The organism is Cellulosimicrobium sp. AB352 (assembly GCF_049538415.1).
GTDB lineage: Bacteria > Actinomycetota > Actinomycetes > Actinomycetales > Cellulomonadaceae > Cellulosimicrobium > Cellulosimicrobium funkei.
Genome location: NZ_JBMVFX010000006.1, coordinates 1 through 115,343, shown reverse-complemented (window position 1 = coordinate 115,343; position 115,343 = coordinate 1). Strand labels below are relative to the sequence as shown.

Here is a 115,343-nt window from a genome sequence, read left to right as displayed (position 1 = left end):
CCCAATCGAGCTCCGCCTGCGTCAGCGTCGCGAGCCGGTCGCTCAGCTCGAGCCACGAGAAGCCGAGCTGTCCCCGCACGACGGCGAGCGCCGTCGGCACCGTGAGGATCGACCAGTCGAACTCCGGGCTGCCGTACGCGGTCTGCCCGTCCGCCGTCTCGTGCACCATCGCGGTTCCTCCCCCGGACCGGCGCGTCGGCGTCCCGCCGCGGCGCGGTCGCCGACGTCCTCGTCCGCGCGGTCGTCCCGACCACGCGTCCGGCCACCCTGCCGGGCCCCGCCAGACGTGTCAACGGGTGCCGCACCCACGGACCGCACCGCCGTGGTGCTGCGCGAGAATGGGGAGGCCCGCCCGTCCCCCAGGCCCGGAGTCCTCGTGCGCGTCCGCCCCCGTACCGTCCTGCTCGTCGCCACCGGGTTCGCCGTCGTCCTGCTCGGCGCGCTCGTCGTCTTCCTCACGGTGAACGGTCTCGACGGCATCCCCGACTGACCCGACCGCGCCCGCCGGTCGAGGCCCGGCACCGCCCGGCAGGGCTGTCGCCGCGCGCCGTCCGCGCGCCGGGGTGATCCTGCTGAGGAACCCCCGCGCAGGAAGGCCGCCCCGTGACCCCGACCGTCCCCTCCCCCGACCCGCAGCTCGTCCTCGTCCGCCACGGCGAGACGGAGTGGAGCGCGAGCGGGCGCCACACGGGCCGCTCGGACGTCCCGCTCACCGTCGCCGGCGAGCAGCAGGCCGTCGCGGCCGGCGTGTGGCTCCAGGGGTGGGCCGACCGCCGGGGGCGGCGCCCCGCCGTCGTGCTCACGAGCCCCCGGGAGCGGGCGCGCCGGACCGCCGACCTCGCGGGCTTCCCCGCCGCCACGACCGACGACAACCTGGCCGAGTGGGACTACGGGCCCGTCGAGGGGCGCACGTCGGTCGCGGTCGGGGAGCAGCTCGGGCGCGAGTGGCTGCTCTTCCGCGACGGCGTGAACGTCCTCGCGGCGCCGGACGGGCACCGCGGCGAGGAGCTCGACGAGGTGGCGGCGCGGGCCGCCCGGGTGCTCGGGCGCGTCGAGCCGACGCTCCAGGACGGCGACGACGTGGTGCTGTTCGCGCACGGCCACCTGCTCCGCGTCCTCGCGACGGTTTGGCTCGGGCTCGACCCGGCCCTGGGCGCGCGGTTCGAGCTCGGCACCGCGGCGATCTGCCTCCTTGGCTACGGGCACGGGCTGCGCACGGTCGAGGGCTGGAACCTGGCCGCGCAGGGGTAGTGCGGGTGGCACGATGCTGCCCATGGGACTGAGCGAGAAGCACCTCACCGAGGGCGAGCACGTCGTCATGGAGCTCAAGGAGCACGCCAAGGCGCTGTTCTGGCCGTTCGTGCTGCTGCTCGTGCTGGTCGCCGCCGTCGTGGTCACGGTCCTGCTCGTGCCGAACGACGTCGTCCGGTGGGTCGTGGCGGGTCTCGCGCTGGTCGCGGCGGTGGTCTGGGTGTTCGTGCCGTGGCTGCGCTGGCGCACCACGGAGTACACGGTGACGAACAAGCGCATCGCCATGCGCTCGGGGATCATCACGCGCACCGGCCGCGACATCCCGCTCTACCGGATCAACGACGTCAACTACGAGAAGGGCCCGATCGACCGGATCTTCGGCTGCGGCACCCTCGTCATCTCGGACGCGACCGACAAGCCCGGGCTGAACCTCCACGACGTGCCGGACGTCGAGAACGTCCAGGTGCGCCTGCACGACCTGCTCTTCACCGCCGACGACGGCTCCGACGACGGCGAGTGGCCGCCGAACGAGCCGCCCCGCGGCCGGCGCGGCCCGCGCATCCCCCGCGCGGAGCGCTGACGCTCAGTCCTCGATCCGGCGTCCGGCCGCGATCTCGGCGCGGGCGCGCAGCTCGTCCGTGAGCGTGACGTCGCCCTCGAGGTGGGCGGCGAGGAGGCGGCGCGCGAGCCCGGCCGCGCGCTCGGGGTCCGCGCCGCGCCCGTTCCAGGCGCCGAACCAGTCGGCGAGCGTCACCCCGTGCTCGGGCCGGTAGCAGACCGTCACCGCGTCGCCCGCGCGCAGCTCGCCGTGCTGCACGACGCGCAGGTACGCGCCGGTGCGGTTCGCGACCGTGAAGCGCTTGACCCACCGGTCCTCGCCGAGGCGGCGCGCGAACGTCGAGCAGGGCGTGCGCGGCTGGGTGACCTCGAGGAGCGCGGTGCCCACGGCCCAGCGCTCGCCGACGACGGCCTCCGTGACCGGGATGCCCTCCACGCGCAGGTTCTCGCCGAACAGGCCCGGCGGGACGTCGCGACCGAGCTCGCCGGCCCACCAGTCCGCGTCGTCCTGCCCGTACGCGTACACCGCCTGCTCCTCGCCGCCGTGGTTCGCGCGGTCGGCCTGCAGGTCCGCGTAGAGCCCGAGCCGGCGCACCTTCACCGGTCCGGTGACGGGACGCTTGTCGATCGCCGTGACGCCGACGGGCCCCGCGTCCGGCAGGAGGGCGTGCACGCGGCACACCGCGAGGATCTCGCCCGTGGGGGCGCTGGAGGCGAGGTCCGTGACGGGTGCGGTCCCGGTGGTCACGGCGGCTGCGGTGGACATCCCTCGATTCTCGCAGGGTCGGCCCCGGGTGCGTCACGCGAGGGCCGCGGCGGCCTCCCGCCAGCGCGCGAGGTGCCCGACGACGTCCGCCCGGCCCGGGCCCGGGAGCTCCGGCTCGTCCGTGGCGACGACCGGCTCGACCGGGTCGCCCGTGCCGCGCGCGGCGAGCAGCGCCGCGCCGACCGCGGTCGCGCTGCGGAGCCCGACGCGGTGGACGGGCCGGCCGAGCGCCTCGGCGAGGAGGCGGCGCACGAGCGGGTCGCGCGACCCGCCGCCCGTCACGACGACCGCGCCGGGCGCCATCTCGAGCAGGTCGACCGCCGCCGCGACCGCGAACACCATCCCCTCGACGGCGGCGCGCACGAGCTCGGGCCGTCCCGTGCCCTCGCGCAGGCCGGTCCACGCGCCGCGCGCGCCGGGACCGGCGACCCCGCCGCGCTCCCCGGTGAGGAACGGCAGGAACGTCACGCCGCCCGCGCCGTCGGGCACGGTCCGCGCGAGCGCGAGGCCGTCGGACCAGCCCAGCCCGAGCACGCGCAGCGCCCAGCCGAGCGCGAGGCCCGCGTTCTGCACGGCCGCGAGGCGGTACCAGCGCGCGGCCGGGCCGGCGCCGGTGTCCGCGAAGGTGTGCACGAGGGGGTCGAGCACGGGCTCGGGGCGGTCGAGCGCGGCCATGACCTGCGCCCCCGTGCCGAGGTTGACGTGCAGCCCAGGCGACCCGACGGCGAGCCGCGCGGCCGGGGTGTCCCCGCCGCCCACCACGACGGGCACCGCGCTCCCGCTCGCCGGGAACCACCGCGCGAGCCGGGCGGTCGTCCCGGCCACGGCGTCCGACGGCGCCACGCCCGGCAGGAGCCGGGCCGGCAGGTCGAGGTGCGCGACGACGTCGGCCGCCCAGGCGTCCGCGGGCACTTCCCACAGGAGCGTGCCCGCGGCGTCGGACCGGTCGGTCGTCGCGACGGGGAGGGCGGCGTCGTCGACGAGCCACGCACGCACGACGTCCTTCGGCAGCAGCACGTGCGCCGCGCGGTCGAGCGCTCCGGGGTCGTGCGCGGCGAACCAGTCGAGCACGGGCCCCGTCATCCCCGGCACGAGCGGGTTCGCGAGCGGCGCCCGCAGGGCGTCGGGCAGCGCGCGCCAGCGGTCGAGCCGGTCGGCCGCGCGCGCGTCCGTCCACAGGACGGCAGGCACGATGGCGTCTCCCGCGTCGTCCACGAGCACCGCGGCGTGCATCTGGCCCGCGACGCCGACCGCGCGCACCGCGACCTCCCCGAGCCCGGCCGCGCGGGCGGCGAGGTCGTCGAGGGCGACGTCGATCGCCGTCGTCCAGGTCGTCGGGGCCGACTCGGAGCGGCCGGGGCGCGGGTGCTCGACGTCGTACGCCGCCTCGGACTCCGCCACGACCGACCCGTCCCGGCCGAGGAGGACGAGCTTGAGCCCGCTCGTCCCGAGGTCGATGCCGAGGGTGGTGCCGAGGGTGGTGCCGAGGGTGGTGGGGACCAAGGTCACGGGACCGACTCTCCCACGCCCGGGTAGCGTCGGCGGCATGAGCGCCACCCGTCCCTCGCGCTGGGAGCAGAAGACCGCCGCCGACCCCTCGCACTCCACCTGGTACGTCGAGCGCTTCCGGGCCATGGCCGCCCGGGGCGCCGACCTCGCGGGCGAGGCCCGCCTGGTCGACGCCATGCTGCCGCGCGGCTCCCGGGTCCTCGACGCGGGCTGCGGGCCGGGGCGCGTGGGCGCCGAGCTGTTCGCGCGCGGGCACAGCGTGGTGGGCGTCGACGTGGACCCCGTCCTGATCGACGCCGCGCGGACCGACCACCCGGGCCCCGACTGGCGCGTGGGCGACCTCGCGGAGCTCGACCTGCCCGCGCAGGGCGTCACCGAGCCGTTCGACCTCGTCGTGTGCGCGGGCAACGTCGTGACGTTCCTCGCGCCGGGCACCGAGGTGGAGGTGCTGCGCCGCTTCCGCGCCCACCTCGCGCCCGGCGGCCGCGCCGTCGTGGGCTTCGGCACCGTTCGCGGGTACCCGCCCGAGCAGTTCCTCGCCGACGCCACGGACGCCGGGCTGCATCTCGACCTGGCGCTCGCGACGTGGGACCTGCGCCCCTGGACCCCGGACGCCGACTTCCTCGTGGCCGTGCTCAGCGACGCGGCGGCCCGGACCGGCGTGGCCTGAGCCGTGCCGTCCTACCGCGTGACCCTCGCCGTCGGCCTCCTGCACCCGGGCGCCGACCCCGAGGCCGTGCTGCCCGCGGCCGCCGCCGCGGCGCGCGCCCTCACGACCGTCGAGGCGTACGACGTCGGCGTCGTCCGCGGCGAGGCGCGCGTCACCGTGCGCTTCCTCGCCGACACGGACGCGTCCGCGCACGGTGTCGCGGACGCCGTGGAGGCGGGCGTGCGGGCCCACGCGGCGACGTCGGGCGGACGCCTGACCCGCCGCTGGGGCGCGCGCTGGCACCCCGCCTGAGCAGCGCCCGACGGCGTGTCGGTACCGTGGGCGCGCATGAGCGCCCCGGAGACCGCGATCACCGCCGACCTCGCCCGCGAGGCTCTGACGGAGCAGCACCCCGACCTCGCCGGGCTGCCGCTCCGCGAGGTCGCGGGCGGCTGGAGAAACCGGATGTGGCGCCTCGGTGACGACCTGCCCGTGCGGGTGCAGCGCATGGACCCGACGCCGGAGCTCCAGCTCAAGGAGCGGCGGTGGCTGCCCGTGCTCGCCCCGCGCCTGCCGCTCCCCGTCCCTGTGCCCGTGCGGCACGGCGAGCCGTCCGCGCGTCTCCCCCGGCACTGGACGGTCATGGCCTGGGTCCCCGGCGAGCCGCTGGACCACGGGACGATCACCCGGGGCGAGCACGCCGCCGACGCGCTGGCGGGCTTCCTCCGGGCGCTGCACGTCGCGGCACCCGCCGACGCGCCGTCGTCCATGGACCGGGGCGCCCACCCCCGCCGCCCGGCGCACCGGCCCCGGACCCCCGCGTCCGGATCGAGGCGTCGTGCGACGAGGCACCGACGTCCGGCGACCCGCTGCTCCTCGAGCAGCTCGTGCGCAACCTCGTCGAGAACGCCGAGCGCTACAACCTCCGCCACGACGGCTGGGTGCGGGTCACCACGCGGTCGGACGCCGCCGGCGACGCCGTGCTCGAGGTCGTCAACCCCGGTCCGCCCGTCGCTCCCGACGACCTCCCGGGCCTGTTCGAGCCCTTCCGGCGGCTGGGCGGCGAGCGCACCGGCGACGGCGCGGGGAGCGGGCTCGGGCTGTCGATCGTCCGCGCCGTGGTGGACGCCCACGGCGGCTCCGTCACGCTCGCCGCGCGACCCGAGGGCGGCCTCGTCGTGACCGTCCGTCTCCCCGGCGAGGTCTACGACGAGGTCTCGGCGTCTCCGCGTCTCGGATAATGGACATACCCGATGAATCGTCCCGCCTCGGCGCTTTACTGCGGACGGCCGATCAACACTGAGGGGGGATTGATGCGAAAGGTCATGACGGCGGTCATCACTGCCACGCTCGCCGCGGGTGTCGCACTCGGAGCGGCTGGCCCCGCCAGCGCGACGATCAGCTACCCGTCCGTGGGAGGCACGTGGGACCACGGCGCCGACGCCAAGGACGTCTGGTCGCACTACTACCACGGCAGCCGGGTCCACAAGTCCTCGACCTACGGGGAGAACGGGCTCCGCAGCTCTGGTTGGGTCTCCGCGGGGAAGTGGTCGTACCAGTGGGACGAGGTCCGTTGGTTCGGGAACAAGGCGTACTACGACGTCAAGTAGTCCGACTCACGTGCTGCCGAGCGTCCGGACGCCGTCGCTCGGCAGCACGCGGGCCCGCCCGTCCCGACGACCGCAGTGATCGGAGCATCATGTCTCTTCGCAGGTCGACGCGGCGACGCGTCGCCGCGGCGGCTCTCGCCGCCCTCGTCCCGCTCCTTGCCGCGTGCGGCACCCCGGGTTCCGTCGGGTCGAGCGTCGACGACGGGACGGCCGTCGACGTTCCCGCGTTCGACGGCCCCTACGCCGCCGAGTTCACGGCCTTCTACTCCGACGCCGGGTCCGACTTCGCTCGTCAGGCGCTCGCCGACGAGGAGATCACGGACGCGGAGTACGCGGAGATGGAAGAGAAGTTCCGCACGTGCCTCGAGGCGGAGGGCGTGACGTTCTCCGGCTTCGAGCCCGACGGGTCGTACGAGGCCTCGCCCCTGCCGGACGGGAGCGACCCGTACGAGGTCGTGAAGACCTGCGAGCGTGAGTCGGGCGCCGACACGGTCGGGGCGCTGCACGACATCATGGCGTCCAACCCGGACAACCTCGACGTCCCGACGATCATGGCGGAGTGCCTGGTCCGTCGCGAGGTCGTACCGGCGGGCTACGCGGCAGACGACTACCTCACCGACACGGAGGGGCGGTTCTCCGACCTCGCCGCCCTGTCGACCGAGCTCCGCGAGGCGCTGACGTCGTGCTCGAGCGACCCGCTCGGCCTGGCCGGTGAGTGAGGGTCGCAGCCCGGCCACGGCGGGCCTGTGGGTGATCGGCGCACTGACGCTCGTCGCCGTGGGGGTCGTCCTCGGTGCCGCGTGGACGTCCCCGGCCGTTCCCGCAGCCCTTCGACCGCCCGCTCCCATCACCACCTTCGAGGTCCGGTCCGCGACGTTCGACGACGTCCGCTCCGTCCGGCTCGCCGTCGCCCGTGGCGAGGAGTCGGGGCTGGCATCACCCGGTAGCGGTCTGGTCACACGCTTCGACTGCCGTCCCGGCTCGACCATCGAGTCCGGGACCGCGCCGCTCTGGCTCGACGACGCACCGGTCGTCGCGCTCGCGACGACGCTCCCGCTGTGGCGGGACCTTCCGGTCGGCACCGAGGGCAACGACGTGCGGGCGCTGCAGGAGGAGCTGACGCGTCTGGGGCACCCGGTCGAGGCCACTGGAACGCTCGGCACGAAGACCCTGCGGGCAGTCAACGCACTCTTCGACGACCTCGGCGACCCCTCGGCCCTCACCTCCGTCCCGCGATCTCGTCTCCTCTGGATCCCCGGACCTTCGGTCACCGTCGCGGAGTGCTCGGTCACGACAGGGAGCCAGCTCGAGGCCGGAGCGGAGCTCGTCGTGACGCCCGGCACGCTGGCAGGCGTCGCGCTGCGCGACGGCGCGCCGTCCGACCTCGTCGCCGGGGCGCGCACGCTCCGGGTGGACGGGATCGACGTCGCGGTCGAGCCGCAGAACCCGATCACCGACCCAGCACTGCTCGCACAGCTCGACGCTGCGCCCTCGCTCCAGCAGGCAGGCACAGGCGACGAGGCGCCGGTCGGTCAGCTGCGGTTGGCAGAACCGGTCGACGTGTCGGTCGTCCCACCGTCCGCCGTGATCACGGCACCTGACGGGACGACCTGCGTGACCACGGACGCCGTGCCCCACAGGCTGCGGGTCGTCGGGTCCGAGCTCGGGCAGACGTTCGTCCTGTTCGACGGCACCCCGCCGACCGCCGTCGACACGTCGCCCCGACCGGACTCCGCGTGCGCGTGACGGCGAGCGGCCTCGGGCACCACTTCCCCGGGCGCCCCTGGCTCTTCCGCGGGCTCGACCTCGATCTGCGGCCAGGTCGCACCTACGCGCTCACGGGTCCGTCGGGGTCGGGCAAGAGCACCCTGCTCGGCCTGCTCGCCGGGTGGGAGGAGCCCCGCGAGGGCACCGTCGCGCGGGACGGCATCGGGCGGACCGGGTGGGTGTTCCAGAACCCGCACGGGACGCCGCGACGCTCGGCGCTCGACCACGTCGCGCTCCCGCTGCTCGTCCGGGGGCTGCACCCCCGGGAGGCGGAGCGACGAGCCACCGACCTCCTGAGCAGGTTCGGGCTCGACGGCATCGCGCAGCAGCAGTTCCGCCGCCTCTCGGGCGGGGAGGCGCAGCGCCTGATGCTGGCGCGGGCCATCGCGTCCGAACCGGGGCTCCTGCTCGTGGACGAGCCGACCGCGCAGCTCGACCTGCCGACCGCCCGCACCGTCAACGCGTCCCTCGGTGCGCTGCGCTCGCCCGCGACGATCATCGTCGTCGCGACCCACGACGCCGCGACCCGCGACTCCTGCTCGGACCACGTCGACCTGACGCTGGACCCCGCCGCATGAGGCTGCGCTCGATCCTGCGCGAGGCGTGGCGCAACGCTTCCACAGGCACCGCACGCTGCGTCACGCTGGCGCTGGTGCTGATCGGCCTGGTGGTGACCGCGACGGTCGCCGAGATCTCGACCGCAGCGACGCTCGAACAGCAGGCCGCGGACTTCCGGGCGGCGGGTGGGTCGGTCCTCACGATCTCAGCACCGGGCCGGGTCGACGGCGCGCGGTGCGAGTCGTTGCGCGATCTGCCCGGGGTGCACACCGCGGGTGCGCTCACCGTCCGACCGGACGAGTCCGTCACCGCCGTCGCCCTTCCCGGTGCCCCCATGCCCGCCGCGGACGCGAGTCCAGGGTTCCCGGCCGTCGTCGGCGCCACGACCGACGGTGGGCCGGGCCTGATCCTGACCGACGACGCCGTCGCGACGCTCGGCCTCGAGCTCGGCGACCGACTCTCCGCGACGACCGGGACGACTCGCCTCGCGGGCACCTACGCCTACCCTCGCGACGGCCGGAGGGACGGGTACGGCTATCTCGCGGTGAGCGTCACCGGGTACCGCGCACCCTTCGACGAGTGCTGGGTCGAGGCGTGGCCGATGACCACGGAGCTGAACCCCCTCCTCTTCACCGTGCTCCGGCCGGGCGGCGACGCCGACGACGTCCCCCAGGTGCAGCAGCTCAACTCCACGCTGGGTTCCGGGCTCGACGGCGCGGGGCTGTTCCACGATCGCGTCACCCGGTTCGGAGGGCTCCTCGTCGGGCTGATCGCTGCCGTCGTGGCCTTCGTCGCCGTACGGGCTCGCCGGGTGGAGCTCGCCACGGCCCTCCACGACGGGATGCGACGGCGTGACCTGTGGACGATCGTGTCGCTCGAGTCGGTCCTGTGGACCGCTCCGGCGGTAGCGGTCGGGATGGCGCTCTCCCTCGCCTGGTTCGGCCGGGACGGCGACCTGCTGGTCGGCGCGGTCCTCGGTGCGCGCGTGGCCCTGTCCGTGCTGGCGGGTGGCGTGGCAGGCGTCGCCGTCGCCCTGGCCACGACGCGCGAGAAGGACCTGTTCGCCTACGCAAAGGACCGATGACCACACCGACGCCGCACACAACCTACGCAACCGTAGGTTACGGTGGCGTAGTGAACACTCTGGCGACGAGGCCGTGGACCGCCCGCTACGCTCCCGGCGTCCCGACGGACGTCGCGGTGCCCGACGAGCCGGTCACGGCCGCTCTCTACCGCGCGGCCGAGCGCTGGCCGGACCGCGTCGCGGTCGACTTCTTCGGCGCGACCACCACGTACGCACAGCTCGTGGCGCAGGTCGAGCGCGCCGCGAGCGCCCTGCACGACCTCGGCGTCCGGCGCGGCGACCGTGTCGCGCTCGTGCTGCCCAACGCGACCTCGCACGTCGTCGCGTTCTACGCCGTCGAGCGGCTGGGCGGCGTCGTGGTCGAGCACAACCCGACGTACACGGCCGACGAGCTCGCCCACCAGCTCGCCGACTCCGGCGCGAGCGTCGCGGTCGTGTGGACCAAGACGGTCCCGGCCGTGCTCGAGGCGCGCGCCCACGTGCCCGGGCTGCGGCGCGTCGTCGGGCTCGACATCGCGCGCGACCTGCCGCGCGGCAGCCGTCTCGCCCTGCGTCTGCCCGTCGCCCGGGCCCGGGCGCAGCGCGACGCGCTGCGCACACCCCTCCCCGCCGGGGTGCCCGACTGGCACGACCTCGTCCGGCGCGCGCGGGCCCTCCCCCCGGCGCTGCCCCACCCCGCCGCCGACGACGTCGCCCTCCTGCAGTACACGGGCGGCACGACCGGCACCCCGAAGGGCGCGGTCCTCACGCACCGCAACCTCGTCGCCAACGTGGTCCAGGGCCAGGCGTGGGCGTCGTTCGAGGAGGGCGCCGAGACCGTCTACGGCGTGCTGCCCTTCTTCCACGCGTTCGGCCTGACGTTCTGCCTCACCCTGCCCGCGCGCGTCGGCGCGACCCTCGTCGCGTTCCCCAAGTTCGACCCGCAGGCGTTCGTCGCCGCCCAGGCACGGCGGCCCGCGACGTTCCTGCCCGGCGTCGCGCCCATGTTCGACCGCGTCGTCACCGCCGCGGCCGACGCCCCGGGCGCGGGCTCCGACCTCACCTCGATCCGCCTGGCCTTCGCCGGCGCGATGCCCATCACCGCGGAGACGGCGCAGCGCTGGGAGGACGCGACGGGCGGCCTGCTCATCGAGGGCTACGGCATGACCGAGACCTCGCCGATCTCGCTCGGCAACCCGTGCTCCGACGACCGTCGCCCCGGCACCCTCGGGCTCCCGTTCCCCAGCACCGAGATCCGCGTCGTCGACGCCGACGCGCTCGACGTCGGCGACCTGCGCGACGCCGAGCCGTCCGAGCCGTCCGACGACGGCGTCCGCACCGTGCGCGGCGAGCTGCTCGTACGCGGCCCGCAGGTGTTCCGCGGCTACTGGAACCGGCCCGAGGAGACCGCCCACCAGCTGCTCGACGACGGGTGGCTGCGCACGGGCGACGTCGTGCGCGTGGCCCTCGACGGCCCCGACGCCGGCCTCGTCACGCTCGTCGACCGCATCAAGGAGATGATCGTCACCGGCGGGTTCAAGGTGTACCCGTCGCAGGTCGAGGAGCACCTGCGCGGGATGCCCGGCGTGCGGGACGTCGCCGTCGTGGGCGTGCCGGGCTCCGGCTCCGACGAGCACGTCGCCGCCGTCGTCGTGCTCGACGACGCGGACGACGCCGCCTCGCCCCCGCGCGTCGACCTCGCCGCCGTGCGCGAGTGGGGCGAGAAGCGCCTCGCCCGCTACGCCCTGCCCCGCACGCTCGCCGTCGTGCCGGAGCTGCCGCGCTCGCAGATCGGCAAGGTGCTGCGCCGTGTCGTCCGCGAGGACCTCCTGGGCCGCGACGACGTCGAGCACCACCGCTCCTGACCGCGACGCACACCCGCACGCCGAACGCGCGAGGTAGAGCCCCGGTCCGCCGACCGGAGCTCTACCTCGCGTGACCGGGGCTCTCCCTCGGGGGCCGGGCGCCTGTTCGGCGTGGGGGCAGGGTTCGCCGTAACCTGGCACACGTCGTCGGCGACGTCCGCGACGCAGTCGGGCGGGCACCGGCGCTCTCCCACCCCGTCGCCCCGAGGAGGCCACGTGCCCGAGCCCGTCACCGCTGCCCCCGCACCGGCAGCCGCCGCCCCGCTACCGCACGTCGTGGTGGTCGGCGCCGGGTTCGCCGGGCTCGCCGTCGTCAAGGGGCTCGCCAAGGCGCCCGTGCGCGTGACGCTCGTGGACCGCCGCGTCTACAACACGTTCCAGCCCCTGCTCTACCAGGTCGCGACGGGCGGCCTGAACCCGGGCGACGTCACCTACTTCCTGCGCGGGCTGCGGCTCAAGCAGAAGAACGTGCGGGTCGTGCACGAGCACCTCGTCGGCATCGACCACGAGGCGCGCCGCATCCGCCTCCTCAACGACGAGTGGGTCGACTACGACTACCTCGTCGTCGCCAACGGCGTCACGGCCAACTTCTTCGGCACCCCCGGTGCCAAGGAGAACTCGTTCCCCATGTACTCGCGGTCCCAGGCCATGAAGATCCGGGACACGCTCTTCATCCGCCTCGAGAAGGCGGCGGCGAACCCCGGCAAGGACGAGGGCCTGCGGGTCGTCGTCGTCGGCGGCGGCGCGACGGGCGTCGAGGTCGCCGGGGCGCTCGCGGAGCTCCGCACCGCGGGCCTGCGACCCGCCTACCCGGAGATCCACGGCGACGCGTTCGAGGTGAAGATCGTCCAGCGCGGCGGCGAGGTGCTCAAGTCGTTCCACCCGAAGCTGCGCCGGTACGCGGCGGAGGAGCTGCGCCGCCGCGGCGTCGGCCTGCACCTGGGCGCCGGGGTCGCCGAGGTGCTGCCCGACGCCGTCGTCCTCACCGACGGCACGCGCATCCGCTCCGACCTCACGGTGTGGTCGGCGGGCGTCCACCCGCACGAGGAGGTCGACGACTGGGGACTGCCGCGCGGCGAGGGCGGGCGCGTCGTCGTCGGCGACGACCTCCAGGTCGAGGGCCTGCCGGGCGTGTTCGCGGCGGGCGACATCGCGATCTCGCCCGCCGGGCTGCCGCAGCTCGCGCAGCCCGCGATCCAGGCGGGCGAGCAGGTCGCGCGCAACATCGAGGCGCTGCTCGCCGGGCGCCCGACGACGTCCCTGCGGTACTTCGACAAGGGCACCATGGCGGTCATCGGCCGACGCGCGGCCATCGCCGAGGTCGTCGGGAGGCTGCGGCTCACGCGCGGCGTCGCGTGGCTCGCGTGGCTGTTCGTCCACATCATGGGCCTCATAGGGCCGCGCAACCGCCTGACGACGCTCGCGGGCCTGGTCACGCGCTACGGCTTCCCGTTCCACCGGCGGCCGATCCCGATCGTCGGCGACGTGCCGACCGTGCGCCCGCCGAAGCGCACCGGCCCCGGGCGCCCCTGAGACGGCGACAGCGCCCCGCGCCGGGCGACGGCTCGCTCGCGAGGTCTCCGGTCGCGTGCCGGCTCTCGGGCCGCGCACCGTGCGCCCGTCGCGTACCCTCGAGTGCGCAAGCAGTTTCAGGGGGCAACCGGGGGCAGTGTGGTGGTAGCACGTATCCCGGCTCCGTCGTCGACGACGGGCCGGACGCACAGCAGGAAGCACGACGTCGGCACGCGCGACGGCGCGCGGCCGCGGGCCGTGCGAGCACCGCGACGCGCACGAGCGGTCGTGCTCGCCGTCGTGGCCGTGACCGCGCTCGCCGGGTGCCGCGTGGACGGGCTGCCGGGGAACCCGTCGCCGTCGCCCACGTCGCAGCCGACGACGACCCCCACCTCCGAGCCGACCGTCGAGCCGACGCCGGACCCGACCGGGGAGCCGACCGGCGGCCCCGGTGAGCCGGGCAGCTCGGACGGGGTCGAGGTCTCGGTCGAGATCGAGCCGGCGTTCTCCATGCCCAACCTCATCGAGACACGGCTCAAGCAGGCGCGTGCCGACCTGGAGAAGCGCGGGGCGGTGACGGTCGTCGTCGTGGACGCGCGCGACGCGCGGTCCGGCGCCCTGCCCGGCGCGGCCAACGGCTGGACGGTGTGCGCGCAGGACCCGGAGGGCGGGGACCTCGTGCGCGCGTCGCAGACCGTGACGCTCGACGCCGCCCCGAACGCGAAGCAGTGCCCGTGACGCGCCCCTGACCGGGACCCGGCGCACCCGGGCCCGGGCCGCCCCGGGTGGCGGCGCGGACGACGGCGGAGGACGGTGGACTCTCACCCTCCACAGACAGGAGTCCGCCGCATGAAGATCGCCCTCGTCGGTGCCCACGGCAAGGTGGGCCGGCTGCTCGTCCCGATCCTCGTCGACCACGACGCGACCGTGACGGGGATCGTGCGCGCCGAGGAACAGCTCCCGCTCGTCCGCCGGCTGGGCGGCGAGCCGCTCCTGCTCGACGTCGAGCACGCCTCGACCGAGGAGATCGCCGCCGCGCTCGACGGGTTCGACGCCGTCGTGTGGTCCGCCGGGGCGGGCGGCGGGAACCCGGAGCGCACCTACGCCGTCGACCGCGACGCCGCCAGTCGCACCATGGACGCGGCCGTCGCGGCCGGGGTGCCGCGCTACGTCATGGTGTCGTGGATCGGGTCGGTGCCCGACCACGGCGTCGACCCCGACTCGAGCTTCTTCGCCTACGCCGACGCGAAGCTCGCCGCCGACGACCACCTGCGCGGCACCGACCTCGACTGGACCGTCCTCGGGCCGGGCACGCTCACCGACGACGACCCGACCGGGGCGATCCGCGTCGTCGGCGACGGCCCGGACGGCCTCGACGGCGCGGACGACGTGCCCGACGGCGCGGCCTCCCGCGTCTCGCGGGCAGACGTCGCGATGGTGGTCGCCCAGGCGCTGCGCACGCCCTCGACCGTAGGCCGGTTCATCCGCTTCACCGCGGGCGACACCCCGGTGCTCGAGGCGCTCGAGCGCTGACCGACCGCCCGCGCACCGCGCACGACGGGGCCGGGACCGCCCTCGCAGGAGGACGGTCCCGGCCCCGTGGGTGCACCGGCCGGTCAGGGCGCCGGCCGCAGCGTGCCGCGCGTCAGCCGCAGTCGATCGCGTCGTACGACACGTCGTACCGCTGGTACACCGGGTCGCCGCCGCGCCACTGGTAGGCCGCGACCGTCGCGGTGCCCGCCGCGACGGACGACGCGCGCGTGCTGAACGACTGGTACGCGTTCTTGTCCGGCGCGAGGGCGCTGAACTTCTTCTCGCCGAACGGCGTGATGAGCCGGACGTCCGCGGGGGCGTCCTCGCCGTTGGCGCCGCGCACGGCGACGTACGCCGTGCCGTTGAGGCACCGCGCCTGCGCCTCGACGGCGTCGATGCGCGGGTTGCCCACGCCGTTGATCGCGAACGTGTCCTCGGACAGCGCGGCGACGGCGTGCCCGATGGCGCGCGACATGATGTCGAGCGCGGTCGCGTCGACGTTGTCGATCGTGTCCGCCGGCGAGTGGTAGTTCGGGTCGTAGAAGATGCCCTCGGTGCCGCCGAACATCGCGACCTCCTCGGCCGTCTTCGAGCCGTCCGCGCCGGTGAACAGGCCCGACGCCGGGACCCCGTTCTCGATGAACGCCTGGTAGTCGGAGCGGCCCGAGAACTCGGTGTCGACCCACGGCTGGTCGATGCCGTCGAAGTAGTCGGTGAACACCGCCTCCGTCTCGGCCGAGCCCGGCGGGACCTCGACCGGGGCCGGGTAGGTCGACTCGTTCGCGTCGTACACGCCGATGATGTAGTTCGGCGAGCCGACCATGTCGAAGTTGAGGTACGTCGCGATGTCGTCGAGCGCCGCCGGGTCGTTCGCGGCGAGGTCGCTCACGTAGTGGGTCGAGCCGCGCAGGCCGACCTCCTCGGCGCCCCACCACGCGAACCGGACCGCGTTCTCGACGTCCTGGCCGCCGTCGGTCGCGGCCGCGAGCTGGACCGCGACCTCGAGGATCGCGGCGGAGCCGGAGCCGTTGTCGTTGATGCCCGGGCCGTCCTCGACGCCGTCGAGGTGCGCACCGACCATGACGACGTTGTGGTCGCGCCCGCCCGGCGTCTGGGCGAGCACGTTGAACGTCTCGAACTCCTCGACGTGGGTCTGCAGGTCGTAGGTCGCGACCGGCTCCGCGCCGCCCGCGATCGCGGCGAGGATCTGCTGGCCCGCGGCCTGCGTGATGCCCACCGTCGGGACCCACGCGTCGTTCTCGGCGCCGAGGGTCGGGCTCAGCGCGCCGTCGGTGTTGTTGTAGAGGATCACGGCCGCCGCACCGGCCTGCGCCGCGTACAGCGCCTTGTCGGCGAACGGGCACGAGCCGCGGCTGATCAGCGCGACCGCGCCGCTCACGGCGACCCCGTCCCACGTGTCCGGGGTGCAGCCCTGGACGAGCGCGTCGGCGGGCTGCACGATCGGGCCCGTGGCGCCGTCGTCCGGGGTGTCGGGCGCGAACTCGGCCGGGTAGACGTCCGACGTCACCTCGACGCCGGCCGCCGTGAGGGACAGCTCGTCGGTCTCCAGGTCCTCGAACGTGAAGTACTGGCGCTCGGGCTCGTAGCCCGCGGCCCGCAGGGCGTCCTCGACGTAGACGGCGCTCGCCTCGTAGCCGGGCGTCTCCAGCGCGCGGTTGCCGCCGTTGGCGTCCGCGATGTCCTGGAAGTCCTGGAGCCGCTGCATGACCGCGTCGCCGGTGACGAGGTCCTCGAGCGGGGGCGGGGCCGCGGCGGCCCGCAGGCTGCCGGCGGCCGTGCCGGACGCGGCGCCGAGAGGCTCGGCGCCGACGGGAACTGCGGTCAGCGCCGCGAGCACGAGGCCCGCTACCGCTGCGGACGGGACGATCGTTCGTGGTCTCACGCATCCTCCTCGACAGTGGCCCCCGCGGACCACCCCCGGTCGTGTCGGGGTGCGGCCGAGTCGCACACGAGACGCGACGCTGCGGAGGCTCGTGTGCTCGCGAGCGTATGCCTCCCGGGCCGTGCGCGGAACCCCCGGGCGGCACGAGCGTCAGGAGTTCACACGACCGTAACGGCCGTGGCGCCGGGGCAGGCCGTGGGCGACGTCGGGCAGACTGTGCCCGTGCCCGGATTCGCCGTCGTCGACCTCGAGACCACGGGGTTCTCCCCCCGCCTCGGCGACCGCGTCGCCGAGGTCGCGGTCGTCCTCGTGGACGACACCGGTCGCGTCGAGGACGAGTGGTCCACCCTGGTCAACCCCGAGCGGGACCTCGGGCCGCAGCACGTGCACGGGATCGCCGCGGCGGACGTCGCGCTCGCCCCGACGTTCGACCGCGTCGCGCCCGCGCTCCTGCGCCTGCTCTCCGGGCGCGTGCTCGTCGCCCACAACGCGGCGTTCGACACGCGCTTCCTGCGCGCCGAGATCGGGCGCGCCGGGATCGCCGCGGCCATCGACCCCGTCGCGTGCCTGTGCACGCAGCAGCTCGCGAGCCGCTACCTCACGGGCTCGCGGGCGCTGTCCGCGTGCTGCGCGGCCGTGGGCGTCGTGCACGACGGCGTCCACTCGGCCCTGGGCGACGCGCGCGCCACCGCGGGGCTGCTCGGGTACTACCTCGACGTCGCGGCCGACGACGAGTGCTGGGCCGTCGCGCGCGCCGCGGCGGACGGCGTCCGCTGGTCGCTGCCCGCCGCCCTGCCCGGCGCGGAGCCGGTGCTGCGCGGCGCGAGCCGCGCCCGCGGGCACTGGCTCGCGGCGCTCGCCGACCCTCCCGCCGTTCCGGACCCGTCCCCGTCCGGCGCCCCGGGAGCGGACGCGCGGCGCGACGTGAGCACGTACCTGCGCCTGCTCGACGAGGCGCTCCTCGACCGCTACGTCTCGCACGCCGAGCGGGCCGCGCTGCTCGCGGAGGCCCGGCACGCCGGGCTCGACCGCGCGACGGTCGAGACCCTGCACCGCGACTACCTGGCCGCGCTCGCCCGGGCCGAGCTCGACGCGCTCGACGGGACGACCGCCGCGGGCGACCGGGACGACGGCGCGGCGCTGCGCGACGACCCGGCGCTGCACGAGGTCGCGGGGCAGCTCGGCCTCGACGCCGACGACGTCGCGGGAGCGGTCGAGGCGGCGCTCGGGACGCGCCTGGTCGACGCGGTCGCGGACGTCGGGGCCCCGGGTGCCGCGGTACCGGGCACCGCCGTCCTGGGCGCCACGGTCCCGACCCGGCCCGCGTTCGTGCTCGACGCGGGCGACGAGGTCGTGCTCACCGGCTCCATGTCGCGGACGCGCGAGGCCTGGGAGCGCGACGTCCGCGCCGCGGGCCTCTCCCCCTGGCCGTACGTCACGCGCCGCACGCGGCTCCTCGTCGCCGCCGACCCCGACTCCCTCTCGACGAAGGCCCGCACCGCGCGCCGCTACGGCGTCCCGGTCGTCACCGAGGCGGCGTTCGCGCACCTGCTCGCCGCGCACGAGGGCGCGAGCGGGCGCACGCCCGAGACCGGGGTGCGACGCTGGGCGTCATGAGCACGCGCAGCATGACGGGCGCCGCGGCCGGGGAGCCCGGCGACGACGCGGTCGACGTCGACGCGCTCGTCGACGACCTCTTCGCCCTGCCGCTCGAGCAGTTCGTCGTCGCGCGCACGGCCGCCGCCAAGCGGGTCAAGGCGTCGGGCGACGCGGTCGGAGCGGAGCGCGTCGGCCGGCTCACGAAGCCGACGGTGGCGGCATGGGTCGTGAACCAGGTGGCGCGCGAGCGGCCGGACGACGTCGCCGCGCTCGTGAGCCTCGGGGACGAGCTGCGCGACGCGACGGCCGACCGCGACCGCACGCGCCTGCGCACGCTCGACCGCCTGCGGCGCGAGCGGGTGGAGCGCGTCGTCGGGGAGGTGCGCGACGCGGGCGAGATCGCGGGCCGTGCGGTGTCCGGGACGGCGCTCGACCGCCTCGCGGAAACCCTCACGGCGGCGGTCATGGACCCGGACGCGGGCGCGCTCGTCCGGGCGGGCCGGTTGTCGCAGGCGCTCCAGCACGTCGGGTTCGGGATCGTCGACGAGGGCGGCGAGCCGGCCGACGTCGTCGAGCTGCGCGCGCGCACGGGCGCAGTCACGGACGACGGCGGGACGACCGGCGGTGCGGAGCCCCCGGAGGATGCCGAGGAGGACGCCCAGGAGGCTGCCGAGCGCGAGGTCGAGGAGAGCGCGGCCGAGGTCGACCGGCTGGAGGCCGAGCGCGACGACGCCGACGCCCGCGCGCGCGAGGCGGGGGACGCCGTCGGGCAGGTGGAGGACGAGCTCGCCCGCGTCGAGGACGAGCTCGCGCGGCTCGCCGACGAGCGCGAGGCGCTGCGCGCCCGCCTGAGCGACGCGCGGGACGCGGAGTCCGCCGCGCGGGAGGCGCTCGGCGCGGTCGACGAGCGGCTCGACGCCGCCGAGGAGCGCGCCGCGTCCGCGCGCAAGGCCCGCCGGGCGGCGCGCCGCCGCTGAGCCCGTTCGTCGTGCGCGAACTCGGGACTGAGCGGGGCACGCTCAAGGTTGCACAGGTCAGACGCCACGGCCCCCGTGGCACGACCGACCTGGAGGACCACCATGATCAGCACCTACACCGTGGCGCCGTTCCGTCCGCTCCCCACCGAGCGGCTCGTGCGCCAGCTCTGGACGCGCCCGTCCGGCGCGGGCGTCGCCCCGACGGGCTTCGCGCCCGCCGCCGACGTGTACCGCGAGGGTGACGACCTCGTCGCCCGCTTCGACCTGCCGGGCGTCGACCCGGAGCGCGACGTCACCGTCGAGCTCGAGGGTCGCCGGCTCGTCGTCCGCGGCGAGCGTCGTGACCAGCGCGTCGTCGAGGCCCCGGCGGCCCGGGCGTCGGACGAGGCGGCCGACGACGCCGAGCAGGCCGAGGGCGAGCAGCCCGAGGCGAGCACCGACGAGGCGGCCGAGGTCGCCCCGGCCGGGCGCCGCGTCCGCGAGGTCCGGTTCGGCGAGTTCCGCCGCACCGTCACCCTGCCGAAGACCGCGGAGGCCGACGCCGTCCGCGCGTCCTACGACGCGGGCGTGCTCACCGTGACCGTCGCCGGCGTGTTCGCCGGCCGCGCTCCCCAGCGCATCGAGGTCACGCGCGCGGCCTGACGCCGCACCGCCGGCGCGACGCCCGACGTCGCGCCGGCCCTCCGACCCGGCCGCGCACGCCCCTGCGCGGTCGGACGGCGGGGCCGGCACCCTCGTGATGCCGGCCCCGTCCGACCTCCGGATGGGGACCTCTCCCCCTGTCCGGTGGCCGACGGGAGCCGCGTGTTCGGCTAACCTCCGTGCCATGACGAGCCTCCGGAGACCGCGCTCGACCCTGCCTCGCACGCGGTGGTCGACGCTGCGACGCCGCGCCCTCGTCGGCGCCCTCGGCCTCACCGCCGCCCTCAGCCTGGGCGCGTGCACGGGAGAGGCCGAGGACGGGCCGACTCCTGTCGTGGTGGGTGCCGCCGAGTACGAGCCGATCCTCGAGACGCGCCTGCCGGTCCCGGGGTCGGCGGAGGACGAGGTCACGCTCGGCCTCGTGTCCCTCGTCGCGGACGGCTCGACGGTGGAGCTCCGCGTCCTCATGACCCCGCACTTCGCGGGCGACGACTCCGCCGAGACGTACTCGGTGTACGACATGCTCGGCAAGGACCACAACCCGCGGATCGTCGACGTCGGTGCGCTGACGCAGTACGACGTCGTCTCCGCGTCCGGGCAGAAGCTCTCGACGGACCCCGTCACCGCGGACACCGTCAACGGCAGGCCGCTGCTCTACCAGGCATGGTTCCCCCGCCCGGAGGGAGAGCCCCGCACCGTGGACGTCCGTCTCCACGACGCCTGGCCCGCCTTCGAGGACGTGCCCGTGACCTGGGAGAGCGAGGAGTGAGGCGCCGTCACGCGACGGCGGCCGGTGCCCTGGCGGTCGCGCTCGTGCTGGGTCCGCTGTCCGGCACCCCGGCCGCGGCGAGCGAGGACGAGCAGGGCTTCGACCCGGGCGTCGACCCGCTCACCCTCGACGACCTCGGCGGCGCGCCCGCCCGGGAGGACCTCGACCGTGCGACGACCCGGTTCGACCCGGGGGTCGCGACGACGTTCGAGCTCGCCGGTGCCGTCACGTCGCTCGAGTACGTCGAGGTCGAGGCGGACGAGGTCGTCGTCACGCTCGAGACCGACGTCCTGTTCGACGTCGGCTCGGCCGAGCTCTCCCAGGCCGCCGTCGAGCGCGTGCAGGAGATCGCCGCCGAGCTGCCCGACGGTGTGACGGCGAGCGTCGCCGGGCACACCGACTCGGTGGGCGAGGAGGCGGACAACATGGACCTCTCGCAGCGGCGCGCGCAGGCCGTCGTCGACGCTGCCGCGACGGTACGACCCGACGTCACGTTCGAGGCGCAGGGGTACGGGGAGACGCGCCTCAAGGTCGAGGAGGGCGGTGACGACGTCGCGGACGACCGTGCCCAGAACCGCCGTGTCGAGCTCCGCTACTCCGGGACGACCCCGGGCGAGCGCGGCCTCGAGGTCGAGGAGCACGAGCTCGATCCCGTCACCGCGGAGCTCGTGCCGGGCGACCGCCCGCGCGTGGAGCCCGTGACGGACACGGAGCCCGTCGTCGAGAAGACGGTCGTCGTCCCGAACGAGGACGGCCGCCAGGAGGAGGTCCGCGTCGGCATCGAGCCGATCGTGGTCCGCGGATCTCTCATGCGCCTGCGCCTCCAGCTCACGCCGCTCGGCCCTGTGGACGGTGACGAGGAACGCATCAGCGTGTACGCCATGACGGGTGCAGGAGAGCTGCACCCGTCGGCCGTCGACCCCCGCGCGCTGGTCTCGTACGCACCGGTCCGCGGCAGCGGGGCACGCGAGCTCGAGACCGAGCCGCTGTTCGCGCGTACGAGCGTCGGACGCACGGTGGGCTACGAGGTGTACCTGCCGCGCCCGCTCGACGCGTCGCTCGAGTCGCTGTACGTGAACGTCGTCCCGACGTGGCCGACGTTCGAGGACGTCCCGATCCGCTGGGACTGACGTCCCTTTCACCCCGTCAGGCCCTCCCCGAGGCGGCTGACCGCGCGTTAGCGTTCACCTCACGCCCCCCGGGGTTCGGTCCTGCCCGTCGACGTCGACGCGGTGACCGCGAGACGAGGACGACGCATGGCCCTGAGATTCAACGCCCCTCCCGGCTGGCCCGTGGCCCCCGGAGACTGGCGCCCCGAGCCGGGCTGGGCCCCGGACCCTGCCTGGCCGTCCGCGCCGGAGGGTTGGACCTTCTGGGTCGAGGACACCACCACCGCACCGTCGTCCGGGGCCACGCGGCCTCGACGCGGGCGCCGGGCGGCCCTGCTGACCGCAGCGGGCGTCGCTCTGTTCGTCGTCGGGCTGCTGGTCGGGCAGGGCAACTCCGGCCGGGCGCTCGACGAGGCCAGGACCCTCGTCGCGCAAGCGGCGGACGACCAGGACGCGGTCGAGGGCGAGCGCGCCGAGCTGGACGCCGAGCGGACCGCGCTCGAGGAGCAGACGGCCGCCGCGCAGGCGGCCCAGACCGAGCTGGACGAGCGGGCGACGGCGCTCCAGTCGTCGGAAGCCGACGTCGCGGCGCGCGAGGGTGCGGTCGCGACCGTCGAGGCCGACCTGGCGACCCGGGTGTCCGACGTCGAGGGCCGCGAGGCGGCCGTCGCCCAGGCGGAGGCGGCCGCCGCCGCGGCCCGCTCGACCCAGCAGTCCCGGCCCAGCGCCCCGGCCGGGGTCGCGGACACCGGGGGCAGCACGTCGACGTACTACCAGAACTGCGACGCGGTGCGGGCCGCCGGCGCGGCCCCGCTGCTCCGCGGCGAGCCGGGCTACGCCCCCAAGCTCGACCGCGACGGCGACGGCGTGGCCTGCGAGTAGGTGGTCAGCCCTCGGCCGCGCCCGCGCGGCCGAGGAACGACCGCAGGGCCTCGGTGACGAGCGCGTGGTCGTCACCCTGGGCGAGCCCGGACACGGTGACGACGCCGACGATCCCGACGCCCTCCACGCGGACGGGGAACGCGCCGCCGTGCGCGGCGTACTCCTGGAGCGGGAGGTCGTGCTTCTCGTTGAACGACGTCCCCGTCGCCCGGGCCCGCAGGCCCACGAGGTACGACGACGCCCCGAACCGCTCGACGACCCGCACCTTGCGCTCGACCCAGGTGTCGTTGTCGGGTGTCGTGCCCGCGCGTGCGGCGTGGAACACCTGCTGCGGCCCCTTGCGGACGTCGATCGTCACGGGCAGGTCGCGCTCGTCGGCGAGTTCGACGAGGAGGCAGCCGAGCCGCCACGCGTCGTCGTGCGTGAACGTGCGGAGCACGAGGTCGCGCTCGTCCGCCTCGACGGAGGCGACGAGGGCGGCGAGGTCGTCGGGCGTCGTCATGCGGTCATCGTGGCACGATCGCGACGTGACGACGACGCCCGTTCCCCGCCCGGCACCCCTCGACCCGCTCGACCACGGCCTGCTCGACCGCGCGTCGGGCGTACTGCTCGCGCAGGCGGCGGGCGACGCGCTCGGTGTGCCGTACGAGTTCGCGCAGCCGCCCGGGCCCGGGCACCGGGACGAGGTCGCGGTCATGCGCGGGGGCGGGCTCGGACCGTACGCGCCGGGCGAGTGGAGCGACGACACGCAGATGTCGGTGTGCGTCGCGCGCGTGACGGCGGCGCACGACGTCCTCTCCCCCGTGCCCGACGCGTTCGGGGCGACGCCGCTCGACGACGTCGCCGCCGCGTTCGAGGCGTGGCGCACCGGGGGCGCGTCCGACGTCGGGACGCAGACGGCCGCGGTCCTGCGCGACGCCGCCGCCCGCCGGGGTCCCGCCGCCGCACGGCTGCGCGAGGCGTCCGCGGCGCTGCACGCGGCGACCGGCCGCACGGCGGGGAACGGCGCGCTGATGCGGACGGGCGTCGTCGGTCTCGTCGCGCTCGGCGACCGGGACGCGACCGCCCGCGCGGCGCGCGCCGTCGCGTCGCTCACGCACACCGACCCGCTCGCCGCCGAGTCGTGCGTGCTGTGGTCCGAGGCGGTACGCGTCGCGGTGACGGAGCAGCGGCTCGACGTGCGGGCCGGTCTCGACCTGCTCGACCCGGAGTCCGCGGCGCGCTGGTCGGCGCGGATCGCGGACGCGGAGTCCGCCCGGCCCGAGGCCGACCTCCGGCAGAACGGTTTCACGGTGACCGCGCTCCAGGCGGCGTGGCGCGCGATCGCGACGACGTCCCCGCCCGAGCGCTCGCGGTTCGCGGGCCGGGACCACCTGGCGGCGGCGCTCCAGGCCGCGGTCGCCGTCGGCGGCGACACCGACACCGTCGCGGCGATCGCCGGGAGCCTGCTCGGCGCGCGGTACGGCGCCCGCGCGGTGCCCGACGAGTGGGCGACCGCCGTCCACGGCTGGCCCGGGATCGACCGCCGCGTGCTCACGGCGCTGGCGCGCCGCACCGCCCAGGACGGCCTCGTGCGCTCCGAGGCGCTCGTCCTGCCCGACGGCGACGCGCGCCCCGTGCAGCACTGCCCGCTGTGCGGGACGCTGCTCCGCGAGAACCCGCGCTACCCGCGGCACGTGTGCGGGTGGTGCGCGCAGGACGTCACCGACGAGGAGGGTCGTCCCGTCGTGCTGGCGAACGCGACCATCACGGGCGGGTACACCGCGCAGCGCCCGGACGGATCGCCCGCGTCGGCCGACGTGCTCGCGGGGCGGGTCTGGATCGACGGCGTCGCGCTCCGCGCGCAGGAGGCGCGGTTCGGCGGGGTCGTCGTGCAGCCGCTCGACGACCCCGCCTGAGCCGGCAGCGCGTTCGCGCCACCGGAAGGACGAGCGGCCTCAGCCGCAGGAGACCGCCGGGAAGGCGACGTCCTGGGCGGAGGAGGCGCCGCCGTCGGGCAGGGTGCCCGTGACGGTGACGGACCCGGCGTCGGCCGCGACCGCCCGCGTCGAGAACGACTGGTACGCGGCCTTGCCGGGCGCGACCGCCGCGACCGTGCGCGTGCCGAACGGCGTCGCGAGGGTGACGTCGGCCGGGATGTCACCGGTGTTCGTCGCGCGGACCGCGACGTACGCCGTGCCCGCGAGGCAGCGGGCGCTGGTCTCGACGGCGAGCGCGGGGCCCGCCTCGTCCTCGCGCTGGAGCGTCACCCGGTCGACCACGCGCTGCGACCCGGTCGCGTACGTGGTGACGGTGAGCGACGTGGGCGTGACGTCGAGGTCGGAGTAGCTGGCCTCGCGCGACTGCTCCCAGCGCGCCGTCCACGGCTTGGCGCCGTCGAAGTCGTAGAACTTCGAGCCCGACGACGAGTTGCCCGTGAGGTAGAGGACCTGGTCCTCCTCCGGGGTGAGCACGTCGCCCTCGGCCGGCGCCGCGGCCGGGACGACCGGCGTCGCGCCCTCCATGAGGTACGAGCGGGTGTAGATGTGGTCGTGGCCCGCGAGGACGAGGTCGACGCCGAGGTCGCTGAAGACGGGCGAGAGCGCCTCGCGCATGCGCACCACGTCCGTGTCGCGCGAGTGGAACGCCTGGCTGTAGAGCGAGTGGTGGAACGTCACGACGACCCAGTCGTACTCGTCGCCGTGCGTGCCGACCACGTCGCGCAGGAACGCCTGGTGCCCCGCGATCTGCGTCGCGGACGAGTCGTTCGAGTCGATCGCGACGACGAGCACGTTGTTGTACGCGTACCAGTAGTCGCGGCGCTGCTCGGCCGAGAGGTTCGGCATCGCGTAGTGCTGGTCGTAGAGCGCCGACGCGGTGTCGTGGTTGCCGTCCTGGACGGCGAAGCGCAGCTCGCGCATCTGGCGCGGCGCGAGGAAGCCCGCGTACTGCTGGCTGCTGCCCGCGTTCTCCACCTGGTCGCCCGCGGAGATGAGGAACGCCGTGTCCGGGTGTCGCTCGGTCATGGTGTCGAGGTTGGCGGCCCAGCGTGCCGCGTCGTTCGCGGCGTTGCCGCTCGCACCGATCTGCGCGTCGCCGACGAACAGCGCGGAGAACTCGTCCCCGAACGTCCCCGTCGTGAAGGTCGACGGCGCGGACCAGCCGGTCGCCGCGCTGCCCACGCGGTACGCGTACGCCGCGTCCTCCTCGAGCCCGGTGAGCGTGGCGTGGTGGTACGTCGCGCCGTCCGCGGCCGCGCCGTTCCGGGACGACGACGTCGCGGCCGTCCGCCAGTCGACCTCGCCGCCCGTCTCGTCGGCCCGGGCCCACTGCACCTCGCCCGCGCCGGGCAGCGTCGAGAACCACGCGACGTTGGCCTGCGTCTCGTCCGCGCCGACGTTGAGGGCGACGTCGCGGACCTCGCCGTGCGTCGGGACGAGCGAGCGGACGTCGAGGTAGATGTCCGAGCTCGTCGGCGCGTCCTGGTAGAGCGCGACGGAGATCGTGTTCTCGCCGGGCTCGAACGCGTCGGCCGGGACGACGAACGTGCCCGTCACCGGGTCCGTGCGGCCGTTGCCGTGGTACTGGAGGTTCTCGGTGATCTTCCGGTCGTCGTCGCCGAGGCGCACGACCTCCTCGCCGTTCACGTAGACGATCGCGGCGTCGTCGTAGACGATCTCGCCCTCGAACGCCGGGACGCCGTCGAGGTCGGCCGCGGTGAGCTCCACGTCGGTGCGGAAGAAGAACGTGGGGACGTCCGTCGTCGTGCCCTCGATGTACTGGGTGAGGAGCGTCGTGATCGGGAAGGCGGCGCCGATACCCGTCGCTGCGCCGCGCTTCGCGCCGAACGCGCCCGTCCCGGACTTCCACGCGGAGTCGTCGAAGGCGGTGGTCGTCCACACGCGCTGGTCCGCGGCGGATCCCGCCGGGTTCGTGTTGTCGTCGAGGTAGCGCCAGGTCGTGCCGGACGTCGAGAGCAGGGACTCGTCGGCGGCGGCCGTCGAGGTCGCGGTCGCGGCGACGAGCGCCGTGCCGACGAGCGAGACGGCGAGCGCCGACGCCGCCGCGCGCGCGAGCGCGCCGGGCAGCCGGGAGGCGTGCGGGTTCATGGATTCCTTCGCAGGTCAGGGGTCCGCGCGGCGACGACCGTCGGACCACCGTGGCGGCGTCGGACCCGTGGTGGGAAGCGCTGTCACAGTAGGGAGCGGGGATGGCTCCCACGCGTCGTCGCGGTGAACGCGCGGCGGCGGCCAGATGGCCGTCCTCCGCCCGGCCCGGGAGACGCACGACGCCGCGCCCCGGAAGGGACGCGGCGTCGAGGCCTGCGACGAGGGGAAGGCGGCTCAGGCGCCCCGGCGCCGCCGGAGGACGAGGACGCCCGTGCCGAGCGCGACGAGCAGGAGCGCGGCGATCGCGACACCGGCGGCCTGCACGCCGGTCGTCGCGAGACCACCCGTGCCACCGTCGACCGGTGCTCCCGGCGCGTCGGGCGCGCCCGGCACGTCGGGCGTCGTGGGCACGGTCGGGTCCGTGGGGTCGGTCGGGGTCGTCGGAGTCGTCGGAGTCGGCGCGGGCGTGGGCTCGAGCGGCCGGTCGGCGGTGTTGGTCAGCGTCACGGCGACGTCCGCGGCCGCGGCGACCTCCACCCGCACCGTGCCGTCGTCGCCCGGCTCGACCGTGCCACCGTCGACCTGCCACGTCGGCGCGCCCCACTCCACGCCCTCGACCGTGGGGAAGTCGGGCTCGCCCAGCACCACCTCGGCCCCGAGCGGGAGGTCGTCGAGGGTCGCCGTACCGTCCACGGGGAGCGTGAGCTCGCCCGCCGACCCGTCGACGGAGTACGCGACGGTGAACGCGGTGCCCGCGGGGACGACCGGGGCGGCGTCGCCCAGCACACGCTTGGTCACCGTGAGGCTGCCGCTCTCGGCGGGCACGGTGCCGCACGGGATCGACCCGGCGAACAGGTAGGCGTGCGCCTCCCCGCCGAGCAGGGTGAGGTCCCGCGCCACGACCTGCCCGTCGAGCGGGGACGCCTCGACCGTGAGGTCGGCGGTCGGCGCGTACACCGACCCGTCCAGCCGCGTCCCGCCGGCGCCGAGCGTGACCGGGCCGTCGAGCCGCGACAAGTCCCACATCACGAACGAGGCCGCCTTGCCTGCCTCGCCGAACACGGAGCCCTGCAGGTCGGTCGTCCCGGCGGGGACGGAGACGATGAGCGGGGCGTCGGCCGACGGGAGCACGCCGTCGGCGAACTGCACGGTGTACGCGTCCGCGATCGCCGCGTAGTCGACGACGTTCGGCCGCCCGGCCTCGAGCGCCGAGAGGACGACGCGGTCGCCGACGTCCTCCGTCACGGAGAGCACGTGCGCTGCGCCGCTCGGCACGAGGTCGGCGAGGCACCGGCGGACCTCGGCGGCCCCCGTGGCACCCGTCTCGACGTACGCCGCCACGGAGCCGCGCTCCGTCGCCACCGTCGCGGCGCCGTCGGGCCACTTCTGGTTCGTGGCGTCGACGGCGGGCGAGTCGTCGAGCGACGTGCGGTACCGCACCCAGTCGGCGCGCTGGTACGTGCCGAACGCCGGGTCGTCACCCACGACCTTGAGGTAGCCCTGGAGCGCTGCACCCCGGTCCGCGGGCGCACCGCCGTTCGTGATCTGGACCGTCCCCGACGTCGGTGCGTAGCCGCCCACGAGGAGACGGGTGGGGTCGCCGTCGACGGTGGGGATCGTGTAGTCGGCAGTCCCGGCCGCCTGGTGGAGGATCGCGTACATGCCCCCGTCGGCACGGACGGACAGCTCGCCGCCGACCGCGACCGAGCCCTCCGTCTCGTGGTTGCCGAGGTGGGCGTCCTCGCGGGCGTAGACGCTGAACCCCCCGGCCAGGTCGAACGGGTTCACCGGTGCGTCGGCGGCGACGGCGCCCGACGCGGGCAGCACGAGCGCGGCGCCGGCCAGCGCGACGACGGCTGCGGCAGCGGTGCGGCGTCGGCCGGAACGAGTGGTTGACTGCGGCAACAGACGTGAGGGCAGCATCGAGCGGACAGCTCCATCGGGTGGGGTAGGGGTCGGTCCCGACGGACCGGGACCGGCCCGTCCCTCTCACCGTAGGCCGGACTGGACGGGCGTCCAGAACGCGTGGCGGGTGAAGTCGCTCCGGTGTGATCGACCCCACCTCACCGTGCGCACGAGCGGCCGGACCTGTCGGTCATGTCGGGCTGCCGACCATCCGCGAGAGGCTGCGCGTGCGCGCGGCCCCAGGTCAGGAGATGACGAGGCTCGCGATCAGCCCGTCGCGCAGGCGGACGGTGAACGTGCCCGGCCCGTTGTACCCGTCCCCCGAGACCGTGAGGTCGAGCAGCACCTCGTCGGGTGTCGCCCCCGGCCGCAGCCCGGAGACCTCGAAGTGCGAGCGCTTGCCGATGTTGTCCGTCCGGTCCCAGCTCGCGAGCTCGGTGCGGCCGCGGAAGCGGCGGCCCCAGTCGTCGAGGATGGCGTCCTCGGTGAACGCGGTCAGGAACCGGGCGGTGTCGCCTGCGTTCGTCGCCTCGACGAGGGTCCGCACCGCGGCCGGAAGGTCGTGCGTCACGTCGCTCATCCCCTCACTGTGCTCCCCTCGGTGCCCGACGACGACCCGGACGTGGTGCGACGCGGCGTCCGCGAGCCCGTGCCCGAGCCGGCCGAAGAGCGCGACGCTCGCCGTCCCGGGCCAGTCGGCGGGCAGCGCGACCGACGGCAGCCCGGGGTCGGCGTACGGGATCGGCCGCCAGTCGTCCACGGCCCGCACCCACCGCGCGAACGCGTCGCGCGGCTCGTCCGCTCGAGCGGACGGGGCGCCGTCGGCCCCCGCGTCGTCGTGCCGGGCGAGGAAGGTGCGGTGCAGCGCCGCGACCCGGTCGAGGTCCCACCAGCGCGCCGCCGCGTCCGCGAACGACCCCGCGACGCGCGGCGCCCCCGCGAGGAACACCGTCGCGGCGTCCCGGACCTCCAGCGCCACGAGGATCTCCTCGACCTCGTCCACGAGGTGACCGGGCGTGATCCACAGCCCGTCCGCGACGCTCCCCGCACCGATCCACGCGAGGTGCCGGCGCAGCTGGTGCCGCGCGTCGCGCCGTTCCTCCGGCAACGAGTACGACACGAGGCACCACGGGTCGTCGTCGCCCTGCTGCCGGTACCCGAAGATGCGCCGGTCGCCGCGCGCGAGCATCGGCCCGGCGTCGGGCGCGAGCCGGTACCCGGCGCGGCCGTCGTCGAGCGTCTCGGGCACGAGCAGGCCCTTGGCCTTGACGCGCGAGACCGCGCTGCGCGCCCCCGCGGGCGGCACGCCGAGCGCGCCGAGCAGGTCGACCAGGTCCGCCACCGCGACCGCACCGCCCAGGTCCCGGACGTACAGCCCGACGACGGTGCGCAGCAACGACGTCGTGCTCCCGGGCCGGGAGTCGAGGTCGTCGAGGATCACGCGGGCCCGGCCGCGCCCGGCACCGTCGGCCCGCTCGGCCGGCCGCCGAGGACCTCGGCCAGGGCGTCGCGCACCGCCTCGACGCCGACGCGCACCTCGTCGAAGCTCGTCGAGAGCGGGGACAGGCCGAGGCGCAGTCCGTTCGGGCGGCGGAAGTCGGGGATCACGCCGCGCTCCCAGAGCAGCGGGAGCGTGGCCTCGAACGCGTCGTGGTCGACGGTCACGTGGCTCCCCCGGCGCTCGGGGTCGCGCGGCGACGCGTACCGGACGCCGAGCGGGAGCAGCAGGTCGTCCACGAGAGCGGTCGCGTGCTCGGTGAGCGCGACGGACTTGGCGCGGACCGCCGCCATCCCGGCCGCGTCGACGAGGTCGAGCATGTCCTGCATCGCGAGCATCCCGACGATCGTGGGCGTCCCCGAGAGGAAGCGCCGGACGCCGTCGTGCGGCGCGTACGCCGGACCCATCTCGAACGGCGCCGCGCTCCCCATCCAGCCCTGGATCGGCTGCGTGAGCGCGCCCTGGAGGTCAGCGCGCACGTAGCCGAACGCGGGCGCGCCGGGACCCCCGTTGAGGTACTTGTACGTGCAGCCCGCCGCGAGGTCGACGCCCCACGCGTCGAGCTCGACCGGGACCGCGCCCGCGGAGTGGCACAGGTCCCACAGGACGAGCGCCCCGGCGTCGTGCGCGAGCGTCGTGATCGCGGCGGCGTCGCTCACGTACCCCGACCGGTACGCGACGTGGCTCAGCAGCACGAGCGCGGTGCGGTCGGAGAGGACCTCCGCCACCTGCTCCGGGGTCACGCCGCCGTCGTGGTCGGGCGTGATCCACCGCAGCGTCGCGCCGTGCTCGCGCGCGACGCCCTCGAGCACGTACCGGTCCGTCGGGAAGTTCCCGGCGTCGAGCACGATCTCGTCGCGGCCCGCGACCTGCGGCGCCGAGAGCGCGGCGCGCACGAGCTTGTAGAGGATCACGGTCGTCGAGTCCCCGACGAACGTCTGGCCCGCCGCCGCGCCGAGCGTCACCGCGCCGATCCGATCGCCCAGCGTCAGCGGGAGCTCGTACCACTCCTCGTCCCAGCCGCGGATGAGCCGCGCTCCCCAGACGTCGGTCGCGAACCGCGCGAGCCGTTCCGCCGACGCGCGCGTCGGCCGGCCGAGCGAGTTCCCGTCGAGGTAGGCGGTCACCTCGTCGGACGCGACGAACGCGTCGCGGAACCGCGCGAGCGGGTCCGCCGCGTCGAGCTCGGCCGACCGCGCGGCGTGGTCGGTGGTCGTGCCGTCGGTGCGGTCGGTCATCGCGTGTCCTCCGGGGTGCGGGGTGCGGGGTGCGCGCGGCGCACCGTGGGGCTCGGGTCGCGCCACGACGACGGCGCGCGCGAACCACGCGGCCACGTCGTCGGGGTCGTCGAGGTCGGGCGGTTCGCCGGGGACCCAGGTTGCGGCGCCCTCGGGGTCGGGCACCGCGCCGTCGTGCGCGATCGCGCCCAGGAGGGCGCGCGCGTCGAGGCCGGCCTCCGCGAGCGCCCGCAGCTCGCGGGCGTTCACACCGGGCGGGAGCGGGCCGTTGCCGAGGTCGGTGCCGTAGACGACCGTCCCGCCGAGCGCGACGAACCGTCGGACGTTGTCGATCGCGACGTCCTGCTCGGCCGTCGGGCTTCCCCACCCGTGCACGTCGAGCGTGCTCACCCAGCTCACCCTCCTCACCCCCGCCCCGCCGAGCACGGGGTTACGGTCGCCATCCGGCTCATCTCGCCCGTAACCCCGTGCTCGACCAGGTGGAACGGCGTGCTCGGCGCGGGGGCCGGCCATCGCCGCCAGGAGGTCGTCGGGCAGGCGCTCGCTGAACGGGGCGTGCGCCAGCCGGTCGACGCCCACCTCGAACGCACGGGCCGCCATGCCGCGCCCCTCCACGTGCGCGACGACGTCCCTGCCCCGCGCGTGGGCGTGACCGACGAGCGCGGCGAGGGTGACGTCGTCGGGCACCGGACCGGCGCCGGAGTGCAGGGCGACCTTGACGAACGAGGCCCCCGCGGCAACCTGGCGGTCGACGGCGGCGACGGCCGCCTCGGGCGAGCCGACCTCCTCGACCGACCCGGCGGGCGCCCACGACCGGTCCGACGGGTAGCCGCCGGGGGCGGTGAGGAACGCGCCCGCGAACGCGACCGCCGGGAAGCCGGGGCGTCCGGGCCAGGTGCGCGCGACGTCGGGCACCCACCCGAGGTCGTGCACGACCGCGATCCCGCCGCGGCGCACCGCGACCGGGTCGACGAGGCCGAGGTGCACGTGCGCGTCCGCGAGCGGCGGGAGCCAGGTGCCGCCGTCGCCCGCCCGGCCGAGGCTCACGACCGCCCGATCTCGGTGCGGACGGCGAACAGCTCGGGGAAGAACGTGAGGTCGAGGGCGCGCTGGAGGAAGCCGACGCCGCTCGACCCGCCCGTGCCGCGCTTGGTGCCGATGATGCGCAGCACCGTCTTCATGTGGCGGAACCGCCAGAGCTGGAAGTTGTCCTCGAGGTCGACGAGCTCCTCGCACGTCTCGTACGCGGACCAGTACGTCTCCGGGTCGTCGTAGATGCGCCGGAAGACCTCGACGAGGTCGTCGTCGAGCGTGTGCGCGACCGTGACGTCGCGGTCCAGGACGTGCTGCGGGACGTCGTGGCCGTGCCGCGCGAGGTGGCGCAGGAACTCGTCGTAGACGCTCGGCTCGGCGAGCAGGCGGGCGAGCTCGGCCCGCGCGTCCGGCTCGGCGTCGAACACGTCGAGCATGCGCGCGTTCTTGTTCCCCAGCAGGAACTCGACCGCGCGGTACTGCCACGACTGGAAGCCGGACGCGTGCCCGAGGAACCCGCGGAACTGCGCGTACTCGCTCGGGGTGAGGGTCGCGAGCACGGACCACTGCTCGGTGAGCGTGCGCTGCACGTGCTTGACGCGCGCGACGCGCTTGAGCGCGGCGCCCAGCTCGTCGGCGGCGAGCAGGTCGCGCGCGGACAGGAGCTCGTGCAGCACGAGCTTGAGCCAGAGTTCCGTCGTCTGGTGCTGCACGATGAACAGCATCTCGTCGTGGTGCTCCGGGTCGCTCACGGGCTCCTGCGCGGCGAGCAGCGTGTCGAGGTGCAGGTACGACCCGTACGTCATCTGCTCGCGCAGGTCCGTGACGATGTCGGACTCGAGCGCGCGCTCGTTCGGCGCGGGCAGCGGTGCGTCGGCCATCCGTCGAGCGTATGTCACGAACGTGACGACCGCCAGATCCGTGCGATGCGTCGGAATGACGCAATGATCTGATCATTGCGTCATTCCGACCGGGTGGTAGGGGTTCAGTCGTCCGCCGCGGCGCGGCGCTCCTCCTCGTCGACGGACTCTCCCGTCGGGTCCTCCGCGACGAGGTCGTCGAGGAACGCGCCGCCCAGCGGCCCGTCGCTCAGCCCGACGAACCGCCAGCCCGACGCGGGGTCCCCCTCGACCTCGACGAGCCCGGTGTTCGCGAGCGGGGTCCACGCGAGCCGGTCGACGTCGACACCCGCGGCGCGCGCGCACGCCCACGCGCGGATCGCCGCGCCGTGCGACACGACGACGGCGGTCTCCCACCCGGTCCGCGCGACGGCGGCGAGGGCGTCGTCGTACCGGTCGAGGAACTCGGTGCCGTCGGGGCCGCCGGGCACCCGCCGGTCGGGCTCGCCACGGCCCCAGGCGAAGACCGTCTCCAGGTAGAGAGCGTGGTCGTCGTGGTCGGCGGACATCTCCAGGTCGCCCGCGTCGACCTCGCGCAGGCCGTCCAGCTCGAGCGGCTCCAGACCGTGGTGCTCGACGAGCGGCGCCGCCGTGAGGTGCGTGCGCACGAGCGTGGACACCGCGACGCCGTCGACCACGCGGCCCGAGAGCGCGTCCGGGATCGCCGCCGCCTGGCGCGCCCCGAGGGCGGTGAGGCCCGGCCCGGGCAGGGCGGTGTCGAGCAGGCCGGCGACGTTGGACGGGGTCTGTCCGTGACGGACGAGGAGCAGGCGCATGGTTCTCCGGTTCTCGGGTGCGGGGGTCTCCTGCCACCCTACGAGCCCGGCAGCGAGCGCGGCGTGGCACGCTGGGCCCATGTCCCGCCGCGAGCTCGTCGTCCTGGGGACGGCCAGCATGGTCCCGACCCGCACGCGTAACCACAACGGGTACGTCCTGCTCTGGGACGACGAGGCGATCCTCTTCGACCCCGGCGAGGGCACCCAGCGGCAGATGACGTTCGCCGGCGTGTCGGCGACCGACCTCACGCGCATCGCGATCACGCACCTGCATGGCGACCACAGCCTCGGCCTCGCGGGCGTCTCCCAGCGCATCAGCGGCGACGGGGTGCGGCACACGATCGGGGTGACCTACCCGGCGTCGGGCCAGCGGTGGGTGAACCACCTGCTCGACGCGAGCGCCCACTACCGCCGCGGCCACCTGGAGCTCCAGCCGGTCACGACGGACGGCGTGGTCCCGCCCGTCCCCGGCCGCCCCGAGCCGGGCTTCACGCTCCGCGCCGAGCGTCTCGACCACACGATCGAGGCCGTGGGCTACCGCCTCGACGAGCCCGACGGCCGGTCGCTCGACCCCGCGCTCCTCGCCCGTCACGGGCTCGCGGGGCCTGTCGTGGGCGAGCTGCAGCGCGCGGGCCGCGTCACGACGCCCGACGGCCGGACCGTCACCCTCGACGACGTGAGCGGCCCCCGGCCCGGCCAGTCGTTCGCGTTCGTCATGGACACGCGCCTGTGCGACGCGGTGCATCGGCTCGCGGACGGCGTCGACCTGCTCGTCATCGAGTCGACGTTCCTCGACCGCGACCGCGAGCAGGCCGAGCGCTGGGGCCACCTCACGGCCCGGCAGGCGGCGACGGTCGCGGCCGAGGCGGGCGTCCGGTCGCTCGTCCTCACGCACTTCTCCCAGCGGTACCCCGACCCGACGGAGTTCTGGCGCGAGGCCCGCGAGGTGTTCGACGGCGAGCTCACCGTCGCGCAGGACCTCGACCGCGTGCGGGTCCCCCACCGCCGTCGACCCGCCTGACCCCGACGAGCCGACCGCCCGAGGACCACGGCTCTACCTCGCGGAACCGGGGCTCTACCTCGGCGAGGTAGAGGCGCGGTCGCGCGAGGTGGAGGTGGGGTCGCGGGGTCTGCGGGTCAGTCGCCGCGGGCGCGGCGGGTCGCGCGGTCGTTGGCGCGCTGGATCGCCTCGACGAGCTCGTCCTTGGTCATGGTCGAGCGGCCGTCGACGTCGAGCCGGCGCGCGACGTCGAGCAGGTGCTCCTTGGTCGCGTTCGCGTCGACGCCGCCCGCGGTGTCGGTGCTCGCGTCGAGTCCGCCCTCCTCGGCGCGCTCGTCGGACGGGCCGGGCTCGTCCTTCGGCTCCCAGTGGTCGCCGATCTTCTCGTGCGTGTGCTTGAGCGCCGCGAACGCCACGCGCCGCGCGCGCTCCTCGGAGCCGTACTGCTCCCTCGCGGCGTCATAGGCCTTCGCGAACGTACGCTGCGCCTTCTCGTCCGAGCGCTGCAGCGTGCTGGGGATCTCGGACTGCCTCGCGTCGCCGTCGCGCGTCGTCTTCGGCACGGGTCACCTCCTGCTGCCCGACGGCGGTCGCCGCCTCCCCCGAGCGTCCCGCCCCGGGCGACGGCTCGCGCGCCGAACGGGGGCGGGCGCGCCGGGCGCGGCCTACGCTGCCGGGATGTCGAGCGTCCTGCGGTTCCGCGGCCGCATCGCGGGCTGGGGCACGGCGTCCGGGACGCGCGTCGTCGTCGGGCGCTGGGACGCGTCGCCGTTCGGCGCGTTCGCCGACGTCATGGTCGAGCGGCCCGACGGCGAGCGCCTCCTCCTCGCGCCGTCGCGCCCCGTCGCGGAGCTCGTCGCGTCGACCTACCGCTTCGACCGGGTCGTCCTGGTGCCGGTCGGCGTCACGGACGAGCCGGCCCACGCCGTGCCCGCTGCCACCCGCGACCACGAGGCGGGTGCGCGACCGGGCCGCGGCAGCCGGCCGGGCTGGCACGTGGTGGCCGGGCCGCTCGAGGCGCGGCTCGCCGTCGGGCCGCGCACCGTCCTGGGTCATGTGCTGCGCGCGGTGCCGCACCGCGTCGCGACGTCGCGGCACGCGACCGTGCTCACCGACCCTGTCGCGCGCGTGCTGCTGCGCGGGGTCCGGACACGGGGCAGCGCGGGGCCGGGGCGCACCGAGCACTACGGCGCGACGGACGTCCGCGCGCTCGTCGCCGCGCAGACGCGCTGGGACGGGACGTCGTTGGGCGACCTGCGCGACGTCGTCCCGCCGGTCCGGTTCGGCTTCGGGTCGACGCCGCCCCGGCCGAGCGTGACCGACGTCGTCACGACGATCGTCGTGCGCTGACCCCGGGAGGCGTCCGCGGCGGGGCGCGAGACCGGGGCCGCGCGCCGGACGACGACCGTCCGGCGCGCGACCCCGGTGCGACCGGTCCGGGCCTCAGACCCCGCGGGCCGCGAGCCAGCCTGCGAGCCGGTCGGGCCGGTCGGTGATGATCGCATCCACCCCGAGGTCGACCGCGGCGGCCCAGTGCGCGGGCTCGTTGAGCGTCCAGACCGCGACCTCGAGACCGGCGTCGTGCAGGCGCTGCACCAGGCCCGCGTCCTCGAGGAGGAGCGCGCCCATCGGGTTGCACGTCACGACGTCGAGCTCGGCGCACCGCGCGAGCACGTCGTCGTCGAGCGCCACGACGAGCAGCCCGCGGCGCAGGCCCGGGTCGGCCTCGCGCAACGCGGCGACCGTCTCGGGCCAGAAGCTCTGCGCCACGACCCGGTCGGCGATGCCCGCGAAGCGGATCGGCCCGGTGACGCGCCGCACCTGCTCGACCGTCCACGACCCCTTGAGCTCGAGCAGCAGGTCGGTGCCCGGCCGCCGCACGAGGAGGTCGACGACCTCGGCGAACGTCGGCACGCGCTGGCCGCCGAACGCCGGGGAGAACCACGACCCGGCGTCGAGCGCCCGGATCGCCGCGCGGTCGAGCCGCGCGACCGTGCCGCTGCCGGACGTCGTCGCGTCCACGGTGTCGTCGTGGATGACGACGGGCTCGCCGTCGGCCGTGAGCTGCACATCGATCTCGATGCTGTGCGCGCCGGCCCGCCACGCCGCCTCGAACGCGGCGAGCGTGTTCTGCGGCGCGACGGAGCTGTTGCCGCGGTGCGCGATCACCCGCGGGCGCGCAGCCCGCTCCGGCACCGCGCCCGTGGGCGCGAGGGCGGTCGCCGTCACAGGTACGGCTCCACGTTCTCGCTGTACGCCGTCTCGATGCGCGGCGCGACGGACTCGAACGCGGCCGCCGGGTCGGCGCCCTCGATGACGATCTGCTCGATCGCCTCGTTGAGCAGCGCGTCGGCGCCCGGGATGAAGACGCGCGCGTCGTCCTGCGGGCGCGCCTTGTCGGCGAGCTGGTCGACGGCCGTGCGGAACTGCGGCGTCGCCTCGTAGATGGCCTTCATGGTGTCGGACTCGACGGCCGACGTGCGCACCGGCATGTAGCCCGTGTTCTGCGAGAAGTACGCGGTGTTCTCGGTGTTCGTGAGGAACGCGAGGAACATCGCCGCGGCGAGCTGCTGCTCGGGCGACTTCGACGCCGGGATGGCGAGCCCGGTGCCGCCGGTCGGGGTGCCGCCGCCGTCAGGGCCGTCGGGTAGGTAGGCCGTGCCCACCTCGAACGACGCCGCGTCGAGCGCGCCCTTGAGCGAGCCCGTCGAGCCGATGGTCGAGGCGATGAGACCCGACGAGAAGTCGACCATCGCGTCGTCCGCGGAGAGCGTCGCGACGCCCTTCTCGTGGAAGAGATCGTGCAGGAACTGGCCGCCCGCGACCGACTCCTCCGAGTCGAGCGTGAGGTCGAACCCGTCGGAGTACGCGCCGCCCTGGCCCCAGATCATGTTCTCGAACCACCACGCGCCCCACGACGGCCCGGTGGACAGGCCGAGCGTCGAGCCGCCCGACGGGACGAGCGGCTTGAGCGACGCGTCCCACTCCTCGAGCTCCGCCCACGTCTCGGGGCCGCGGTCGGGCAGGCCGGCCGCCGTCCACAGGTCCTTGTTGTAGTAGAAGAGCGGCGTCGAGCGCGCGTAGGGCACGGCCCAGTGCTGGTCGTCGTACTCGTAGTCCGCATAGAGCGCGGGCTGGAAGTCGTCCGCGTCGGCGTCGACGAACTCGAGCACGTCGTCGAGCGGCAGGATCTGGTCGTTGAGGTGGTAGCGGAACCACCACACGTCGGACGCGATGACGACGTCGGGCAGCTCGTCGGTCTGCGAGGCGGCCTGGAAGCGCTGGGCCACCTCGTCGTAGTTGGCGCCCGCGGTCACGAGGTTGACCGTGATGCCGGACTCCTCCTCGAACCGGTCGATGAGCTCCTGCTCGATCTCCTGCGACGTGCCGGGGTGGTTGCTCCACCACGTGATCTCGGACGCGGGCTCGACGGCGGACCAGTCGACGGCCTCGGCCGCCGCGTCGTCGCCCGCGGTGCCGGCGCCGTCGGCCCCGGCCACGCTCGGGCCGGCGCACGCGGTGAGCGCGAGGGCGGTGACCGCCGTGAGGGCGGTGGCGGCGGCGCGGGCCCGACGGCGGCGCGCGCCGGGTGCGGTGCGGTGGGACACAGGTGCTCCTTCAGGTCGTGCACCGGGTCTCGGTGCGCTTCGGGGAACCCGGACCGCTGCGGGCGGGCCGGGGAGTCTGGTGGCCGGGCGGGCGCGCGGGTCAGCCGGTGACGGCGCCCGCGGTGAGGCCCGCGACGAGGCGGCGCTGCAGGACGAGGAAGACGACGAGGATCGGCAGCGTCACGACCACGGTCGCGGCGAGCAGGACGCCCCAGTTCGTCATGCCGTCGGTGTTCTGCAGCAGGGTGAGGCCGACGGGGAGGGTCATCTTGTCGGGCCGGTCGATGACGAGGAACGGCCACAGGTAGTCGTTCCACTCCGTCACGACCGACACGAGCGCGACGGCCGCGAGCGTCGGTGTGCTCATCGGCACGACGAACCGCCAGAGCTTGCGCCAGTGCCCCGCGCCGTCAAGCTCGGCGGCCTCGAGGATCGAGCGCGGCAGCGTGAGGAAGTGCTGCCGGAACAGGAACGTCCCGAACGCGCTCGCCAGGCCGGGCACGAGGATGCCCTGGTAGGTGTTGAGCCACCCGAGGCTCGCGACGAGCGTGTAGTTGGGGATGATCGTGATCTGCGGCGGGATCATGAGCGTCGCGATGACGAGCCCGAACACGACCTTCTTGAACGGGAAGTCGAGGAACACGAGCGCGTACGCGCACGTGAGGCCCAGCGCGACCTTGAGGCCCGCGCCCACGACCGTGATCCCGACGCTGTTGAGCAGCAGGCGCCCCAGCGGGATCGAGTCTGCGGCCTGCGCGTAGTTGTCGAGGTTCACGCTGCCCGGGAGCCACTGCAGCGGGACGGTGTACAGCTCGGCGGGCGTCTTCATGCTCGCGAGCACCATCCACACCAGCGGCGCGCCGAGCACGACGGTCGCGAGGACCAGGGCGAGGTACCCGCCCGGCTGGAGGGCCCGGCGTCGGGCACGGGGTGCGCCCGACGGGCGGGGCGCGAGGGCGGCCGGCGTGGCGGGCGCCGTCTCGGGACGGGCGGGCGCGACGGCGCTCATGCGTAGTGGACCTTCCGCTGGACGAACCGCATCTGCACCGCGGTCACCGCGAGCAGCACGAGGAACAGGACCGTGGCGACCGCCGACGCGTACCCGGCGCGCCCGTTGACGAAGCTCTCCTCGTAGATCGAGTACATGAGGGTCGTCGTCGAGCCGAGCGGGCCGCCCTGCGTCATCGCCTTGATGATGTCGAAGGACTGGAGCGACGCGAGGAGCATCGTCACGACGAGGAAGAACGTCGTCGGGGTGAGGAGCGGCAGGACGATCGAGCGCAGCGTCCGGGCCGACGACGCGCCGTCGAGCGCGGCGGCGTCCTTGAGGTCCTGCGGCACCGACTGGAGGCCCGCCAGGTAGATGAGGGCGACGTACCCGAGGTTCTTCCACAGGTAGACGACGACGATCATCACGAGCGGCCACGGGCGCTGCGTGTACCACTGCGGCGACGCGACGCCGACCCAGCCGAGCAGCTCCCGGACCAGCCCGTAGCGCGGGTCGAACATGAACAGCCACAGGATCCCGACCGCGAAGCCCGACAGCACGTAGGGCGCGAACGCGACGGTCCGGGCCACTCCCCGGCCCCGGAGCTTCCGGTTGAGGAGCAGCGCCAGGCCCAGGCCGAGGACCATCGCGCCGCCGACGGTCGCGAGCGTGAAGACGAGCGTCGTCGTGACGATGCGGCCCGTCGTCGGAGCGGTGAACCACTCGACGTAGTTCCCCAGCCCGACCGGCCGCGCGACCGGGGACCCGAGGTTCCACTGGAGGGTCGAGAGGTAGAAGCTCTGGAGCAGCGGCCGGTAGACGAACACCAGCAGCAGCAGGACGTTCGGGCCCGCGAGCAGGAGCGCCCACAGCAGGTTGCGCCGACGGCGGCGCGCGCCCAGGCGGCTGCGGTGCAGCGTCTGGACCTCGCGGTCGGTGCCCGACGACGTCGGGCCGGCCGGCGATCCCGGCGCGCCCGGGCGGGTCGCGCCCGGGCCCGTGGCCGGGGAGGTGGGGCCCGGCGCGGCGCCGCGGGGCGCGCCCGGGGAGCCCGGGGACTCCGGGGTGAGAACGGTGGTCACAGCACAGGTCCGCTCGTCCGAGGGTGCAGGTCACGGCCGGCGCGGCACCCGTCCTGCGGGTGGGCGGCCACTCGGAGCATAGGAAGCGGCGGCGCCGGTTTTGTGCGGGAATGGGCGGGTGCGGGGACGGGCGTCGGGCAACGTTCACCGAGCCGTGCCCGCCGCGCCACCCGCACCTGTGGAGCGGTCACGTGGTGGACACCTCGTGACGCGTCGTCCACAGGGCGGGACGGACGGTTCCGCCTCGCGCGGCGTTTCGCTAGGTTCGTGGCGTTCGCGCGGTGCCGCCCGGTCCGGGCCGCGCCCGGTTCGCGGGCAGGGGGTCTGGTGAGTCGTAGGCGTCATGCGCCGGTCGGAGGACGACCGGCAGGAACGGTGGGGAGCGCCCGAGCGCTCCGGTCGAGGAGCAACGCCCGACGGCGAACGCTCGCCCTGGGCGTCGTCGTGACGGCCGGGTGCCTGGTCGCCGGGTGCACCGGCGGGGGTGAACCCGCGCCGTCACCGCCGGTCGAGACGTCGGCCGAGCCGTCCGTCACGGAGACGCCCGAACCCGAGCCGACCACGACCGGGCCACCGAAGCCCGAACGACCCGCGGCTATGGAGCGCGACGACGCCGAGGGTGCTGCTGCGGCGGCGGAGTACTTTCTCGGGCTCTACTCCGACATGATGTCGAGCCAGGACAGCGCGGAGTGGGAAGCAATGTCACACGCAGAATGCGGATACTGCGCGGCTTCCCTAGACAAGGTCGAATGGCTCCGCGAATCTGGAAGCGCCTACGAGGGCGGTCGCATCACGCTGGACATGGACGACCCTTTCAAGTACGTGAGAGATCCACAGACTGGTGTGTTTCCGCTGGACGGGACGCTCTCCCAGGATGCCTTGAAGGTCACAGCAGCTGATGGATCGGAAGTCGCCAGCGAGTCGGCGACATCCATGGCGGTTCGGATAGAAGTTGGGAAGTCGGATGACGACTGGGTGATTGTTGAGATCGCGCCACTCCCTGAGGATGGTGCCTAGTGCCGTCTCTGCAGACCCTGGGCGTAGTCGCGACGAGTGGTCTCGCGCTCGCGTTTCCCCCTGGCGACTGGAGCACCACTGGGGACATCGAGGGTCAGAACGTATCCGTAGAAGCGGAGGTCCAAACTCGAGGCGGACGCGACTACGAAACGGGTCGACCAGGCACGCCAACGACAGAGAAGTATTTTCGCGCGGCGCAGACGACGTGCGCACTATTCGATGGCCTCGATGACCCGACGTCCGACCTCTCGGGCCGCTGCGCCGAGTGGGAGCGGCTCGTCACCGAAGGGCTCGAGTGCGACGCGAACTCCTACTATCTGGGCGCGCTGTACCGCCAGACCCGTGAGATCGGCGCGGACGGCACGCCTGGCGAGTGGTCGACAGCGGGCGCACCCGTGGCCGACCAGTCGTGCGTGACGCCAGCTGACCTCGCGGACGAGGCATCGCGAGCCCTCGCCACCCTGACGCTCGCGCCCTCGCCCGTCGTCGTGCAGCCGCCGGACGGCTGGACCGTGGTCAACGTGCCCACGATCACCTACACCGAGCCCGAGGAGCAGGTGCTCGACACGACGCTGCTCGGCATCCCGGTCCAGATCCGGGCGACCCCGCGGTCGTTCACCTGGGACTACGGCGACGGGAGCGGTCCGGTGACGACGACCGACCCGGGCGCCGCGTACCCGCACCACACCGTCGCGCACACGTACGGCCAGCCGGCGGACCGGGTGACGATCACGCTGACCACGACGTGGTCCGGGCAGTTCCGGATCACCGGCACGCCGAGCTGGACCGACGTCACGGGCACCGCGACGACGACGAGCGCGGCCGACCCGCTCCAGGTCTACGAGGCCAGGTCGCGCCTGGTGACCGACGACCTCCCAGGCGCTTGACGCGCACCGCCGCGCACCCCTGCCCCCGAGGTCCGGGTGCGGGATGCGCGGCGGTGCAGCGAGCGCGGGACCGTGTCCGTCCGTGGCTCCGGCCCGTCGCGGCGGCGCGGGAGAGGGCGCCTGCGCTCAGCCGAGCGACACCTCGACCCCACCGGAGAAGAAGGAGTCGTGCAGCGTCACGCTCGCGGGGACGGCGTCGGCGGGGACGTCGAACACGACGGTGCCCTCGACGCTGTTGCCCGGGTTGATGTCGGTGAGGAACGAGTTCGCGTCGCCGAGGTAGATCGCCGCACTGGTGTCGGCGGAGTGCTCGCGCCCGGCGGTGTCGACGAGCTTCTGGCTGCTGCCGTCGAACATCTGCGCCTGGTCGCCGATGTTCGTCACCGTCACGTGCACGAGCACGAACTGGCCCTGCGCCTGCGCGTTGAGGAACTCGTCCCCGACGGTGGGGACCCCCGTCTCCACGGACGTCACGGTGAACTCGAACTTGCCGTCGCGCACCGGCGTGCCGACCACGGCCGCCGCGGGTTCCGGAGCGGGCTCCTCGTCCGGCGCCTCGGGGGCGGGCTCGGCGGGGTCCTGCGAAGCGCTCGACCCCGCGACCGGTGCCGGCGCCTCGGGCTCGTCCCCTCCCCCGCCGCCGAGCGCGGCCCCGATCACGGTGAGGATCACGACCACCCCGAGGCCCGTGAGGATCTTGTGCCGCGCGAACCAGCTCTTGCGCGGCGGGACACCCGGCGCCTGCCCCGCGAACGCGGCCGCACCCGGCTGACTCGGCTGTCCCGAAAAGCCCGGCTGGCCCGGGATACCCGGCTGACCGGCCCAGCCCTCCTGACCCGGCTGACCCGGCTGACCGGCCCAGCCCGCCTGACCGGGGTGGGGGGCGTGCGGCGTCGGGCCGGCTGCTCCGGGGGCGCCCGGCCCGAGGGGCGACGAGTAGGGCTGGCCCGGGGGCGGCGTCGGGCCGGGCTGGGCCGGGTACGCGCCCGGCTGGTCGGGGCGCTGGCCCTCGTGGGGTGCGGACATCGTGGTCTCCTCGGTGCGTCGTGGTCGCTGCGTTCGAGGACGATCGTGGCCGCGCGGCACCGTCCGGCGGATCGCCCGACCGGCTCGTCCGGGCCGTCCGACCGGAGGAGATCCGGGCCGGTCGCGCGAGCCGGTCGGCGGAGGCCGGGCGTCGGCGCCCGTGCGTATGCTCGCCGCATGTACCCCCCGCCGCAGCAGCCGGGCGGCCCCGCGGTGCCGCCGGGCGCCGCGCCTCCACCGGGCTACCCGGCGCCCGGCCACCCGGGCGCCCCGCCACCCGGGTATCCCGGGCCCACCCGGCCGGCTGCGCCGACCGGCCCGGCCGCCGCAGGTGCCCACATCGGCCACCTTCCGCCGCACCCCGTCGGCGGCGCGCGCCCGACGGCGGCCCCCGCCCCCGGGCGGGCGCGGCGGTTCTGGTCCGGCGCAGGAACCACGGTGGCGGTCGCCGCGACGTTCTTCGTCGGCATCGTCGGCCTGTCGTTCGACTCGGCACGCCACGGCCAGGAGCTGAGCGGGGGCCAGCTCGGGCTCTCGATCCTGTGGCTTGTCCTCGCCGCGTGCGTCTCCGCCGCTGTGATCTGGCGTATCCGCCACCCCGTCGCCGTCTGTCTCGGGACCGCCGCGGCAGGCATCCTCACACCCGTCGGCGCGCTCGCCCCGCTCCTCGCGCTGCCGTTCGTCCTCGCACGCGAGGACCGGCGTCCGGCGCTCCTCGGGTCGGTGGCGGCCACCGCGGCGGCCGTGGCCGCGTCGTTCTGGCGCGACGCCGCACGACCTGGCGACTCGGTGATCTTCTCCTTCACGCCTGCCACCGGCGGGGAGACCACCTACCTTCCCCCGGCCGGCTACGTCGTCATCGGGGTGTTGCTCGTCGCGCTCTCGGTGGGCGCGGGACTGGTCCGCCGCTACGCGGGCCGGGCGCACGTCGCCGAGCAGACCGCCGCCGTGGAGACCCGTCGCGCCGAGACGCTGCGCACGCACGCGGAGGACCTGCGCAGCCAGACCGACCACCTGCGCACCGAGCTGTCGCGGCAGGACGAGCGCGAGCTCATCGCGCGCGAGATGCACGACACCGTCGCGCACAACCTGTCGGTCATGTCGTTGCAGGCGTCGGCGCTCGAGGTGACGACCGAGGACCCGGAGGTGGCCGACGCCGCCCGGACCATGCGCTTGTCCGCCCACCGCGCGCTTGAGGAGATGCGGGCGCTCATCACGTCGCTGCGCGACGGCGCGGAGCAGTACACGGGCTCCGCCCCGGCGCTCGGCGACCTCGCCGCGCTGCTCGACGAGGCGCGCTCGTCGGGCGTCGACCTCGCCGCGACGGTGTTCGTCACGGACGCGGACTCCGCGCCGCCGGCGCTCACGCGCGCGGTGTACCGGGTGGTGCAGGAGGCGCTGACGAACGTGATGAAGCACGCCCCGGGCGCCCGCGCGGACGTCGACGTGCGCGCCCGGCCCGGCGACGGCGTCGACCTCACGGTCCGCAACGCGCTCACCGCGGACGCCCTGGGCGTCCCCGGCAGCGGCACCGGGATCGTCGGGATGCGCGAACGCTGCGAGGCGCTCGCCGGGACGTTCTCGGCGGGAGTCGAGGACGGCCGGTTCGTCGTCCGGGCCCACCTGCCGTGGGACCGTCCCCGGGGCTGACCGCCGCACGATCCCCCGCCTCGACCTGTGGCGCAGCCCTGGGCGCGCGGACCTGTCGCTCCGGCCCGGACGCACGACCGCGGTGCCGCCCATCGGCCGGGCGGCACCGCGGTCTGCTGGTCAGGAGGCGGCTACGCGCAGGTGAGCGCGTCGTACGCGGCCGTCACCTCCGTCGTCGTGCCGGCGACGTCGGTGACCGCCACGAGCGCCTCGCCCGCCTCGAGCGCCCCGCCGCGCACCTTGAACGACTGGTACGCGCTCTTGCCCGGGTCCACCTGGGCGAACGCCCGCTCGCCGTGCGGGGTGGTGACGGCGAGGGCGACGGTCTCGTCGCCGTCGTTCGTCGCGCGGACGGCGAGATAGGGCGTGCCACCGAGGCAGCGAGGCTGCGCGGTGACGGTGACCTGCGGGTCGACGGGCGGCACCTCGGCCGGGAAGACGTCGAGCGCGTCGAGCTCGGTGTACCAAGTGAGCTTGGTCAGCGCGACGGTGTTCCAGCCCTGCTGGAGCTCGACCTGGTGCGTGACGGACTGCCAGTTGCCCCACGTGGTGTGCGGGAAGGTGACGACCCCGGCGTCGGCGCCGTTCACCGTGACGGTGCTCGACGACGGCAGCGTGTACCCGCCGCGCTCGGAGCCGTTCGCGAACCGCACGCCGAGCGTGTACGGACCGGCCTCGTCGGCGTGGACCTGGAGGGCGACGGAGCTGTCGAGGAAGTCGAGCCCGCCGACCTTCTGCCCGCCCGACGCCCCGGCGGCGCTCCCGACGGAGCCGCGCGTGATGACGCCGTCCTCGAACTCGTACCGCGTCGCGTCGGACGGGATGACCGGCGGGGCCGACGGGCGCGGGTCGCGCGTCGCGGGGTAGACGTCGAACGCGTCGAGCTCGGTGTAGAACGTCGCGCGCGTCAGCGTGATCGTGTTGGTTCCGGCGACGAGGTCGACGAGGTGCTCGGACGTCTGCCAGTTGCCCCACGTGGTGTGCGGGAAGACGACGGTCTCCGTCACCGTGCCGTTCACGGCCAGCGTCCCGGTGGACGGAACGCGCGCCGCGCCGTCCTGCGAGCCGTTCGCGAACCGGATGCCGAGCAGCGCCGGCCCGGCCGCGTCGGCGTGCACCTCGACCGTCACCGACGAGTCCGCGAAGTCCAGGCCGCCGACCTTCGCCCCGCCCGACGCCCCGCCGTCGGCCACGACGCGCGCGTTGGTCACGACGCCGTCCTCGGCCTGGTAGCGGTCGGACGCCTGCGGGACGGACGGGACGCCGTCGGCCGACCACTCGAGGTCCGCGACGTACATGGCGCGGTACGTGAACGCCGCGTTCCAGCCGTGGAAGACGATCGCGTCCGAGCCGTCGGGTGCGGTGACGACGTCCTGCCCGCCCGGCCCGCGCACGTCGCCCTGGAAGCGGTCGCTCGTCATGAGCTCCGTCGTCGCCTTGGTCCACGGGCCGTCGAGGCTCGGCGCCGTCGCGTACGACGTGCGGTACGCGCCGCCGTAGAAGTCGTTCGCCGAGTAGAAGAGGTAGTAGGTGCCGTCGCGCTCGACGACGGTCGGCGCCTCGACGACGCGGCCCTCGTACGCCGTGTCGACGCGGATCAGCTCGGTGGCGGGGCCGGTGAGGGTGGTGCCGTCGGGCGACAGCGGCTGGGCGAAGATGATCGCCGTCTTGCCGGTGCAGCAGTTCCCGTCGGCCTTCCACAGCAGGTAGAGCTGGTCGCCGTCGACGAACGTCCCGGCGTCGATCGCTCCCCCGAGGTCTTCGGTGCCGTCCTCGCCGTTGGGGCAGACGAACGGGTCGTCGCCGACGGGCTCGAACGGCCCCTCGGGCGAGTCGGCGAGCGAGAGGCCGATGCACTGGCGCGGCGACGTCGCGTCGCGCGCCGTGTAGTAGAGGGCGTACCCGCCCTCGACCGCGGCGACCTCGGGCGCCCACACGCAGCGGTCGGTCGCGCCGCCCGGCGAGAACGTGCACGCCTCGCTGACCCACGCGCCGAGGTCGGGCGCGACGTCGGTGGGCGCGCTCCACGTGACGAGGTCCGTCGAGGTGCGGTGCTGCACGTTCCGGCCCTGGTCGTTCGTCGCGTAGGCGTGGTAGACGCCGTCGACGAGCAGGACGTCCGGGTCGGGGAAGTTGGCGTCGACGACCGGGGCGATCGTCGGGGCGACGGCGGCAGGTGCAGCGGCGGGTGCAGCGGGCGCCGCCGACGGGGCGGCGGTCGCGGCGGCGGCGCCCGAGACCACCAGCCCGAGCGCGACGAGCGCACCCGTGACAGCGGTGGCACGCGTGCGCGCCCGGGACAGGGAGAGCTTCATGGGGTGTCTCCTCGACGGTGAGGGGGCAAGAACCCGGGACGGCGTCGACCTCGGGACCTCGAGTCTCCCGGGCCGATTCACACAAGTCAACAACTTCTCGCAAGAGTCAACAAGAAGGATGTCGCGGCCGAGGCACGCGCGGACGGCGACAGCTCGGCTCGCCCCGCGCGGCGCTCACGCCCGACGGCGGTCCGGCAGCCCCGCGGCGACGCGCAGCTCCGCGTACGCCGCGCCGAGCGTCGCGACCGTGTGGTGCGCGTTGAGGCCGCTCGGGTTCGGGAGCAGCCACGCCCGCGCGGGGCCGACGCGCCGTTCCAGCGGGCCGGTCGCGGCGCGACGGTCCGCGAAGGCCGTGCGGTACGCGCCCAGGCCGAGCACCGCGACCCACCGCGGCCGGTACGTCTCCGCCGTCTCGACGAGGCGGCGTCCGCCCGCGACGATCTCGTCCGGCGTCAGCTCGTCCGCCCGCGCGGTCGCCCGTCGCACGACGTTCGTCATCCCCAGCCCGGCGTCGAGGAACGCGTCGCGCTCCCACGGCCCGAGCACGCGGTCGGTGAAGCCCGCCTCGTGCATCGCCTTCCAGAACCGCGTGCCCGGGTTCGCGAAGGGCAGCCCGACCGCCGCCGAGTACAGCCCGGGGTTGATCCCGCAGAACAGCACGTCGAGGTCAGGCCGCAGCCAGTCCTCGATCTCACGGCCGCGCGCGGCGGCGAGGTCGTCGGCGGTCGGGCGCGCGTACGGCGGGTCGGTCGGCACCGGACCATCCTCGCCCGGACGTCAGCCCCAGGGCTGCCCGTACGCCTCGACGAGCTCGCGCACCTCGTCGTCGGTGAGGAGCCGCGCGTCGAGCCGGTCCCCGAGCAGCAGCCGGACGCGCGCCGCCTCCTCGATCTCGACCGCGCGGTCGACGGCCTCCGCGACCGTGCGCCCGGCCGCGATCGACCCGTGGTTCTGGAGCAGGGCGCCGTGGAAGCGCAGCGCGCTCCCCCGCACGCGCTCGGCCTGCGCCGGGTCGCCCGGCGCGGCGTACCGCACGAGCGGCACGTTGCCCACGCGCATGACGACGTACGGCGTGACCGGCGCGAACGCCGTGTGCTCGCGCCACGGAGCGAGGCACGACGCCGCGACGGCGCTCGGCGAGTGGAGGTGCACGACGCAGCGGTACTCCGGGTCGCGCGCGTACATCGCGAGGTGCAGCGGCCACTCCTTGGTGGGCCGCGGCGTCGGGCCGTCGCCCTCGGTGACGGGAGTGCCGTCGAGCGTCGTGCGGGCCATCTGCTCGGCGGTGAGGGTCGCGAGGGACGTGCCGCTCGCGCTCAGGCGCACCTCGTCGCCGACGCGCACGGACACGTTGCCCGACGTCCCGGGCGACATCCCGCTCGCGGCGAGACCCCGCCCGGCGGCGAGCAGCTCCTCGACCAGGTCGCTCATGCGAGCTCCTCCCACGCGGTGACGAAGAGGTCCTCGGTGCCGAAGTTGCCCGACTTGAGGACGAGGTTGACGTCGTCGGCCCCGCGGCGGCGACCGCGCAGCCAGGACACGCCCGGGCTCAGGAGCTGCCCGACCTCGAGCACGTGCACCCCGAGCCCCTGGACGACGCTCCCCGACGTCTCGCCGCCCGCCACGACGAGCTGCGTCGCGCCCGCTTCCGCGAGCCGCGGCGCGAGCGCGGAGAACAGCCGCTCGACCACGGCGGGGGCGTCGGCGGTCACCGCACGCCCGCGCGCGACGTCGTCGGGCTCGCCCACGGAGTACACGAGCACCGGCCGGTCGGGCTGCTCCGCCCAGCGCTCGCGCGCCCAGGCGAGGAGCCGCTCGACCTCCGCGCCCGGGTCCGCGAGCGCCGCCGCGACGTCGACCTTCTGGTGCGGCAGGTGCGGCAGGGCCGCCCGGACCTGCGCCTGGGTGGCGCGCGACGCGCTGCCCGCGAGCACCGCGCGTCGGCCCGGGACGGCGGCAATGTCGCCGAGAGGCGCGCCCGTCGGGTCGAGGCCGAGCGCGAGCCCGGAGCCGCCCGTGACGAGCGGGGCGTCGGACGTCGCGCGGGCGATGACGGCGAGGTCGTCGTTGTCGATGCTGTCGACGACGACGTACCGCGCGCCCTGCGCCTCGGCCGCGACGATCGCGCCCCGCAGCGCCTGCTCGCCGGCGCGCACGACGCCGACCGGCACCTCGGCGACCGGGTGCGCGGTCTGCGCCGCGAGGAGGTTCGCGACGCGCGAGTCCCACATGGGGTTGAGCGGGTGGTCCTTCATGGGGCTGCGGTCGAGCGGCTCGTCCCCCACGAACAGGTGGCCGCGGAACACGGTGCGGCCCGCGTCCGGGAAGCCCGGGACGACGACGGCGCTGCGCGCGCCGGTCTCCTCCAGCAGCGCGTCCGCGACGGGCCCGATGTTGCCCTCGGGCGTGGAGTCGAACGTCGAGCAGTACTTGTCGTAGACCTGCGTGACGCCGAGCGCGGCGAGCGCACGGTAGGCCGCGCGCGCCTGCTCCACCGCCTGGGGGGCGGGCACGGAGCGGATCTTCAGCGCGACCACGACGGCGTCGTGGTCGGCGAGGCCCGCGAGGTCGTCCGGGCCCGGGACGCCCAGCACGACGGCGGTCCGCAGACCACGGGCCCTCCAGTTGCCGGCGAGGTCGGTCGCCCCGGTGAAGTCGTCGGCGATCGCGCCGCGCATCCGTGTCTCCTCTGGTCGGTCGGGTCGTCGGTCGTCGCGGGCGGCGCGGCCGGCGCGGCCGGCGCGGTCGACGCGCCGACGCGGCTCGGGGCCGCGGTACGGCGTCACGCGTCGCCCGAGCGGATGCGCTCGGCCCACTCCACGACCTGGGGGTCGACGTGGTCGAGCACCTCGGACGAGGCCTCCGCCCACTCGGCGCGGTCGACCTCGTGCAGCTCGACGCCGCGCTCGACCAGGAAGTCGACGTTCTCCTGCCGCTCGGCGATCGACGTCTCGCGGTACCAGGAGGAGACGTCGTCGATCTCGGCGTCGACGATCGCGCGGAGGTCGTCGGGCCAGCCCTCGTAGGCGTCGGCCCAGACCTGGAAGTGGAAGTTGCCGAACACGTGCTCGGTGAGCGTGACGTGCGGCGCGACCTCGTAGAACGAGTTGAACCGCACGACGTCGATCGGGTTCTCCTGGCCCTCGACCGCGCCCTGCTCGATCGCGGGGAAGACCTCGCTGAGCGCGAGCGGCATGGGGCTCGCGCCGAGCGCGTGCCACGTGTCGAGGTAGGTCTGCTGGGTCGGGACGCGCAGCTTGAGGCCGCGCGCGTCGGCGAGCTCGGTGACGGGACGCTGCGTGTTGAGCACGCGCCCGCCGCGGTACATCTGGCCGAGCAGCAGGAACCCGGAGTCCTCCCGGATGGCCTCGATGATCTCGTCGCCGAGCGGGCCGTCCCAGACCTCGAGGAACTGGTCCTCGTCCTCGTAGAGGAACGGCACGCCCTCGATCGCGGCGAGGTCGGTGTAGCGCTCGAGCGAGCCGACGGACTCGACGACGATGTCCACGGCCCCGAACTCCAGACCCTCCTGCATGTCCTCCCAGCTCCCGAGCTGGGAGGCGGGGTAGACCTCGATCGTCACGCGGCCGTCGGAGGCGTCGGCGACCTGCTCGGACAGCCGGTTCGCGGCGCGGTCCTGCAGGCTCCCGGCGCCGTACGAGTGGCCGAGGCGGAGCAGCAGGTCGGGCTCGGGGTCGGTCGTCGTGGCCGTGCAGCCGCCGAGGGCGAGCGCGCTCGCGACGACCAGGGCGGCGACGCGACGGTGCGGCGCGGTGGTTCTCTTCCCCACGGGAAGCTCCTTCGTGTGCGGGGCGGGCGAGGGCGCGGGACGCCCTCGCCCGCCGGGGTGCTGGTGCCGGTGGCGGGTGTCGACCGTCGCGCCGGCTAGTACATGCCGGTGAGGACGGGGACGTACGTGACGAGGAACAGCAGGGCGATCGAGACCCCGAGCCACGGGAGCATGTCGCGCAGCGCCCGTTCCGCCGAGATCCCGGCGATCCGGCTCGTGATGAGCAGGTTGATCCCGACGGGCGGCGTGATGAGCCCGATCGCGAGGTTGATGACGACGATCAGCCCGAAGTGGACCGGGTCGACGCCCGCGGCCGTGACGATCGGCAGGAGGATCGGCGTGAAGATGATGATCGCCGCGTTGCCTTCGACGACCGTGCCGATGAGCAGCAGGATCACGTTGGCGACGAAGAGGATGAGCAGCACGTTGTCCGTGAGCCCGAGCACGGCGTCGGCCACGATCTGCGGCGTGCCGCCGGTCACGAGCGCCCAGGAGTAGGCCTGCGCCATCGCGATGATGAGCATGATCGCGGCGACGAGCATCGTCGTCTCGCGCATCGCCTTGACGACGCGCTGCCAGGACAGCTCGCGGTAGACGACGACCCCGAGGATCACGGCGATGAGGACCGCGACCGCGCCGCCCTCCGTCGCGGTGAAGACGCCGAGCCGGATGCCGCCCAGCACGACGACCGGGATGAGCAGCGCCGGGAGTGCCTTGGCGGCGGTGCGCACGAGCTCGCGCGCGCCCACGCCCCGCTCGGCCGGGTAGCCCTTCTTGCGGGCGACGAGCCAGCCCGTGACCAGGTAGACGAGGCCGAACCCGAGGCCGATGTAGAGGCCGTGGAAGAACAGCGCGCTGATCGAGACCTCGGCGGCGACGCCGTAGATGATCATCGTGATGCTCGGCGGGAGCACGAGCGCGACGATCGACGCCGTCGCGGTGACCGACGCCGCGTCGCCGGGCGCGTAGCCGCGGCGCAGCATCTGCGGGATGAGGAGGCGGCCGACCGACGACGCGTCCGCGACCGCCGAGCCGGACATGCCGCCGAACGTGATGTTGGTGAGGACGTTGACGGCCGAGAGCCCGCCGCGGATGCGGCCGACGATCGCATAGGCGAAGTCGATGAGGCGCTGGGTCACGCCGCCCGCGTTCATGAGCGACCCGGCGAGCACGAAGAGCGGGATCGCGAGGAGCGGGAAGGAGCGCATCCCGGCGACGAACCGCTGGGCGCCGACCTCGGGCGGCACGCCCTCGGCGGCGAGGCTCGCGAACGAGGCGAGGCCGACGGCGACGCCCACCGGGGCGCCGATGACGAGGATGAGGAGGAGGAGCCCTCCGAGGATGAGGGGCATGGGTCAGACGTCCTTGTCCTGGGAGGTGGGCGCGACGAGCTGCTCCGCCTCGGCGATGTTCGCCTCCACGGCGTCGTCGGGGGTGTCGAAGTCGCCGCGCAGCGCCTCGACGAGCTTCTCGACCGCGTAGACGCAGGAGAAGCCCATGCCGATCGGCACGACGACGTACATGGCGAGCAGCGTGATGTCCGTGCCCGTCGCGATGGTCAGGCCGGTCATGAGCTGGCGCGCGCCCGTCGGGAGCATCATCGCGGCGTAGACGGCGACGAGGCCGAACAGGCCCGCGGAGAGCGCGTAGCCGAGCGCGACGAACGCGCGGCGCACCTTCCCGCGCAGGCGGTCGAGGAGCAGCGTCACCGCGATGTGCTCGCTGCGGCGCACCGCGACCGGGATCGCCGTCATGACGCACCAGACGAACGCGAGCGTCGCGAACTCCTCGGACCACACGGTCGGGCTGTTGAGCACGTACCGCATGAAGACCTGGAGCACGAGGACGGCGCTCACGAGCGTGATCGCGACGCCCGAGACCACGAACAGCGCGCGCTCGGCGCCGGACAGGACGCCGCGGACGGCGCGGGCCGCGCTCACGGGACCATCACCAGCTTGACGATGTCGCCCGGCCCCTCGGCGGCCATGGTCGTCGTGATGGCGGCGCCCTCCTCCAGGGAGGTCGTGCGGGACACGAGCACGTCGGCGAGCCCGGGGTGGCGCGCGAGGACGTCGAGCGCGGTGCGGAAGTCGTCCTTCGTGTACATGGCCGTGCCGAGCAGCGCGATCTCGCGCACCTGGAGTTGTCCCACCGGGACCGGCACGGGCTGGTTGAACACCGCGACCTGGACGATCGCGCCACCGGGCGCGACGGCCTCGAACGCGCGCTCGACGAGCGCGGGCACGCCCGCGGCGACGAAGACGGCGTCGTACGAGCCGCGCTCGAGCGCGGCGTCGGGCCGGTGGACGCCCGTCGCACCGACCGCGCGCAGCACCTCGTGGACGTGCTCGCGCGGCTCGACGACGTCGACCACGGTGCTGCCGCCGTCGGCGAGGACGCGCGCGACGAGCGCGCCGATCGTGCCGCCGCCGAGCACGAGCGCGCGCCCGCGGCGCCGCTCCCCCAGCTGCGCGACGGCGTGGGCCGCGACCGCGACCGGCTCGGCGAGCGCGAGGTGCTCGTCCGCGACGCCGTCGGGCGCGGGGACCAGCGTGTACGCGGGCACGACGACGTGCTCGGCGAACGAGCCGTCCCACTCGGCGACGCCGAGCATCTGCTTGCTCGCGCACAGGTGGTAGCCGCCCGTCGTGCACAGGTCGCACGTGCCGCACGGGCGCTGCGGGTCGACGACGACGCGGTCGCCGACGGACACGTCGGCGACGTCCGGGCCGACCTCGGCGACGCGGCCACCGGCCTCGTGGCCGGAGATCAGCGGCGGGACGCGGAACGGGTGGGTGCCGCGGAGGGCGGCCAGGTCGGAGCCGCACACCCCCGTGGAGGTGACGGCGAGGAGGACCTCGCCGGGGCCGGGGACCGGGCGCGGGATGTCGACCACGTGGGCGGTCCCGGACGTCTCGAATCTGATGGCGCGCATCGTGGAACAGCTCTTTCCCCGCGACTGGGAAGCCGCGTTGCTCTGCGTGCGGGTGAGGGGAGACCTGCCGGAACGGGTGCCCGACGTCGGACGCTCGGCTCAGCAGGTTGAGTGACTGTATCCTGTCATACCAGTTGAGCCAACCCCGTCTCACGACCGTGAGCAGGGACCGCGTCCGGGCAGGTCGCGGCCCCCGTGAGGCAGAATGGCGCGGTCGTCACCCCGAGGAGGAACGGTGCCCGAGCCCGATGCGACGCTGCCGACGAGCGGCATCGTGCGACAGCGCCGACTCTCCGATCAGGTCGCCGACGCGATCCGCGACGACATCCTCGCGCGCGAGCTCCAGCCCGGCGACCGGCTGCCCTCCGAGCGCGAGCTCTGCGAGTCCTACGGCGTCTCCCGCACCGTCGTGCGCGAGGCCGTGCGCGCCCTCACCGCCAAGGGCATCGTCACCGCCACGCCCGGCTCCGGCCTGAGCGTCGGGCGCACCAGCATCGACGACGTCGGCCAGATGCTCCAGATGTTCCTCCACCACGGCCCGAACGTGCCCTACCTCCAGCTCCACGAGGTCCGCGCGACGCTCGAGGTCGCCGTCGCCGGCATCGCCGCCGAACGCATCGACGACGCCGCGCTCACCGGCCTCGCCGACCTCGTCGACCAGCTCCCCGGGCACGCCGACGACATCGTCGCCGCGTCCAAGAACGACTACGCCTTCCACCGCGGGCTCGCCGTCGCGACCGGCAACGACTTCTTCGTCATGCTCTACGACGTGCTCGGCGAAGGGCTCATGGAGACGCGCATCGCCACGTTCTCCTACGACCCGCGCCGGATCGACGTCGTCACGCGCGCGCACCGCGCGATCGTCGACAACCTCGACGCGCACCGCGCCGACGGCGCCCGCGCCGCGATGCTCGACCACCTCACCGAGGTCCGCGAGACGTGGGTGCGCCACCAGGACGGCGCGCCGGCCTGACGGCGGTCGCGGCGACGGGCGGTGCGGCGGTCGCGGCGGACGCGCCGTGGGCGCGCGCCGCTAGGGTCGAGGCGTGATCAAGGTGCTCGTGGTCGACGACGACCCGATGGTGCGACGGCTGCTGCGAACCATCCTGCGGCCAGACGACATCGAGGTCGTCGCCGAGGCCGCCGACGGCGACCAGGTCGTGCCGGCCGTCCAGGCGCACCACCCCGACGTCGTGCTCCTGGACCTGCGCATGCCCCGCATCGACGGCGTGACGGCGACGCGCGCCGTGCAGGCGCTCCCCGACCCGCCCGGCGTCATCGCCATGACGTCGTTCGACACCGAGTCCAGCATCCTCGACGCCGTCCACGCCGGGGCGTCCGGGTTCCTCGCCAAGGACGCGTCCCCCGACGAGATCGTCTCTGCCGTCCGCGCCGTCGCTGCCGGCGACGGCGCGCTGTCGCCCCGTGCGGCGCGCGTCGTCATGGCGCAGGTCACCGCCGCGCCCGGTGCGGCGGGGCGCAGGGAGGCCGCCCAGCAGGTCGCGACCCTCACCGAGCGCGAGCTCGACGTCGCGCGACTCGTCGCGCAGGGCCTCTCCAACCCCGAGATCGCGCAGCGGCTGTACGTCAGCGAAGCGACGGTGAAGACCCACCTCTCCGCGGCGAGCGCGAAGCTCGGGGTCACGAACCGGGTGCAGCTCGCGGTGCTGGTGTCGCAGTCCGCTGGGAACAGCGCGTAGCCCCTGGCGGGAACTGTCGAACCGGTCAGACGAAACGGGCACTCTCGGCGAAGTTCACCCGACGGACACTTGCCCGTTCGCGGGCCGCCTGGTGAGCTGCCGGCATGGACTCTGCCGTCGAAGCCGCGCTGCGCACACGCATCATCCAGTGGGTGCACGAGCGGGCCGAGGCGAACGGCGGGTTCCTCCACCGGGACGAGCTGCTCGACTTCCACATCGACGGCCGCAAGCTGCCGGTCATCGACTACTCGCGCGGGATCCGCAACCCGCAGAGCTTCTCCTCGACGCTGTCGATCGTCAGCTCGGCGAGCGGACCGTACGACGACACCGAGTCCGACGACGGTCTCCTCCACTACGCGTACCGCGCCGGTGACCCGTGGAGCGGCGACAACCGCAAGCTGCGCGAGGCGATGACGAGCGGGATGCCGCTCATCCTGTTCCGCAAGGAAGTCCCGAACATCTACACCCCGGTCGCACCGGTGTACGTCGTGGACGACGAGCCGGAGAACAGCCAGTTCCTCATCGCCCTCGACGAGGCCTTCCGGTTCATCCCGGACCCGGCCCACCTCACGACCCCGCAGCGGGAGTACGCCCTCCGGCTCGCCAAGCAGCGACTGCACCAGCCGGCGTTCCGCACCCGCGTCCTCGTCGCCTACGAGACCCGGTGCGCGATCTGCGAGCTCAAGCACGGGGCGCTGCTCGACGCCGCGCACATCGTCCCGGACAGCGAAGAGCATGGACTGCCGACCGTGAACAACGGACTCGCCCTCTGCAAGATCCATCACGCCGCGTACGACCAGAACATGCTCAGCGTCACCCCCGACTACGAGGTCCGCATCGCACTCGATCTGCTCCGGGAGATCGATGGTCCGATGCTCAAGCACGGGCTCCAGGAGATGCACGGTCGACGAATCAACGTGCCCCGCAGAAAGACAGACCTGCCCGACCCCGACCTCCTGGCCTGGCGGTTCACGCACTTCGAGGCGCGCCCCTGAGCCCCACCGGCCCCTGACGAGGGCTCACCAGCCGAGAGCCAGAGAGGCAACCCCATCGCCAAGCGAACTACTCGGCCAACATCCACACCTGCTTGAGCGGCAAGCGCGCGCGAATGTCCTCGGGTAGATCGTCGTACACCCGGGTCACCGCATCGATCACGTCTTCCGCCGTCCAGACACGAATACGAAACTGCTGTCCGTACACAGCGTCTCGCGCGTACTTGGTCAGGCCGCCCCATGCAACAAGCAGTCCCTGTTCAGCCCCTTGAGCATGAATTACTCCGTTGAGATCGCGAACGACCATCTCGGAGATTTGCCCACCGGATTTCACCTGGACGATAATCCGTGGCGACTCCATCCCCAGAAGCCCTCGGCCGGCGACGATGTCGATGCCCCGATCGGCTCCAGGGGGAGACATCGTGCACACGAAGCCCTCAGCCTCGAGGACCGCCGTCACGAGCGCGGCAAGATCGTGCCCCGCGAACTCCTCGGCGATACGCGCTGTGATCCTGTCCCGCGCAACTTCAACGATGTCTGTGTGGAGCTCCGGCTCGTCTACGTCGTCCGCGTCGCGTGCACTGCCTCCCGCACGGCCCGCGGGCACGAAGGGCAACTGACCGGGGTCCTCTCCCCGCGCCAGGAGAGCACGAAGCCTCTCGATGGCATGCCCCTTCGTCGGCGCAAAAACCGAGAGTGCGCTCCCGAGGGAGTAGAGGAGATCCTGCTTGACCGCCGACCTCGGAAGGTCAGTGACCTTCCAGTCGACACGTACGACGTGCCGCTTTTCGGGGTCCGCTTCCTGCGAGCGGTACTCGTATCCGCCCGTCACGTGACCCATAGCGATCTGCTTGGTCGTCTTGAGTGGCATCACCAGGAGGTCACCGACCTTGATACGGCCCCGCAGCGCCCAGGTTTGCCCGGTGTAGTTGGCTTGTGCGGGCGGACCCAGCTCGGGATAGGTGTCGGCGATGACCGCCGCGACATCCTGTCGGCTCCGACATGACGTCAGGTCGGGGACCTCTCGCCATCCCCCTCCTGATACTCCGTTATCGATCGCCCACTGGTCGCGCTCTCCGTACCTGCCCGACCGAACAACCCACGCTGCCGACATGACACCTCCCGCGAGGAGCCTGCCAGAAGTCAGCACTCATTGCGCACAAGTAGGGCTCGTGGCCGGCGCGTCACGGCAGGTCAACACAACTGATGACCACGGCGGCGGTTGTCGGCTAACAGTCGACGCCGTCACGAACTGTCAGCCGCCACCGTTCGATATTCCGATCGCGACGCCCACCACCAGCACGGCCAGGATCACGACGACGCACCACAGCACGCCCACGAGACCGGGCCGCGGCCCGTCGGGCCGCCCACCACCCCCGCGCCGCGGTTCTTCGTCGGGCTCTGATTCCATACCGCCAGGACACCACGCGGGCCGCGGGCGAGCGCGGGGAGGGAGCGGCCGGCATCCCGCCGACGCGCGAGCCCCGGCACCGCTCCGTAGTCTCGCGGGATCCCTGGTTCCGGCGAAAGGTGACCCCATGACCGACGCCCCGACCCCTCCCCCGGCGACGAGCCGCGTCGTGCTCCTCGGCGCGACGGGCTACACGGGCACGCTCGTCGCGCACGAGCTCGTGGCCCGCGGCGCGAGGCCCGTGCTCGCGGGTCGGTCCCAGGACCGGTTGGAGGCGCTCGCCGCCGACCTCGCCTCAGAGACACCAGCCGCGACGGCACCGACCGCGACGGCACCGTCCGCGGCCCGCCACCGCGCCGAGCCCGCGGGCTCGCCTGAGGCCGGGAGCCCGCCGTCGGACACCGCTGCGCGAACGCCGCTCGAGACCACGGTCGCGGACGTCGACGACGCGCGGACCGTGCGTGCGCTGGTCGGGCCGGGCGACGTGCTGATCTCGACGGTCGGGCCGTTCGGGCGGCACGGCGGTCCGGCGGTCGAGGCCGCGATCGACGCGGGCGCGGTGTACCTGGACTCGACGGGCGAGCCGGCGTTCATCCGGCGCGTGTTCGACGAGCTCGGGCCGCGCGCCCGGCGCACGGGTGCGGCGCTGCTCACGGCGTTCGGCCACGACTGGGTGCCGGGCAACCTCGCGGGGGCGCTCGCGCTCCAGGACGAGGGCGCCGACGCGGCGCGTCTGGAGATCGGCTACTTCCCCACCGGCGGCGGCGTGAGCGGCGGCACGCGCGTGAGCGCGCTGGAGACGGCGCTCGAGCCGTCGTACGCGTGGCGCGACGGCGGTCTCCGGGCCGAGCGCGTCGCGGCGCGCGTCGTCACGTTCGACGTCGGCCCCGGACGGCGCGTGCGCGGTGTCACCGCGGGTGGGACCGAGCCGTTCACGCTGCCCGGCCTCGCGCCGCGGCTGCGCGACGTCGAGGTGGCGCTGGGCGTGTCCGGTCCCGCGGTGCGGCTCGCGCCGGTGGCGACGGCGGTCGCGACGGCCGCGCTGCGCGTCCCCGGGCTGGGCGACGGCCTGCGGCGGCTCGCCCGCTCGCGCAGCGGGTCGAGCGGCGGGCCGGACGAGGCGGCCCGCGCGGCGTCGCGCACGCACGTGCTCGCGGTGGCGCGCGATGCCGACCGCGAGGTGCTGCGCCGGGCGCGACTCGACGGCCCCGACGCGTACGACCTCACGGCCCACTACCTCGCGTGGGGCGCGACGCGGGCGGCGGTCGGCGAGACGAACGGGACGGGAGCGCTAGGCCCGGTCCAGGCGTTCGGCCTCCACTCACTGCTGGCCGCGACCCGCGCCGCCGGCACGACGGTGACCACCAACCGCTGACGACCACGCCCTCACCGCCCGTCGACCACGGGGTTGCCGACCAGAAACAGCCGCAAGAGGTCGCCATCCCCGTGTTCGCCTGGAGAGGGGTGGGTAGGACCGGGGCGGGCGGTCTGGGTGGGGCGGGGCGATCGTAGGATCGGGGTGATGTCTGACCACACGACGGGGGCGCCGTCCGCCCCGCACGACGAATCGCCCCTGCCGCCGTCCGCCGCGCTCGCGCGCAAGACCGCCGACCCGAAGGCCATCCTGCGGCTGGTGGGCAACGACGAATCGGTCGACGACCTGCCGCGCACGCCCGAGGGGCTCATGGAGCCGCCGTCGGGCGTCGGGACGAAGATCCGGAACGGGGTGCTGCTCGCGCTGCTGTCGGGCGGGTTCGTCTGGCTCGTGACGGTCAACGCATGGGACCACGACGGCTTCTTCCCGTGGTTCTGGAACGTCGTGTGGACGATCTTCCCGTGGGTCTTCCTCGGCCCGATGTGGGCGGGCTACGCGCGGTCGCTGCGCCGGTCGCGCGACGACGCCCCGCTCTACGCGCAGTACCACCGCGACCGCCTGGCGGCGACGCGCGAGGCCGGGGTCGTCACGGCGTCGGTCACGGACCGGACGGAGTCGGGCGGCGTCGCGCACTGCGCCGTGCGCGTGCGGCACGGGGCGCTGACGACGACGGTCACGCGCCTCGCCCCGGTCACGAACCTTCTCCCGTCGGAGGTCCCGCAGACCGGCGACCCCGTGGTCGTCTGGCGCCTGCCCGGGGAGCGGGTCGTGGTGCAGGCCCGCCGCGACCGCACGCGCGCGCTGCACGACGCCGCCCGGGCCGCGGGCGCGACCGTCGCCGACGCGCCGGTCGCCGACGACCCGACGACCGACGCGGACGCCCCCGCGTGGGGCTCGCCCACGCGCTCGTCGTCCTCGTCCACCACCACGTACACGACGACCCGCATGACCCGTGGCGCGGGCACCCCCGAGGTGACCGTGCAGCACGGCGTCGCCGCGGCGCTCGCCGAGCTCGCGAGCCTGCACGCGGCGGGCTCCCTCACCGACGACGAGTTCACCGCCGCCAAGCGGATGCTCCTCGGCTCCTGAACCGACCGCTCGACGGCCCGCCGAGCCGCCGAGCGCCCGAGACCCCGAGACCCCGAGACCCCGAGCACGAGGTTGCTGGCGGTATCGCCGTGAGAACGACAGCAACGTCGTGCTCGGCGCCGACCCGGCAGACTGTCCTCCGTGAGCAGCAGCCGCCGACCCCGGCAGCCGTACCGGCCGACGATGGTGTGGACCGCCGTGCGGGGCGGCGTGCGCGGTCGCGAGCGCCTGACGCCCGTCGTCGACTACCTCGCGGTGCTGCTGATCCTGCTCGCGCTGTGCGGTGGCGCGGTGGCGTTCGCGGTGTGGCTCCTGCGGAACGACGAGGGGTTCGCGGCCGCCCTGATCGGCATCGTCGCCCTCGCCTTCGGCGGCGGGCTGCTGGCGTACGTGCGCGGGCCGTCGAAGCACGCGGTCGTGCTGCGGCCGCACGAGGTCGAGCTGCCGGTGGGCCGCGCGGAGGTGGTCCGGGTCGTCGTGCGGTGGGACGACGTCGCGCGCGTCCACGTCGTCCCGGGCGAGGGGCGCCCGTCGCTCCGCGTCGAGCTGTGCGACGGCGCGCGGTCGCGCCACGCGGAGGGCGAGGACCTGCTCCAGGGCCGGCCCGCGCACGGGCCGGACCCCGACCCCGTGGTCGTGACGGACCCAGAGGCGGTCGCGCGCGTCCTGCGGCACCTGCTCGACCACCCGGAGGACCGCGCGCGCCTCGCCCAGCGCGGCGGGCTCGGGATCGTCCTGGCCTTCGTCCGCCCGGTGTACGGCGAGCCGCCCGCCTGACCCAGCCGCGCGACGTCGGGCAGCCTGGCCGTCCCGCCCACAGCCCGTCGGCGCGCGGCGCGCCCCTCCCCGCGGGGCAGGCCGAGCACGACCCTGCGCGCGGTCGAGCACGACCTTGTCGTCGGCATCCCTCCCATGGCGACAGCAACGTCGTGCTCGGCGCACCGGGGGTGTCCGGCGACCGGGGGTGTCCGGCGGGCCGGGGGTGTCCGGCGGGCCGGGGGTGTCCAACGGGCCGGGGGTGTCCGGCGGGCCCAGGGGGCCCGGGGACGACGACGGCCCGGGCCCGCTCCTGGAGGGAGCGGGTCCGGGCCTTCGCCGGTCGGACGTGCTGGTGGGACGGGTGCTGTCAGCGGCGACCGATGTCGGACAGCTGGGCCGCCGTGATGACGAGGTCCCGCTCGGCGTCGTCGAGGACGCCGTCGAGGACGAGGTCCTCGGTCACGAGGCTCACGTGGTCGACGAACTCGCGGTGCGTCGCGTACTCGTCGTTCTCGGCGACGTGGTCGTTGACCGTGCAGCCGGTGCCGTCGTCGTAGTTCTGCACCGTGCTGTCGTGGCCGTCGATGATGACGGTCGGACGGATGTCCGACCCGACGCAGCGGTCGCGCACGAGCTTGAGGACCGTGAAGGTCACCTCGCCGCTCGTGACGTTGCCGACGCCGTCGACCGCGCGGTAGCGGACCACGTGCTGGCCGTCGGCCGCGAACGCGACCGGGGCCGCGTAGCGCTGCCACGCGCCGTCGTTGGCCTGGAACTCGATGCGGTCCACGCCGGACTCCTCGTCGACCGCCGTGAGGGTGACGCGCGCGCTCGCGACGAAGTCGCCGTCGCGCGTGCGGCTGCCGCTGACGCCCGCCGTGACGACGGGGCCGTCGGTGTCGCCGCCGGGCTCCTCGCCGCCCGCGATGACGAACGTGACCGTCTTCGGGGCGGACACGTTGCCCGCGACGTCCGTCGCGCGGTAGGTCACCGTGTGCGACCCGGGGGTCCGCACGGAGATCTGCTTGGCGTACGGGGTCCACTCGCCGCCGTCGAGCTGGTACTCGACCGACGCGACGCCGGAGTCCGCGTCCTTCGCGAGGAGACGCACGAACACGTTGTCGAGGTACTCGCCGGCCTCGTTCTTGTCGCCGCCCATGACGCGGTGGTCGACGGTCGGGGCGACGGTGTCGCCGCCCTGGCCCGCGACGACGTCGAACGTGACGGTCGCCGGCTCGCTGACGTTCCCCGCGACGTCGGTCGCGCGGTAGGCGAGCGTGTGGCGGCCGGGCTCGTCGACGACGACGGCCCCGGTGTACTCGGTCCAGCCCGTGCCGTCGAGGTCGTACTCGACGGTCGCGACGCCCGAGCCGTCGTCCGTGGCGGTGAGCAGCACGGACGCGGAGCCGACGTAGGCGCCGTCCTCGTCCTGCTGGCCGCTGAGCTCGGTCGCCACGACGGGGGCCGTGGTGTCCTCCTCGGCCTCCGCGACGACGACGAACTCGGTGACGGTCTCCTCGGAGACGTTGCCCGCGACGTCGGTGGCCCGGTAGACGAGCGTGTGCTCGCCGGGCTCGTCGACGACGATCGGCTCGGTGTACGGCTGCCAGCCGGCGCCGTCGAGGTCGTACTCGACGCTCTCCACGCCGGACGCGTCGTCCGTCGCGGTGAGCGTCGCCGTGGCGGACCCGACGAACGCGCCGTTGCCGTCCTGCGTGCCGGTGACCTCGGCGGTGACGGTCGGCGCGGTCGTGTCGTCCTCGCCGCCGCCGGCGACGACGGTGAACGTCACGGAGCCGACCTCGGACACGTTGCCCGCGACGTCGGTCGCCCGGAACGACACGGTGTGCTCGCCGACCTCGGTGAACGGCACCGTGGTCGTGTACGGGAGCCACGCGCCGCCGTCGACCTGGTACTCGACGGACGCGACGCCCGAGCCCTCGTCCGTGGCGTGCAGCATGAACGCGGCGGTGCCGACGTAGGCGCCGTCCTCGTCCTGCTGCCCCATGACCATGGGCTCGACGACCGGGGCGGTCGTGTCCTCCTCGACGTCGCCCTCGACGACGGTGAAGGTCGCGGTCTGCGCCTCGGACGTGTTGCCCGCGGCGTCGGTCGCGCGGAACTGGAGTGTGTGCGCGCCGACGGCGTCGACGACGAACGGCTCCGTGTAGGCCTGCCAGCCCGCGCCGTCGAGGTCGTACTCGACCCCGGCCACGCCGGAGTCGTCGTCGGTCGCGTCGAGCGTCACGGTCGCGCCGCCCACGTAGGCGCCGTCGCCGTCCTGCTCGCCGGTGACGAGCGCGGTCACGGACGGGGCCGTGGTGTCCTCGCCGCCGGTGCCGCCGTCGGTGACGACGAGCTCGCCCCACATCTCGCCGTGCCCGGGGATCGCGCAGAAGTAGCGGTACTTGCCCGGGGTGAAGGTGACCTGGGCCTCGTGCCGCCCGCCGTTCGCGTCGAACGGGCTCGCGAGGATGTTGAGGTTCACGTCGTGGTTGTAGCCGGGCGACGACGTGTCGAACGTGAGCGTGTGGCTCATGCCGAACGTGCTGCCGGTCGCCATGCTGTTCTCGAACACGATCGTGGCGGGGCCCGCCTCGGCCGTGGCGGGGAAGGCCTTGTAGTCGGTCACGCTGTTGTCCGCGGTCCACGTGAGGACCTGCTCGGCCGCGACGGTGGCGTCGGCGACGGAGAAGACGGACGACGGCGCTGCCGTCCCTGCGGGGGACGCGGACGCCGGGGCGACGGTGAGGACCGTCGTCGCGGTGAGCCCGGCGACCGTGGCGGCGAGGAACCGCCGCGCGCCGCGGCGGCGGACGCCGCCGGGACTGGTACGTCGTTCCATGAGGGTGCACTCCTCGGGGGGTGTCTCGGGAAGGTTCTGGGGGTGGTTCTGGGGGCTCGGTCGGACTGCGGGTACGGGCGGGGACGGCCTGGCCGGCCGCCCCCGCCCGGCGGTGCTACAGGTCCGCGACCCGGATGTCGCGGAACTCGATGAGGTCCGCGTTCCCGTGGTTCTGGAGCCCGATGAACCCGCTGTCGAACTGGCGCAGGTCGGTCGGCGGGTCACCGGCACGGGACGACTGCTGTCCCGGGGTGTTCTCCCACTCGTTGATGACGACGCCGTTGCGGATGATCGTGTACTGCTGGCCGACCACCCGGATCTCGTACTCGTTCCACTCGCCCTTCGGCTTCTCGCCGCCGGTGTTCAGGCCGAGCGGGTCGAAGTTGTAGACCGAGCCGGTCTTCTGCGGCTCGCCCGTCGGACCGTCGTAGATCTGGATCTCGTGACCGCACGAGATCGCGACCCACGCGGGCGACTGGTTGGCCGCGCACGGCACGTCGCCCGGGTCGTTCGGGTTCGGGAACCGGGTGAACACGCCCGTGTTGGCGTGGTGGTCACCCGCGGAGACGTCGCGGTACAGGAGCTTCACGGAGAAGTCCCCGAGCTCCTCGCCCGCGTACCAGAGCATCCCGAGACCGCCGCTCGACTTCAGCGAACCGCCCGGCTCGAGCGTGAACTTGCCGCTCGGTGCCTGGAACCAGTCGTACAGCGACTCCTGCGTGCCGTCGAAGATCGTGCGGTACCCGCCCGGGTCCACGCCGATCTGGGACCGCGCCGCGGCGTCGACGAGGCGAGCACGCTCGCGCTCGTCGATGCGGCTGTCGTCGTACAGGCTCTTCGCGACCGACTCGACGTGCGCCAGGAACCGGGCGTGGGTGCGCCACTCCTTCTCGTCCTGGAACAGGTCGTTCATCGTGCAGGCGCCGAGGTCGAGGTTCTCGACCGTGGAGTCGACGTCGCCGAAGAACACGGTCTCGCGCTCGTCGGGCAGGGTGCACGACGGCGAGCCGTCGGTCGTGACGGTGGCCGTCGAGCCGTCCGCGTACGTGACGGTGAGCTTGGCCTCGTAGGTCCCGATGCGGGGGTACTTGTGCTTCGGGTTGGCCTGGCGCGAGGTCTTGCCGTCGCCGAACTCCCACAGGTAGGAGACGCCGCCGGACCGCGCACCCGTGAACTGCACCGTGAGCGGGTCGCCCTGGATGCTCGTCGCGGACGCGGCCGGGGCCGGGGTCGGGGCCCCGCCCTGGTACGTGATCCGCATGAGCTTCTGGTTCGGGTCGAGGCTGAAGAAGCCGCCCGCGTAGTCGACCAGGTACAGCGCGCCGTCCGGACCGAACTTCGCGTCCATCCAGCTCTGGAGCAGCCCGTCACCACGACCGCCCGGGATGATCTGGCGGAGGTCCTCCATGAACACGGGGGCGTCCAGGTTCTCCGGGTCGACCGTCACCGCGACGCGGTTGTTCGAGTTCGACTGGTCGCCGATGAACCACTTGCCCTCCCAGTACGACGGCCACGCGACGTCGGACTCGGGGTCGACCTGCGACTGGCGGTACGTCGGACCGGACATGACGGCCTGGCCGCCGCCCCGCAGCCACGGGATGGTGTAGGTCGCCTCGTCGTCCTCGTACGTCGGGATGCCGTTGCCGCGGTCCGGGAAGACCGGCCCGCCGCCCGAGGGCGAGTACCAGATCATGTTGTTCCGTACCGGCGGGAGGTCCACGAGGCCCGTGTTGCGGGGCGACGTGTTCTTCGGGTTGTCGCAGTCGTACCAGCCGGTGAGGACGCTCGCGTCCTCGTTGCTCCGGTCGCGGTACGGCTGCTTGTTGCCCATGCAGTAGGGCCAGCCCTGGTTGCCCGCGGACGTGATGATCGTCGCGGTCTCGTACTTCGCCGGGCCGAGCTCGGGGCTCGGGCTGCCGGCGTCCGGGCCCACCCAGGCCGCCGTCAGCCAGTCGGTGTCGGGGTCGATCTGGAGGCGCGAGATGTTGCGCACGCCCATGACGTAGATCTCCGGGCGCGTCTTGTCCGCGGGGTACTCGCCCACCGGGAACAGGTTGTCGTCGGGGATCGTGTACGTGCCGTCGTCCTCGGGGTGGATCCGCAGGATCTTGCCGTTGAGGTCGTTCGTGTTGCCCGACGTGCGGCGCGCGTCCTGGAAGCTGATGCCCGCGAACTCCTGCGTCCAGTTGTTGCCGGAGTACCCGTTCGACCCGCCAGACGAGTTGTTGTCGCCCGAGCCGATGTAGAGGTTGCCCTCGCTGTCGAACGCCATGCCGCCGCCCGCGTGGCAGCAGCTGTGGATCTGCGTCTCCCACTCGAGCAGGTCGACGCGCGTGCTCTGGTCGATCGTCGGCGTCTCGGGGTCGTAGGTGAACCGCGAGACGGTCCGGTAGCCGACGCGACGCTCGCGGTCGATGTTCTCGTGCGGCATCCAGTACACGTAGAGCCAGTGGTTGGTCGCGAAGTCGGGGTCGGGCACGATGCCGAGCAGCCCCTCCTCGTTCTTCACGAGCTCGTCGCCGCTGCCGCGGTTGCCCATGACGTCGAGGGTCGTGAGCAGCTTCGCCTCACCCGTCTCCGGGTCCCACTGGTGGATCGTGCCGCAGCCGAGGCCCACGTTCGGGTCGCTCCACGGGACGATCGGGCCGGTCGGGCAGGCGCCGCGGCCGATGTAGAAGACCGTGCCGTCGGGCGCGATCGTCAGGCCGTGCTGCTCGCCGTTCTGGTCGAGCGTGCCGGCCGTGTTCACCTGGGACAGGCGCTCGGCCTTGTAGTTCGATGCGATGGTCGCCTGGCAGTCGCCGCGCACCACGCCCGTCGTCCACTGGAGCGCACCGAGCAGGTGCTCGCGGAACGTCGCGTCCGCCCAGCTCTCGGGCGTGCCGCCCATGCCGGTGAAGAACGACCGGCCGCCGTCGTAGTCGCGGCACCACGAGACGGGCTGGAACGGGTTGGTCGTCGGGCCGGCGTCGGGGCCGGGCTCGAGCGTCGCGACCGTGTGCACGTCACCGGTCGGGTCGTCGGCCCAGTCGAGCCACCGGTCCTCGCGGTCCCACGTGAGCGGGAGGTCCGCCGTCGCGGGGTGCTGGCGGTCGACCAGGTCGACCGTGCGCTCCTCGAGCGGGATCTCCGGGTCGGGCTGCTCGACGGAGTCGGGGCCGAAGATCGAGAGCTCCGCGAGCTGGATCTCGGCGTCGCCGGAGTTCGCGGTGACGTCCAGCCGGTACCAGCCGTACGCGGTCTCGTTCGCGACGTCGAACGTGCGCGGCTGGAAGCGCTGCGGGAAGTCCTCGTCGGCGCGCGTGTCGAGGTCGACCCACGTCTGTCCGTCGGTCGAGCCCTGGAGCTTCCAGTTCTTCGGGTCGCGGCCCGCGGAGTCGTTCGCCGACGTGATGCCGTACTTCACCACCGCGACGGGCTGCTCCATGCGCAGCGTGAGCTGGCCCGTGCGGGCGAACGTCAGCCACTTGGTGTTGGGGTCGCCGTCCACGGCCTTGGCCGGCGTCTCGGCGGCCGGGCTGCGGCCGGTGCCGGTCGCCTCGGCGACCTTCTCCGCCGTCATCGTGGCGCCCTTGATCCGGGCGCCGACGAGGCCCTCGAACCACTTCGAGGCCTCCTGCGAGCGCGCGGCGTCGCGCACGCCGAGGAAGCCGCCGCCGCCGTTGATGTACGCCTGGAGGGCGGCCTCCTGCTCGCCGCTCAGCTCGATGCCCTCCGCGGAGAGCATGACGACGCCGCGGTACTCGCCGAGCGTCGCCGCGCTGATCATCTCCGGGTCGGACGTCGCCTCGACCTCGAAGCCGTTGGCGGCCCCGATCTCGGTGAGCGCCGCCGTCGCGTCGACGACGGGGTCGGTCTGCTCGTCGGGCGCGCCGTGGAACACGAGCACGCGCACGGGCGCGGCTGCGGCGGCCGGCGCGGCGGCGACGGACCCCGCCGCGAGGGACCCGCCCGCGCTGACCGCGGTGGTCGGTGCGGTGGCGCCGGTCTGGGCCGCCGCCGGGAGGACGGCGGCGCTCGCGACGAGCGCGACGCCCGTCAGGCCGACGGTCAGGGCCCGTAGTGCCCCCGGTCGGGAGCGCCCCCTCGTGGGGGGTGTCGATCGTCTGGAAAGCACTCTCCAACTCCTTCGTCATCGGTGCGACGCCCCCGGACGGGCCGGGAGCGGGTCCTGCCGGGTGCGGGACGGGCCGACGGCCCGCCCCACCTCACCGGCGGACGGTCAGTGGCCGGCGTGGCCCGTGAGGTCGACGACGGCCGGCCCGGAGCCACCGGCGGCCGGACCGCCGGGGGCGGTGGCCGGGGCGCTGGTCGTCGCGGCGGCGCCGGACGGCGCGGCCCCGGACGGGGCCGACATGGTGTGGCTGCCGTGACCCTGGAAGCGGTCGATCGACTCCTGGGCGCCCGGCGGCATCGAGCCGTCGGCGTTGCGCACGAGGAAGATGCCCGCCATGCCGCCGTCGGAGTGGAACTGGACGTGGCAGTGGTACATCCACGCACCGGGTCCGACGCCGAGCCCGGCGACGACCTGGAACCCGAACGCGTCGCCCGGGTTGAGGTCCCGGTTGTCGACGACCTGGCTCGGGTCGTACTGGTCCGCGAGCAGGCCGGTGCGGTTGTTCGCCCAGCGGTGCGCGTGGAGGTGGAAGGTGTGGAGCTGGTTGCCGTGCCCGATGCAGATGAACTCGACGCGCTCGCCGAGCTTCGCCTCGAACATCGGCGTGTCCGGCGCGACCTTGTTGTTGATGGTCATGTCGTTGAAGACCATCGTGAACTGCTTCTGCGGCAGCACGTCGCCGACCCGGCGCACGACGAGCGCGCCGTAGAGGCCCGCCGCGAGGCCCTGCGTGCCGTGCTCGCCCCACGCGTGGTCGTGGTAGTGCCAGTACCCCGCGCTGCCGGGCATCCAGATGCCGCGGTCGCGCGCCATCTTGACCGTCGACCACGTGTACGTCCGCGTCTCGCCCGGCTCGTTGAACGAGTTGTTGAACGTGCTGCCGTCGCTGTTGACGTCGTAGTTCACGCCGTGCGGGTGGATCGACAGGCGCTTGTCCGTCGTGTTGACGAGCGTGATCTCGAGGGTCTCGCCCTCCCACATCTCGAGGATGGGCCCGGGGACGGTCGCCTTGCCGCGCTCGAGCCCGTAGCCGACGAGGGTGTCGGAGATGCGCTCGGCGTACATGGTGATCTTGCGGACGCCGGTGGCTGCGGTGACGGTCGTCGCGGCGGCGGCGGGGGGCGCCGCGGCGACGCTGCCGCCGGCTCCGAGCAGGAGTGCGGCGGCGGGGCTGGCAGCGACGACGCCGGCCCCGGCGAGCAGGGCCCGCCTCGAGAGCGGCCTCGGCGCCGTCTCGGTCGTCGGGTCGGGCATGGGGGACTCCTTCCGGGCGTACGGGGTCGTCCGGGCGGTCCGTGGCGCGCCGGACCGGCGGGACGGCGGTCGCCGCCCCGCGTGCCGGCGCGCTCGGGCGCGCGGAGGCTCCCCGAGGTGGTGCGGGGGGACTCTGAGCAGCAGGACTGGGTGGTGCGGGGGTGTCCCGCGGTCGCAGAGGGTCGAGAGGTTGCTCGGTCGTGCGGGGCTCGACCCGGGCCGGTGGGAGACCGGCCGTGGGGCGAGGTCCAGGGCCGTCGTGGCCCCGCCGGGGTACGCGTCGGTGCGTACCGTCCGGCTCTCGGTCCGGACGACGGGCTCCCCTGCGCCGACGTCCGGCCCCCTGGTCGGTTCCAGGGGCAACGAGGTTCATGACACCGCAGTCAGTGCATGGATGTCAACAGGTAGGCGAAAGTTGTGTCGACAACAAGCAAAAGTCCACGGCCGATCGACACTTGTCTCCGGAGCGGCCCTGGACGGGGCTCGAGCACGCCCCGGACGGGTGTGCGACACGGCGTCGTGGTGGAGTGACCGCGTGACCCACGACCTCCCCGCGTGGTCCGTCCGGGAGTCGGCCCTCGACGTCGACGACCCGGCCACGGCCGCGTCCCTCCTGTCCCTCGCCAACGGGTACGTCGGCGTCCGCGGAACGCTCGACGAGGCGGACCCCGACGACGACCCCTCGACCCTCGTCGCCTCCGTCCACGAGGAGTTCGAGCAGACCTACGCGGAGCGCGCGTACGCCTACCCCGAGGTCGAGGAGCGCCTCGTGCCGGTCGTCGACGCGTGGCGGGTCGGCTGGTCCGTGGACGGGGAGCCGGTCGACGTCCGGACCGCCGACCCCGCCGGACCCGACGGCACGGTCGAGGCGCACGAGCGCGTGCTCGACCTGCGCCGGGGCGTGCTGCGGCGCGAGCTGCGCTGGACCGCGCCGTCGGGCGGGACCGTCACGCTGCACAACGAGCGGCTCGTGCCGCTCTCGCGCCGCGAGGTCGTCGCGTCGCGCTGGCGCGTGCACGCGCACGACGACGTCACCGTCACCCTGCGTCCGGTGCCCGGCTGCGGGCACGGCGGGCAGGACCCCGGCCGCGAGGCACCCGGGCTGGTCACCGTCTCGTGCCGGCACGACGCCGAGGGGTCGTCGGTGCGCCAGCGCACCGTGCGCTCGGAGCGCGGCGTCGCGGCCGAGACCGCGCACCTCGTCGACGCCGCGGACGGCGTCCGCCCGCGCTGGCACCACCGCGGCGGCGCCGCCGTCCTCACCGTGGACCTGCGCGCCGACGAGTGGCTGGAGGTCGTCGTCCTCGCCGCCTACGCGGGCGGCGCCGACGCCGACGCGCTCCCCGCGCACGCACACACCGTGCTCGCCGCGGCCGTCGACGCGGGCTGGGACGCGCTCGAGCGCGAGCAGGCCGACGCCCTCGCCGCGGTCTGGGACCGGGGCGACGTCGAGCTCGACGGCGACGACGAGATGCAGCAGGCCCTGCGGCACAGCCTGTTCCAGGTGGTCCAGGCGTCGGCGCGGGTCGAGGGCGTGGGCGTGCGGGCGAAGGGCCTCACGGGCACCGGCTACGCGGGCCACGCCTTCTGGGACTCGGACACGTTCGTACTCCCCGTGCTGGACCACGTGCTGCCCGACGCCGCGGCCGCGCACCTGCGCTGGCGGCACACCACCCTCCCCCACGCGTGCGAGCGGGCCGCCGAGCTCGGCCTGCCCGGCGCGGCGTTCCCGTGGCGCACGATCAGCGGCCGCGAGTCGTCGGGCTACTGGCCCGCGAGCACCGCCGCGTTCCACGTCTCGTCGGCCGTCGCGCTCGCCGCCGTGCGGCACGTCGCCGCCACGCACGACGACGAGCTCGCCCGGGACGTCGTCGTCGACCTCGTGGTGCAGACCGCGCGGCTGTGGGCCGGGCGCGGCCACCACACCGCCGCCGGCTTCCGCATCGACGGCGTGACCGGGCCCGACGAGTACACCGCCGTCGTGGACAACAACACGTACACGAACCTCATGGCGCGCAAGAACCTGCGCGCGGCCGACGAGCTGTGCGAGCGGTTCCCGGAGCAGGCGGCGCGGCTGGACGTGACCCCGGACGAGCGCGCGGAGTGGCGGCGCGCGGCGGACCGGATGGTCGTCCCGTACAACGCGCAGCTCGGCGTGACGGAGCAGTCGCAGGACTTCACGCGGCACGCCCCCTGGGACTTCGAGTCGCGGGGCACCGCGCGGTTCCCGCTCGACGACCACGTGCACTACGTCGAGCTGTACCGGCGGCAGGTCGTCAAGCAGGCCGACCTCGTGCTCGCCCTGCACGCCGCGCCCGAGGAGTTCACGCCCGAGCAGCGCCGCCGCGACTTCGACTACTACGAGCCGCTGACCGTCCGCGACTCGTCGCTCTCGGCGCCCGTGCAGGCGGTCGTCGCCGCGGAGATCGGCTACGTCGACCTCGCGTACGACTACGCGCGCGAGTGCGCGCTCCTCGACCTGTGCGACCTGCGCGGCTCGACCGACGGCGGGCTGCACGTCGCGTCGCTCGCGGGCGCCTGGACCGCCGTCGTCACGGGCATCGTGGGGCTGCGGCACGACGACGACGGGCTCCGCCTCGCCCCCCGGCTCCCGTCCCGGCTCACGCGGCTCGCGCTCGCCGTCCACCACGGCGACGCCCGGGCGCGCGTCGAGGTCCGGCCCGACGGCGTCACGTACCGCCTCGAGTCCGGCGAGCGGCTGCGGGTCGTGCACGACGACGAGCCCTTCGAGCTCACGCCCGAGCACCCGGTCCTCGAGCGACCGCTGCTCGCCGGGATCCAGGACCCGCCGCCCGCGCAGCCGCCGGGGCGCGCACCGCTCTTCGCCGCCCCGTAGGTGGACGTCCCCGCGACGGGCCCGGTGGGCCGTACGCGGAGGTCCGCTACGTCGGCAGCCGCTCCTGCGCGCCGCGGAGCCCGGCGGCTCCCGGACCGGTCCCGCCCGGCGGGACGAGGCGCCCGGCACGCCGGTGCGCGGCCCGGTACTGCGAGGGCGCGAGGCCGTACTCCGCGGCGAACGCCTGCCGCAGCGCCTCCGCGGACCTCAGGCCGCACTCGCGGGCGACGGTGGTGACCGGGTGGTCGGTCGACGCGAGCAGATGGGCCGCCGCCTCGGTCCGGGCTCGCCGGACGTACCGCGCCGGCGTGCGGCCGAGGTGCCGGACGAACAGGCGCGTGAGCTGCCGCTGGCTCACGCCCGCGTGGGCGGCGAGGGCGGGGAGCGAGAGGTCTCCGTCGAGCCGCGCGGCGACGAGGTCGACCACGGCCCGGACGCATGCGTCCCGCACCTGAGGGGCCGCCGTGAAGACGCTCATCTGGGCCTGGTTCCCCGGACGCTGGAGGTACGTCACGAGCGCGCGGGCCACCCTGCGGGCGAGCTCCGGACCGTTGTCCTCCTCGACCAGCGCGAGCGTGAGGTCGAGCGCGCTCGTCACGCCCGCCGACGTGTAGACGTTGTCGTCGCGCACGTAGATGGGCGCCGGGTCGACGCGGACGGCGGGGTACTCCTGCGCGAGCCGGTCGGCGTAGCGCCAGTGCGTGGTGGCACGACGCCCGTCGAGGAGACCCGTCGCCGCGAGGACGGTCGCGCCCGTGCAGACCGACGCGACCCTGCGGCTCAGGGCGGCCACCCGGCGCACGTGCGCGACGACGAGCGGGTCGGCACCGGCCTCCTCGTGGCCGAGCCCTCCGGTCACGACGACCGTGTCGACCGGCTCGACCCACCGCTGGAGGGAGCCGTGGCTCGCGAGCGTGAGGCCCGAGTCGCACGCGACGGGTCGCCCGCCCGGGGTCAGCAGCACCACCCGGTAGGGCGGTGCAGCGCCCACACGGTTCGCGAGGACGAGCGTCGAGGTCACGCACGCGATGTCCAGGAGCTCCGCGCCGGCGTAGCCGACGACCGCCACCAACCGCTCCGCCATGAGCCGTCACCCCCGGGTTCCCGACGTCCGGTCCACGGATCCGGACACCGTCCACGATACCCCCGGGGAGTACCGCGGCCCCAGGGTGAGGCTGGTCCTCCCAAAAAGAGCGCGGTCGCCCGACCGCGACCGCCACGAGAGACGAGGACGTCATGAGCACTCCACGCACCGCCCCGCAGACCACCGGACCGCGCTCCGGAACCGCGCGCAGGACGAGCACCGGGACGAGCACGGGGACGAGCAGCGGGACGAGCGCCGCCCGGGCCGTCGCGGCCCGCTGGCCCGCCGCGCTCGGCCTCGGCGTCGCCGTCCTGCTGCTCGCGATCGGCGTGGCCGACCGCACCACCCTGGCGATCGGCGTGAGCGCGGCCGCGCTCTGCTACGTGGCCGCAGCAGCGCTCGGACGCCCCTGGGTCGCCTGGGTGAGCGTCCTCGGCGCCTCGCTCGTCGTGGTCGCGAGCGAGGTGGCGGGCATCCCCTGGTGGGCCGGCATCGGGCTCACCGCGCTCGTGCTGCTCGGGATCGGCGTCGCGCGCGGCGCAGCACGACCGACGCTCCCCCAGGCGGCCGCACTCCTCGGCTACGGGTCCCTCGCTGTGGTGGCGCTCGCCGTCGACCCGGGCATCGGTCTCGTCGTGGCAGGGCTGACCCTGGCCGGCCACGCCGCGTGGGACGTCGTCCACCACCGGCGCGGCGAGGTCGTCCCCCGGCCGATGGCGGAGGCGTGCCTGTACTTCGACGTCGTCCTCGGCCTGGGCTGCCTCGCCCTCGCCGCCGTCCGCTGAGACGCGGGGGCGCGTCCGGGACGCGCCGTCAGCCCGCGAGCGCCTCGCGCAGGGTCGTCGCGAACGCGGCCGGGTCGTTCGCGGGCGACCACTCGTTGACCATGAAGCCGCCGTGGTCGCCCGGGAACGTCACCGGCTCGACGCCCAGGAGGGCGGCGAGGGCCGCGCCGCCCCGCCACGCGAGCGTGCCCTCCCCGGCGGCGCTCACGGCCGGGACGATGCGGGTCGTCGCCGCGCGCAGGGCGTCGCCGTCGGGCGCCCACGACGGCATGGTGGCCAGGTTCCGGCCGAGGAGCAGGTCGTCGCGCGACCCGTCGTCCTCCGTCGGGAAGCCGAACATCGCCGGGTCGGGCGCCGGGCGGTCGAGGTAGTCCGCGGGCAGCGGCCCCACGTGGCTGACGAGCGCGACGAACTTCGCCATCGCAGGCCCGAAGCCCTCGCGGCGGTACGTCTCCACGATGTCCGCCTGCACCGCCGTCGCGGTCTCGGTGTCCTCCAGCAGCGGCGTGATGGGCGGCTCGTGCGCGACGAACGTCCGCACGTCCTCCGGGTGCCGCTCGATCCACGAGAGCCCGACGACGCCGCCCCCGCTCGACCCGAACACGTCCACCGGCCCCAGCCCGAGGGCGGCCACGACCTCGTGCAGGTCGTCCGCGTGCCGCTCGACCGACACCTCGCCGTCGGCGGCGAGCGTGCTGCGCTCCGTGCCGCGCGGGTCGTACGTGACGACCACCCGGTCGTCGATCAGGTCCACGAGCTGCCCGAACCCCGACGCCGCCATGGGCGAGCCCATGACGACGAGCGGCGGCAGGTCGCCCGGCGCCGCGGGGGTCCGGACGTCGTAGGCCAGGACGGCTCCCGGCACGTCCAGGGTGCGGCTCATGGTGCGGGTCGTGGTCTCGCTCATGACGTCCTCCGTGTCGTCGTCCCGCCGCGCGTCGCGGCAGGTCCCGTGCGTAGAGACGGCGCCCGTCGCCGGAACTGAGCGGTCCGCGCGGCCCCGCGTTGCCACTACCCTCGCAGGATGCCGTCATCGAGGACCGTGCCCGCCGTCGTCGCCGCGGGGACGCTCACCGCGGTGCTCTGGGTCGTCACCGGGCGGGTCGCGGACTGGCTCGCCGGGGCGGCGCACGCCCTGCCCGCCGGGCTCGTCCGGACGCTGCTGCCCCACCCGACCGGCGTCGTCACGGGCGGTCAGCAGGTGTCGGGCAGCACCGTGCTCACGGCCGCCCTCGCGGGCGGGCTCGTCGCGCTCGGCACGCACCTCGTGCTGCGGCGCCTGCCCGCGGGCGAGGGCCGCTGGGCCGCGTTCCTCGCCGTGTGGGGCGCGGCCGTGCTCGCGTCCGCGCTCGCCGCGACGGCGGCCTGGTTCGCGGGCGTCACGCTCGCCTGGCGCGCGGACACGATCACCCGGTTCGTCGCGACCGCGCTCGGCGGCTGGTGGGGGTTCGTCAACGGCCCGCTCGTGGCCGTGACGGTCGCCGTCGCGCGCGCCCTCACCGACCGCCACGACGACCCCGCCGGCACCCGGCACACCCGGACGCCGACGCGCGTGCGAGCGTGGCCCGCCGCGCTCGCCGCGGGCACGGCGACGGGCGTGCTGTGGGCGGCCGCGGGCGTCGGGCGCACGACGCTCCCCGGCGCCGCGGACCCGCAGTCGCCGTGGGGCGTGGCGCGCGACGTCGTGCTGCTGCCCTCCGCCCGGATCGCCGTCGACCGCGCGGCGCTCCTCGCCGACCCCGTGCACCTGCTGCTGCCCGTCGGCGTCGGGCTCGCGGTCGGGCTGCTCACGGCGCTCGCCGCGCGACGCCTGCCGCCGGTCGAGGGCCGCGCGGCGCTGCTGCTCGGGGTGTGGCTCGCGTGCGCCGGAGGTGCGGCCCTCGCCGCGGCGGTGCCCGTCGTCGCCTCCACGCTCGCCGCGGGCGGCGTGCTGCCCGACGCCGGCCGCACCCTCCCCGTGCTCGAGGCGGGCCTCTCCTGGGGGATGGTGTGCGGGGTGCTCGTGGCGCCGCTCGCGGTGGTCGTGCACCGGCACGCGGGCGCGCGACCGCACGCGGGGTCGGCCGTCGCCGACGAGCCGTGGCCCGCGCCCGTCGCTCCCGAGCAGCCCGCGGAGCGCGTGCCCGAGCAGCCGGAGGCCCGCGCCGCCGAGGAGGCGGGGGCGCCCGACGCCGAGCAGACGGGTCCGCGCGACGCCGACGACGCTCCCGGGCCCGACGACGCCCGGCACCGCGACGAGGTCACCGCGCGCTCCTGAGGGACGGCGTTCCGGCACCCGCCACCCCGGCGTCACCCGGCGGTCGTCGTCCCGACACCCCGCTCCCCTAGCGTCGGCCGTGACCAGCAGACCGGGCCGCACCGGAGAGGGCACAGCGACGATGACCCTGACGATCACGCTCGTACGCCACGGGCAGACCTACCTCAACGCACGACGCCACCTGCAGGGGGCGTGCGACTCCCCCCTCACCCGCACGGGACGCGCGGGCGTGCGCGTCACGGCGCAGCACCTCGCGCGGCACGACTTCGCGGCCGCGTACTCCTCGCCGCAGGGCCGCGCGGTCCTCACGGCGATGGAGATCCTGCGGCACCACCCCGACCTCCCGCTCACGGTCGACCCCGACCTGCGCGAGCTGTCGTTCGGCTCCTACGAGCGACGGCCGGAGTCGCAGCTCGACGCCGTCGAGCCGTGGGCCGAGCTCGTGCCCCGCATGCTCGCGGGCACCCACCCGGGCGTCGGCGGCGGCGAGCCGGGCCGGGACTTCATGGCGCGCGTGCGCGCGGTGTTCACGCGCGTCGTCGCCGCGCACGACGACGCGTCCCGCCCGGGCGCGACGCGGGACCGGCACGTGCTCGTCGTCGGGCACGGCCTCACCCTCGGCGCGTGGCTCGCGACGCTCGCCCCCACCGGCCTCGTCGCGCTGCCCAACGCGTCCGTCTCGACCGTCGAGGTGACCGACGGCGTCCCCCGCCTCCTCGCGGTCGGGGTCGACGTCGCCGGCCACGGCCACGTCGCCGCCCGCCCCGCCCCCATCCCCGCTCGCCCGAGCACCCCGCTCCCCGCCTGACCGCCACCCGGCCCGATCCCCCACGGCAGAGACCTCCGCCGAACACGGGGTTGTGGTCGCTCTGCCGGCGAAGGACGCCGCCAACCCCGTGCTCGGCGGGGATCAACCCCGTCGTCGACGGCGGGCCGCCGGAGGTCTCCGCTACCGGGTGGTGCGGCGGGCGGTGCGGGCGCGGGCGTCGTCGTGGGCCGCGCGCAGCAGGTCGAGGACGAGCGCGGTCGTGCGCTCGCCCGGCACCACGACCGCCACCCAGCCGAGCGCGCCGTAGACCGGGTGCGGCACGACGACGTCGGTCTCCGCCACCTCCGACGCCGCGCCGTCGCGCGGGTCGGCGCCGAGGAGCGTGCGGAACCGGGCGCGCCCGACGTGCACGTTGACCCTCCAGCGTCCTTCCACGCCGAGGCGCGACGCGGTGTCGTCGGGGTAGTCCTTCGTGACGACGGTGCCGTACGGCTGCCCGGGCGGGACGACGCCGTCGGGGGCGTGGTAGAAGAAGTGGTCGCCCCACGCGAGCTCGGGGAACGCGCTGCCCGGCCCCGGGGAGAGCACGAGGGCGCCGTCGAGCGACCGGACCGTGGCGAGGATCTGCTCCATACTCATGGTTCCAGTGTGAGGTTGACGTGCTTCCGGAGGGTTGGGCGACGTGGGTGCACGAGCGCGGGGGTCGGGCGGCGGTCCCGACACGCCCCGGGTGCTGCGCACGTCCGACGTCGCGCGCGCGACCGGCTGGTCCGTCCAGCAGGTGCGCGACCTCGAGGCGCTCGGCGTCCTGCCGCCCGCGGGCCGGTCGCCGAACGGCTACCGCACGTTCGGCGACGAGCACGTGCTGGCGCTGCGTGCGTACCGGGGGCTGGCGACGGCGGTCGGCCCGGTCGTCGCGCGCGCGGTGCTGCGCGAGGTCCGCACGCTCCCCCTGCCCGACGCCGCAGCGCGCGTGGGGGCGCTGCACGTGACGCTCGCGCGTGAGCGGGACGAGGCGCTCGTCGCCCGCCGCGCTCTGCTCGCGATCCGCGCGGAGGGCGGGCCCACCGGCGAGACCGGACCCGGCGAGACCGGACCCGACGAGGGCGGCCCGTCCGCGAACGTGCCCGCGGGCGCGGACGGCGACGAGGACGACGTCCTCACCATCACCGGGCTCGCCGCGGCGCTCGGCGTGCGAGCCTCGACGCTGCGCCACTGGGAGCGCGAGGGGCTCGTCGCCCCCGAGCGCGTCGCGACGCGCGCCGGGACCCACGGCGCGCGCGCCTACCCGCCCGCCGCCGTCCGGGAGGCGCGCATCACCGCGGCGCTGCGGTCGGCCGGCTACCCGGTCCCGGCGGTCCGCGAGACGATCGCGGCGCTGCGCCGGCTCGACGACGTCGCCCCGACCCTCGCGGCCCTCGACGCCCGGCTCGACGCGATCGCGCGCCGCACCGTCGCGCTGCTCGCCGCAGGGTCCGACGTCGCACGGCTCCTGACGGGCGCGACGGAGCCGCCCGGGTGAGGCTCGGGGGGATGCCGAGGGGGCGGCGGCGTCCCGACACCTGACCGTCCCCGGGGCGTCGCCCGGCGTCCACCGGAGCGCAACGCCGCGTTCCTAGGGTCGCCGGCGCAACCGACCCGACGCTCGGAGGACCCGATGACGACCACCCGACGCCGCGCCGTGCGCGGCACCGCCGCCGCACTGGCGGGGACCCTGCTCGCGACGACCCTCGTCGCCGCCACGGCCACGACCGCGACCGTGCCGTTCGCGGCCCCGGCCGCCGCCGCACCCGGCGACGTGCTGCTCGCCGAGTCGTTCGACGGCGACGACCTCCCCGAGGGCTGGACGGCCGTGCTCGGCGACTGGCAGGTGCGCGACGGCCGACTCGTCGGCGACGCACCCGACGGGTCGTCGCCCGCGCGGATCGTGTTCGGCCGCTCCGCGGAGAACTACCGGCTCGACGCGACGCTCCGGTTCGAGAGCGTGGACAACGCGTCGCGCTGGGCGGGCGCGATCCTCGACGTCGCGCCCGACGGCACGACCCCGTGGTGGCAGGCGGTCCTGCGCAGCACGACGACGGCGCCCAACGGTGTCGAGATCGCCCAGCGCACCGCCGCGGACGCCTGGAACGTCCCGTACACCGGCTCGGCGCCGACCGACGCCGCGACCGGGCGCGACGTGCACCTGTCCGTCGAGGTGCAGGGCGCGGCCGTCACGTACGCGCTCGACGGGCGGACCGTGCTGGAGGGGCGGATCGACCGGTCACGCGACGGCGCGCTCGGCTTCGTCACCGCCGGGGCGACCGTGAGCGTCGACGACGTGACCGTCACGGAGATCGAGCCCGCGTCGTACGTCGGCGGCGACGGCGAGCTGCCCGTCACCGTCGCGCACCGCGGCTACTCCTCGGTGGCTCCCGAGAACACGCTCGCCGCCGTCGCGGCCGGGATGCGCACGGGGGCGGAGTACGTCGAGGTCGACGTGCACACCACGGCCGACGGCGTCCCCGTCGTGCTGCACGACCAGACGGTCGACCGCACGACCGACGGCACGGGCGACGTCGCCGTCCTGGCGGGCGAGCAGGTCACCGCGCTCGACGCCGGGTCCTGGTTCTCGCCCGCGTTCGCCGGGCAGCGGCTGCCGTCGTTCGCGGAGCTGCTCGACCTGCTGGAGACCGGGTCGTCGACCCTGCTCCTGGAGATCAAGGGGCCCGAGACGTCCGCGGAGGTCGAGCGCGTCGTCGACATGGTCGTCGAGGCCGGGCTCGAGGACCGCGTGGTGCTCCAGTCGTTCGACGTCGACGCCCTGCGCGCCGCGCGCGAGCACGCCCCGCAGATCCCGCGCGGGCTGCTCCGCGGCGCGCTCGACGCCGACCCCGTCGCCGTGGCGCAGGACCTCGGCGCGGTCATGTACAACCCGTCGGCGAGCGCGCTGCTCGCGCGTCCGGGCGTCGTCGCCGACCTCAACGCGGCGGGCGTCGCCGTCATGCCGTACACGGTGAACTCCGCCGCCGACTGGGCGCGCCTCACCGAGATCGGGGTCGACGGCATCATCACCGACCGCGCGGGGGCGTTCGTCGGGTGGAAGCAGGCGCGCGAGCAGGAGGCGCCCGCGCCCGGCGCGCCGACGGTCACGATCGTCAGCCCCGCGGAGGGCACCGAGGTCGAGCGGGGCGGCACGCTCGTCGTCGCGGCGAGCACGACGGACGCGGACGAGGTGGTCGTGACGCTCGACGGCGAGCCCGTGGACAACGGGGCGGTCGTCCCGGCCGCGGACCTCGCGCTCGGCGAGCACACGGTGACCGCGACCGCGCGGGGCGCGGGCGGCGAGGCGACCGCGGAGGCGACCGTCGTCGTGACCGTCACGCCGGAGGGCCTGCGCTCGCGCCTCGCGGCGCTCGACCTCCCGCCCGGCCAGCTGACGAAGGCGCTCGACGCGGCCGAGGCCGGGCGGTGGGCGTCGGTGCGGAAGGTCGTGGAGAAGTTCGTGCGCGACACGGCCACGCGCGAGCGCCTGCTCGAGGAGGTCGACCACCTCGACGGCCGCTGACCGGGCAGCCTGACGGGGCCCTGACATCGACCGGGCCGCTGCGCGCAGCGGCCCGGTACGTCGCCCGTCCCCGGTCGGAGCCGACCGGGGACGGGCGCTCACGCGTCGGCGAGGAAGCGCCGCCGCTCCCCGCGGGCGGACCCGGCCCGCGCCCAGCCGGTGAGGACGAGGGCGCCGCCCGCGACCCACGGGACGACGTCCCACGCGGGCGGCCCGTCCGACCCGACGACGGCACCGTCCGTCGCGAGGATCGCCGCCCCCAGGCCGAGCAGCGCGAGGCCCAGCACCAGCAGGACGACGTCCCACGCCGCGCTCCCCGCACCGCGCCGGGGCGCGCGGGCGACGAGGGCCGCCTTCTCGGTCGCGGTGAGCGGCGCCGTCGGGCCGAGGGGCTGGACGCGCTCGGCGCCGTGCCGGAACCGCGCCGGGTCCTCGACGGCCTCGACGAGCGCGGCGGGCAGCCCGAGGAGGTAGGCGAGGTCGGCGACCGGGTCGCCGGGCCAGGTCGACGCGGCGAGCAGGGCGCGCAGCCGGCCCGGGTCGCGCGGGGCGCCGAACGCCTCGACCAGGGCCTCGTACGCGCCCTCGGGACCGGACGTCGAGAGGTCCGTCCAGGTGTCGTTCCAGCTTCCGAAGACCCACGGGCGCCCCGGCGTGCTGAGCGTCCAGGCGACGCCGCCGCCGGTCCGCTCCAGGCTGACGACGACCTCCCCGGCGCGCAGGCCGCGCTCGATCGTGGACCGTGCGCGGAGCTCGCCCGAGAGGGCGGAGCGGAACGCCTCCTGCGCCTCGTCGTCCGACGCACCGAACCTCGGCGCCTCGGGGCGTGCGGCGGTCCAGACGACGGTGCGCTCGTCGGTCGCGCGCACCCACGCGGTGCCCGCCCGGCGCACGGCGGCGCGGACGAACGCGGCGTCGGCGCGGACGAGCTGCACGACGGCGTCGGGCGCCGCCGAGTCCGTCGCGGGCAGGTCCGCGACCGCCGCGAACGCCTCGAGGAGGTCGTCGGGGTGCTCGAGCGCGCGCAGCCGGTCCGCGGCCGTCGTCGCGTCCCGCAGCCCGACGAGCGCGCCGACGGCCGCGAGCACGGCGCCCGGGTCGCCGTCGAGGCGCATCGTGTGGTCGGTGCTCGAGCCGGGCTGTGCGGGGGCCCACGTGACGACGACCGGCGGCGCGACGGCGTCCGGGCGGGCGGCGAGGATCGCGCTCACGCCCTCGGGCAGCAGGTCCGAGCCCGCGTCGAGCTGCACGACCCACGGCGCCGGCACGAGCGCGTCGACCCGCGCGAGGGACTCGGCGACCGACGCGGGGACGTCCGCCTCGTCGGCGCACGTGCCGTCCTCGGTGTCGACCTCGGCGAAGGTCCAGCCGCGCTCGTCCGTCGGGCCGACGCGCCCGTACTCGAGGTCCGCGGCGCGGAGACGGTCGACGACCTGGGCGTGCGGGCTGCGCGTCACGACGTTCACGGCGTCATGATGCCGCACCCGCCGCGACCCGGCGGGTACCGTCCCGTCAGAAGCCCTCGGGCGGCGTGAACTGCGAGAGCGTGAGCACCGCGCCCTGCGGGTCGCGGACCTCCGCCTCGCGCGTCCACCCCGTGTCGGCCGAGGACAGCACCACCGCACCGGCCCGCTCGGCCGCCGCGGCCGCGGCGTCCCGGTCCGCGACGGCGAACGTCACCGTGTGGCGTGCGGGTCCGGGCTCCTCCAGGACGCCCGCCACGACGTCCCGGAAGCCGGGCGGCGCGCCCGCCTGGTTCGCGTCGATCTCCGGGTTGACGGTCCGCGCGAGGTGGTCGCCGTAGCCCTCGACGCGCGCCATCCCCGCCCCGAGGTCCGGGCTCACCTCCCAGCCGAGCAGCGGGCCGTAGAAGTGCAGGGCCCGCGCGACGTCGGGCGTGCGCAGCACGCTGAAGTTCCACGTGCCCGGCTCGTTGACGCGCTGCGCGCCCAGCCGCGCGCCGGGCTCCCACAGCCGGAACGTCGCGCCCTGGGGGTCGCGGACGGTCGCCATGCGCCCCGGCGGGCCGACCGTCGTCGGGCCGTCGAGGACCTCGCCCCCGAGGTCCGGGACGCCGCGCGCGGAGGCGTCCACGTCGTCGACCGCGACGTACGTGATCCACCCGGGCTCGCCGCGGCCCGTCGCGACGGCCGCGACGTCCTGCCCGCCGAGCGAGGCGACGACGTACCGCTCCCCCGCGCCGGGCGGGAGCCGGTCCTCGAACTCCCACCCGAAGAGGGCGCCGTAGAACGCGAGGGCGGCGTCGACGTCGGGCTGCTCGGTGTCCACCCAGCAGGGCACGCCGTGCGGGTAGGTGCGGACGGGTCGGGACGGCGAGGTGTCCATGTCTCACGGTCCCACCGGACACCCACATCGTCACCCCGGCCCGGCGCCGGGTGTTCGCCCGCGCGACACCTTCCCGACCTTCCGGGCGTGCGCACCCGTGCGTACGGTGGCGGGGAACCTCTCGACGACCACCGTCCCCGACGACGAGGAGCCACCGTGTCCACGAGACCGTCCACCCCGACCCCGCGCCGCACCCGGCCGCGCGCAGCACGCACCGCGCTCGTCCCCGCCCTCGCGGCCGCCGCGGCCCTCGCCGTCGCGGGCGCCGGCGCCGTCGCCGCGCCCGCCGCCGCGCACGGCGACCGCCACGGCCACGACCGCGGGACGCTCCGCGTCGCGACGTACAACGCGAGCCTCAACCGCGCCGCCGCGGGCGAGCTCGAGGCCGACCTCTCGACCCCCGACGACCCGCAGGCCGCGACGATCGCCGAGGTGCTCCAGCGCACACGGCCCGACGTCGTGCTGCTCAACGAGTTCGACTTCGTGCCCGGCGGGCGCGCCGTCGACCTGTTCCGCGACCACTACCTCGAGGTCCCGCAGGGCGGCGCCGAGCCGATCGAGTACCGCTACGCGTACGTCGCGCCGTCGAACACCGGCGTGCCCAGCGGGTTCGACCTGAACGACGACGGCGTGGTCGGCGGCGGGGACGACGCGTTCGGCTTCGGTGCGTTCGAGGGGCAGTACGGCATGGTCGTGCTCTCGCGGTACCCGATCGACACGCGCGGCGTCCGCACGTTCCAGCACTTCCTGTGGAAGGACATGCCGGGAGCGCTCCTCCCGGACGACCCCGCGACGCCCGCGCCCGCCGACTGGTTCACGCCCGAGGAGCTCGACGTCGTGCGGCTGTCGAGCAAGTCGCACTGGGACGTCCCGGTCCGCGTGGGGCGGCAGACCGTCCACGTGCTCGCGTCGCACCCGACCCCGCCCACGTTCGACGGCCCCGAGGACCGCAACGGCCGCCGCAACCACGACGAGATCCGGTTCTGGGCGGACTACGTGACCCCCGGCAAGACGTCCCGCTACGTGTACGACGACGCGGGCCGGCGCGGCGGGCTGCGCCCGGGCGCGAGCTTCGTCGTCCTGGGCGACCAGAACGCCGACCCGCTCGACGGCGACTCCGTGGACGCCGCGATCGACCAGCTCCTCGACCACCGACGCGTCCAGGACCCGGCGCCCCGGTCCGCCGGCGCGGTCGAGGCCGCCACGCTCCAGGGCGGGGCGAACGCGAACCACCGGGGCGACCCGGCGCTCGACACCGCCGACTTCGCCGACACCGCGCCCGGGAACCTGCGCGCGGACTACGTGCTGCCGTCGCGCGACCTGCGGGTCCGCGACGCGGGCGTGTTCTGGCCCGTCCAGGCCGACCCGCTCTCGCGGCTCACCGGCGTCTTCCCGTTCCCGAGCAGCGACCACCGGCTCGTCTGGGTGGACCTGGCCGTCCGCGGCTGACCCCCCGGTCCGACGTCGCCCCGGGTGCTCGTCGCCCGGGGCGACGATGGTGGACCGGCGCCGCCCGCGGGTGCACACTCGGAGATCTGTGCTCACCGCCGACGCACAGCAGACTCCCGGCCGGCGCCTCGCCGGTCGCACGGCACGCCCCCGGCGCGCCACGTCGTCCGGCCCGACGACCACCTCACCCTCGTCCCCGGGGCGACGCCCGCGCCGACAGCAGCGCGCGCCGGCTCCCCTCGCCCCCGCGGGACCGCCGGACCAGGAGCACCCATGAGAAGACTCCGCACCGCCCTGCCCGCCGCCGTCGCCGCCGCGACCGCCGCCCTCGTGCTCGTCGCGGGGCCCGCCGTCGCGCACGGCGGCAAGCCCTCGCCGCGCCCACCGACCGTGACCGACGTCGCGACCGGCCTCGTCACGCCGCTCAGCCTCGCGGTCGGGCCGCGCGGCACCACCTACGTCACCCAGAACTTCCCCGGGCTGCTCACGGCCGTCGGCCGCGACGGCACCCCGACCGTCCTCTACGCGTCGCCCGACGGCGGCGAGGTGGGCGGCGTCTCCTACGACGGCCGTCGGATCACCTTCACCGAGACGCAGCTCGGCGAGGAGGGTCCGGTCGCGTCGGAGGTGTCGACGCTGCGGACCGACCGGCGGGGCAACCCGACGGGCGCGCCCGTCGTGCTCGCGGACACGTTCGCGTACGAGCGGGCGAACAACCCCGACGGCGGCGTGACCTACGGCCTGCGCGACACCGACCCGGCGTGCGTCGCCCAGGTCCCCGCGTCACCCGTCCCGCCCCGGTACACGGGGATCGCGGACTCCCACCCGTACGCGACGACGTCGTCCCGCGGCACCACGTACGTCGCCGACGCGGGCGCGAACGCGATCCTGTCGGTGAGCGACCGCGGCAGGGTCCGGACGGTGGCCGTGCTGCCCGCGCAGCCCGCGGTCGTCACCGCCGAGGCGGCGGCGGGCCTCGGGTGGCCCGCGTGCGTCGTCGGGCAGACGTACTGGTTCGAGCCCGTCCCGACGGACGTCGAGGTGGGCCCGCGCGGCGTGCTCTACGTGACGACGCTCCCCGGCGGGCCCGAGGACGCGAGCCTCGGCGCGCGCGGCGCGGTGTACACGGTCGATCCCTGGCGCGGCGCGGTGCGCCGGCTCGCCACCGGGTTCCTCGGCGCGACCAACCTCGCCGTGTCCGGCGACGGCACGGTCTACGTCGCCGAGCTCTTCGGCGGGAAGGTCTCGCAGGTCGGCAAGCGCGGGCCGAGCACCCTCGTCGAGGTCCCGCTCCCCGCGGGCCTCGAGTGGGACGGCAAGGGCCTGCTCGCGACGACGAACGCCCTCCCGGCGGACGAGACGACGCCGCCCGACGGGCACCTCGTGCGCATCGACCTCGGCCGGCACGGCGGGCGCTGACGCACCACCGACCCCGGGCGTCGCACCGACGCCCGGGGCCGGTCGTCAGGCGCGGGCCGCGGCGACCGCCCGGCCGAGCGCGTCGACGCTCACCGCGACGTCGGCGTCCGTCGTCGCCCAGGAGCTCACGGAGACGCGGAGCACGGCGCGGTCGTGCCAGCGCGAGCCGGACATCCACGCGGTCCCGTCGTCGAGCACGCGCCGCACGACGTCCTGCGTGCGCGCGTCGTCGCCGAACGCCGCGCACACCTGGGTGAACACGACGTCGTGCAGCACCTCGCCCTCGAGCGCGCGCACCGCGTCGGCGAACGTCGCCGCGTGGCGGCAGAACCCGTCCACGAGGTCGGCGACGCCCGAGCGGCCGAGCGCCCGCAGCACCGCCCAGACGGGGAACGCGCGACCGCGCCGCGAGAGCTCGGGCACCTTGTCGAGCGGGTCGCCCGCCTCGCTCTGGATGAGGTAGTCGCCGTGCATGCCCATCGCGGCGCGCAGCGGCGCCGGGTCCGCGACGATCGCGAGCCCGCAGTCGTACGGGACGTTGAGCGTCTTGTGCGCATCGGTCGCCCACGAGTCCGCGCCCTCGTACCCCGCGACGAGGTGGCGGTACGTCGGCGACGCGGCGGCGAAGAGCCCGAACGCGCCGTCGACGTGCACCCACGCGCCGTGCCGGTGCGCGACCTCGACCGCCGGGCCGAACGGGTCGAACGCCCCGGAGTGCACGTTGCCCGCCTGCAGCACCACGATCGTGGGCGCCGGGGCAGAGCCCCGGTCCCCCGAGGTAGAGGTCTGGTCCCGCGAGGTAGAGGTCTGGTCCCGCGAGGGAGAGGCCGGGTCGGCCAGCGCCTCCTCGAGCGCGGCGACCGAGACCCGGCCCTGGTCGTCCGCGGCGACGACCTCGGGCGCCCCGAGCCCGAGGTACGACAGCGCGAGGTCGACGGACTCGTGCCGCTCGGCACCGACGAGCACGCGCACGCGCGGCGCACCCGTGAGGCCGTCGCGCCGCACGTCCCACCCCGCGCGGCGCAGCACCTCGCCGCGCGCGGCGGCGAGCGCCGTGAAGTTCGCGGTCGTGGCGCCGGTGACGAACCCGACCGCGCCCGACGCGGGCAGGCCCAGCAGCTCGAGCAGCCACGCGCTCGTCACGTCCTCGACGGCCGTGTGGGCCGGGGTGACCGTGCGCAGCGCGGAGTTCTGGTCCCACGCGCTCGTGAGCCAGTCGGCCGCGAGCGCCGCCGGGTGGCTGCCGCCGATGACCATGCCGTAGAAGCGGCCCGACGGCATCGCGGTGAGGCCCGGCCCGCACGCCGTGGCGAGCAGGTCGACGACGTCGGCCGCCGGGCTGGGACCGTCCGGCAGGTCCGTGCCGAGCGCGGCGACGACGTCGGCGACGCCCGCCCGGGGCGGGACCGGGCGCGTCGCGAGGGAGTCGAGCCACGCGGCGGCGTGCTCGTGCGCCCGCAGGAGGGCGGCGTCGCGATCGTCCATGACCGCTCCTGACCGGGCCGGACCGACGCCGGCCCTCCCGCCAGGCTGGACCCGCGGGCAGCGCGGGTCAACCGCTCCGGCGGTAACCGGCACGTCCGTACTTCTTACGCCCAGGCAATCCCCAGGCAACACACGGTCCCTAGCGTCGGGCGGGCCAGATGTTCCCCCCGACGGAAGGCCCCCTGTTGAGAACGTTCACCTTGACCCTGTCCGGCCGCGCCGTCGCGGCCGTCGTCGCGCTCGTGCTCGCGTGCGCCGCCCTCGCCGCGACGGTCGCGTACACCGTCGCCGACTCCCGGGCGTCGGCCGCCGCCGCGCGCGCCGAGGGTGCCGCGGCACCGGTGCTCGCGGCCGGGACCGCGCCCGCCAACCCGCTCGGCATCACGTCCGCGCAGTACGCGACCGCGACGGCGACCGCCGCGGCGGAGAAGCCGAAGGTCGTCGTCGTCGCGACCGGCGGCACGATGGCCGGCAAGGCGACCGGCCGCGACACGTTCACGAGCTACCGCGCCGGCACGTACCGCATGGAGGACATGCTGAACACGCTGCGGCCCGAGCTCGACGCGGTCGCCGACGTCACCGCCGTCCAGTTCGGCAACGCCGGCTCGTCCGGCTACTCGATGGAGCAGTTCCACGCGCTCACGCTCGAGGTGGAGAAGCAGCTCGAGACGGCGGACGCCGTCGTCGTCACGACCGGCACGGACACGCAGGAGGAGTTCGCGTACTGGCTCGACCTCACCGTGCGGTCGCGCAAGCCCGTCGTCACGTCCGGCTCGATGCGCCCGTGGGGGTCGGGCGCCGGGCCGGACTCGAGCCTCGTGTTCGGCACGGACGCGCCCGCGAACCTCTACAACGCGATCAAGGTCGCCGCGTCCCAGCAGACGTTCTGCTTCGGCACGGTGCTCATGCTCAACGACGAGATCCAGGCGGCCCGCGAGGTCACGAAGTCGAACTCGTACCGCACCGACACGTTCCAGACGCGCGAGTACGGCGTGCTCGGCTGGATCGACGGCGACGACGTCACGCTCGGCCGCGCCCCGGCGCGGGTACTCGCGTGCGACACCGAGGAGTGGTTCACGCCGTTCGACCTCGCGAAGGTCGACGCGAAGACGCTCCCACGCGTCGAGATCCTCATGTCCTACCAGCAGGCCGGCGGCGAGGCCGTGACGGCGTTCGCGAACGCAGGCGTCCAGGGCATCGTCACCGCGGGGACGGGTGCGGGGGGCATCTCGTCCGCCATGAGCCAGGCCCGCACCGCCGCCGTCCGCGACAAGGGCGTCTGGTTCGTCTCGACGACGCGCACCGGGTCGGGGTCGTCGTACGGGGGCGGCAACGGCATCATCGCGGGCGGCGACCTCACGGCCGTCAAGGCGCGGCTCCTGCTGCTCCTGTCGCGGGCCTTCACCGACGACTTCGCGACCGCCCAGGGCTGGTTCACGACCTTCGGCAACGCGTCGTTCGACCAGTCCGCGACGGCGGCCACGGTCGGCGCCGAGCCGGGCTCGACGACGGTCCGCTTCTCCGGCACCGCGACGCCGTCGTGCAAGGCCGCGGGCAAGCAGCTCTGGCTGACGGCGGCCGTGACGAACGACGACACGGTGCCGATCGACGTGCACGTGCAGACCCCCGCGGGAGAGCACACGTTCTCGGCGGTCCCCGCCGGCGAGTCGGCCGAGAAGACGCTCGCCGTGAAGGGCAAGACGCTCGACGCGGGCGAGATCACGCTCGTCGCGACGAAGGACGTCGACGGACGGGCCGTCCAGACGGAGACGACCGCCGCCTACCCGGAGACGACCTGCCGCTGACACCCTGACCCCTGGCCCGCCCACCACCCCGTCGAGCACGGGGGTGGCGACCGGATCCGCGCCGATCCGGTCGCCATCCCCGTGCTCGGCGGCGTCGTGGGCGTCTCCGTGGATGTGTCGATCGAGGGCCGGCGGCCTTTCCCGAGGCACTCCCCGGTTACGCAGGTCTCCTCACCAATCCCGTAGGGTGGGCGCGGCCGCGGCGTCGCGGCCCGCCGCCGACGAGGGGGGACCCCGTGACCGACCCGACGACCACCACCGCACCGACGACGTTCGTGGTGACCGAGCAGCAGTTCGACGCGATGTTCCCGGAGCGGAACCCGTTCTACACGTACGCCGGGCTCGTCGCGGCGACGGTCGCGTACCCCGCGTTCGCGACGTCGGGCGGCGACCGCGTGGCCCGGCGCGAAGCCGCGGCGTTCCTCGCGCAGGTGAGCCACGAGACGCACGGGCTGGAGCACGTCGTCGAGGTCAGCACCGCGAACTACGCGCACTACTGCGACCCCGCGCAGCCGTACGGGTGCCCCGCCGGGCAGGACGCCTACTACGGCCGCGGTCCGCTCCAGCTGAGCTGGAACTTCAACTACCGAGCGGCCGGGGAGGCGCTGGGGATCGACCTCCTCGCCGACCCGTGGCTCGTCGAGCAGGACCCGACCGTCGCGTGGCAGACCGCGCTCTGGTACTGGAACACCCAGCCCGGCACGGCCTCGATGACGTGCCACGACGCGATCGTCGGCGAGCACGGCTTCGCCGAGACCATCCGGTCCATCAACGGCCCGCTCGAGTGCGAGGGCGGCAACCCCCGCCAGATGAACAACCGCGTCCGCCTCTTCCGGCACTACGTGGAGATCGTCGGCACGACCACGGGCGACCACCTCACCTGCTGACCGCGCCTCCCCGACACCACCGCCCGCCGAGCACGGGGTCAACGACCGAAATCCCGAAGAAACGGTCGCCGACCCCGTGCTCGGCTGCGTGCGGGGGGCGGCGGCGGCAGCGTAAGGGTCAGGGTCAGGGGCAGGTGAGGGCGGCGTACGGGACGACGACGGCGCGGCCGTCCACCGTCGCGGTCGCCTCGCCCGCGGGGACGGTCGTGGCGCGGACGGCGAACGACCGGTAGGCCGACGCGCCCGGGGCGACGTCCGCGACGACGTGCGTGCCGTACGGCGTCGCGAGCTCGACGTCGACGGGCGCGTCCCCGGTGCTCGTCGCGCGCACGGCGACGTAGGCCTTGCCCGCGAGGCACCGCGCCTCGGCGGTGACGTCGAGCGCCGGGCCGGTGGCCCCGGCGTCGGGCACGACGGCGTCCCACGGCGTCCGGGCCACGAACACGTCGGCGGCGCCCGCGTTCGTCGTGCCCGCGGGGGCGCCGTACGTGAGCCCGGTGAGCAGCGCCGCGCCGTCGCGGCCGTCCGCGGCGGGTGCGGGGGCCGCGAACAGGTTCGCGTCGTCCCACTCGTCGGCGCCGTCGCGCTCGCGCGACCCGGTCTGCGTCGCCCCGCCCGGGGTGCCGTCGGCCGCGACGGGGAACGTCACGACGTCGACCCCGCCGACGGCCGTGCCCAGCGCGCCGTACGTCGTGCCGACGACGAGCACCGCGTCGTCGGCGCCGAGCACTCCCGTCACGCCGCGGTCGTCGGTGGACGTCCCGACCTGCGTCGTCCACAGGACCTCTCCCGCGGCGTCGAGGGCGCGCACGACGACGTCGTTGTCCCCCTGGTTGCCGCCCTCGCCGAGCGCCCCGCGCGTGTGCCCGACGGCGACGACCGACCCGTCCGAGCGCGCCACGAGGCCGTTGACCTGGTCGTTCTCGCCCGTCGCGACGGCACGCAGCCACTCCTGCTCGCCGTCCGCGCCGTAGCGCGCGACCCAGCCGTCGTTCGCGCCCGCACGCTCGGCCCCGGGCATCCCGCCGCCCGACACCCCGCCCACGTACACCGCGCCGTCGGGCGAGGCGGCGACCGCGAGCGCCTTGTCCTCGCCGGGCCCGCCCACCTGGCGCAGCCACAGCAGCTCGCCCGCCGCGGAGACCCGCCCGACCAGCGCGTCCTTGTCCCCGGCGCTCGGCGCGTCGCCCACGGCACCGCTCGTGTACCCGGCGACGTAGGCGCCGCCCGCGCCGTCGGGCGCGACGGCGTAGAAACGGTCGGCCGCGGCGGGGTCGCCGGTCTGCAGCGTCCAGGCGCGCTCGCCGTCGGCGGTGACGGCCGCGACGAACCCGTCGTCGCGCGTCGTGCCCGCGTGGGCGCCGTCGAGGTCGCCCTTGGTGTACCCGGCGACGAGCACGCCGCCGTCGGCGCCCGGCACGACGCCGTACGCGCGGTCGTCCGCGGCCGTCGCGACCGCGTGCCGCCAGACCTCGGCGCCGTCGGCGTCGCGCCGCACGACGACCGTGTCGAGCCCGCCCGCGGGCTCGTACCCGTCCCACGCGCCGGCGAGGTTCAGCGCGACGGCGGTCCCGCCGTCGGGCAGGGCCGCGACCCCGCCCGCGCGGTCGTCGGCCGCGGAGCCGAGGAGCTCGGCGTCCCACGGCGCGGCGGGCGTGGTGCGCAGGCGCGCCGAGACGTCGACGACCCCCTCGCGGAACGCGGGCCGCCAGACGTCCCAGTCGTGGCCGCCGTCGAGCACGCGCAGCTCGGCCGTCACGCCCGGGACGCGGCGCGCCTGGTTGTAGAGGCGCGCGGACTCGAAGTCGATGTCGTGCGTGGCCTCGGCGGGGTCGGGGTTGGCCCACTCGTCGTCGCCGACGGCGACGAACAGGTGCACCGGGAGCGCCGGGTCGAGCGCCGCGAGCGCCGTCGGGTAGGACAGCTCCGTGTACCGGTCGGCGTCGAACGGCGCGGTCCCGACGCCATAGCCGCCGTGGTCGCGGGCCGAGGAGTCCGCGGGCGGCTGCGGCACGTAGACGGCGGGGCTCAGCACGATGCCCGCGGAGAACGTGTCCTGGTGGGCGAGCGTGAACCGCAGCGCGCCCGCGCCGCCCATGGAGTAGCCGCCCACGGCGCGCGCCTCGCGGTCCTCGACCGTGCGGTACGTCGCGTCGACGTGCTCGACGAGGTCACGCGTGAACGCCGTCTCGACGGCCGTGCCGGCGCCGGCGCCCGTCGTGTCCCCGGTGTACAGCGAGTCCGTGTACCAGGAGCCGCGGTCGTTCCACGGCGCGTCGGGCATGACGACGACCATCGGCTGGATCTCGCCCGCCCCGATGAGCTCGTCGAGGTCGCCCGTGACCTGCTGCCACGCGGCCTGCGTGTCGCCGCGGCCGTGCAGCAGGTAGAGCGTCGGGTACTCCTGCGCGGCGTCGTCGTAGCCGGGCGGCAGGTAGACCGTGTAGTCGATCGGCCCGGCCGCGGAGTCCGCCACCCGCCCCGCCTCGACCGTGCCCTGCTCCGCGGCGGTCGCGGGCAGCGCGAGCGCCGACCCGCCGATCGTCGCGCTCACCGCCAGCGCGGCGAGCGCCGCCGTCCTCCCGGGCCGCCGGTGCGGCCGTCGTGCTGCGTCCATGGTGTCTCCTCGTCGAGATCCGGTGATGACTGCCCCCTCCCCCTCCCCCTTCCCTCGTCCCGCCGAGCACCACGTTGCTGTCGTGACCGGGCCGATGACGACAGCGACGTCGTGCTCGACCGGGAGGAGGGTCGTTCTCGGCGCGGCGCGCGCCTCGGCCGCGCTAGCCGGGCGGGCGGCGGCCCGCCAGGGCCAGCACGGTGCGCGCGCGCTCGACCATCGCGACGTCGAGGAACGTGCCGTCCGCCAGCGCGACGACGCCCGTGCCCGACGCCACCGCGTCGCCGACGCGCTCGACCACCTCGCGCGCCCGGTCCACCTCGTCCGGGGTCGGGAGGAACGCGTCGCGGATGGTGTCGAGCTGCGCGGGGTGGATCGCGGTGCGGCCGCAGAACCCGAGCGACCGCCCGGCGCGGCACGACGCCGCGAGCCCGTCGAGGTCGCGCACGTGCGTGAACGCGGACATCGCGGGCGACGGCAGCCCCGCCGCCCGGGCCGCGACGACGACCCGGCTGCGTGCCCACGCGAGCCCGGCCTCGTCGTCGACCCGCAGGTCGGAGCGCAGGTCGGCCTCACCGAGCCCGAGGGACGCGACCTGCGGCGACGCCGTCGCGAGCTCGAACGCGCGCTCGACCCCGAGAGCCGACTCGACCAGCAGGTGCAGCGCCCGCCCGGGGAGCGCCGCGGCGAGCACGCGCACCTCGTCGGCGGACTCGACCTTCGGCGCGCGCGCCCCGACGGCGAGCGGCAGCCCGGCGAGGGCCGCGACGTCGTCGGCGTGCCACGGCGTCGCGGGGTGGTTGACCCGCACCTGGACGCCGCGCGCGGCGGCCGTGTCGTCGAGCAGCGCGACGGCGTGCGCCCGCGCCTCGTCCTTGCGCGCGGGCGCGACGGCGTCCTCGAGGTCGACGAGCACGACGTCGGCCGCGGACCCGAGCGCCTTGGCGACCCGGTCGGGCCGGTCCGCGGGCACGTACAGCAGCGTCAGCGGCGGCGCGGCGTCGGGCCGCTCGCCCCGCCCCGTCACACCGCCCCCTCGGCCCGGAGCTCCGCGACGCGCTCGGGCGAGAAGCCCAGCTCGCCCAGCACGGCGTCGGTGTCGGCCCCGTGCGCGCGGCCGGTGAAGCGGATGACGCCGTCGTTCTCGGACATCCGGAACAGCGGGCCCTGCATGAGCATCGGGCCGAGCTCGGGGTCCTCGATCTCGTGGATCGTGCCGAGCGCGCGGAACTGCGGGTCGTCGACGATGTCCTGGGCGTCGTAGATCGGCGCGACGGCGGCCTGCGCCTCCTCGAACGCGGCGACGACCTCGTCGCGCGTGCGCTGCGCGATCCAGCCGCCGACGGCCTCGTCGAGCAGGTCGGCGTGCTGCGCGCGTTCGACGCCGCTCGCGAACCAGGGCTCGTCGACAATCTCGGGGCGCCCGACGAGGCGCATGACGCGCTCGGCGATGGACTGCGCCGACGTCGACACGGCGACCCACTGCCCGTCGCGCGTGCGGTAGGTGTTGCGCGGCGCGTTGTTCGCGGACCGGTTGCCGGTGCGCGGCTGCACGGTGCGGAGCTGGTCCCAGCGCGTGATCTGCGGCCCGAGCATCGCGAGGATGGGCTCGATGATCGCCGTGTCGACGACCTGTCCGTGCCCGGTGCGCTCGCGCGTGGACAGCGCGACCATGACGGCGAACGCGGTCGCGAGCGACGCGACGCCGTCGGCGAGCCCGAACGGCGGGAGGGTCGGCGGGCCGTCGGGCTCGCCGGTCATCGCGGCGAACCCGCTCATCGCCTCGGCGAGCGTGCCGAACCCGGGGCGGGTGCGGTACGGCCCGACCTGCCCGAACCCGCTCACGCGCGCGAGCACGAGCCGCGGGTTGCGCGCGGACAGCTCGTCGTAGCCGAGGCCCCAGCGCTCGAGCGTGCCGGGCCGGAAGTTCTCGACGACGACGTCCGCCTCGGCGACGAGCGCGAGGAACACCTCGCGGCCGCCGTCGCTCCCCAGGTTCGCGGTGACGGTGCGCTTGTTGCGCCCGAGCGTCTTCCACCACAGGTTCACGCCGTCCTTCGCGGCGCCGTGCGTGCGCGACGGGTCGGGCTTCGTGGGGTGCTCGACCTTGACGACGTCGGCGCCCAGGTCGCCGAGGTGCATCGCCGCCATCGGCCCGGCGAACAGCGTCGACGCGTCGACGACGCGCAGGCCCGCGAGCGCGCCCGCGGCCGGGTCGCGCGAGACGCGCGGTGCGTCCGTCATGCCGTCACCCCCGTCGCGTCGTCGGCGAGGTCCCACGCGCAGCGGAACCCGACGGTCGCGCCGCGCGCGAGCCCCAGGCCGGGGACGAGGAGCTTGACCGCGTAGTCCGCCGCGTGGCGCCCGCCCTCGACGTACCAGTCGGAGCCCTCGGCGCGGTGGTCGCTGCCGCCCTTGAGCATGACGAACCGCGTGCGGCCGTCGGAGTGCTCGGAGCCCGTCCAGCTCCACACGGCGGGCTCGCCGCGCGTCCAGCCCGGCTGCTCGGCCGCGAGCTGCCACTCGTCCTCGGTGGGCAGGCGCCCGCCGCGCCACGCGCAGAACGCGCGCGCGTCGTCGAGGTCGACGAACGTCACGGGCTCGTCCTCCGTGCCGGGCGCGGGACGGCCGTCGACCCAGTGCGCGAGGAAGCGGTGCGCGACGGCGGGCACGTAGCCGGTAGCCGTGAGGAACTCCGCGAACTCCGCGTTCGTCACGTCGCGGCCCACCGCCACCGGGGCGGCGAGCTCACCGTCGCGCTGGAGGGTCCGCGCGTCGTGCAGGCGCGGCGGGAGCGGCTTCCACTCGTCCACGTACGGCGCTCCCTGGTACATCCCGGTCTCGCGCGCGCGATAGCGGACGGTCAGCACGTACGACCCCGCAGGCACGACGACGGCCCCCGCCCCGGGCGCGCCCGTCGCCCGGGCGGCGTCCTGCCCGACGACGGCCCCCGGCCCGGCCGGGTCCGTCCCCCCGGTCGGAGCGGACGTGGGGACAGAGGCGTCGAGGCGCCGCGCGAGCCGGTGCGGGAACCGCGCGTCGGGGTCGTGCGGCGCGGTCTCGTCGAGCGAGGCGACCACGTCGCGCAGGTGCGGCAGCCACGCAGGCTCGGCCGCGCCGTCGGCCACGTGCAGCGCCGCGGCGATCCCCCGGCCGGGCACGCGCACGTCCGCGCCGTCCCCGCCGCCCGCGAGCAGCGGGCCCGCGTAGTCGGCGTCACCGCGGTTGACGACCGTCCACAGGGTCACGCCGTCGAGCTCCCAGCGCGACGCGTACACCCCGGCGGCCTCGGCCTCGGGCGCGAGCTCGGCCAGCGGCGTCCACCCGCCGTCGAGCAGCAGCGGCCGCGCCGCGCGCTGGACCGTGACCAGGCGGGTCACGGTCGCGGCGTCGCGCCGCGACCAGCCGACCCACACGCCGAACACGACCTCCCACACCATGACGCCCACGCCGTTGAGCCACGCGGACTGGAGTTCCTCGGAGTGGTCGCGGTGCCAGCGGCGCACGTGGTGCTGCATGTGCCGGCGCTCGTACCAGTGCGCGCGCAGCACGCCGGGCACGGGCGAGTCGGCGAAGAACTGCGCCCACGACGACGAGTGGTCCTCGATGCGCTCGACCGGGAGCTTGGACTCCCCCTCCAGGACGATGCCCGGGCGCGCGGCCTCGAGCCGCGCGACGAGCTCCGGCTCGGCCTTCTTCAGCGTGTCGAGGAAGACGCCGTCGGCGCCGAGCTCGCGCACGACGGCGGCGAGCTCGGTGAGGTCGTCGTCGCCGCGGCGCGTGCCGACGTCCCACGGGTTGTAGTCGACGAACACGTGCAGGCCCGCGTCGTGGAACGTCTGTACGAGGTCGACGATCCCCGGGACGTCGCGGTAGAAGTCCCACTGGTTGCGGTCGTCGATCCCGATGACGGGGTACGCGTGCCACAGCACCACGGCGTCGAGGCCGCCGAACCGCTCGCGCGCGTCGGCGAGGAACCGCTCCGGCGTGAACCGGTGCTCCTCGAACGAGTACAGCAGCTCGTCCCAGAGCCACACCTGCGCGACCGTCGAGCACCCCGCGGCCCACGCCGCGTCCGGGCGGTCGTACGCGGCGCCCGTGTACCCGTGGCGGCGGCGCGCGTCGTCGCGCCACGCGGCGAGGCGCTCGCGCCAGGCCGGGCGGTCGGCGGGGTCGGCCGGGCCGACGAAGATCTTCGCCTCGTCGAGCGCGAGGGACTGCTCGGGCGTGAGCGGCCCGTCGAGCGCGACCTCGGTCGGCAGGTCGATCGGGCGCGGGACCAGCGGGTCGAACGTGTAGGTCATGGTGCCTTTCCCTCGGCGGGCCGGGCCCGCGCTCGGACGTGCTGCGGACGGGCTCAGGTCGGTCGGTCGGGGTTCGCGGCGTGCTTGGCGAGCGCGACGACGTCCGCCGCGTCGGGCACGGCGTCCTGCGCGCCGGGCCGGGTCACGGCGAGCGCGCCCGCGGCGGCGGCGAGCCGCGCGGCGGCGGGCAGGTCCGCGCCGCGCGCGAGCGCAGCGGCGAGGACGCCGCAGAACGTGTCGCCCGCGCCGGTGGTGTCGACCGCCTCGACGGCGATCGCGGGGACGGTCGTGAGCAGGGGCCCGGCCGGGCGGCGCTCCGCGACGAGGCTGCCCTCTCCGCCCAGCGTCACGACGACGGCCGGCACGCGCTCCAGCAGCAGCCCCGCGAGCGCGCTCGGTTCGGCGTCGCCGGAGGCGCCCGCCAGGTCCGCCGCCTCGTGCTCGTTGACGACGAGCACGTCGAGCGCGGCCCACACGTCGTCGGGCAGGTCGCGCGACGGCGCCGCGTTGAGGACCAGCAGCGCGCCCGGTCGGCGCGCCGCGGCGGCGGCACGGACGACGTCGAGCGGGATCTCGAGCTGCGCGAGCACGACGTCCGCGGCGGCGATCCGCTCGGCCTGCGCCGCGCCGACCGTCACGTACGAGTTCGCCCCGGGCGCCACGACGATCGCGTTCTCGCCGTCGGGCGAGACGGTGATGAGCGCGGTGCCCGTCGCGGCGTCCACGCGCTCGACGAGGTCGGTCCGCACCCCGCCGCGGTCGAGCGACGCGAGCAGCAGGTCCGCCGCGTCGTCGTGCCCGAGCGCGCCGACGAACGTCGTGCCGGCACCGCCCGCTCGCGCCGCGCCGACCGCCTGGTTCGCGCCCTTGCCGCCGGGGTTGCGCCGCAGCTCGCCGCCGAGGATGGTCTCACCACCGCCGGGGTGCCGCGGCACGTCGACGACGAGGTCGACGTTCGCCGACCCGACCACCACGACCCGTCCTGACCCGCCCGGGACCGTGGCGCCCTGCTCCCCGTCCGCCGTCGTGCTCATGCCTGCGCCTCCTCCGTGGGACCCTGCACGGCTCCCCCGGCCACCACGACCGGGACCGTCGCGAGCGCGACCGTCCGCGCCGCGAGGTCCACGATCCTCTGCTCGCCGCCGGGCAGCGAGGTCGCGATGTGGCCGTCGAGCGGGCGCGTCCACCGCTGGCCGATGCCCTCGACGCCCTGCAGCGCACCCACCACGCCGCCGACCGTCGCCCCCGCGGAGTCGGTGTCCCAGCCCGCGGTGACGGCGATCGCGACGCTCGCGCCGAAGTCGCCGCGGCCGTCCGCGCCGCGCCCCGCGGTGAGCGCGTAGGCGATCACCGCGGCGTTGTTGAGCACGTGCACCCAGTGCAGGTCGCCGTACGCCGCGTGGATCGTGTCGAGCCCGGCGCGCACGCCCGCCTCGGACGCGTCGCCGTCGCGGCCCGCGTCCCGCCCGAGCCGGATCGCCGCGGCCAGGCGGCTGCCCGGCGGCACGACGGCGTCGGCCGCGTCGAGCACCTCGTCCACCGTCTCGCAGACCATCGCCGCCGACGCGAGCGCGGCCGCCCACATCGCGCCGTACACGCCGTTGCGCGTGTGGCTCAGGCGCGCGTCCGTCCACGCGAGGCGCGCGGCCTCGCGCACGTCGCCGGGCGAGACCCAGCCGAGCACGTCCGTGCGGATGAGCGCGCCGATCCACTCCCGGAACGGGTTGTGGTGCGTCGCCGTCTCCGGCACCGGCCGCGCGTCGAGGATGTTGCGGTACGCGGCGCGCTCGGCCGTGAACACGCGGCCCGCGGGCAGCGCGTCGAGCCAGAGCTGCGCGACGTCGTCCGTCGTGAAGCCGCGCCCGTGCCGCTCCAGCAGGGCGAGCGCGAGGATCGGGTAGTTGAGGTCGTCGTCCTCGGGCATCCCGTCGATGTTCTCCTCGAGCGACGTCGGGGCGCTGCGCCGGTTCCACGGCCAGCGCGCGGCGACGTCGTCGGGCAGCCCGACGGCGGTGAACCAGCGGTCCAGCGGCCACCGGCCCGTGGCGCGCAGGATCTCCTCGATCCCGGCGCGCGGGATCTTCTCCACCGGCTTGCCGAGCAGGCAGCCCGCCGCGCGCCCGGTCCACGCGCCGAGCACGCGGTCCGCGTACGCGGCGTCGGCGGTGCCGGTCCCCGCGCCGGCGGAGGACCCGACGGCGCCCGGGCGGGTGGGCAGGCCGGGCGCCGCCGGGAGCGTGGCGAGGATCGCGTCCCAGTCGTCGGGCTCGTGCGGCGCGGGCGCGGCGGGCAGCGCGTCGAGCTCCACGAGCAGGTCGCGCGCGAGCGCGCGCAGCTCCGGGGTCGCGGGGACGGGACCGGCCCCGCTCACCGCGGGGACGGGGTCCCCGCCCGCGGCGGCCCAGCGCTCGCGCACGTCCGCGAGCGCCGCGGGGTCCTTGCCCTCCGCCGCGGCCTGGACGAGCTCGTGCGCGAGCAGGTCCTCCGGCTGGGCCCAGGTCAGCCTCACGCCGGTTCACCCGCCCGCGCGGGGAGGGCCGCGCCGTCGACGGGCGCGTTGCCGAGCTCGGCGAGCGCGCGCAGGCGCGCGGTCGCGCGCTCGCGGTCGGCCCGCAGGATGTCCTGCGCGGCGGACGCCATGAGCCGCCCGGTCTCCCGGACGTCCATGCGGCTCGCCTCCTCGATCGCGTCGAGCCACTCGTCCGGCACGACGGCGGTCCCGCCGAGGCCCGCGCACACCGCGCCGGCCATGACGGCGATCGAGTCGGCGTCGCGCCCGTAGTTCACGGCGCCGAGGACCGCGCCGCGGAAGTCGCCGCGGTGCCCGAGCACGAAGCCGAGCGCCGCGGGCAGCTCCTCGATGGACTTGGTGCGCGACGGGCGCCGTGCGTCCATCGACATCTGCCGGTACGCGGGCCCGACCGAGTCGAACGGCGCGACCGTGTCGCGGATCAGCCGCGCGAGGGCGCGCTCCTCCTCGTCGGTGGTGGGCGCCGTCGTCCAGCCGTCGAACGCCTCGACGACGGCCTGGAGCGCGGCGGCCGTGCCGTCGTGCGCGACGTCGAGCGCGGCGTGCACGACGTCGTCGACCGTGGCCCCCGGCGCGACGGACGCGGCGACCATGGCCGCGAACACGCCCGCCGCCTCGCGGCCGTAGCTCGACTGGTGCGCGCCGGTCAGGTCGATCGCCTCGGCGTACGCGCCGCGCGGGTCGCCCGCGTTCGCGAGCCCGACGGGCGCGACGTACATCGCGGCGCCGCAGTTGACGACGTTCCCCACCCCGGCCTCGCGCGGGTCGACGTGCCCGTAGTGCAGGCGCGCGACGATCCACTTCTCCGCGAGGAACACGCGCTGGAGCAGCAGGGCCGTGGACTCGAGCTCGGGGATCCAGCGCGGCTCGCCAATCATGAGGGGCACGAGGTCCTCGGCCATCGCGTACGCGTCGAGGTGCTCGCGGCGCTTCGCGTACACCTCCACGAGCGCGCGCGTCATGAGGGTGTCGTCCGTGATGTGCCCGTCACCCTTGTGGTAGGGCGCGATCGGACGCGCGTCCTGCCAGTTCGGGTACCAGGGCTCCACGATCCCCGTCACGCGGCCGCCGTGGCGCTCCTCGATCTGCTCGGGCGTCCAGCCCTCCGTGGCGCCTCCCAGCGCGTCCCCCACCGCCGCTCCGGTGATCACTGCCACCGCTCGGTCGTCCAGCCAGGTCACGATCCACTCCCTGTCGATCCGTCTCGGCGCCTCGCGCCGGTGCGACCCGTGGGGGTCGCGGTTCCCGGCTGGGCGGTCGCGTGCGCGGCCGCCCGGCCGCTGCTGCTCGGTGCTCGCCGCGACCCGTGACGCGGTGCCGCGGCGAGCGACCGAGAGTGCTACTTGGTGATCTCGGCCCAGCCCGACTCGAGCTCGGTCGCGAGCTGGTCGGCGTCGATCTCCTGGGCGAGGAACTTCTGGTACGCGGGCGTCGCGACGGTGTCCTTCCACTGCGCGTACGCGTCGACGAACAGGTACGGCGCCGAGGTGAGGTGCTGGCCGGAGGAGAGGATCGTCGACCAGCCGTTCTCGTCGCCGAGCGACTCCGCCATGGCCTCCTGGGCCGACGTCGTCGCGGGGATGAGCGCGTCCGCCTCGTTGAGCGCGGCGAGGTTCTCCGTCTGCGTGAAGAACTCGATGAACTCCGCGGACTCCTCGACGTGCTCGGAGTCGATGTTCACCGAGAGCGTCTGCGGGTTCGCGGCCTGCTCGGCGCCGTCGGGGCCCTCGAGCGGGGGCAGCACGACCCAGTCGAAGCCCTCGGGCGCGTCGTTCGCGATGTTCGCGGCCTGGAACGAGCCCTGGATCGTCATCGCGACGTCGCCGGCGTAGAACGACGCGAGCGTCTCCGACCCGGACTGCGTGAGGGTCACCGGCAGCACCGTGCTGTCGGTGTGCGCCATCGTGTCTACGAGCTCCGGCAGGGCCATCTCGCCCTCGCCGATGGTGATGCTCGCGTCCGCGCCCGTGCCCTCGAAGTACTCGCCGCCGAAGCCGGGGGCCATCGCCATGAACGCGGCCGTCGGGCTCGCGAGCCCCCACCCGAGCCCGTACGCGCCGTCCTTCGTCGTGGCCTGCGCGATCTGCCGCAGTTCGTCCCACGTCATCGTCTCGCCCGTGGGGATCTCGACGCCGGCCGCGTCGAGCATCGTCTTGTTGGCGAAGACCATGTAGGACTGCAGCTCGGTCGGGTACGCGATGACCTGGTCGTCGACCGTCACGGCGTCGAGGATGCCTTCGGGGATGTCGTCCCGGCGCTCGTCGGACATGTACTCCGAGAGGTCCGCGAGGTACCCGTCGACCGCGAACGGCACGATGCTCGCGGCCTCGTAGTGGATGATGTCCGGCGCGGCGCCGCCGTTGAACTGGGTGATGAGCTTGTCGTAGATGCCGTCCCAGCCGGCGGGCACGATCTCGACCTGGACGTCGGGGTTCGCCTCGTTCCAGTCGGCGACGATCTTCTCGGTCGCCTCGATCGCGGCGGGCTGGTCGGACAGCGACTGGAACTTCAGCGTCACCGTGCCGCCGTCGGCGCCGTCGTCCCCGCTGCCGCCCCCGCTGGAGCAGGACGCGACGAGCAGGGTCGTGATCGTGAGGCATGCGGCGATGGACGCACCACGAGTCTTCATGGTTCTACCTTTCGGGTGGGGGTGGGGTCGAGAGAGCCTGGGGGCGGGACCGGGCGTGGAGGGGGTCACGGTCAGCCCTTCACCGCGCCCGAGAGCAGGCCGCCGGTGAGCTTCTTCTGCATGATCGAGAAGAAGACGATGCTGGGGATGGCCGCGAGCGCGGAGCCCGCGGCGAGGGGGCCGAGCGCCACCTTGCCCTCGCCGCCGATGAACATCTTCAGCGTGATGGGCAGCGTGTAGTTCTCGGGCGACTGGAGCAGCACGAGCGCGAAGAAGAACTCGTTCCACGAGGACACGAAGCTGAACATCGCGGTCGCGACGATCCCGGGCATGAGCAGCGGGAAGACGATGGTGCGCAGGACCGTGAGCCGGCTCGCGCCGTCCATGGAGCCCGCCTCCTCGAGGTCCACGGGGATGGCGCTCACGTAGCCCTGCATCATCCACAGCGCGAACGGCAGCGTGTACGTGGTGTGGACGAGCGTGAGGCCGACGAGCGAGTCCGTGAGCCCGATGGTCCGCAGGATGAGGAACAGCGGCAGGATGATGAGGATCACCGGGAAGACCTGGCTCACGAGGATCCAGCCGACGCCCGCGGCGCGGATCTTCCCCCGCAGCCGGGCGAGCACGTACGACGCCGGCAGCGCGATGACGATGACGAGCAGCGTGGACACGACCGCGACGATCGCGCTGTTCCAGGCCGAGCGGACGAGGCCCTGCCGGGCCAGCGCCTGGGAGTAGTTCTCCCAGTGCCAGTCCTGCGGGATGAGGCTCACGGTGAGCGAGTTGAGCTCGCCCGAGGACTTGAGCGAGGCCGAGATCAGCCAGAGCAGCGGGAAGCCGAGGAACAGGATGTAGAACCCCAGGGCCGCGTACTGGGCGGGGCGGACGAGTGCGCGCACGGGTCAGCTCTCCTTCTCGGAGCGGAACTGCGACCGCAGGTAGATCGCGAGCAGGAGGACGACCACGACGACGAGGACGACGCCCATCGCGGCGGCGTAGCCGATGTTGCGGTTCTTGAACGCCTCGAGGTACGTGAAGAGCATCGGGAGCATGGTCCGGCCGCCCGGCCCGCCCTCGGTGAGCACGTAGACCAGCGAGAACGAGTTGAAGTTCCAGATGAAGTTCAGCGACGTGATCGAGGTGATGATCGGGCGCAGGCTCGGGAGCGTCACCGCGGTGAAGCGGCGCCACGCGCCTGCGCCGTCCATCGCGGCGGCCTCGTGGAGCTCGTCCGGGATCTGCTGGAGCCCCGCGAGCAGCGTCACGGTGGTCTGCGGCATGCCGACCCACACCCCGACGACGATCACCGCGGGCAGGGCGGTCGAGAAGTCCGCGAGCCAGTTGATGTCGTCCGGCAGGCCCAGGGCGCCGAGGAACGCGTTGAGCGGCCCCGCGTTGGGCGAGTAGATCATCTGCCACATGATCGCCACGACGACCGGCGGCATGGCCCACGGGATGAGTGCGAGCACGCGCGTCAGGCCCTGGAGCCGGAGCCCCGAGTTGAGCAGGAGCGCGAGGCCCATCGCCGCGACGAGCTGGAGCAGCGTCACCGAGACGGCCCAGATCATGCCGATGCGGAACGAGTCCCAGAAGAACGAGTTGTCCGCGAGGCGCACGAAGTTGTCGACGCCGACGAACTGGTAGTCCGGCTGGCGCACGAGCCGCGCGTCGGTGAACGCGAGGGCGACGCCCATGACGAGCGGCGCGACGCTGAGCACGAGGATCGGCAGGAGCGACGGCATGACGAGCGCGATCGCCTCGCGCCGCTTGGCGCGGGCCATGCCGCCGGTCCGGCGCACCGGGCCGCGGTCGGGGCGCAGGGCCGAGCGACGGGGGTCGCCCGCGAGGGTCGGTGCGCTCACCGGGAACCACCCCCGGGGGCGGTCGACTCGCGCACGACGAGGCGCGGCCCGACGGCGGTGTGCCGACCGGGCTCCGCGTCGCCGTCGACGAGGTCCACGACGAGCTGCGCGGCGACGCGCCCACGCTCCGTCGAGCCGAGCGAGACGCTCGTCAGGCTCGGCTGGAACACGCGGCCGATCTCCGTGTCGTCCATGCCGGTCACCGCGACGTCCTCGGGGACCGAGAGCCCGCGCTCGCGCACGGCCCGGATGGCGCCGATGGCGAGGAGGTCGTTGGCCGCGACGATCGCGTCCGGGCGGGCGTCGTCGTCCGTGGCGTCGAGCAGCGCGCGCGTCGTCGCGAGGCCCGCGGCGACGGTGAAGTCGAGGGCGGGCGCGACCTCGACCCGCTCGGCGTCGAAGTCGGCGGCGCGCGTCGCGGCGTCGAAGCCGCGCTGGCGCGCCTCACCGGGGGTCGTGTCGAGGGGGCCGTTGAGGAACGCGATCCGGCGACGACCGAGGCCGAGCAGGTGCCGCACCGCCTCGCCGATCCCGCCCGCGGAGTCCGTGGACACCGAGTCGATGCCGCGGTCCGCGAGCGTGCGGCCGATGACGACGACGGGCACGGGCGCCTCGCGGATCTCCTCGACGAGCTCGTCGTCGGTGCGCAGCGGGCTCAGGATCATGGCGTCGACGAAGCCGCTCGACAGGCTGCGCACGAGCTCGACGGTGGACCGCGTGGTGTCCCCCGTCGTCATGACGACGACGCGGTAGCCGTGCGGCGCGAGCACCTCGTGGATCGCCGTCATCATCTCGACGTAGACAGGGTTGCCGATGTCCGCGACGGCGAACGCCACCTGGAACGTCTTCTTGAGGCGCAGCGAGCGCCCGATGGCGTCCGGGCTGTACCCCAGCTCGGTGGCCGCGGCGCGCACGCGCTCGACCATCGCGGGGCTCGCGCCCGTCCCGTGCAGCGCACGGGAGGTCGAGGCCAGGGAGACCCCGGCCCGCTGTGCCACCTGGATCAGCGTGGCGCGTGATGACGTCACTGTCGTCCACCTCGTCGTCGAAGGACCGTCGTTCTGGAAACGTTTCCAGACTGACGACCTCGACAGTCCTGGAAACGTTTCCGGGTTGGCGGACACTCTCGCACCCGCCCCACCCGGACGTCAACCCCGCCGCCCCCGCGACGCTCGTCCCCCACCACGAGGTAGAGCCCTGGTCCCGCGAGGTAGAGCCCTGGTCCGCCGAGGTAGAGCCGTGGTCCGGACCTCGGCTCTACCTCGGCAGACCGGGGCTCTACCTCGGGCTCCCACGGGTACGGGGTTCCGCGTAGGGGGGTTGTCCACGACGCAGGGCCCCGGTCAGGCTCGAAGCGACCCGACCACCGACGAAAGGTGCACCGATGCACACGCGAGCCCCGGCGTCGTCCTCCCCCGCGGCGCCCACGACGGCCGCCGCCCGGCCGACCTCCCGCCCTCTCGCCCTGCTCCTCAGCCTCGTCCTCGCGCTCGCGGGAGCGCTCTCGTGGTCCGTCGCAGGCCCGGCGCAGCAGGCGCACGCCGCGACGTGCGCCGCCCCCTGGAGCGCGAGCGCCGTCTACACGGGCGGCGCCGTCGTCTCCCACGGCGGCCAGAACTGGAAGGCCGGCTGGTGGACCCAGGGCGACACGCCCGGCACCACCGGCGAGTGGGGCGTCTGGCGCAGCCAGGGCGCCTGCGGCGGCGGCACGAACCCCGGCAACCCCGGGAACCCCGGCAACCCGACCGGGTTCGTCGTCTCCGAGGCGCAGTTCAACCAGATGTTCCCCAACCGGAACCCGTTCTACACGTACCAGGGCCTCGTCGACGCGCTGTCCGCCTACCCGGGCTTCGCGACGACGGGCGGCGCCGAGGTCGCCAAGCGCGAGGCCGCGGCGTTCCTCGCCAACGTCAACCACGAGACCGGCGGCCTCGTGTACGTCAAGGAGATCAACACCGCGAACTACCCGCACTACTGCGACACCTCGAAGCCGTACGGCTGCCCGGCGGGCCAGTCCGCCTACTACGGCAAGGGCCCGATCCAGCTGAGCTGGAACTACAACTACAAGGCCGCGGGCGACGCGCTCGGCATCGACCTGCTCAACAACCCGTACCTCGTCGAGCAGAACTCCGCCGTCGCGTGGAAGACCGGCCTGTGGTTCTGGAACACGCAGTCGGGCGCGGGTTCGATGTCCGGGCACCAGGCGATCGTGTCGGGCGCCGGCTTCGGCGAGTCCATCCGCTCGATCAACGGCACGATGGAGTGCAACGGCGGGAACCCGGCGCAGGTGCAGTCGCGCATCGCCGCGTTCCAGCGGTTCGCCCAGATCCTCGGCACGACGACGGGCAACAACCTGTCCTGCTGACCCGTCCCGCACGCCCGACGGCGGCCCGCCCCTCCCGGGGTCGGGCCGCCGTCGCGCGTCCGGGGAGCGGCTCGCGGGTCGTGGGTACCGCTCAGGACGGGGCGGGGAGGGTCGTCAGCAGGTAGCGCTCGGCCGACGCCGCGCGGCGGGCGAGGTCCAGCAGTGTCGAGGCCCCCGCACCGGGCGCCTCCCCCGCGTCGGGCCCGTCCCCCGCGCTCGGCGCGCCCCGGGTCGGGCCGTCGTCCGACGGCGTCGCCCCGTCCGGGCTCAGCGTCCGCAGGACCGCGGCGCGCTCGTCGTCGTCGATCTGCGTCGCGTTCGCGAGGACGATCACGTCACGCAGCGCGGCGCGCAGGTCGTCGAGCTCCTCGGCCTGCCGGTCGTCGAGGTGCTCGCGGTCGGGGACCAGCTCGTCCTGCTCGTACACGGCCTCCCGGACGAGCGCGACGTCCTCCGCACGCGGCGCCGGCCCCACGCCGACCGCCCCGGCGCGGAGGGCGGCGGCGGTGGCCGCCGTCGCGGTCTCGACCCGCTGCCGCAACGGTGGTGGGCGGAAGCTCGGGACCACGACGAACCCGAGGACGACCCCGACCACGACCGCGCACACCGTGAGGCCGACGTACTGCGCGAGCAGGGCGACCGGGTCGAGATCGCGCGTGACGGAGTTGAAGCCGACGCTGACGACCACCATGAAGGCGGCCCCCAGGGCCGGGCGCGCGGCGATGAACCACAGGCCCAGGCACAGCGCGACGACGGCGACGAGCGTGAGGTACCGCTGCGGCACGACGAGCAGCACCACCGCGACGCCGATCGAGCCCGAGACGAGGCCGAGGATCTTGTTCCGCGCCTTGGTGACGGTGTCGCGCCAGCTCGCCTGGACGATGCTGAAGGTGGTCAGCAGCACGGTGGAGACGAGCGGGTCCCCCCGCTCCAGGCCGGACGTGACGAGGAGCATCACCAGCAGCGCGAGCGCGGTGCGGAACGCGTGCCGGACCTGCACGGACCGCAGCCGCCCGGACGGGTGCTGGACGGCGTCGAGGAACTGGTGGCGCGGGCCGCGCCCCAGCCGGACCGCGGACGTGTCGTGGCGTGTCAGCGCCTGCTCGACCGCGTCCAGGGCACGGGCCGCGTCGCCGGCGGGGCCGACGGCGGTCGACGACGCGGGGTCGGGTGCCGGCGAAGGCGCCGGGCCCGCGGCGCGCCGCGGCCGGGCGCGCACGCGCGCGGCCAGGTCCTCGGCGCGCCGCTCCAGGGCGGCGAGGTCGTCCGGGGACGCGTCCCCGGTCAGCCGGGCGGTGTGCCGCGCCAGCCGGTAGCGCGAGGCCCCGTCGAGCACGCCGGCGAGCCAGCGCTTGCGACCGTCGACGAGCCAGGTGCGGAACGCGGTCGCCGTCGCGGCGGTGGGGTCCGCGGCGTCGAGCACCGCGGCGACCTGCTCCCGCGTGGTCTTCGACGGGTCGGGCAGGCCCATGACGACCCGCAGCAGCACCGCCACGACCACGCCGGCGACGGCCGCCAGCACGACCTGCCGGTGGTCGGCCCCGCCCTGGGGGGCGTAACCGTAGCCGAAGACGGTGGTCATGCCCAGGCCGAGGCCGACGGTCGCGTAGCGCTCGCCGAGCAGGGGGAACAGCGCGGCCACGAACCCGAGCACGACGACGAGCGCGACCGCCGCGGGGCGCGACGTCTCCGCCAGGAGCCGCGGGACCGCCGCGGCGACCACGAGCAGCGGTCCCAGCACGGCGACGACCCGCAGGTCGGCCCGGAGCGGACCGCCCATGAACGCGACGAGCGAGAACAGCCCGGTCAGGCCGCCGATGATCCCGACCGCCCCCGCCCCCCACGAGTCGGCCAGGAGGACCGACGGGAGGACCACGATGATCATGAGCACGATGAGCATCGGGCTGCCCCGTGGACGGGCCGGTGACTGCTTCCGCTCGGGGCTCTCTCCGGGCGCCGTCGTGCCGTCGGAGCGCTCCACGGGGCCTCCTCGCCGTCGGGTGGCAGCACGCGTACGTCCCGACCGTACGGCGGCGGCTCGGGGGCCGCGACCCGGGCGCCCGCGGTCAGAGCGCGGCGAGGAGGTCCCGCATGCGGTCGATCTCGCCGCCCTGGCCGGCTGCCGTCTCGGCCGCCATCTCGTTCGCGAAGAGGTCCTCCCCCTCGACGAGCACGACGTCGACCATCGCGAGCGCGCCCTCGTGGTGCTGGATCATCCCCTCGAGGAACAGGCGGTCGAACTCCGGCCCGCTCGCGGCCTCGAGCGCCGCGAGCTGCTCGTCCGAGAGCATCCCGGCGGTGCCGTCGCCGTGGTCGTGGCCACCGTCGGGCGCGCGCGGGCCGGTCCCGCCCGCGTCCTGCGCGCCCTCGGGCACGGCGAGGTCGCGCGCCTGGAGCCACGACGCGAGCGCGTGCACCTCGGGCCCCTGCGCGGCGGTGACGCGCTCCGCGAACGACCGGACGGCGTCGGACCCGGCGCGGTCGGGCGCGAGCGCGGCGATCTCGAGGGCCTGGAGGTGGTGCTCGATCATGCCGGTGACGAACGCGGCGTCGGCCTGGTTCCACGAGCCCTCGTCGGGCGCCCCCGCGTAGTCCTCGGGGGCGACGGTCGTCGCGTCCTCCCCCGGTCGCCCGGGCTGCACGACGACGCTCGACGGCGTCGACGTCGACTGCGGGTCGGGCGTGCACGCGGCCAGGCCGAGCGCGGCACCGAGCGCCAGGCCGGTAGCGGTGACGCCGCAGGTCAGGGCACGCGCGGCGGTGCGCCGCGCTGTGTTACGGCTGGGAAAAATCTGCACCTGCCCTGTTCCCTCCGTGTAAAAGATCGCCGCGAACCGCCCGGTTTGAGTGGTCCAGATCACATTTGCCCGCCAGAATTTGCAGCACCCTACCAAGGAGGTGTTTCCCTCGTGCATCGAAGAACGCACCGGCAGACGCACCGGCACCGGAGCCGGGTCCTGCTCGCCTCGTCCCTGGCGGCGACCCTCGCCGTCTCGACCCTCGCGGTCGCCACAACCGCCGCCGCGGAGCCGTCCGACGGCTCCCCCGAGGCGGTGGCGGCGCTCACCGACCAGGCCGCCGCCTCGCTCGCAGACCTCCCCGCACAGCGCCTCGCCCCCCTCGCCCAGGCCACCGACGTCCTGGCGCCCGGGGAGACGGCCGGCAGCCCCAACCTCACGCACGTCGCCAACATCCCGAAGAACGGCGGCTTCGCGCCCGAGGGCCAGTACAGCACCGACCTCGCGTTCCAGGGGCGGTACGCGTTCGCCGGGAACTACGGCGGCTTCACCGTGTACGACGTCGCGAACCCGACCGCCCCGCAGCAGGTCGCCCAGGTCGTCTGCCCCGGGTCCCAGAACGACATCTCCGTCTACGGCGACCTGCTCGTCCTCAGCACCGACTCCTCGCGCAGCAACGACTCGTGCGAGAACGTCGCCCAGAGCGCCACGGTCAAGGACTCGTGGGAGGGCATCAAGGTCTTCGACATCTCCGAGCCGACGGCGCCCGAGTACGTGGCGTCCATCGAGACCCAGTGCGGCTCCCACACGCACTCCCTCGCGCCGTCGCAGGACGGCGAGGAGCTGTTCGTCTACGTCTCGTCGTACAGCCCGAACACGGCGTTCCCCGACTGCCAGCCCCCGCACGACCTCATCTCGGTCGTGCAGATCCCGCTCGACGACCCCGCCGCGGCGGAGCTCGTCTCGACGCCCGTCCTCTTCCCCGACGGCGGCAACCCGGGCGGCAACGGCTCGAGCACGACGTCGGGCTGCCACGACATCACGACCTACCCGTCGAAGGACCTCGCGGCGGGCGCGTGCATGGGCGACGGCATCCTGCTCGACATCTCCGACCGCGCGCACCCGGTGGTGACCGAGGTCGTCCGGGACACGACGAACTTCGCGTTCTGGCACTCGGCGACGTTCAACAACGCCGGCACCAAGGTCGTCTTCACGGACGAGCTCGGCGGGGGCGGGGCGCCGACGTGCAACCCGACCGTCGGGCCCGAGAAGGGCGCGGACGCCATCTACGACATCGTGGGCGGCGAGCTCGTGTTCAAGAGCTACTACAAGATCGAGCGCGAGCAGGCCGCGACGGAGAACTGCGTCGCGCACAACGGCTCGCTCATCCCCGTCCCGGGCCGCGACATCATGGTCCAGGCCTGGTACCAGGGCGGCATCTCGGTGTGGGACTTCACGGACTCGGCGAACCCCGTCGAGATCGCGTGGTTCGACCGCGGCCCGCTGTCCGCGGAGCGGCTGATCCTCGGCGGCTCGTGGTCGGCGTACTGGTACAACGGCGCGATCATCTCGAACGACATCCAGCAGGGCCTCGACGTCCTGCTGCTCGACGACCCGGTGACGAACGCCGCGAAGTCGGTCGTGACGGACGAGTTCAACCCGCAGGCCCAGCCGACGTACACCGAGCCGCCGGCCTGGTCGAAGGGCACCGCGTACGCGGGCGGCACCACGGTCACCTACGGCGGCGCCGTGTGGCGCGCGCAGTGGTGGACGAAGGGCCAGACGCCCGGTGCCGACGCGTGGGGCCCGTGGGAGGAGATCGCGGGGGTCGACTCCGCCGGGGTCGGCGCGTGGAAGCCGAGCCGCGTCTACGTCAAGGGCGACAGCGTGACGTACGAGGGCACGACGTACACCGCGAAGTGGTGGACCCGGAACCAGGCGCCCGGCGACCGCTGGGGCCCCTGGGACCCGCAGGACTGACGCGCACGACGGCGCCCGCTCACCGGTCGGTGGGCGGGCGCCGTCGTACGCGGCCCGCCTCCGCACGTCCCGCCCGTAGGATGCGGCCGCATGACCGGGAACCCCCTCGACGACGACGCACGCTGCCCGTGCCTCTCCGGCGACACCTACGGGTCGTGCTGCGGCCGGTACCACGCCGGGCTGCGCCCCGGCCCGGACGGCGCCGCCCCGGGCCCGCACGCACCGACCGCCGAGGCGCTCATGCGCTCGCGCTACAGCGCGTTCGCCGTCGGCGACGCCGACTACCTGCGCGCGACCTGGCACCCCTCCACCCGGCCCGCCGACCTCGACCTCGACCTCGACGACGACGTCGAGTGGCGTCGCCTCGACGTCGTGCGCACCGAGGCGGGCGGCCCGTTCGACACGACCGGGGTCGTCGAGTTCGTCGCGCACCACCGCTCGCGCACCGACCCGGCCGACCGCGGCCGGCTCCACGAGGTCAGCCGGTTCGTCCGGGAGGGCGACCGCTGGTCCTACGTCGACGGCACGATCGCCTGACGGCGCCGCCGCGGCGCACAGGAGTGCTCGGGAGCGCTCAGCGGCGGGGCGCGGCCGTGCGGCGCGCCGCCCCGACCGCGAGCACCGCGGCCACGAGCACGGCGCCCAGGAGCGCGCCGGCCGTGTTCAGGACGACGTCCTGGACCGTCGGGACGCGGCCGGGCAGGAGGTTCTGGGTGAGCTCGATCGCGACCGAGAGGGCGCAGCCCGCGAGCGTCACGAGCCCGACGGCGCGCCACACGCCCGGGACGGCGCGACCCCGGCGGGCGGCCGCGCCCCGCAGGAGGGGCACGCCGAGCACGCCGAACGGCCCGAACATCACGACGTTGGCGAGCGCCTCGAGCACCGGCAGCGTGATCGGGACCCCGAGGCCCTGGAGGAAGCCGAGCGTGGACGTCGCCCAGCCGGGCGCGTCGGTCGACTGCGGCGACGGCCAGAGCGTCACGACCAGGACGGCGACGAGATAGACGGCGAACGTCCAGGTCAGCAGGCGCATCCCGTCAGCGTACGGGCGCGCGTCCCGGGCGCGCCGGGCCCCGCGGCGCGGCCACGGAGCCTCCACCGTTCCCCCTCCTCGCCGAGCGTGGCACGGCGAGGGTCGGTTCACTGGGCGCCATGGTCACCGTCGGCTTCCACGCCTCCCACGAGCAGATCCCGCCCGGCCCCCTCCTCGCCGCGGCCCGCCGCGCCGAGCAGGTCGGCTTCGACGCCGCCATGTGCTCCGACCACCTGGCCCCCTGGAGCGAGCGCCAGGGCGAGTCCGGGTTCGCGTGGTCGTGGCTCGGCGCCGCGCTCGCGACGACCGCGCTGCCGTTCGGCGTCGTCACCGCCCCCGGCCAGCGCTACCACCCGGCGATCGCCGCGCAGGCGATCGCGACGCTCGGCGCGATGTTCCCGGGCCGCTTCTGGGCCGCGCTCGGCTCGGGCGAGGCGATGAACGAGCACGTCACGGGCGAGCGCTGGCCCACGAAGGCCGAGCGCGACGCCCGCCTGCGCGAGTGCGTCGACGTCATCCGGGCCCTCCTCGCGGGCGAGGAGGTCACGCACCACGGGCACGTCACGGTGGACCGGGCACGCGTGTGGTCGCTGCCCGACGTCGCGCCGCGGCTCGTCGGTCCGGCCGTCACCCCCGCCACGGCGCGCCGCCATGCCGACTGGGCCGACGGCCTCGTCACCGTGAACCAGCCCGTCGAGTCGCTGCGCCAGGTCGTCGGCGAGTACCGCGACGCCGGGGGCCGCGGGCCGCTCGCGCTCCAGGTGCACGTCGCGTGGGGCACGGACGACGAGGCCGCGTTCGCCGTCGCGCACGACCAGTGGCGCTCGAACCTCCTCCCGCCCAGCGTGAACTGGCACCTCGAGACCCCGGAGCAGTACGACGCGGTGGCGGAGCTCGTGCGCCCGGAGGAGGTGCGCGGCACGGTGCTCGTCGAGCACGACCCCCAGCGCCTGGCGGACCGCGTCGCCGAGCTGGTCGCGTGCGGGTTCGACGAGGTGTACCTGCACCACGTGGGGCAGCAGCAGGACGCGTTCCTCGACGCGGCGGGCGAGGCCCTCCTGCCCCGGCTGCGCGAGGCGTGCGCCGCCACGACCGACGGGGGTGCGGCGTGAGGATCCGCGACACCGGCGACCTGTGGTGGAAGAACGCGGTCGTCTACTGCCTCGACGTCGAGACCTTCATGGACTGGGACGACGACGGGATCGGCGACTTCCCCGGCCTGGTCCAGCGGATCGACCACCTGGCCGACCTCGGGGTGACGTGCCTGTGGCTCATGCCGTTCTACCCGACGGCCGACCGCGACGACGGCTACGACATCACCGACTTCCTCGGCGTCGACCCGCGCCTGGGCGACCTGGGCGACGTGGTCGAGCTCGTGCGGACCGCGCGCGACCGGGGCATCCGCGTGATCGTGGACCTCGTCGTCAACCACACGTCCGACCGCCACCCGTGGTTCCGCTCGGCGCGGCGGTCGACGTCGTCCCCGTTCCGGGACTACTACGTGTGGCGGTCCGACGAGCCGCCGTCGACCAAGGACCAGGTCGTGTTCCCCGACCAGGAGGAGGGCATCTGGACGCTCGACGAGGCCTCGGGCGAGTGGTACCGGCACCGGTTCTACCGGCACCAGCCCGACCTCAACACCGCGAACCCGCACGTGCGGGACGCGATCGCCAAGACGATCGGGTTCTGGCTGGAGCTCGGCATCTCGGGCTTCCGCGTCGATGCCGTCCCCTACGCGCTGACCGACGCGGCCGCGAACCCGGGCGACGAGATCGACGACCCCCACGACCTGCTGCGCGTGCTGCGCGCGTTCGTGGGGCGGCGGTCGGGCGACGCGATCCTCATGGGCGAGGTCAACCTGCCGTACGAGGAGCAGGCGCGGTACTTCGGGGACGGCGACCCGACCGACGGCGACCCCGGCGGGGTGACGAGCAACGAGCTGACGCTGCAGTTCGACTTCAACGCGATGCAGGCGCTGTACCTGTCGCTCGCCCGGCACGACGCCCGCCCGCTCGCCGGGTCGCTCGCCGCGCGCCCGCCCATCCCCCGCGACACCCAGTGGGCCACGTTCGTGCGCAACCACGACGAGCTCACGCTCGACAAGCTCACGGACGACGAGCGCGCCGAGGTGTTCGCGGCGTTCGGTCCCGAGGAGGACATGCAGCTCTACGGGCGCGGGCTGCGACGGCGGCTGCCCCCGATGCTGGGTGGCGACCCACGTCACCTGCGGATGGTGTACTCGCTGCTCTTCTCGCTGCCGGGCACGCCGGTGCTGTTCTACGGCGAGGAGATCGGCATGGGCGAGAACCTCGACGTGCCGGGGCGCCTCGCCGTGCGGACGCCCATGCAGTGGACGTCCGGGCCGAACGGCGGGTTCTCCCGTGCCCCGGCGCGTCGGCTCGCGGCGCCGCTGTCGGGCGACGGCTACGCACCCGATCACGTCAACGTCGCCGACCAGCGCCGCGACCCGGAGTCGCTGCTCACGTTCGTGCGGATGCTCGCGCACCGCTACCGCGAGTGCCCCGAGCTGGGCTGGGGCGACGCGCAGGTGCTCGACTCCCCCGAGCCGTCCGTGCTGGCGCTGCGCACCACCTGGCAGGACGCCTCCATGGTGACGCTGCACAACCTGTCGCCGGACCCGGTCGTCGTGCGGGTGCCGCTGGGGGACCTCCCCGACGAGGCGCGGCTCGTCGACGTCCTCGACGCGGACGACGTCGAGCCGGCGCCCGACGGCAGCGCCGAGGTGCGCCTCGACGGCTACGGGTTCCGCTGGCTGCGCGTCACGCCGCCCGGGTAG

The 115,343-nt window shown here is 74.9% G+C and carries 97 protein-coding genes and 1 pseudogene (1 of these 98 running past the window's edge); 48 read left to right on the top strand and 50 right to left on the bottom strand.

Going from position 1 to position 115,343, the window contains the following annotated elements:
- Positions 1-169 carry the start of a DinB family protein gene (locus tag ACPCUX_RS06230; RefSeq protein ID WP_423388386.1) on the bottom strand. It extends 458 nt beyond the left edge of the window, so the window shows 169 of its 627 coding nt (coding positions 1-169); it begins with the start codon at positions 167-169; its stop codon lies beyond the left edge, outside the window.
- 434 nt (positions 170-603) lie between these two features.
- Between ACPCUX_RS06230 and ACPCUX_RS06225 the strand changes: the two genes are divergently transcribed.
- Both ACPCUX_RS06225 and ACPCUX_RS06220 read left to right on the top strand, forming a co-directional pair.
- Positions 604-1,251, top strand: a complete 648-nt coding sequence (locus tag ACPCUX_RS06225; RefSeq protein WP_423388385.1) for a histidine phosphatase family protein — start codon at positions 604-606, stop codon at positions 1,249-1,251.
- 22 nt (positions 1,252-1,273) lie between these two features.
- Positions 1,274-1,831, top strand: a complete 558-nt coding sequence (locus ACPCUX_RS06220; protein ID WP_043659328.1) for a PH domain-containing protein — start codon at positions 1,274-1,276, stop codon at positions 1,829-1,831.
- A 3-nt stretch (positions 1,832-1,834) separates the two neighbouring features.
- Here ACPCUX_RS06220 and ACPCUX_RS06215 read toward each other — a convergent pair whose 3' ends face one another.
- Together ACPCUX_RS06215 and ACPCUX_RS06210 are read right to left on the bottom strand one after the other, a co-directional pair.
- Positions 1,835-2,575: an MOSC domain-containing protein gene (locus tag ACPCUX_RS06215; RefSeq protein WP_081600313.1), complete on the bottom strand. Its 741-nt coding sequence runs from the start codon at positions 2,573-2,575 to the stop codon at positions 1,835-1,837.
- Between the two features lie 33 nt (positions 2,576-2,608).
- Positions 2,609-4,084: an FGGY family carbohydrate kinase gene (locus ACPCUX_RS06210; RefSeq protein ID WP_423388384.1), complete on the bottom strand. Its 1,476-nt coding sequence runs from the start codon at positions 4,082-4,084 to the stop codon at positions 2,609-2,611.
- A gap of 37 nt (positions 4,085-4,121) precedes the next feature.
- On the opposite strand from ACPCUX_RS06210, the gene ACPCUX_RS06205 reads away from it, so the two are divergent.
- The 13 genes and pseudogenes from ACPCUX_RS06205 (at position 4,122) to ACPCUX_RS06145 (ending at position 14,641) form a co-directional block, all read left to right on the top strand.
- A complete protein-coding gene (locus tag ACPCUX_RS06205; RefSeq protein WP_423388383.1) occupies positions 4,122-4,754 on the top strand; it encodes a class I SAM-dependent methyltransferase in 633 nt (210 codons plus the stop codon).
- Between the two features lie 3 nt (positions 4,755-4,757).
- The gene (locus tag ACPCUX_RS06200) at positions 4,758-5,045 is read left to right on the top strand and encodes a hypothetical protein (RefSeq protein ID WP_009863765.1); all 288 of its coding nucleotides are present in this window, start codon (positions 4,758-4,760) and stop codon (positions 5,043-5,045) included.
- A 36-nt stretch (positions 5,046-5,081) separates the two neighbouring features.
- Positions 5,082-5,501 (top strand): annotated as a pseudogene (locus tag ACPCUX_RS06195) (phosphotransferase); the annotation flags it as partial.
- 59 nt (positions 5,502-5,560) lie between these two features.
- Positions 5,561-5,974, top strand: coding sequence for an ATP-binding protein (locus ACPCUX_RS06190; RefSeq protein WP_081895951.1), 414 nt, complete (start codon positions 5,561-5,563; stop codon positions 5,972-5,974).
- A 171-nt stretch (positions 5,975-6,145) separates the two neighbouring features.
- Positions 6,146-6,343, top strand: a complete 198-nt coding sequence (locus tag ACPCUX_RS06185; protein WP_198526275.1) for a lactococcin 972 family bacteriocin — start codon at positions 6,146-6,148, stop codon at positions 6,341-6,343.
- 89 nt (positions 6,344-6,432) lie between these two features.
- Positions 6,433-7,062: a hypothetical protein gene (locus tag ACPCUX_RS06180; protein ID WP_034654385.1), complete on the top strand. Its 630-nt coding sequence runs from the start codon at positions 6,433-6,435 to the stop codon at positions 7,060-7,062.
- Positions 7,055-8,089: a peptidoglycan-binding domain-containing protein gene (locus ACPCUX_RS06175; protein ID WP_255179748.1), complete on the top strand. Its 1,035-nt coding sequence runs from the start codon at positions 7,055-7,057 to the stop codon at positions 8,087-8,089. Before ACPCUX_RS06180 ends, ACPCUX_RS06175 begins: the two co-directional genes overlap by 8 nt.
- Positions 8,080-8,688 (top strand): ATP-binding cassette domain-containing protein, encoded by a 609-nt coding sequence (locus tag ACPCUX_RS06170; protein ID WP_034654382.1) that lies wholly within the window; start codon positions 8,080-8,082, stop codon positions 8,686-8,688. Before ACPCUX_RS06175 ends, ACPCUX_RS06170 begins: the two co-directional genes overlap by 10 nt.
- Positions 8,685-9,752: a hypothetical protein gene (locus ACPCUX_RS06165; RefSeq protein ID WP_034654380.1), complete on the top strand. Its 1,068-nt coding sequence runs from the start codon at positions 8,685-8,687 to the stop codon at positions 9,750-9,752. The genes ACPCUX_RS06170 and ACPCUX_RS06165 overlap by 4 nt, the downstream gene beginning before the upstream one ends.
- Entirely contained in the window at positions 9,749-11,596 is a 1,848-nt protein-coding gene (locus ACPCUX_RS06160; RefSeq protein ID WP_423388382.1) for an AMP-binding protein, read from the top strand. The genes ACPCUX_RS06165 and ACPCUX_RS06160 overlap by 4 nt, the downstream gene beginning before the upstream one ends.
- A gap of 216 nt (positions 11,597-11,812) precedes the next feature.
- On the top strand, positions 11,813-13,129 hold the full coding sequence (locus ACPCUX_RS06155; protein WP_255179752.1) for an NAD(P)/FAD-dependent oxidoreductase: 1,317 nt from the start codon (positions 11,813-11,815) through the stop codon (positions 13,127-13,129).
- A gap of 267 nt (positions 13,130-13,396) precedes the next feature.
- Complete coding sequence (locus ACPCUX_RS06150) at positions 13,397-13,846, top strand: PASTA domain-containing protein (protein WP_423388381.1); 450 nt, start codon at positions 13,397-13,399, stop codon at positions 13,844-13,846.
- A gap of 111 nt (positions 13,847-13,957) precedes the next feature.
- On the top strand, positions 13,958-14,641 hold the full coding sequence (locus ACPCUX_RS06145; RefSeq protein ID WP_085387206.1) for an SDR family oxidoreductase: 684 nt from the start codon (positions 13,958-13,960) through the stop codon (positions 14,639-14,641).
- Between the two features lie 112 nt (positions 14,642-14,753).
- On the opposite strand, the gene ACPCUX_RS06140 is transcribed toward ACPCUX_RS06145, so the two are convergent.
- Positions 14,754-16,544 carry a M28 family peptidase gene (locus ACPCUX_RS06140; RefSeq protein ID WP_423388380.1) on the bottom strand — a complete coding sequence of 597 codons (1,791 nt, stop codon included), beginning with the start codon at positions 16,542-16,544 and terminating at the stop codon, positions 14,754-14,756.
- Positions 16,545-16,766: 222 nt separating this feature from the next.
- On the opposite strand from ACPCUX_RS06140, the gene ACPCUX_RS06135 reads away from it, so the two are divergent.
- The 6 genes from ACPCUX_RS06135 to ACPCUX_RS06110 all read left to right on the top strand — a co-directional run bounded on the left by ACPCUX_RS06135 (position 16,767) and on the right by ACPCUX_RS06110 (position 22,522).
- A complete protein-coding gene (locus ACPCUX_RS06135) occupies positions 16,767-18,161 on the top strand; it encodes an exonuclease domain-containing protein (RefSeq protein ID WP_423388379.1) in 1,395 nt (464 codons plus the stop codon).
- Positions 18,158-19,120 (top strand): hypothetical protein, encoded by a 963-nt coding sequence (locus ACPCUX_RS06130; RefSeq protein ID WP_423388378.1) that lies wholly within the window; start codon positions 18,158-18,160, stop codon positions 19,118-19,120. Before ACPCUX_RS06135 ends, ACPCUX_RS06130 begins: the two co-directional genes overlap by 4 nt.
- A gap of 102 nt (positions 19,121-19,222) precedes the next feature.
- The gene (locus ACPCUX_RS06125) at positions 19,223-19,762 is read left to right on the top strand and encodes an Hsp20/alpha crystallin family protein (protein ID WP_423388377.1); all 540 of its coding nucleotides are present in this window, start codon (positions 19,223-19,225) and stop codon (positions 19,760-19,762) included.
- Positions 19,763-19,946: 184 nt separating this feature from the next.
- A complete protein-coding gene (locus tag ACPCUX_RS06120; protein WP_061267845.1) occupies positions 19,947-20,531 on the top strand; it encodes a hypothetical protein in 585 nt (194 codons plus the stop codon).
- Positions 20,528-21,661 carry an OmpA family protein gene (locus tag ACPCUX_RS06115; protein ID WP_061267846.1) on the top strand — a complete coding sequence of 378 codons (1,134 nt, stop codon included), beginning with the start codon at positions 20,528-20,530 and terminating at the stop codon, positions 21,659-21,661. The genes ACPCUX_RS06120 and ACPCUX_RS06115 overlap by 4 nt, the downstream gene beginning before the upstream one ends.
- Positions 21,662-21,787: 126 nt before the next feature.
- Positions 21,788-22,522, top strand: coding sequence for an excalibur calcium-binding domain-containing protein (locus tag ACPCUX_RS06110; RefSeq protein ID WP_396050180.1), 735 nt, complete (start codon positions 21,788-21,790; stop codon positions 22,520-22,522).
- 4 nt (positions 22,523-22,526) lie between these two features.
- On the opposite strand, the gene ACPCUX_RS06105 is transcribed toward ACPCUX_RS06110, so the two are convergent.
- The gene (locus ACPCUX_RS06105) at positions 22,527-23,024 is read right to left on the bottom strand and encodes a heme-degrading domain-containing protein (protein ID WP_074803454.1); all 498 of its coding nucleotides are present in this window, start codon (positions 23,022-23,024) and stop codon (positions 22,527-22,529) included.
- Between the two features lie 25 nt (positions 23,025-23,049).
- On the opposite strand from ACPCUX_RS06105, the gene ACPCUX_RS06100 reads away from it, so the two are divergent.
- The gene (locus ACPCUX_RS06100; RefSeq protein ID WP_232322689.1) at positions 23,050-24,420 is read left to right on the top strand and encodes an ADP-ribosylglycohydrolase family protein; all 1,371 of its coding nucleotides are present in this window, start codon (positions 23,050-23,052) and stop codon (positions 24,418-24,420) included.
- 39 nt (positions 24,421-24,459) lie between these two features.
- Here the strand turns inward: ACPCUX_RS06100 and ACPCUX_RS06095 are convergent, their stop codons facing one another.
- The 6 genes from ACPCUX_RS06095 to ACPCUX_RS06070 all read right to left on the bottom strand — a co-directional run bounded on the left by ACPCUX_RS06095 (position 24,460) and on the right by ACPCUX_RS06070 (position 33,958).
- Positions 24,460-26,610 (bottom strand): fibronectin type III domain-containing protein, encoded by a 2,151-nt coding sequence (locus ACPCUX_RS06095; RefSeq protein ID WP_423388376.1) that lies wholly within the window; start codon positions 26,608-26,610, stop codon positions 24,460-24,462.
- Between the two features lie 234 nt (positions 26,611-26,844).
- Positions 26,845-28,515, bottom strand: a complete 1,671-nt coding sequence (locus tag ACPCUX_RS06090; RefSeq protein ID WP_423388375.1) for a collagen-binding domain-containing protein — start codon at positions 28,513-28,515, stop codon at positions 26,845-26,847.
- A gap of 244 nt (positions 28,516-28,759) precedes the next feature.
- Positions 28,760-29,956, bottom strand: coding sequence for a PaaX family transcriptional regulator C-terminal domain-containing protein (locus ACPCUX_RS06085; protein WP_423388374.1), 1,197 nt, complete (start codon positions 29,954-29,956; stop codon positions 28,760-28,762).
- Positions 29,953-31,251 (bottom strand): kynureninase, encoded by a 1,299-nt coding sequence (gene kynU, locus ACPCUX_RS06080; RefSeq protein ID WP_423388415.1) that lies wholly within the window; start codon positions 31,249-31,251, stop codon positions 29,953-29,955. The genes ACPCUX_RS06085 and kynU overlap by 4 nt, the downstream gene beginning before the upstream one ends.
- 1,043 nt (positions 31,252-32,294) lie before the next feature.
- Complete coding sequence (locus ACPCUX_RS06075) at positions 32,295-33,164, bottom strand: tryptophan 2,3-dioxygenase (RefSeq protein ID WP_168944492.1); 870 nt, start codon at positions 33,162-33,164, stop codon at positions 32,295-32,297.
- Positions 33,165-33,268: 104 nt separating this feature from the next.
- A complete protein-coding gene (locus ACPCUX_RS06070; RefSeq protein WP_171468463.1) occupies positions 33,269-33,958 on the bottom strand; it encodes a histidine phosphatase family protein in 690 nt (229 codons plus the stop codon).
- 79 nt (positions 33,959-34,037) lie between these two features.
- Here ACPCUX_RS06070 and ACPCUX_RS06065 point away from each other — a divergent pair, with 79 nt between their 5' ends.
- Positions 34,038-34,979 (top strand): ribonuclease Z, encoded by a 942-nt coding sequence (locus ACPCUX_RS06065; RefSeq protein ID WP_034650392.1) that lies wholly within the window; start codon positions 34,038-34,040, stop codon positions 34,977-34,979.
- A gap of 116 nt (positions 34,980-35,095) precedes the next feature.
- Here ACPCUX_RS06065 and ACPCUX_RS06060 read toward each other — a convergent pair whose 3' ends face one another.
- On the bottom strand, positions 35,096-35,521 hold the full coding sequence (locus ACPCUX_RS06060) for a ChaB family protein (RefSeq protein ID WP_423388373.1): 426 nt from the start codon (positions 35,519-35,521) through the stop codon (positions 35,096-35,098).
- 115 nt (positions 35,522-35,636) lie between these two features.
- Between ACPCUX_RS06060 and ACPCUX_RS06055 the strand changes: the two genes are divergently transcribed.
- Positions 35,637-36,308 carry a hypothetical protein gene (locus ACPCUX_RS06055; RefSeq protein ID WP_423388372.1) on the top strand — a complete coding sequence of 224 codons (672 nt, stop codon included), beginning with the start codon at positions 35,637-35,639 and terminating at the stop codon, positions 36,306-36,308.
- A gap of 93 nt (positions 36,309-36,401) precedes the next feature.
- Here the strand turns inward: ACPCUX_RS06055 and ACPCUX_RS06050 are convergent, their stop codons facing one another.
- From ACPCUX_RS06050 to ACPCUX_RS06035, 4 genes are all read right to left on the bottom strand, one after another.
- Positions 36,402-37,187 carry a glycerophosphodiester phosphodiesterase gene (locus ACPCUX_RS06050; RefSeq protein ID WP_423388371.1) on the bottom strand — a complete coding sequence of 262 codons (786 nt, stop codon included), beginning with the start codon at positions 37,185-37,187 and terminating at the stop codon, positions 36,402-36,404.
- Positions 37,184-38,566, bottom strand: a complete 1,383-nt coding sequence (locus ACPCUX_RS06045; protein ID WP_053370566.1) for an ABC transporter substrate-binding protein — start codon at positions 38,564-38,566, stop codon at positions 37,184-37,186. The genes ACPCUX_RS06050 and ACPCUX_RS06045 overlap by 4 nt, the downstream gene beginning before the upstream one ends.
- A gap of 100 nt (positions 38,567-38,666) precedes the next feature.
- Positions 38,667-39,575 (bottom strand): carbohydrate ABC transporter permease, encoded by a 909-nt coding sequence (locus tag ACPCUX_RS06040; RefSeq protein WP_053370565.1) that lies wholly within the window; start codon positions 39,573-39,575, stop codon positions 38,667-38,669.
- Positions 39,572-40,471: a carbohydrate ABC transporter permease gene (locus ACPCUX_RS06035; protein ID WP_423388414.1), complete on the bottom strand. Its 900-nt coding sequence runs from the start codon at positions 40,469-40,471 to the stop codon at positions 39,572-39,574. Before ACPCUX_RS06035 ends, ACPCUX_RS06040 begins: the two co-directional genes overlap by 4 nt.
- On the opposite strand from ACPCUX_RS06035, the gene ACPCUX_RS06030 reads away from it, so the two are divergent.
- Together ACPCUX_RS06030 and ACPCUX_RS06025 are read left to right on the top strand one after the other, a co-directional pair.
- On the top strand, positions 40,466-41,653 hold the full coding sequence (locus ACPCUX_RS06030) for a DUF6318 family protein (protein WP_423388370.1): 1,188 nt from the start codon (positions 40,466-40,468) through the stop codon (positions 41,651-41,653). The genes ACPCUX_RS06035 and ACPCUX_RS06030 overlap by 6 nt on opposite strands.
- Positions 41,654-42,066: 413 nt before the next feature.
- Positions 42,067-42,540, top strand: a complete 474-nt coding sequence (locus ACPCUX_RS06025) for a hypothetical protein (RefSeq protein WP_423388369.1) — start codon at positions 42,067-42,069, stop codon at positions 42,538-42,540.
- Between the two features lie 126 nt (positions 42,541-42,666).
- Here ACPCUX_RS06025 and ACPCUX_RS06020 read toward each other — a convergent pair whose 3' ends face one another.
- Positions 42,667-43,566, bottom strand: coding sequence for a DUF4352 domain-containing protein (locus ACPCUX_RS06020; protein ID WP_423388368.1), 900 nt, complete (start codon positions 43,564-43,566; stop codon positions 42,667-42,669).
- A gap of 438 nt (positions 43,567-44,004) precedes the next feature.
- On the opposite strand from ACPCUX_RS06020, the gene ACPCUX_RS06015 reads away from it, so the two are divergent.
- On the top strand, positions 44,005-45,216 hold the full coding sequence (locus ACPCUX_RS06015; RefSeq protein ID WP_423388367.1) for a sensor histidine kinase: 1,212 nt from the start codon (positions 44,005-44,007) through the stop codon (positions 45,214-45,216).
- Positions 45,217-45,347: 131 nt separating this feature from the next.
- On the opposite strand, the gene ACPCUX_RS06010 is transcribed toward ACPCUX_RS06015, so the two are convergent.
- From ACPCUX_RS06010 to ACPCUX_RS05975, 8 genes are all read right to left on the bottom strand, one after another.
- Positions 45,348-47,531: a family 43 glycosylhydrolase gene (locus tag ACPCUX_RS06010; protein ID WP_423388366.1), complete on the bottom strand. Its 2,184-nt coding sequence runs from the start codon at positions 47,529-47,531 to the stop codon at positions 45,348-45,350.
- Positions 47,532-47,705: 174 nt separating this feature from the next.
- On the bottom strand, positions 47,706-48,287 hold the full coding sequence (gene mug, locus ACPCUX_RS06005) for a G/U mismatch-specific DNA glycosylase (RefSeq protein ID WP_144722151.1): 582 nt from the start codon (positions 48,285-48,287) through the stop codon (positions 47,706-47,708).
- A gap of 21 nt (positions 48,288-48,308) precedes the next feature.
- Entirely contained in the window at positions 48,309-48,962 is a 654-nt protein-coding gene (locus ACPCUX_RS06000; protein WP_144722152.1) for a class II aldolase/adducin family protein, read from the bottom strand.
- A complete protein-coding gene (otnK, locus tag ACPCUX_RS05995) occupies positions 48,959-50,209 on the bottom strand; it encodes a 3-oxo-tetronate kinase (protein ID WP_423388365.1) in 1,251 nt (416 codons plus the stop codon). Before otnK ends, ACPCUX_RS06000 begins: the two co-directional genes overlap by 4 nt.
- Positions 50,210-50,313: 104 nt before the next feature.
- A complete protein-coding gene (locus tag ACPCUX_RS05990) occupies positions 50,314-51,321 on the bottom strand; it encodes a TRAP transporter substrate-binding protein (RefSeq protein WP_423388364.1) in 1,008 nt (335 codons plus the stop codon).
- Between the two features lie 95 nt (positions 51,322-51,416).
- Entirely contained in the window at positions 51,417-52,673 is a 1,257-nt protein-coding gene (locus ACPCUX_RS05985) for a TRAP transporter large permease (protein ID WP_074803495.1), read from the bottom strand.
- A 3-nt stretch (positions 52,674-52,676) separates the two neighbouring features.
- On the bottom strand, positions 52,677-53,261 hold the full coding sequence (locus ACPCUX_RS05980) for a TRAP transporter small permease (RefSeq protein ID WP_074803496.1): 585 nt from the start codon (positions 53,259-53,261) through the stop codon (positions 52,677-52,679).
- Complete coding sequence (locus tag ACPCUX_RS05975) at positions 53,258-54,256, bottom strand: zinc-dependent alcohol dehydrogenase (RefSeq protein WP_423388363.1); 999 nt, start codon at positions 54,254-54,256, stop codon at positions 53,258-53,260. Before ACPCUX_RS05975 ends, ACPCUX_RS05980 begins: the two co-directional genes overlap by 4 nt.
- A 235-nt stretch (positions 54,257-54,491) precedes the next feature.
- Here ACPCUX_RS05975 and ACPCUX_RS05970 point away from each other — a divergent pair, with 235 nt between their 5' ends.
- The 3 genes from ACPCUX_RS05970 to ACPCUX_RS05960 all read left to right on the top strand — a co-directional run bounded on the left by ACPCUX_RS05970 (position 54,492) and on the right by ACPCUX_RS05960 (position 56,951).
- Positions 54,492-55,229 (top strand): FadR/GntR family transcriptional regulator, encoded by a 738-nt coding sequence (locus ACPCUX_RS05970; protein WP_415297337.1) that lies wholly within the window; start codon positions 54,492-54,494, stop codon positions 55,227-55,229.
- A 73-nt stretch (positions 55,230-55,302) separates the two neighbouring features.
- Positions 55,303-55,956 carry a response regulator gene (locus ACPCUX_RS05965; protein ID WP_423388362.1) on the top strand — a complete coding sequence of 218 codons (654 nt, stop codon included), beginning with the start codon at positions 55,303-55,305 and terminating at the stop codon, positions 55,954-55,956.
- A 104-nt stretch (positions 55,957-56,060) separates the two neighbouring features.
- Positions 56,061-56,951, top strand: coding sequence for an HNH endonuclease (locus ACPCUX_RS05960; protein ID WP_114553657.1), 891 nt, complete (start codon positions 56,061-56,063; stop codon positions 56,949-56,951).
- A gap of 67 nt (positions 56,952-57,018) precedes the next feature.
- Here ACPCUX_RS05960 and ACPCUX_RS05955 read toward each other — a convergent pair whose 3' ends face one another.
- Positions 57,019-58,062 carry a restriction endonuclease gene (locus tag ACPCUX_RS05955; RefSeq protein WP_114553658.1) on the bottom strand — a complete coding sequence of 348 codons (1,044 nt, stop codon included), beginning with the start codon at positions 58,060-58,062 and terminating at the stop codon, positions 57,019-57,021.
- Positions 58,063-58,203: 141 nt separating this feature from the next.
- A complete protein-coding gene (locus ACPCUX_RS05950; RefSeq protein WP_423388361.1) occupies positions 58,204-58,359 on the bottom strand; it encodes a hypothetical protein in 156 nt (51 codons plus the stop codon).
- Positions 58,360-58,486: 127 nt separating this feature from the next.
- Here ACPCUX_RS05950 and ACPCUX_RS05945 point away from each other — a divergent pair, with 127 nt between their 5' ends.
- The 3 genes from ACPCUX_RS05945 to ACPCUX_RS05935 all read left to right on the top strand — a co-directional run bounded on the left by ACPCUX_RS05945 (position 58,487) and on the right by ACPCUX_RS05935 (position 61,600).
- Positions 58,487-59,734 (top strand): saccharopine dehydrogenase family protein, encoded by a 1,248-nt coding sequence (locus ACPCUX_RS05945; protein WP_423388360.1) that lies wholly within the window; start codon positions 58,487-58,489, stop codon positions 59,732-59,734.
- A gap of 147 nt (positions 59,735-59,881) precedes the next feature.
- Positions 59,882-60,823: a hypothetical protein gene (locus ACPCUX_RS05940; protein WP_423388359.1), complete on the top strand. Its 942-nt coding sequence runs from the start codon at positions 59,882-59,884 to the stop codon at positions 60,821-60,823.
- A 141-nt stretch (positions 60,824-60,964) separates the two neighbouring features.
- Complete coding sequence (locus tag ACPCUX_RS05935; protein ID WP_423388358.1) at positions 60,965-61,600, top strand: glycosyltransferase; 636 nt, start codon at positions 60,965-60,967, stop codon at positions 61,598-61,600.
- A gap of 349 nt (positions 61,601-61,949) precedes the next feature.
- On the opposite strand, the gene ACPCUX_RS05930 is transcribed toward ACPCUX_RS05935, so the two are convergent.
- From ACPCUX_RS05930 to ACPCUX_RS05920, 3 genes are all read right to left on the bottom strand, one after another.
- Positions 61,950-64,427 (bottom strand): OmpL47-type beta-barrel domain-containing protein, encoded by a 2,478-nt coding sequence (locus ACPCUX_RS05930; RefSeq protein ID WP_423388357.1) that lies wholly within the window; start codon positions 64,425-64,427, stop codon positions 61,950-61,952.
- A 115-nt stretch (positions 64,428-64,542) separates the two neighbouring features.
- Positions 64,543-68,544 carry a ThuA domain-containing protein gene (locus tag ACPCUX_RS05925; protein ID WP_423388356.1) on the bottom strand — a complete coding sequence of 1,334 codons (4,002 nt, stop codon included), beginning with the start codon at positions 68,542-68,544 and terminating at the stop codon, positions 64,543-64,545.
- Positions 68,545-68,649: 105 nt separating this feature from the next.
- On the bottom strand, positions 68,650-69,798 hold the full coding sequence (locus tag ACPCUX_RS05920; protein WP_081896028.1) for a multicopper oxidase domain-containing protein: 1,149 nt from the start codon (positions 69,796-69,798) through the stop codon (positions 68,650-68,652).
- A gap of 535 nt (positions 69,799-70,333) precedes the next feature.
- Here ACPCUX_RS05920 and ACPCUX_RS05915 point away from each other — a divergent pair.
- Positions 70,334-72,655 carry a glycoside hydrolase family 65 protein gene (locus ACPCUX_RS05915; RefSeq protein ID WP_423388355.1) on the top strand — a complete coding sequence of 774 codons (2,322 nt, stop codon included), beginning with the start codon at positions 70,334-70,336 and terminating at the stop codon, positions 72,653-72,655.
- A gap of 46 nt (positions 72,656-72,701) precedes the next feature.
- On the opposite strand, the gene ACPCUX_RS05910 is transcribed toward ACPCUX_RS05915, so the two are convergent.
- Positions 72,702-73,739, bottom strand: coding sequence for a GlxA family transcriptional regulator (locus ACPCUX_RS05910; RefSeq protein WP_114553495.1), 1,038 nt, complete (start codon positions 73,737-73,739; stop codon positions 72,702-72,704).
- Positions 73,740-73,891: 152 nt separating this feature from the next.
- On the opposite strand from ACPCUX_RS05910, the gene ACPCUX_RS05905 reads away from it, so the two are divergent.
- Positions 73,892-74,524, top strand: a complete 633-nt coding sequence (locus ACPCUX_RS05905) for a hypothetical protein (protein WP_396050108.1) — start codon at positions 73,892-73,894, stop codon at positions 74,522-74,524.
- Between the two features lie 28 nt (positions 74,525-74,552).
- Here the strand turns inward: ACPCUX_RS05905 and ACPCUX_RS05900 are convergent, their stop codons facing one another.
- The gene (locus tag ACPCUX_RS05900; protein ID WP_423388354.1) at positions 74,553-75,431 is read right to left on the bottom strand and encodes an alpha/beta fold hydrolase; all 879 of its coding nucleotides are present in this window, start codon (positions 75,429-75,431) and stop codon (positions 74,553-74,555) included.
- 117 nt (positions 75,432-75,548) lie between these two features.
- Here ACPCUX_RS05900 and ACPCUX_RS05895 point away from each other — a divergent pair, with 117 nt between their 5' ends.
- Positions 75,549-76,781: a hypothetical protein gene (locus tag ACPCUX_RS05895; protein WP_423388353.1), complete on the top strand. Its 1,233-nt coding sequence runs from the start codon at positions 75,549-75,551 to the stop codon at positions 76,779-76,781.
- 79 nt (positions 76,782-76,860) lie between these two features.
- Positions 76,861-77,589: a histidine phosphatase family protein gene (locus ACPCUX_RS05890; protein WP_423388352.1), complete on the top strand. Its 729-nt coding sequence runs from the start codon at positions 76,861-76,863 to the stop codon at positions 77,587-77,589.
- 141 nt (positions 77,590-77,730) lie between these two features.
- On the opposite strand, the gene ACPCUX_RS05885 is transcribed toward ACPCUX_RS05890, so the two are convergent.
- Positions 77,731-78,189, bottom strand: coding sequence for a DUF6194 family protein (locus ACPCUX_RS05885; protein ID WP_222123587.1), 459 nt, complete (start codon positions 78,187-78,189; stop codon positions 77,731-77,733).
- A gap of 43 nt (positions 78,190-78,232) precedes the next feature.
- Here ACPCUX_RS05885 and ACPCUX_RS05880 point away from each other — a divergent pair, with 43 nt between their 5' ends.
- Together ACPCUX_RS05880 and ACPCUX_RS05875 are read left to right on the top strand one after the other, a co-directional pair.
- Positions 78,233-79,072, top strand: a complete 840-nt coding sequence (locus ACPCUX_RS05880) for a MerR family transcriptional regulator (RefSeq protein WP_423388351.1) — start codon at positions 78,233-78,235, stop codon at positions 79,070-79,072.
- Between the two features lie 135 nt (positions 79,073-79,207).
- Positions 79,208-81,097 carry a glycerophosphodiester phosphodiesterase family protein gene (locus ACPCUX_RS05875; RefSeq protein ID WP_423388350.1) on the top strand — a complete coding sequence of 630 codons (1,890 nt, stop codon included), beginning with the start codon at positions 79,208-79,210 and terminating at the stop codon, positions 81,095-81,097.
- A 98-nt stretch (positions 81,098-81,195) separates the two neighbouring features.
- Here the strand turns inward: ACPCUX_RS05875 and ACPCUX_RS05870 are convergent, their stop codons facing one another.
- Both ACPCUX_RS05870 and ACPCUX_RS05865 read right to left on the bottom strand, forming a co-directional pair.
- Positions 81,196-82,563 (bottom strand): hypothetical protein, encoded by a 1,368-nt coding sequence (locus ACPCUX_RS05870; RefSeq protein ID WP_144679656.1) that lies wholly within the window; start codon positions 82,561-82,563, stop codon positions 81,196-81,198.
- 46 nt (positions 82,564-82,609) lie between these two features.
- Positions 82,610-83,443 carry a VOC family protein gene (locus tag ACPCUX_RS05865; RefSeq protein WP_144679654.1) on the bottom strand — a complete coding sequence of 278 codons (834 nt, stop codon included), beginning with the start codon at positions 83,441-83,443 and terminating at the stop codon, positions 82,610-82,612.
- Positions 83,444-83,599: 156 nt separating this feature from the next.
- Here ACPCUX_RS05865 and ACPCUX_RS05860 point away from each other — a divergent pair, with 156 nt between their 5' ends.
- Positions 83,600-84,892 carry an endonuclease/exonuclease/phosphatase family protein gene (locus ACPCUX_RS05860; protein WP_423388349.1) on the top strand — a complete coding sequence of 431 codons (1,293 nt, stop codon included), beginning with the start codon at positions 83,600-83,602 and terminating at the stop codon, positions 84,890-84,892.
- A gap of 273 nt (positions 84,893-85,165) precedes the next feature.
- Positions 85,166-86,311, top strand: coding sequence for a ScyD/ScyE family protein (locus ACPCUX_RS05855; RefSeq protein ID WP_423388348.1), 1,146 nt, complete (start codon positions 85,166-85,168; stop codon positions 86,309-86,311).
- A gap of 45 nt (positions 86,312-86,356) precedes the next feature.
- Here ACPCUX_RS05855 and ACPCUX_RS05850 read toward each other — a convergent pair whose 3' ends face one another.
- The gene (locus ACPCUX_RS05850; protein ID WP_423388347.1) at positions 86,357-87,796 is read right to left on the bottom strand and encodes a pyridoxal phosphate-dependent decarboxylase family protein; all 1,440 of its coding nucleotides are present in this window, start codon (positions 87,794-87,796) and stop codon (positions 86,357-86,359) included.
- A gap of 200 nt (positions 87,797-87,996) precedes the next feature.
- Here ACPCUX_RS05850 and ACPCUX_RS05845 point away from each other — a divergent pair, with 200 nt between their 5' ends.
- Complete coding sequence (locus ACPCUX_RS05845) at positions 87,997-89,601, top strand: asparaginase (RefSeq protein ID WP_423388346.1); 1,605 nt, start codon at positions 87,997-87,999, stop codon at positions 89,599-89,601.
- 236 nt (positions 89,602-89,837) lie between these two features.
- The gene (locus ACPCUX_RS05840) at positions 89,838-90,488 is read left to right on the top strand and encodes a chitinase (RefSeq protein WP_423388345.1); all 651 of its coding nucleotides are present in this window, start codon (positions 89,838-89,840) and stop codon (positions 90,486-90,488) included.
- Between the two features lie 124 nt (positions 90,489-90,612).
- Here ACPCUX_RS05840 and ACPCUX_RS05835 read toward each other — a convergent pair whose 3' ends face one another.
- From ACPCUX_RS05835 to ACPCUX_RS05785, 11 genes are all read right to left on the bottom strand, one after another.
- Entirely contained in the window at positions 90,613-93,105 is a 2,493-nt protein-coding gene (locus ACPCUX_RS05835) for an alpha/beta hydrolase-fold protein (protein ID WP_423388344.1), read from the bottom strand.
- Between the two features lie 163 nt (positions 93,106-93,268).
- Positions 93,269-94,132 carry an HpcH/HpaI aldolase/citrate lyase family protein gene (locus ACPCUX_RS05830; RefSeq protein WP_423388343.1) on the bottom strand — a complete coding sequence of 288 codons (864 nt, stop codon included), beginning with the start codon at positions 94,130-94,132 and terminating at the stop codon, positions 93,269-93,271.
- The gene (locus ACPCUX_RS05825) at positions 94,129-95,349 is read right to left on the bottom strand and encodes a CaiB/BaiF CoA transferase family protein (RefSeq protein ID WP_061267878.1); all 1,221 of its coding nucleotides are present in this window, start codon (positions 95,347-95,349) and stop codon (positions 94,129-94,131) included. Before ACPCUX_RS05825 ends, ACPCUX_RS05830 begins: the two co-directional genes overlap by 4 nt.
- Positions 95,346-97,409: an SUMF1/EgtB/PvdO family nonheme iron enzyme gene (locus ACPCUX_RS05820; protein ID WP_423388342.1), complete on the bottom strand. Its 2,064-nt coding sequence runs from the start codon at positions 97,407-97,409 to the stop codon at positions 95,346-95,348. The genes ACPCUX_RS05825 and ACPCUX_RS05820 overlap by 4 nt, the downstream gene beginning before the upstream one ends.
- 53 nt (positions 97,410-97,462) lie before the next feature.
- Positions 97,463-98,443, bottom strand: a complete 981-nt coding sequence (locus ACPCUX_RS05815; protein WP_423388341.1) for a ribokinase — start codon at positions 98,441-98,443, stop codon at positions 97,463-97,465.
- Positions 98,440-99,918 (bottom strand): ADP-ribosylglycohydrolase family protein, encoded by a 1,479-nt coding sequence (locus tag ACPCUX_RS05810; RefSeq protein WP_137280902.1) that lies wholly within the window; start codon positions 99,916-99,918, stop codon positions 98,440-98,442. The genes ACPCUX_RS05815 and ACPCUX_RS05810 overlap by 4 nt, the downstream gene beginning before the upstream one ends.
- Positions 99,915-101,120, bottom strand: coding sequence for an ADP-ribosylglycohydrolase family protein (locus ACPCUX_RS05805; protein WP_285678559.1), 1,206 nt, complete (start codon positions 101,118-101,120; stop codon positions 99,915-99,917). The genes ACPCUX_RS05810 and ACPCUX_RS05805 overlap by 4 nt, the downstream gene beginning before the upstream one ends.
- 158 nt (positions 101,121-101,278) lie before the next feature.
- Positions 101,279-102,568, bottom strand: coding sequence for an ABC transporter substrate-binding protein (locus tag ACPCUX_RS05800; RefSeq protein ID WP_114553326.1), 1,290 nt, complete (start codon positions 102,566-102,568; stop codon positions 101,279-101,281).
- Between the two features lie 71 nt (positions 102,569-102,639).
- Positions 102,640-103,467 carry a carbohydrate ABC transporter permease gene (locus ACPCUX_RS05795; RefSeq protein ID WP_423388340.1) on the bottom strand — a complete coding sequence of 276 codons (828 nt, stop codon included), beginning with the start codon at positions 103,465-103,467 and terminating at the stop codon, positions 102,640-102,642.
- A 3-nt stretch (positions 103,468-103,470) separates the two neighbouring features.
- Positions 103,471-104,430, bottom strand: coding sequence for a carbohydrate ABC transporter permease (locus ACPCUX_RS05790; protein WP_021481798.1), 960 nt, complete (start codon positions 104,428-104,430; stop codon positions 103,471-103,473).
- Entirely contained in the window at positions 104,427-105,458 is a 1,032-nt protein-coding gene (locus ACPCUX_RS05785) for a LacI family DNA-binding transcriptional regulator (RefSeq protein ID WP_021481797.1), read from the bottom strand. Before ACPCUX_RS05785 ends, ACPCUX_RS05790 begins: the two co-directional genes overlap by 4 nt.
- A 356-nt stretch (positions 105,459-105,814) precedes the next feature.
- On the opposite strand from ACPCUX_RS05785, the gene ACPCUX_RS05780 reads away from it, so the two are divergent.
- Positions 105,815-106,795 (top strand): glycoside hydrolase family 19 protein, encoded by a 981-nt coding sequence (locus ACPCUX_RS05780; protein WP_396050070.1) that lies wholly within the window; start codon positions 105,815-105,817, stop codon positions 106,793-106,795.
- Positions 106,796-106,886: 91 nt separating this feature from the next.
- Here the strand turns inward: ACPCUX_RS05780 and ACPCUX_RS05775 are convergent, their stop codons facing one another.
- Both ACPCUX_RS05775 and ACPCUX_RS05770 read right to left on the bottom strand, forming a co-directional pair.
- Positions 106,887-108,776 (bottom strand): FUSC family protein, encoded by a 1,890-nt coding sequence (locus tag ACPCUX_RS05775; RefSeq protein WP_423388339.1) that lies wholly within the window; start codon positions 108,774-108,776, stop codon positions 106,887-106,889.
- An 85-nt stretch (positions 108,777-108,861) separates the two neighbouring features.
- Positions 108,862-109,593: a DUF305 domain-containing protein gene (locus ACPCUX_RS05770; RefSeq protein ID WP_423388338.1), complete on the bottom strand. Its 732-nt coding sequence runs from the start codon at positions 109,591-109,593 to the stop codon at positions 108,862-108,864.
- A gap of 111 nt (positions 109,594-109,704) precedes the next feature.
- Between ACPCUX_RS05770 and ACPCUX_RS05765 the strand changes: the two genes are divergently transcribed.
- Both ACPCUX_RS05765 and ACPCUX_RS05760 read left to right on the top strand, forming a co-directional pair.
- Positions 109,705-111,513 (top strand): carbohydrate-binding protein, encoded by a 1,809-nt coding sequence (locus ACPCUX_RS05765; protein ID WP_423388337.1) that lies wholly within the window; start codon positions 109,705-109,707, stop codon positions 111,511-111,513.
- 90 nt (positions 111,514-111,603) lie between these two features.
- Positions 111,604-112,050 carry a YchJ family protein gene (locus tag ACPCUX_RS05760; protein WP_034653287.1) on the top strand — a complete coding sequence of 149 codons (447 nt, stop codon included), beginning with the start codon at positions 111,604-111,606 and terminating at the stop codon, positions 112,048-112,050.
- A gap of 37 nt (positions 112,051-112,087) precedes the next feature.
- Here the strand turns inward: ACPCUX_RS05760 and ACPCUX_RS05755 are convergent, their stop codons facing one another.
- Entirely contained in the window at positions 112,088-112,546 is a 459-nt protein-coding gene (locus tag ACPCUX_RS05755; RefSeq protein ID WP_423388336.1) for a VanZ family protein, read from the bottom strand.
- A 119-nt stretch (positions 112,547-112,665) separates the two neighbouring features.
- On the opposite strand from ACPCUX_RS05755, the gene ACPCUX_RS05750 reads away from it, so the two are divergent.
- Entirely contained in the window at positions 112,666-113,658 is a 993-nt protein-coding gene (locus ACPCUX_RS05750) for a TIGR03885 family FMN-dependent LLM class oxidoreductase (protein WP_085387125.1), read from the top strand.
- Positions 113,655-115,343 (top strand): alpha-amylase family protein, encoded by a 1,689-nt coding sequence (locus ACPCUX_RS05745; RefSeq protein WP_423388335.1) that lies wholly within the window; start codon positions 113,655-113,657, stop codon positions 115,341-115,343. Before ACPCUX_RS05750 ends, ACPCUX_RS05745 begins: the two co-directional genes overlap by 4 nt.

Bases quoted from the DNA above. Each gene is read 5' to 3' on its own strand.
- ACPCUX_RS06220 (WP_043659328.1), top strand. From the start codon at position 1,274: ATGGGACTGAGCGAGAAGCACCTCACCGAGGGCGAGCACGTCGTCATG.
- ACPCUX_RS06215 (WP_081600313.1), bottom strand. From the start codon at position 2,575: ATGTCCACCGCAGCCGCCGTGACCACCGGGACCGCACCCGTCACGGAC.
- ACPCUX_RS06205 (WP_423388383.1), top strand. From the start codon at position 4,122: ATGAGCGCCACCCGTCCCTCGCGCTGGGAGCAGAAGACCGCCGCCGAC.
- ACPCUX_RS06180 (WP_034654385.1), top strand. From the start codon at position 6,433: ATGTCTCTTCGCAGGTCGACGCGGCGACGCGTCGCCGCGGCGGCTCTC.
- ACPCUX_RS06165 (WP_034654380.1), top strand. From the start codon at position 8,685: ATGAGGCTGCGCTCGATCCTGCGCGAGGCGTGGCGCAACGCTTCCACA.
- ACPCUX_RS06160 (WP_423388382.1), top strand. From the start codon at position 9,749: ATGACCACACCGACGCCGCACACAACCTACGCAACCGTAGGTTACGGT.
- ACPCUX_RS06145 (WP_085387206.1), top strand. From the start codon at position 13,958: ATGAAGATCGCCCTCGTCGGTGCCCACGGCAAGGTGGGCCGGCTGCTC.
- ACPCUX_RS06130 (WP_423388378.1), top strand. From the start codon at position 18,158: ATGAGCACGCGCAGCATGACGGGCGCCGCGGCCGGGGAGCCCGGCGAC.
- ACPCUX_RS06125 (WP_423388377.1), top strand. From the start codon at position 19,223: ATGATCAGCACCTACACCGTGGCGCCGTTCCGTCCGCTCCCCACCGAG.
- ACPCUX_RS06120 (WP_061267845.1), top strand. From the start codon at position 19,947: ATGACGAGCCTCCGGAGACCGCGCTCGACCCTGCCTCGCACGCGGTGG.
- ACPCUX_RS06110 (WP_396050180.1), top strand. From the start codon at position 21,788: ATGGCCCTGAGATTCAACGCCCCTCCCGGCTGGCCCGTGGCCCCCGGA.
- ACPCUX_RS06105 (WP_074803454.1), bottom strand. From the start codon at position 23,024: ATGACGACGCCCGACGACCTCGCCGCCCTCGTCGCCTCCGTCGAGGCG.
- ACPCUX_RS06095 (WP_423388376.1), bottom strand. From the start codon at position 26,610: ATGAACCCGCACGCCTCCCGGCTGCCCGGCGCGCTCGCGCGCGCGGCG.
- kynU (WP_423388415.1), bottom strand. From the start codon at position 31,251: ATGACCGACCGCACCGACGGCACGACCACCGACCACGCCGCGCGGTCG.
- ACPCUX_RS06075 (WP_168944492.1), bottom strand. From the start codon at position 33,164: ATGGCCGACGCACCGCTGCCCGCGCCGAACGAGCGCGCGCTCGAGTCC.
- ACPCUX_RS06070 (WP_171468463.1), bottom strand. From the start codon at position 33,958: ATGCGCCTGCTCCTCGTCCGTCACGGACAGACCCCGTCCAACGTCGCC.
- ACPCUX_RS06065 (WP_034650392.1), top strand. From the start codon at position 34,038: ATGTCCCGCCGCGAGCTCGTCGTCCTGGGGACGGCCAGCATGGTCCCG.
- ACPCUX_RS06055 (WP_423388372.1), top strand. From the start codon at position 35,637: ATGTCGAGCGTCCTGCGGTTCCGCGGCCGCATCGCGGGCTGGGGCACG.
- ACPCUX_RS06040 (WP_053370565.1), bottom strand. From the start codon at position 39,575: ATGAGCGCCGTCGCGCCCGCCCGTCCCGAGACGGCGCCCGCCACGCCG.
- ACPCUX_RS06020 (WP_423388368.1), bottom strand. From the start codon at position 43,566: ATGTCCGCACCCCACGAGGGCCAGCGCCCCGACCAGCCGGGCGCGTAC.
- ACPCUX_RS06010 (WP_423388366.1), bottom strand. From the start codon at position 47,531: ATGAAGCTCTCCCTGTCCCGGGCGCGCACGCGTGCCACCGCTGTCACG.
- ACPCUX_RS06000 (WP_144722152.1), bottom strand. From the start codon at position 48,962: ATGAGCGACCTGGTCGAGGAGCTGCTCGCCGCCGGGCGGGGTCTCGCC.
- otnK (WP_423388365.1), bottom strand. From the start codon at position 50,209: ATGCGCGGCGCGATCGCCGACGACTTCACCGGGGCGACCGACCTCGCC.
- ACPCUX_RS05985 (WP_074803495.1), bottom strand. From the start codon at position 52,673: ATGCCCCTCATCCTCGGAGGGCTCCTCCTCCTCATCCTCGTCATCGGC.
- ACPCUX_RS05975 (WP_423388363.1), bottom strand. From the start codon at position 54,256: ATGCGCGCCATCAGATTCGAGACGTCCGGGACCGCCCACGTGGTCGAC.
- ACPCUX_RS05960 (WP_114553657.1), top strand. From the start codon at position 56,061: ATGGACTCTGCCGTCGAAGCCGCGCTGCGCACACGCATCATCCAGTGG.
- ACPCUX_RS05955 (WP_114553658.1), bottom strand. From the start codon at position 58,062: ATGTCGGCAGCGTGGGTTGTTCGGTCGGGCAGGTACGGAGAGCGCGAC.
- ACPCUX_RS05950 (WP_423388361.1), bottom strand. From the start codon at position 58,359: ATGGAATCAGAGCCCGACGAAGAACCGCGGCGCGGGGGTGGTGGGCGG.
- ACPCUX_RS05945 (WP_423388360.1), top strand. From the start codon at position 58,487: ATGACCGACGCCCCGACCCCTCCCCCGGCGACGAGCCGCGTCGTGCTC.
- ACPCUX_RS05940 (WP_423388359.1), top strand. From the start codon at position 59,882: ATGTCTGACCACACGACGGGGGCGCCGTCCGCCCCGCACGACGAATCG.
- ACPCUX_RS05930 (WP_423388357.1), bottom strand. From the start codon at position 64,427: ATGGAACGACGTACCAGTCCCGGCGGCGTCCGCCGCCGCGGCGCGCGG.
- ACPCUX_RS05920 (WP_081896028.1), bottom strand. From the start codon at position 69,798: ATGCCCGACCCGACGACCGAGACGGCGCCGAGGCCGCTCTCGAGGCGG.
- ACPCUX_RS05910 (WP_114553495.1), bottom strand. From the start codon at position 73,739: ATGGCGGAGCGGTTGGTGGCGGTCGTCGGCTACGCCGGCGCGGAGCTC.
- ACPCUX_RS05905 (WP_396050108.1), top strand. From the start codon at position 73,892: ATGAGCACTCCACGCACCGCCCCGCAGACCACCGGACCGCGCTCCGGA.
- ACPCUX_RS05900 (WP_423388354.1), bottom strand. From the start codon at position 75,431: ATGAGCGAGACCACGACCCGCACCATGAGCCGCACCCTGGACGTGCCG.
- ACPCUX_RS05895 (WP_423388353.1), top strand. From the start codon at position 75,549: ATGCCGTCATCGAGGACCGTGCCCGCCGTCGTCGCCGCGGGGACGCTC.
- ACPCUX_RS05885 (WP_222123587.1), bottom strand. From the start codon at position 78,189: ATGAGTATGGAGCAGATCCTCGCCACGGTCCGGTCGCTCGACGGCGCC.
- ACPCUX_RS05875 (WP_423388350.1), top strand. From the start codon at position 79,208: ATGACGACCACCCGACGCCGCGCCGTGCGCGGCACCGCCGCCGCACTG.
- ACPCUX_RS05865 (WP_144679654.1), bottom strand. From the start codon at position 83,443: ATGGACACCTCGCCGTCCCGACCCGTCCGCACCTACCCGCACGGCGTG.
- ACPCUX_RS05855 (WP_423388348.1), top strand. From the start codon at position 85,166: ATGAGAAGACTCCGCACCGCCCTGCCCGCCGCCGTCGCCGCCGCGACC.
- ACPCUX_RS05850 (WP_423388347.1), bottom strand. From the start codon at position 87,796: ATGGACGATCGCGACGCCGCCCTCCTGCGGGCGCACGAGCACGCCGCC.
- ACPCUX_RS05835 (WP_423388344.1), bottom strand. From the start codon at position 93,105: ATGGACGCAGCACGACGGCCGCACCGGCGGCCCGGGAGGACGGCGGCG.
- ACPCUX_RS05825 (WP_061267878.1), bottom strand. From the start codon at position 95,349: ATGACGGACGCACCGCGCGTCTCGCGCGACCCGGCCGCGGGCGCGCTC.
- ACPCUX_RS05820 (WP_423388342.1), bottom strand. From the start codon at position 97,409: ATGACCTACACGTTCGACCCGCTGGTCCCGCGCCCGATCGACCTGCCG.
- ACPCUX_RS05815 (WP_423388341.1), bottom strand. From the start codon at position 98,443: ATGAGCACGACGGCGGACGGGGAGCAGGGCGCCACGGTCCCGGGCGGG.
- ACPCUX_RS05800 (WP_114553326.1), bottom strand. From the start codon at position 102,568: ATGAAGACTCGTGGTGCGTCCATCGCCGCATGCCTCACGATCACGACC.
- ACPCUX_RS05780 (WP_396050070.1), top strand. From the start codon at position 105,815: ATGCACACGCGAGCCCCGGCGTCGTCCTCCCCCGCGGCGCCCACGACG.
- ACPCUX_RS05760 (WP_034653287.1), top strand. From the start codon at position 111,604: ATGACCGGGAACCCCCTCGACGACGACGCACGCTGCCCGTGCCTCTCC.
- ACPCUX_RS05755 (WP_423388336.1), bottom strand. From the start codon at position 112,546: ATGCGCCTGCTGACCTGGACGTTCGCCGTCTATCTCGTCGCCGTCCTG.
- ACPCUX_RS05750 (WP_085387125.1), top strand. From the start codon at position 112,666: ATGGTCACCGTCGGCTTCCACGCCTCCCACGAGCAGATCCCGCCCGGC.